A 108,206-nucleotide genomic window follows, 5' to 3' on the forward strand; every position below is an offset into this window, starting at 1 on the left:
TGTTGAGCCGATCGATCCGCGAGACCACTCCGGTCATGTCATCGGCAAAAGCGCTGGATGCGGCCATGGCAATGACCGCTGCGCCTGCGAGGATGAATTTTGCTGTTCCCATCGAGGCCTCCCGGCGTTCGAGATTCACTTCGACAAGCCATCCTAGAGCGAATTGGTTCCGGCTGATAGCGCGGCAAGGTTAACGATCGCGTTGGGATCGCGGGAACTTTTCGGCGAGCCGTCAGCAAGCCTGACGTTATTCCATCTCCTGCTGGATCACACGTCCCAGCGCGAACAGGCGCTGGTCGATCGCGGTCGGAACCTCGCAGACGAACCGCACCACCTTGCTGCGGTCCTCGAAAATGCGGGTCTTCCAGATCAGCTCGTTGCTGAGCGCCTCGACCTTGGCGTCGTCGCGCGGCGTTGCGCCCTGGAGGGTCTGGAGCTGGATCGCTTCCTCGCGGATCTTGTCGGCGGCTTCGCGCTGCTTGCTGCTGACGCGTTCGAGCCCGTTCATCACCTGGGAGCGCTGGGCGTTGAGCGTGTCGAACAGGCCGGCGAACAGCAGTTTTGCATTCGCGGTCTTGTCGGCGGCGGAACCCGTCAGAAATTCCTTCACCGACTTCTCGGCTTCGTCCATCGGCGTCTTGCGCGCCGACAGCTTTGCGACCAGCGCGGTGACCCTGGCATCGTCCTTCCATTTGGTCTCGGCTTCGTCGAGCGGGGGACCGGCCCAGACGGCGGCGAGCGAGATCTCCGGCACCTTGGCTTGCGTGCAGGGCCAGTTGGGATAGCGCGGATCGGCCGCGCGCGCAGCCGTGCTCGTGACGGTGAGTGCCAAAGCGACCAAGGCCAGAACCCGAACGATCATCCTTCGCCTCCCGCGGGGCCTCGCCGCGCCAGCCCCCGCGAGGGATCATAGGCGTAGATCGCGGCGATCATGAAGACGATTGTGCAGCCCGCCACCACCGCCAGCGAGATCCAGTTGATTTGCCCGTAAAATGCAAAACGGATCAGCTCGACCGCATGGGTGAACGGATTGGCCTCGCAGAGATAATAGAGATAGGGGCTGCCCTCCTGCACCCGCCAGAGCGGGTAGAGCGCGGAGGAGGCGAAGAACATCGGGAAGATCACGAAGTTCATCACGCCGGCGAAGTTCTCGAGCTGCTTGATGCCCGAGGAGATCAGCATGCCGAGCGAGCCCAGCATCAACCCGGACAGGATCAGCGCCGGCAGCACGGTGAGATAGCCCGACGGCGGCGGGGTGATGTCCCAGAACCAGGCGATCAAGAGGAACGCATAGACCTGGAGCAGCGACACCGCGGTGCCCGCGAGCAGCTTGCAGAACAGCAGGAAGCCGCGCGGCAGCGGGCTCACCAGCAGCGTGCGCATGTTGCCCATCTCGCGGTCGTAGACCATCGAGAGCGAGGATTGCATGCCGTTGAAGAGCTGGATCATCGCCATCAGCCCCGGCGCGATATAGACCTCGTAGAGGATGTAGGTCTCGTAAGGCGGGATGATGGAGATGCCGAGCACCTGCCGGAAGCCGGCGGCGAAGATGAACAGCCAGACCAGCGGCCGCACCAGCGCGGAGACGAAGCGCTCCCGCTGATGCAGGAAGCGCAACCCCTCGCGCCAGACGATGCCGGTCAGGCAGGTCATGTACTCCTGGAACGAGAAGCCGCGCGGCGCATCGCGCGTGGTGATGCTGCTCATGCGCCGCCTCCCGGCATCGTTTGCGCGCCGGTCAGGCGCATGAAGGCGGTATTGACGTCCTGCGCGCCGGCTTCCGCAATGACCCGGCTCATCGGCCCCTGCGCCAGCACCTTGCCCTGGTGCAGCACCACGAGATCGTCGCCCGCCATGATCTCGTCGAACAGATGCGTGGCCCAGAGCACGCCGATGCCTTGCTCGGTGACGAGCTGGCGGACATGGCTGATGATGTCAGCGCGGGCCTTGACGTCGAGGCCGACGGTCGGCTCGTCCAGCAGCAGCAATCGCGGCCGGTGCAGTAGCGCCCGGGCGATCTCCAGCCGCCGCATCTGGCCGCCGGAGAGATCGCGTACCTTGCTGGCGGCGCGATCGGCAAGCCCGATGCGTTCGAGCAGCTCGGCGCTGCGCGCGGCGGCCTCGCGGCGGCTGATGCCGTGCAGGGCTGCGTGATAGAGCAGGTTCTGCGTCAGCGACAGGTCGAGATCGAGCGTGCGCGGCTGGAACACGACCCCGAGCAGGCGCAGCGCCTCACCCGGGCTCTTGCTGACGTCGTGACCGAAGATGGAGACGCGGCCGGTCTGGATGCCGAACAGCCGCGTGATCAGCGAGAACAGTGTGCTCTTGCCGGCGCCGTTGAGGCCGAGCAGCGCGGTGAAGCTCGCAGGCTGCACGTTGAAGGACACGTCCATCAATGCACGGCGCGGGCCATAGGCGTGGCTGACGCCGTCGATCGACAGCGCCGGCATCGCCGCCGGATCCGGCCTCGGCGCGTCGCGTGGTTCGGCGATGGGGGCGGGGCTGGTCATGGCGCGATCGCGATGCCCCAGGGCAGTTCGCCCACTTGAATGGTCTTGATCACCTTCTGCGCGGCGACGTCGATGACGGAGACGTCGTTGGAGACGCCGTTGGTGGTGAGCAGATATTTCTCGTCCGGCGTGAACGCCATGTGCCAGACGCGCTGGCCCACCAGCAGGTATTTCGTCACCTTGCGCGTGGCGACATCGACCACGGCAATGCGGTTGGCGGGGCCGAGTGCGACGAACGCGGTCTTGTCGTCCCGGGTCATGCCGATGCCGACCGGCTGGATCGCCTCTTTCCTCAACCCCGGAATCTCGAAATTGACCTTGCCGATCACCTCATGCTTTTTGGGGTCGATGATCGAGACCGTGCCGCCGATCTCCGAGGACACCCACACTTCGGACGCGTCGTGCTTGAACTCGGCAAAGCGCGGCCGCGCGTCGACCAGCACGTTGGCGACGATCTGGCGTGTCGACGTGTCGATGAAATGCGCCATGTTGGTCGTCTCGGACGTGTTGATCAGAATCTTGCCATCGGGGCTGATGGTCATGCCCTCCGGCTCGACGCCGACCTGGATGTCGCCGAGGCGGGTGCGCTTCTCCAGGTCGATCACGGTGACCGTATTGTCGTTCTCGTTGGCGACGTAGAGAACTTTTCCCGCCGCATCCTGGGCGAACAGCTCCGGGTCGGGGCCGGAGGGCAGGCTGTCCACCACTCCTTGCGTCTTCGCATCGATCACCTGGATGGTGTCGTCGTCGCCGACGGCGACCATCACGAACTTGCCGTCACGCGTAAAGTCGATGCCGCGCGGGCGCTGGCCGACCTTGATCGTTTTTGTCACCGTCCAGCTGTCGGTGTCGATCACCGAGACCGTGTTGCTCTTCTCGTTCGAGACATAGGCGATGAACGCGTGCGCGGGCGCTGCCGCCAGCGCCAGTCCGGAGAGAAGCCCAACACGCCACATGCGCAACATCTGCGTCCTCACTTCAATTTGCATTTGCTCTCCGGGCGATCGTAGCCGAGCGTGTCGAGCTCGGAGACCTGGTGCAGGAAACCTTCCTGCGGCGACACCGACACCACCATGCGGCCGTCTACCAGCAGGATGGGCTGGCGCAATTGCAGGTTCCAGTCGCGTAGCGTCAGCTTCGTGCCCTTGAAGGCGGCAACCGAAAAGTCCGGACCCTTGATGAAGTCGGTAACCTTCTTGACGTCGCCGGAATTGGTGCGCGAGGTGGCCTCGCCGATCATGCGCACCGCCGTCCAGGCCTGCATGTCGAGCGCGGTCATCCGCCGTGAATTGAGCTTGATGAAGCGGTTCTGCATCTGGATTGCGCCCCACTGATCCTGCGATGCGTCCCAACTGCGCGGCACGAGGCCTGCCGAGCCCGCGACGGGGCGCGGATCCCAGGTCCGATACGGCAGATACGCGCCGAACACCTCGCTCTCGTCGGCGGCGACCAGCACGTCGTAGGCGGGCGCGCCTTGCGTGAACACCGGCATCTGCCGCTGGATCAGCGTCACGCCGCTGTCGGTGCGCCGCGCGCCGCCCTTGTCCTCGAAGCTCTTCTCCTGCACGATCTTGGCGCCGAACCGCGTGGCGGCGCGCCTCAGCGCGTCCGCAAACAGTCTGTCCTCGTCGTGTGAGCCGACCACCAGCAGCCAGCGCTTCCATTGCTTCCACACCAGGTACTGGCCGAGCGCGTCGGCCAGCATCGCGCGCGTCGGCGCGGTATGGACGACATTGGCACGGCAATCGGCCTCGCGCAGCCGCTCGTCGATGGCACCGGCATTGAACAGCAGCGTGCCGCGGTCGCGCAGGGCGTCCGAGACCTTCAGCAGCGCATCCGCCGGCAGGTCGGCGATGATGAAGCCGTTGCGCGCGGCGAGGTCGGTTGCGGCCTGCACCGCATCCTCGCCCTCCCTGATGCGGCGCTCCTCCAGCGAGAAGCGCTGGCCCAGGAACTTTCCGGTGGTGTTGTTGTCCTCGATCGCGAGGCGCGCGCCGGCGACGCCGTCATTGTCCGCGGGCTGTTCGACCAGCGACAGCGCCGATCGGGTGCCGGCGACACCGAGATAGCCGACGCCGATCTGGACAGGCTCCGCCGCGAGCGCGCTCGTTGCGGCAAGACTTAGGCCTATAAGACTTAGTCCTATAAGAATCCTGCCGATCAGGCCGATCCACCATCGGATCATGCTTCCTCCGTAGGCTCCCCGGCTTGACCGCCGGTGGAGAATTGTTTCTGCTGAAGCATGACCGATTTGTCAGGGCATGCAACCCCGCATTTCGTCCTCGCGCGGACTGGAATCACGATCATGCGAGCGCTGATATGTTTCGCAGCTTTGCTGTTGACGGGCTCGGCCGCGCTCGCCGATCCGCCAAAGCTCGCGGTGTTCGATTTCGAGTTGATCGACACCAGCCTGCCCGGCGAGTTCTACGGATCCAAGCCGGAGGAGGCGCGGCTCGTGCTCATCGGCGAGCAGCTGCGCAAGGAGCTGGCTGACTCGGGCCGGTTCCAGATGCTCGACATCGCGCCGGTCAGGGATGCCGCCCGTCACGCGAACTTGCAGGCCTGCGGTGGCTGCGATCTCAAGCTGGCGGGGGAGTTGGGTGCGGATCTCGAGATCACCGGCATGGTGCAGAAGGTCTCGAACCTGATCATCAACCTCAACATCTACCTGCGCGACGTGAAGACCGGCACCATGATCGCAGCCGCCAGCGCCGACATGCGCGGCAACACCGATGAGGCCTGGACGCGCACCATGAGCTACCTGATCCGCAACCGGCTGCTGGCGCCGAATTACGGCAAGCCGTGAGGTCGCTCTTTCCCTCTCCCCTTGTGGGAGAGGGTGGCTCGCCGCAAAGCGGCGAGACGGGTGAGGGGTATCTCTCCGCGAGTCAAATTCTCACTGAAGTCATGGGAACAACCCCTCATCCGGCGCTTCACGCCACCTTCTCCCACAAGGGGAGAAGGGAAAAAGCCATCACCCCTTCAATCTCTCCGCATGCCAGTGCAGGTGATCGCCCATGAAGGTCGAGATGAAATAATAGCTATGGTCGTAGCCCGGCTGGCGCCGCAGCGTCAGCGGGATGCTGGCCTTGCTGCAGGCGGCCTCCAGCAGTTCGGGGCGCAGTTGCTCCTTCAGGAAATTGTCGGCATCGCCGACGTCGACCAGGAAGCCGGAATACTTCGCACCGTCCTCGATCAGCGCCACCGTGTCGTGGTTGCGCCAGGCGTCCTTGTTCGGCCCGAGATAGCCGGTCAGCGCCTTGATTCCCCACGGCACCTGCGAGGGCGCCACGATCGGCGCGAAGGCGCTGGCGGCACGATAGCGGTGTGGATTGCGCAGCGCGACCGTCAGCGCGCCGTGGCCGCCCATCGAATGGCCCATCACCGATTGCCGCCTGGCATCGACCGGGAAAGTCTCGGCGACGAGTTTTGGCAATTCGTCGGTGACGTAGCTCCACATGCGGTAATTGCGTGCGAACGGCTCCTGCGTCGCATCGACATAGAAGCCGGCCCCTAAGCCGAAATCATAGGCATTGTTGGCGTCGCCTGGCACGTCCGGCCCGCGCGGTGAGGTGTCGGGCGCGACGAAGATCAGGCCGAGCTCGGCGCAGGCTTTGCGGAATTCACCCTTCTCGGTGACGTTGGCGTGCGTGCAGGTGAGGCCGGAGAGGTACCAGACCACGGGAAGCTTGGCGCCGGCTGCATGCGGAGGCACATAGACCGAGAACACCATGTCGGTTCCGGTCGCCTGGCTGGCATGGCGATAGACGCCCTGCACGCCGCCGTAGGATGTGTTGGTCGAGACAGTCTGGATCGTCATGCCGAAATGCTCCGTGGCGTCAAACCACATCAGGATTGCAACGCTTGTGTGACCGAATTCGTGGCGGCGGGTCTCGTCAGGCGACGCCGCTGTCGATCGCCAACCGCACCAGCTCGACCGAGGTCTTCACGCCGAGCTTCTGTCGCATGATCGAGGAGGTGTTGGCGACCGTCTTGTAGGACGATTGCACCAGCCAGGCGATCTCGGACAGGCTCTTTCCGGCGCTGAGCAGCCGCAAGATCTCCATCTCGCGCGCGTTCAGCTTCGACAACGGGCTCTGCGCCAGCGTGGGTCCCGCAAAGGCGATGCTGCGCGCGATTGCGGTGGGCAGATAGGTACCGCCGCCGCCGACGGCGCGGATCGCCTCGACGAGGTCGTCGGGGTCGCCGGTCTTGGAGACGTAGCCCTTGGCGCCGCATTCGATCGCGCGCGCGGCGAAGGCCGGATCGTCGTTCATGCTGAACATGATGATGCGGGCGTCCGGAGCGCGCTCGAGGATGCGGCGCGCCAGCTCGAAGCCGGAGACGGTCGGCAGGTTGATGTCGATGATGCAGAGGTCGGGGCGCTCGACGATGAAGACGCCTTCGCCGTCCTCGGCGTCGGCGGCCTCCAGAATCTCGATCTCGCCCTCGTCTGCCAGCACGGCTCGGCAGCCGGAGGCGACGATGGGATGATCGTCGACGATCAGAATGCGCATGGGCGTTCCCCGTGACAGCTCCGGCCTGTTTTGCGCCGCATGAGGCCGAACGAGACGGACACAGCTGTCTAATGTCGGGTCATGCAACCCGGCCGGGATTGCTGTACGCTTTCGATTAGATATCGGGCGCTTCGCCTCTGTCAACGTCATCGGACAGGCGCGGGCCCATCTTGGCGGGGCACGGGCGACATCCATGTGGCAAAATCTATCCTTGCGCGCGCGCATCAACCTGCTGCTGGCGCTGCTGCTGGCCCTGGGGCTCGCGGTCAATATCGGCCGCCAGGTCGCGGAAGCAGGTCCCCGCGTGCAGGCCGAGGACCAGAGCGTGATCCGGCTGGCGCGCGAGTTCATCGAGATGATCGTGGCCGATCTGAACGAGGCGCCGGATCCGGATGCGCGGTTGAACCAGATCGCGCGCGATCTCAGCCGCCTGCGCCATGTCAGCATTGCCCTGAAGGATTCCGGCGGGAACCCGCTGACGCCGCCGCGGACCGATGCCGACGACGACATGCGCGGGCCGCCGACATGGTTCGTCAGCCTGGTCCATCCCGAGCAGACCGCAGTCAGCGTGCCCGTCGCGATCCATGGCAAGCCTGGCTCGCTGGTGATCACCTCGCATCCCAACGACGAGATCGCCGAGATCTGGGACGGCATCGTGACCCAGCTCGAGGTCGGTTCGGTGATCGCGCTCGCGCTGTTCCTGGTGATGATGAATGTGGTCGGCCGCGCGCTCGCCCCGCTGCAGTCACTGGCGCAAATGATGGCCGAGCTCGAAGACGGACGCTATCAGGCGCGCATCGCGCCGGGCGGCGCGCCGGAGCTGGCCGCGATCTGCACCAGGCTCAACCATCTTGCGGCGACGCTCGGCGAGGCGGTCGAGGACAAGCGGCGCCTCGCCGAGCGCACCGTGTCGCTTCAGGACGTCGAGCGCAAGGAGATCGCGCGCGAGCTGCACGACGAGTTCGGGCCGTACCTGTTCTCGCTCCGTGCCCATGCCAGCGCGCTGGCGAAGCAGGCGGACGGACGCGTGCCGAGTGCGGACGCCGTGCGAAAACACGGCAGCGCCATGCTGGAGCAGATCAACGCGCTGCAGCAGTTCACCCGACGCGTGCTGCAGCGCCTCCGGCCCGTCGGCCTTGCCGAGCTCGGCCTCGGGCAGGCGCTGGAATCGCTGTCGCGGCTGTGGCGGGAGTCGCATCCCGACGTCACGATCGAGACTACGATCTCGCCCGCGCTTGGCGTCACCGGCGAGACGGCCGACCTCACCATCTACCGCATCGTGCAGGAGGCCCTCACCAACGCGTTCCGCCACGCCGGCGCGACCTCGATCAACGTCGTGATCGAGCCGGTGGAACAGACGGGCGGCCGTGGCTGCGCCCGGGTCCGGGTCAGCGACAATGGCCGCGGCATGGAGCCGGGGCATAAGCTCGGCTTCGGTCTCGTCGGCATGCGCGAGCGAATTCTGGCGCTGGGCGGCACGCTCAATGTCATCTCCGGCGAAGGCGGCTTGACCGTGGAAGCGCTGGTTCCGACCGCGGCGGCCTGATCGCGCCCGATGTGATCGGGAAGAATTCCCGATTTGATCGGGAAAACGGGTGCGGATATCGCCTGACCTTTTGTGGCTGGTGCGTGCGCTGCTGCCGACTACACTCGTCCTCAACCAAACGGCGAACGTCAAAACAGCCGGTGGTCACGGATGGGAAGGCAGGGATGGGCAATCGTCTTTGGGTGAAGCGTCGTTTGTTGATGGCCTCGGTGTCGACGGGGCTGCTGTCGGGGGTGATCATCGCGGGGCCGGCCGGGGCCGCGCAGGACGAGCCCACCAACGTTCAGAACCTGCCCGCAATCGAAGTGGTCGCGCCGCAGCCGACCGCACGACGCACGCCGTCGCGAACGCCGGCGCGTTCCGCCAGCTCGGCGAAGCCGAACAACAGGCTCTACGTCTATCCGACCTCGCCGGGCACCGGCCGCGGCCTCGAAGTCGACAAGGTTCCGTCAGCCATCAACGCCGTCGATGCCAACCAGATCAAGCGCACCGGCTCGCTGAACGTCACCGACGCGCTGCGCGACAACATCGCCGGCGTCAACATCACCGAAGTCACCGGCAATCCGTTCCAGCCGGATGTCGAATTCCGTGGCTTCGTCGCCTCGCCGGTGACGGGCACGCCGCAAGGTCTCGCGGTGTACCAGAACGGCGTCCGCGTCAACGAGGCCTTCTCGGATGCCGTCAACTGGGACCTGATCCCCACCGCGGCGATCCGGTCGGTCACGCTGGTGACCAACAATCCCGCCTTCGGCCTCAATGCGCTGGGCGGCGCCATCAACCTGCAGATGAAGGACGGCTTCACCTATCAAGGTGCCGAGCTCGACGTCATGGGCGGCTCGTTCGGCCGCATGCAGGGCTCGGCGCAATGGGGCAAGCAGGTCGACAAGAACTACGGCGTCTACGCCGCGCTCGAAGGCCTGCACGACAGCGGTTTCCGCAATTTCTCCCAATCGGACGTGCGGCGCTTCTACGGCGATGTCGGCTACAAGGCCGGTGACAGCGAATTCCACGCCAATATGGGTCTCGCCAAGAACGATTTCGGCGCCAGCGCCACCGTCCCGGCCGAGCTGCTCGACAAATATTGGGGCGCGACCTACACGACACCGCAGACCACGAGCAATCGCGTCGGCTATCTCAACCTGACCGAAAAAGTCGAGGCGACGCCGACCTGGACGCTCGAAGGCACCGCCCATGTGCGCAGGTACGAGCAGAAGCTGGTCGACGGTAATCCGACCAGCGTGCAGGAGTGCGCCATCGCAGGGCTCCTGTGCTTCGGCGACGATACGACGCCGGCCAATGGCACCAACGGCTTGCAGCTTGGTAATCCGTTCGCCACGGGGACCATCCTCGGCGAGATCGATCGCAGCTCGATACGATCGACCACCTTCGGCGTGTCAGGGCAGGCCACCAACACCGATCAACTGTTCGGCCATGACAACCGCTTCGTGATGGGTGCGACCTATGACGCCAGCGTCACGCGCTACAACGCCACCGCCGAAATCGGCACGATGGGCGAGAACTATGTCGTCAGCGGCCGCGGCGTCTTCCTGGGCGCCACCGGCTCACCGGATCCTGTTGCCGGTCCCGTCTCGCTGCGGACCGTCAACCAATATAACGGCCTGTATGCGATGGACACGTTCAACGTCACGGATGCCTTCGCCGTCACGGGCGGCGGTCGTTTCAACGTGGCGCGTATTTCGCTGGAGGATCAGCTCGGCACGGCGCTCAACGGTGACCACACCTTCACCCGCTTCAATCCGGTGATCGGCGGCACCTACAAGATCACGCCGGAGCTCACCGCCTATGCCGGCTATTCCGAGGCCAACCGGGTGCCGACGCCGCTCGAGCTCGGCTGCTCCGATCCAGCCCGTCCTTGTCTCCTCGCCGCGTTTCTCGTCTCCGACCCGCCCCTGAAGCAGGTGGTCTCCAAGACCGTCGAGGCCGGCTTGCGCGGCACAAAGGAGCTGAACATCGGCTCGCTCGGGTGGAAGATCGGCGGCTTCCGCGCCACCAACTACGACGACATCGTCGCCATCCCCGTTCCCGGCCGCACCGGCTTTGGTTATTTCTCCAATGTCGGCCGGACCCGACGGCAAGGGCTCGAGGCCGAGGTCAACATCAAGTCGTCGACGCTGCAATTCCAGGCGAGCTACGCCTTCGTCGACGCGCGTTTCCTCGACGCCTTGACCATCGGTTCGAACAGCCCGTTCGCCGATGGCGGCAACATCCAGGTCTCGCCCGGCAACCAGATCCCCGCGATCCCGCGGCACCGCGTCAAGGTCGGCGTCGACTATGCCGTGACCGATGTCTGGAAGGTCGGCGGCAACGCGATCTTCGTCTCCAGCCAGTATCTGGTCGGCGACGAGTCCAACCAATATGCGAAGCTGCCGTCCTACACGGTGTTCAATCTCCACACCTCCTACCAGGTGATGAAGAACCTCCAGGTCTACGGCCGCGTCGACAACGTCTTCGACAAGCGCTACGCGACCTACGGACAGTTCTTCGACCGCGGCGCCTTGCCCAACTTCACCACCGGCGCCGACTTCAACGATCCGCGCTCGCTCAGCCCGGCAAGGCCGAGGGCGTTTTATGCGGGGATGCGGGTGACGTTCTGAACCCGGCGCGGCGAGGCTGACGCAATCTCTCGCCGGACCCGTGATGCGGTGTCAGGACGCTCCCGTTCTACCTTAAGCCGATTGACTAAATGTTCATGATTTGTTCTTATGCTGGTCGTCCAGCCAGGGAGCCAGCCATGGACAACCGCATCAATGAAATCCGCAGAATCATCAAGGCGTTACGTGTGAGTATGCGTGAGGCCGAAGCCATCATGCATGAACAGATCAACCGGGACGAGGACTGCACGTTCGTGGCCGGGGAGGTCATGAAGATGCGCAACGTGATGAGCGGGCTCGTCCGGGAGCGGGCCGCCCTCGGTGATACCGACCCGATTGTCGTCGCCAGCCTCTTCATTCCCCGCCGGCGACCGACGCCGCCGCGTGTCCATGTCGAGAAGCGCCGTCTCGTCCCGCCGCGAGAGGTGGCACGGGCATGAAAGGAGAGAAGCCGACCTACTTCTCCGACATGCAGGAGCCGCCGGAATTCCTGAAGGCTCTCGATCATGCGCGGCGCCTGTCCTGCTACGAGGGCTGGTGCCGGATGCACATCGAGGCCATTCAGGTCGCGATCGACCAATACGCTGAAGCGGCGCTCGGCAATCGCGAATTCTTCCTCAACAAGCCGCACAGCATCGGCGGCAGTCGCAGGACCGGCGACGTGCCGTGACATCGGAGACCGTGTCGATAATGAATTGAGCGAACGTCGTTCGCGTTGAAGACGTCCGCTTTGGCTTAGGGCCGACATCTCCGGTGCATCCGGCTGAGATCAGCTTGTGCGCCATCTGCGGGAGTCGTAATAGCTTAATCCAAAATTGAGCACGCCATCCGCTCTTAGTTGACGAAGACTGCCACTACAACCTAATTCCGGCCTTGAGATCAGCGGCCCCTTAGGTTCGAGTGGTTCGATGCTCCCACGAGCGAAGGAAGCGCTTTCGACCTTCTTGAAGGTGTTTTGGGGCTCCCTGTTCGTCGTAACGGTCAGCTTGGCGCTTGGGTGGCTTATTTTTGATGGCAGCACGACCCGGCCCCGCGTCATTCGTTCACGGCTCACAATAGTAGTCGAAACTCCTGAAGGTGAGCGATCAGGTTCTAGCGTCACGCAGGAGACGATAAGCTTCCCTGGCGGTCTGACTCGGGCTCAAGGGTGGGGGCTCACAGAACAATTGGTCGGCGAGGCTGTCGTCGTTGACCTTGGACAACGCGGCATTTTATTTTCGACCTTTGAAAGACGATCAATCCTCACTCGCGGGGGAGGAGACGCTTACAGCGCCGGCTTGACGCCGTTCTCACAGGAGAAGTTTCGCAGCGCACACGCTGCAAAAATCAATGATCAATATTCTGCTTATCTCGATGACCTCAATCGGTCCAAACCAAAGTCCGAGTTACAGCTCAAAGATGTTCCCGCATTGGTTCGATTTGGTGATTTGAACGATCCGACGAGTGTTGAGCTGGTTGACCCGCTCGACCTTGGCACAAGCTTCGGGCCCGGTGTGACGTTCAAAGGCGCTACTGTTGAGATCACCGACGATCCGATCACGCATGGCATCGAATCTCGGTTGCCTTGGCTGAGGTCGAGCAAAGTTGCGGAGTACCTTTTCCCCAATCCGACCCATCAACCGCCACCAGACGCGCGAGTGGTTAGGCATCTCAGTTATGACGATTTAAGGAGATTGCCCCGATGACCGCCGACTTCGCTTGACGCCCGATCTTCCTTAACCGATCGGAAACCATCGCAAATGATCCTAAAATTGTAACGAAACTGCTGGGCTGTCTCCGCGTCAATTCGCCGGAGGATCCGTCCGATGACAGAGCACCAGGTGAAAGAGCAGGAATTCCAGATCGCACGTTATCGGCGTCTGGAGCGCGAGGTCACCGATCCACTGGCGGTGGGCCTGCTTCACATCATCATCCAAGATCTCGAGGCCGGGCTGCGAAGGGGCCGACCGGATCGGCGTGGTCGCCCCGATTAACGCTTTCTTAGCGCTGATCATGCGGATGATCCGCGCGGGAATGCGGAAGACGGGGGAGGCTGCTCCCATGCTGAAGGACGGCACCTACGCGGCGTGGTACAAGATGCCGCTCGACCAGGGCACCGGGATCGTCCATCTCGCGGACGGCCAGATCTGGGGCCGCGACAGCCTGATGACGTATCACGGCTTCTGCAAGGTCGACGGCGATCGCTTCACCGCAACCGTGTCGACGAAGCGTCACACCGATGGGCGTGCGACGGTCTTCGGCGTCAATGACGAACTCACGCTGGACATCGAGGGGACGTGCCCCGGCAAGATCGCGACGTACACGGCGACGACGGGGCAGGCGCCGGGAATAGTTCTCCACGGAACGCTGATTCTGGCCGAGCGGCCATCGCCGGTACCTGAACGACCCGCGCCGGCCCCGGCGTTCAATCCCGACAAGCTGCCAAAGCTGCCGAAGCGCTCGCGCTGATCGCGGGAGCGGGCAGGCGGCCTGTCGGTGCGCCTGCATCCAGATGTCGCGCCCGGGCTGCCGCAATTCTGCATCCGCATCCCGCGCTCTCCCGCTTCTCAAACCGCCCGCGACCCGCCATTGTGCCGCCGCAACCATCCTCTCTGGAGCAGCATCAATGTCGGCCAAGGTCTCGCGTCGCCAACTCGCGAAAATCGCGGGATTGTCCGCAGCCGGAATCGCAAGTCCTCTGGAGGGGGCTGACGCCAGGCCGGGCGCGGCGCCGCGTGGTGGCGGCGGCTTTCCGGCGGGATTTCTCTGGGGCACCGCGACCTCGTCCTATCAGGTCGAGGGTGCGGTCGACGAGGACGGGCGAGGGGCCTCGATCTGGGACAAGTTCGTCCGTATCCCCGGCAAGATCGAGGATGGCTCGACCGGCGACCGCGCCAACGATCACTATCATCGCTACAAGGAAGATATCGCGCTCATCAAGGATCTCGGTTGCAAGGCTTATCGGTTTTCGGTGGCCTGGCCGCGGGTATTTCCGGACGGCGACGGCAAGCCGAACCCCAAAGGGATCGACTTCTACAGCCGCCTCGTCGACGAGCTCTTGAAGAACGGCATCGAGCCGTGGATGACGCTGTATCACTGGGACCTGCCGCAATCGCTGCAGGACCGCTTCGGCGGCTGGCGCTCGACCGAAACCTGCAAGATCTTCGGAGACTATGCGGGCTATGTCGCCAAACGTCTGACCGATCGCGTCAAGAACGTGTTCACGCTGAACGAGAGCGGCCGCTTCGTGCCGTTCGGCTACGGCCTCGGCATCGATGCGCCGGGCGTGACCTTGCCGCAAGCGGAGGTCAACCAGATCAGGCACAACAGCGCGCTCGCGCACGGGCTCGCGGTGCAGGCGGTGCGGGCGCACGGCCGCCGCGGCACCAGGGTGGGACCGGCCGAGAACATCGACGTCTGCGTTCCCGCGATCGACGCGCCCGAGCATGTCCGCGCCGCCGAGATCGCGCTGCGCGAGATGAATGCCGGCTATCTCAACGTCATCATGACGGGCAAATATACCGACGCCTTCCTGAAATATGCGGGCGCCGATGCGCCGAAATACACCGACGCCGAGCTGAAGATCATCGGATCTCCGGTCGACTTCCTCGGCCTCAACATCTACGCGCCGCAGAATTACGTGGTGCCCTCCGACCAGGGCGCCGGCTTCATGCCGCTGCCGATCCCGAAATCGTTCCCGCATATGAGCTCGGACTGGCTCCGCATCGCGCCGGAGACGATCTACTGGGTGCCGAAGCTCGCCGCGAAGATCTGGAAGACCGATGCGATCTATATCACCGAGAACGGCACCTCCGGCGACGACGTCGTGACCCAAGACGGCAAGATCTATGACACCGACCGCATCATGTATCTGCGCAACTATCTCGCCCAGCTCGAGCGCGCCACTGCCGAAGGCGTGCCGGTGCGCGGCTATTTCCTCTGGAGCCTGATGGACAATTTCGAATGGGTGTTCGGGCTCAGCAAGCGGTTCGGGCTCTATCACGTCAATTTCGACACCCAGGTGCGCACGCCGAAACTCAGCGCCAGCTTCTATCGCAACGTCATCGCGAAGAACGCGGCGGGGGCATAGCGGCGTTCTCGGTGTCTTCGCCTCTCCCCGCGTGCGGGGAGAGGCCGGAATTTGCGATAGCAAATTTCGGGTGAGGGGGACTCTCCGCGAGTCCATCTCTCACTGTCCTTGAGGAGGCTCCCCCTCACCCGGATTTTCCGCTGCGCGTAAAATCCGACCTCTCCCCGCACGCGGGAGAGGCGAAGAGAAGGCCCCCCGCATTGACTCCACTCTCCCCCTGATTCAAAACCGCTCCCAACACTCATAACAAGAGGACAACGCCAATGACCGATGCACTCATCATCGATGCCTGCCGCACGCCGCGGGGTGTCGGCAAGGCCGGCAAGGGAGCACTCTCGGGCATTCATCCGCAGCAGCTCGGCGCGACCGTGCTGCGTGCGCTGGCCGATCGTACCGGCATCGACACCGCCGACGTCGACGACATCGTCTGGGGCTGCAGCGCGCAGGTCGCAACGCAGAGCGGCGACCTCGGCCGCATGTCGGCGCTGGATGCCGGCTACGACGTCCGCGCGAGCGCCGTGACGCTCGACCGCTTCTGCGGCTCCGGCATCACCAGCGTCAACATGGCCGCATCCTCGATCATGGCGGGCGCCGAAGACCTCGTCATCGCCGGCGGCTGCGAGATGATGTCGATGGAAGGGCGGCGCGGCGGCGGTCCGATGATGATGGACGGCGGCAATCTGCGCCTGCGCGCGCGGCATCCGCAGTCGCATCAGGGCATCTGCGCCGATGCGATCGCGACGCTGGAGGGCATCACGCGAAGGGACGTCGACGCGCTCGGTCTCGAAAGCCAGAAGCGCGCCGCGCAAGCGATCGCCGGCGGCCATTTCAAGAAGAGTCTTGTTCCCGTGTATCGCGAGGACGGCAGCCTCGCGCTCGACCATGAAGAATATCCGCGGCCGCAGACCACGATGGAGGGCCTCAGCGCGCTCAAGCCCGCATTTCCCGCGATCGCCGATCACGCGCTCGACGACAAGGGCACGACCTATCGCGGCCTGATCCTGCAGAAATATCCTGACCTCGACATCGACTTCATGCACCATGCCGGCAATTCGTCCGGCGTCGTCGACGGTGCCGCCGCGATCCTGCTCGCTTCGCCGGCTTACGCCAGGGCGCATGGCCTCAAGGCCCGCGCCCGCGTGGTGGCGATGGCGAACATGGGGGACTCGCCGACCCTGATGCTGAACGCGCCGGTGCCGGCGACGCGCAAGGTGCTGGCAAAGGCGGGCCTCACCGTCGACGACATCGACCTGTTCGAGATCAACGAGGCGTTTGCCGTGGTTGCGGAGAAATATATCCGCGATCTCAAGCTCGATCGCGCCAAGGTCAACGTCAACGGCGGCTCGATCGCGCTCGGCCATCCTATCGGCGCGACCGGCTCGATCCTGATCGGCACCGTGCTCGACGAGCTCGAGCGTCGTGACCTCAAGCGCGGTCTCGTCACCATGTGCGCCGCGGGAGGCATGGCGCCGGCCATCATCATCGAGCGTATCTAGCCTTATTTTTCAGGGTGAATCGCGACCGGCCTCCGCAAAGAGGCCGGTCGTCGCTTGTCGAAAGCAGCGAATCAGCTTTAGCAAGGCTGCGTGCGGGCCTTTGAAACAAGGTAAAATCCGCTGCCCGAGGCTTCTCCCGCTCAAGAAGTAGCTAAAAAGCAGGGTTTTTTGCCACAGGGGGCCAAAAAAGCCCGTAAAACCGCGACAAAACTGTGCAGAAGGCTATAGGCCTTCGCCGGTTGGTCTAATATGCAACCGGCAACGAATCAGAGGAGACACGATGCCAGCCCAACTTTCCAAATCGCAGTTGATCGAAAAGATTGCGACCGCCACCGAGCTTTCCAAGCGCGACGTCAAGAACGTCATGGAGACGCTGACCGAGGTCGGTCACAAGGAGCTCAAGAAGAACGGCCTGTTCCTGGTGCCGGGCTTCGCCAAGTTCGTCGTCGTCAAGAAGCCTGCGACCAAGGCACGCAAGGGCACCAACCCGTTCACGGGTGAAGAGATGATGTTCAAGGCCAAGCCGGCCCGGAAGATCGTCCGCGCCCGCCCGGTCAAGGCCGCCAAGGACGCTGTGGCCTGATAACGCAAAGGCCCCTCGCAGGAGGGGGCCTTTGATACGTTCGACAACCGCAAGGGCTGAAGCGGAGGGGTTCAGCCCTTGCGGCGCCTGACCCGGACCGGGACCGGCTGCAGCCGGGGCTCGGGTCCCGCGAGCGCATCGCGCACGCCGTCGATGGCACGATCGAGAAGCTGGCGCAGCCGCTGCGCCTTGCGCGATCTCTTCGCTCTTTCCAGCAGTTTCTTCATCACATTCACTCCGCCGCTTCGACCTTCGCACCAACTTGGGCCTCGACCGGCTCGAGCGCTGCGGCGATGGCTTCGTCGACGCGCTCCAGCCAGATGAATTCGAGGTTGTCCCGCGCGCTCTGCGGGATGTCGTCATAGTCCCGCTTGTTGCGCGCCGGCAGCATCACCCGCTTCAAGCCGGCCGCGGCCGCAGCCACCACCTTCTCCTTGATGCCGCCGACCGGCAGCACCAGGCCGCGCAGCGAGATCTCGCCGGTCATCGCGGTGTCGCTGCGCACCGTGCGATTGGTGAGCAGTGACGTCAGCGCCGTGAACATCGCAACGCCCGCGCTCGGTCCGTCCTTCGGGGTTGCGCCCGCCGGGACGTGGACGTGGATGTCGCTCTTCTCGAACACCTGGGGATCGATGCCGAGCTGCGGCGCCTTGCTCTTCACCAGCGTCAGCGCGGCCTGCACGCTCTCGCGCATGACCTCGCCGAGCTGCCCGGTCAGGATCATGCCGCCGCGGCCGGGCACGCGCGAGGCCTCGATGAACAGGATGTCGCCGCCGACCGGCGTCCAGGCAAGGCCGGTGGCCACGCCCGGAATGCTGGTGCGCTGCGCGATCTCGCCTTCGAAGCGCGGCTGGCCGAGCACGGTGGCGATATCCTTCGGGCTCACCACGACCTTCGCAGCCGAGCCTTCGGCGACCTGCACCGCGGCATGCCGGAACACCTTGCCGATCTCGCGCTCGAGGTTACGCACGCCGGCCTCGCGGGTGTAACCCTTGACGACCAGCTTCAGCGCCTCCGGCGTGATCTCGGCCTGCTCGGCCGTCAGGCCGTTGGCCTCCAGCTGCCGCCGCACCAGATAGCGCTTCGCGATCTCCAGCTTCTCCTCCTGGGTGTAGCCGGCGAGGCTGATAAGCTCCATGCGATCCAGCAGCGGACCCGGAATCTGGTCCAGCATGTTGGCCGTGGCGATGAACACGACGCGCGACAGGTCGAAGGGCACGCCCAGGTAATTGTCCCGGAACGTCCCGTTCTGCTCGGGGTCGAGCACCTCCAGCATGGCGGCGGAGGGATCGCCCTGCACGCCGCGGCCCATCTTGTCGATCTCGTCCAGCATCATGACGCAGTTGCGTGCGCCGGCCTTCTTGATGCCCTGGATGACGTTGCCGGGCAGCGCGCCGATATAGGTGCGCCGATGACCGCGGATCTCGGCCTCGTCGTGCAGGCCACCGAGGCTGACGCGCACGAAGGGGCGATCCATCGCGCGGGCGATGGATTGGCCGAGCGAGGTCTTGCCGACGCCGGGCGGGCCGACGAAGCACAGGATCGGTGCCTTGCCCTGCGGGGCGAGCTTGCGCACCGCCAGATATTCGATGATGCGGCTCTTGATCTTCTCCAGGCCGAAATGATCGGCATCGAGGATGCGGCGCGCCTCCTTGATGTCGATCGGCTTCTCCGCGGGCAGCGCCCAGGGCAGCTCGATCAGCCAGTCGAGATAGGTGCGGACCATGCCGGCTTCGCCGGCAGCCTCCGGCATGCGCTCGTAACGGCGCAGCTCCTTCCTGGCGTGCGCGTCCGCCTCGGGCGGCATGTTGGCCTTGGTGATGGCAGCCGTCAGCTCGGCGACCTCGGCCGCCTTGCCGTCGCCTTCGCCCAGCTGGCGCTGGATGGTCGCCATCTGCTCGCGCAGGATCGCCTCGCGCTGCCGTTCGTCGAAGCTGGCGCGGGTCTTCTGGCCGATCTCGTTGCTGATGCGCAGCACCTCCAGCCGTTCGGCCAGATGCTTCGACACCTTCTCGACGCGCAGGGTGAGGTCGATGGTTTCCAGCACCTCCTGCTTGTCCTGCGGTTTGATGTCCATGAACGATGTCGCCAGATCCGCCAGCGCGCCGGGCGCGGTGGTGCTCTGGAACATCGCGACCAGCTCGGGCGGGGCCTGCGGCAGCAGCTCGATCGCCTCGATCGCCAGACGCTGCAGGTTCAGCGCGCGCGCCTCGATCTCGGGCGAGCTCGTGGTCGGCTCCGGGATCTGCTGGAAGCGTGCCGCCAGGAACGGCGTCCCCGGCAGGAAGTCGAGGATGCGTGCGCGCTGCACGCCCTGGCAGACGATGTGATGGGTGCCGTCGGGCGCGGTGATGTAGCGCACGATGTTGGCGATGGTCGCGACCCGGTAGAGATCGTCCGCGCCGGGCTCTTCGGTTTCCGGGCTGCGCTGCAGCACGATGCCGACAGGCCGCTGCTCGCGCAGCGCCTGCTGGGCGGCGGCGACCGACTTCGGCCGCGCGATCGCGATCGGCGCGATGGCGCCGGGGAACAGCACCATCTCACGGACGGGGATGATGATCAGTGCGTCGTCGGGGATCTTCACGTCGGACTCGGTGGAATTGGTCTGTGAATTATTCATCTGTTCGGTGGCCATGATCGACCTCAGGATTTGGCGAGGCGCAGTGCGACGCAGCCGTCCATCACGAAGCGGCTGATGGCGTAGCGGCCGAGAGGCAATGCAATGCGGCGCTCGAAACGCCCCTGCGGCAGCTCGAGCCGGAGGATGCGGGCGTTGCGAAGCTCCGGCGGAAGCGTCCGCTGGCCGGAGACGACGAGCACGCCGTCATGGATGACCGTCTCGACATTGTCCGGATTGACGCCGGGAAGCGCCACCAGGATCAAGAGTTCATGCTCGGTCTCGAGCACGTCGATCGGCGGCTCCCAGCAGGCGTCCTGGCGGCCGAACTGCTGGCGCAGCCGGTCGGCGCGGGTCAGCTGGTCCAGGGCTTCGGACAGCATCCAGTTGAGAGGATTTTTGGGTTGCATGGCAAGACTCGGTGGAAGGCGCTGCGGTTGGAAAACAAGGATATGGGGACGGTTCCCCGGAATTCCAGCATCGCGCGTTTGGAGCATGCCTGCCTCTCGAACCGGTAGAGGCCCCTTGCAATCAGACGCATCGACGCCGCGGAGATGTTCCGCGGCGTCGAAGGCAACAGTTGGGCGCTGTGGCCGTATCAGGCGGCGGCGCGGTATTCCTCTTCCGCTTCGAGGTTGATGACGGAGGTGGCAAGCTCGGTCAGCGACAGATCGGTCGCCTCTTCCTCGTCCAGCGTCGCCTGGAGCAGCCTGGCTGCCTCCGGCATGCCGAGCTCCTCGGCCCAGGTGCGCAGCGTGCCGTAGCGGGAGATCTCGTAGTGTTCGACGGCTTGCGCGGCCGCGAGCAGGCCGGCGTCGAGGGCAGGGGCGTTCTTGAAATCCTTCATGATCTCGGCGCCCTCGTCGGTGATGCCGTTGATGGCTTCGCAGGGCTTGCCGCGCGCGGGCTTGCCCAGCAGCTTGAAGATCTGGTCGAGACGTTTGACCTGGCCCTGGGTCTCGCGCAGATGCTTGTTGAAGGCCGCCGCGAGGTCCTTCGAATGGGCGGCCTTGGCCATCTTGGGCAGCGTCTTGATGATCTTGTTCTCGGCGTAATAGATGTCCTTGAGCGTCTCCAGGAACAGGTCGCTCAGCATCTTCGGCGCCTGACGCGGACGGCGCGCCGCGGTCTTTTTCGCGTTCGCACGTTTCTTTGCTCGCTTAGCCATAAATCCTCCTCTTGAGGAGAACGGGAATGCGTTCCCATCCTCAATCCACGCGCGATCAAGACTCTGCGAGGGCAATTGTTCCTCGCGAAGGCCGCCGCGAGCCGTTATGGATGGCGCCACATTTCGCCTGAGACCCATCCGCATGCTCGATTTCGCCCTGTCCGCTTTCGTGACGCTGCTGCTGGTGATCGATCCCGTCGGTCTCGCGCCGGCCTTCCTGGCCGCGACCGGGGGCATGCCCGACGCGGTCAAGCGCACCATTGCATGGCGTGCGCCGCTGATCGGGGCGTCGATCCTGGTGGTGATCGCGCTGGCCGGAAACTGGCTGCTCCGCCAGCTCGGGATCGGCATTCCCGCCTTCCAGATCGCCGGCGGGCTACTGCTGTTCGGCGTGTCCTACCAGATGATCTTCGGCGACCGTCCGCATCGAGAGGCGCGCGAGGCCGACAAGGCCACCGCGGAGCATGCCTCCGACGTCGCGGTATTCCCCCTGGCCATCCCCATGATGGCGGGCCCCGGCGCGATCGCGACCACGCTGCTGCTGACGGGCGATGCCGGCTACGGGACGAGGCTCGCGATCATCATCGCGGTCGTCGTCTCCGTCTGCCTGCTCTGCATGCTTTGCTTCGTCTCGGCTCACCTGATCGCGCGCAGCCTCGGGCGGACCGGCAATGCCGTGCTCTCGCGCGTGCTCGGCATGCTGCTCGCGGCCTATTCGGTGCAGTTCGTGATCAACGGGATCGCGGCCGTTCGGGCAAGCCTGTCGTAGATCTGTGATAATCCGGTAATCTGTTGATTTGACGCTCTATTTCAGGGCTTGGCGGGGCCACCGGGAAGACGGCCGCCGATCCGGGCCGCTTTCGCTTGCGCTGCCATATTGCTTTGACGTACTCCCGGTCTAACAAACGCCCATCGCCAGTAAGTCGAGATGAAATCGGGATGTCGATGACAGCGGACGAACTCGCAAAGAGACAGGCCATCATCGACGCCTGCCGCCGCATGAACGCGCTCGGCATCAACCAGGGCACATCAGGCAATATCAGCGTCCGGCATGCGGACGGGCTGCTGGTCACGCCCACCAGCGTGCCCTATGAGGCCATGACGCCCGACCAGATCGTGTTCATGACCATGGACGGCGCGCATACGCTCGGTCAGAAGCCGTCGAGCGAATGGCGCTTCCATCGCGACATCCTGCAGTCGCGCGCCGACGTCGACGCCGTCGTTCATGCCCATCCGACCTATTGCACCATCCTGGCGATCATGGGCATGGAAATTCCGCCCGTGCACTACATGATCGCGGCCGCGGGCGGCGACAGCATCCGCTGCGCGCCCTACGCGACCTTCGGCACGGCCGAGCTGTCCGGGCACGCGGTGCGGGCGCTGCAGGGGCGGCTTGCCTGCCTGCTCGACCACCACGGCATGATCGCGATCGGCAGGACGCTCGACAAGGCGATGTGGCTCGCCGTCGAGGTCGAGACGCTGGCGCGGCAATATCATGGCTGTCTCCAGATCGGGACGCCGCCGCTGCTTCCCAGTGACGAGATCGAACGGGTCCGCCAGCGCATGGCCGGCTACGGCCTGTCGGAAGGGTAGGACGGGCAGACGGTGTTGGTGCGCCTCAGGCATATCGTCGACGGCAAGGGATCGAACCGCGTCATGGTTCGGCTGCGCGCGCTTCTGCGCAGCAACGAGTTCTACCTGATCCCGCTGGCGCTCGTGATCGGCACGCTGGCCGGCGCCATCGTGACGCTGATGGCCGAGATCGCGCAGATCGCCCACATGGTGATCTACGGCATTCCCGTCGACGTGCGCCTGTCGGCCAATGCCCGTGTGAGTCCCTGGGCGGCGCTGATTGCGCCCGCGCTCGGCGGTCTCTCGCTTGGCGTCATGGAATGGTGGCGGCGGCGGCTGAAGATATCGAACGCGGTCGACCCGATCGAAGCCAACGCGTTGCGCGGCGGCAATCTGTCGATGCGCGACAGCGTGGTGGTGTCGAGCCAGACGCTGATCTCCAACGGTTGCGGTGCCTCGGTCGGCCTCGAGGCCGGCTATACCCAGATCGGTTCGGGCATCGCCTCGCTGTTCGGCAAGTTCTTCAATCTGCGCCGCAACGATCTGCGCCTGATCGTCGGCTGCGGCGCAGCCGCCGCGATCGCCGCAGCCTTCGGTGCGCCGATCACCGGCGCCTTCTACGCCTGCGAGCTGATCGTCGGCGTCTATTCGGTCGGCAGCGCCGCGCCGATCCTGGCCGCCTCGCTCGCGGGCGCGCTGACCGCGCAATGGCTTGGCGGCGCGCCATATTCCCTTGAGATACCCAAGGTCAGCGCTGTCGGCGTCGAGCAATATCTGGCGCTGATCGGGCTCGCGCTCGTCACCAGCGGCGTCGGCATCGCCGTGATGCGGTCGTCCTCGATGTTCGAACGGCTGTTCGCCTGGCTGCCGGTCTGGCTGCGCCCGGCGATCGGCGGCCTCGTCGTCGGCGGCTTTGCCATTGTCACGCCGCAGGTGCTGGCGGCCGGCCATGGCGCCATGGTGCTCGATCTGTTTCACGACATGACGATCGGCCTCATTGCGCTGATCATCGCCCTGAAGGTGACGGCCTGCCTGATCTCGCTCGCCTCGGGATTTCGCGGCGGTCTGTTCTTCGCCTCGCTGTTCGTCGGCAGCCTGATCGGAAAGTTCTTTGCCGCGGTGCTGTTGCTGATCAGCCCGAACTTCGTCATCGATCCGCTGGTCGCGATGCTGACGGGCATGGCGACGCTCGGCGTCGCCATCGTCGGCGGCCCGCTGACCATGTCGTTCCTCGTGCTCGAGATGACCCGCAATGTCGATGTCACCGCCGTGGTGCTGGCGGGCTGCATCGTCACCTCGATCTGCGTCCGCTTTATGTTCGGCCATTCCTTCTCGACCTGGCGCCTGCATCTGCGCGGCGAGACCATCCGCAGCGCCAACGACGTCGGCTGGCTGCGCAACCTCACCGTCGAGCGGCTGATGCGCTCCGACGTCGGCAAGGTGCCGTCGACCACGACGATCGCCGCGGTCCGCCGCGAATTCGCGCTGGGCTCGCGGCCCGGAATCGTGATCGTCAACAATGCCGACGAATATGTCGGTCTCGTCCTGCTGCCCGACCTGTTCTCCGGCGATCTCGACAGCATCGCCGACGATATCCAGGTGATCGAGCTCGCCCGCCTGACCGAGATCGTGCTGATCCCGGAGATGAACGTGAAGTCGGCGATGGCGGTGTTCGACGAGGCGGAAGCCGAGATGCTGGCGGTGGTCGATTCCACCGACAGCCGCAAGGTCGTCGGCTTCCTCACCGAGACCTTCGCCCGCCGCCGCTACGTCGAGGAGATCGACAAGGCCACGCGCGGCGTGCTGGGGGCGCTGTCCTGAAGCGCGCGCCGCCGTCCCTGCGCAGCTATCGCCCTGGCTGAGACGGGGAGGCGACGACGCAGGCGACGATCCGACGGACCAGTGGTAGCACCATCAGCAGGGTTGGAAAAGCGACGAGCCATGACAGCGTCCAAGCGCCCGGCCAAGTGGCCAGGAACGCCGGCGTTGCGCCGAGGCTCCGAAGCGTGGAAATGACCGACACCACGGCCGTCATGAGGATGGACAGCACAAATGGCATCACGATCGGCGCGTAGCGCGCCGGCAGTTTGCGAACCGCAATCATCTGATTTCGCTTAAGAAAAAGTACGCGTCAGTCACGGTGAACCTTGAAAGTGCATCGATCCCGACGACGTCGGTTGATGCGTTGGTTCACGTAAACGCTTACGACAACCGAAAAACGGCGCGGCTGTTCATTATCCGCTCAGGTTGTGTGGCGCAAGCTCGATCTGGAAGTTCGGTTTACTATCGTTCAAACGTGGCAGATTGCCGCGATCATGGAACCATTTCGGTGGTTTGCTCGTTTCATATCGTTTGAATTTGTCGCTTTGGGCGAGAACAGAGGAAGGTCAAGATGAGTGCTAGACCGATGATTTCCGCGTCCGGCCGCAAGACCGTGATGGCCGCGTTCGCAAGCCTCGCCCTGTTCACGGCCTCCGCCGCGCCGTCCGCGGCAGCGTCGTCCGGCACGCCAGCGAAGGCGGCCGTCGCCGGTCAGGCCGCGTCCGACGCCACCGACTTCAGCGCCGCCAAACGTCGCCGCTATTATCGCCGCGGTCCGAACGGTGCGGCCCTTGCCATCATGGGCGCGGCGACGGGCCTCGCGATCGGAGCGATCGCCGAAAGCCGCCGCCGCGAGTATTACGAGAACCAGTACTATTATGATCGCGGCCCCGGGTACTATGGTGGTCCCGCCTACGCACCGGCCCCCTACTACCGGCAGCCTTACTACGGCGGCGGAGGCTATCGTGACCCGCGCGTCTACGGCGATCCGCGCTATTGACGCGCAGGAACGCCCCGTAGCCCGGATTGCGCCTGCATCCGGGCTACGAGCCCTTGCGACCCGACGGGCAAAACACCTGCCAAGGCAGTCAACCCCTTCCGCCGAAAATATTCCACTTTACCGAAATTCGGAAATGGCGTATGTAGCGCCCATCCCGGCTCATCCTTGAGGGGCGATCGTACGTCGTCACGATATGCGAGCCGGGCCTGCGGTGGACGCGGCAGCGTCGTGCGCGAGAGGTCCGGGCAGGGCGGGTAGTCCCTGTGAGCCCGCGGCCACGTGCGGACGAGCGGCGCCGAAGCGTACGGCAAAACCGTGTGGTCCTGGCCGTCGTTGCTACGGTCAAGCCATCTGCGGAGATGCGCGCGAGCCCAACCGGGCGGACGGCATCGTCAATTCGCGGGGGCGAGGGAGGCCAGAAGGAAGTTCGGCTCCCGGGAGAGCACGGCATAAGCCGTCCGACCATCGCGCAGGGAAGGCCGAGTGATCGGCGACACCTGTATGCTGCTGTGCGGTTTTCCTGCGTGTGCTTTTCGCGCAGCGGACCGCGGGTGCCTGTCGGCACCCGGTCTTCCCTGCGCCCTCTTGGACAAGAGGGTGGAGCGACCAAGCAAAACTCGGGCGAAATGCGCCGCGAGGCTGCGAAGGTGTGTCTGCAATTCAAAGTGCGAACCAAAAGAGCGACGCCACTGCGTCATACTCCGTCATTGCGAGCGCAGCGAAGCAATCCAGAGTCTTTCCGCGGAGGGATTCTGGATTGCTTCGCTACGCTCGCAATGACGATGTTGAGCGAGTGTGCGCCACTCCATCACCGTCACCCCCGCGCAACCGCGAAGCGGTTGTCGCTGGGGGCGGCCGCTTCTTCAGCGGCCCTCGAAGGGCGACAGCCCAGCTGCATCCTCGGCCGTGCATCCTTCGAGGCTCGGCGAATTTTTCGGTCTCGGCTAAATATTCGACAATCGTTCGAGCAGGCCCGATGGACTCGACCGGCGCAATCCGGTTCAATGGGTGCAATTGAGGCCTTAGGCGACAACGATGTCGAAATATCTGCTGATCTTTCTCCTGATCGCATCGCCGGCCATGGCGCAGGTCAAGCTCACGCCAAAGACCTCGGCGGCGCATCCGGACCCCTGCGCCCCGATCGGGCGGACCGCGGACGGCAAGCTGGTCTATTCCATGAAATGCGAGAACCTGCCGGCGCCGCCGCTGCCACCGCCGCAGGCGGAATTGAAGGAGGCGCCGCAGCCTGCCGCCGAGTCCGAGCCGGAGACGCGCCGGAGCGGCATTTTCGGCTGGTCCTACGACCGCAGGTGACGTGAGGTGACTTGCCGCGCCACTTGCGCCAAGCCCTCTGGAATGCTCTTTGCTTGAAAATTCCCCGTGGGGCCTTTGGCCTCCGATCCAGAGAGATGAGATGAGCAAGCTCGTTATCCGCACCGGTGATTTCACCTTCGATGCTCGCTTCGAGGAGCAGCTCGCGCCCAAGACCGTCGCCGCGTTCCGCAAGGCGCTGCCGTTCGAAAGCCACATCATCCATGTGCGCTGGAGCGGCGAGGGTGTGTGGATGCCGCTCGGCGATCTCGATTTCGGCGTCGGCTACGAGAACCACACCAGCTATCCCGCGCCCGGCCAGATCATCCTCTATCCCGGCGGCATCAGCGAGACCGAGATCCTGATGGCCTATGGCGGCGTGCATTTCGCCAGCAAGATGGGCCAGCTCGCCGGCAACCATTTCATCACGCTGACCTCGGGTCTGGAGAATCTCGCAACCCTCGGCAAGAGCGTGCTGTGGAAGGGCGCTCTGCCGATCCGCTTCGAGGAAGTCTGAGTGACTGACGCCCGCTACCCGCGCGATCTCCGCGGTTACGGCCGCAACCCGCCGCATCCGCAATGGCCCGGTGATGCGCGGGTCGCGGTGCAGTTCGTCGTCAATTTCGAGGAAGGCGGCGAGAACAACATCCTGCACGGCGATCGCGCCTCCGAAGCCTTCCTGTCCGACGTGCTCGGCGCGCAGCCCTGGCCGGGCCAGCGCCACGCCAATATCGAGTCGATGTTCGAATATGGCTCGCGCGCCGGCTTCTGGCGGCTGTGGCGTATGTTCGACGAGCGGAGGTGGCCGACCACCGTGTTCGGCGTCGCCACAGCGTTGAAGCGCAATCCCGAGATCGTCGCTGCGATGAACGAGTCCGGCTGGGACATTGCCAGCCACAGCCTGAAATGGATCGAGCACAAGGACATGACCGAGGCGCAGGAGCGCGCCGAGATCGCCGAGTCGATCCGCGTCCACATCGAGGCGACCGGTTCGCGGCCGCTCGGCTGGTACACCGGGCGCTCCTCGATCAACACCAACCGTCTCCTGATGCAAGAGGGCGGCTTCCTCTATCTCTGCGACTCCTATGCCGATGATCTGCCGTATTGGATCAAGGGCGCGAAGGGCAAGCAGCTCGTCATTCCCTATACGCTCGATGCCAACGACATGCGCTTCATCAACCCGCAGGGCTTTGCCGAAGGCGAGCAGTTCTTCACCTATCTGAAGGATGCCTTCGACGTGCTCTATGCGGAAGGACGGACCGCGCCCAAGATGATGTCGGTGGGGCTGCACTGCCGTCTCGCCGGACGTCCCGGCCGCGCAGCGGGGCTGATCCGCTTCCTCGACTACATCGGCAAGCAAGAGCGTGTCTGGGTGCCGACGCGGCTCCAGATCGCGCAGCACTGGCACGACAAGCACGCGGGTCTTGCCGCCGACGCGTTCGAGATCGGATGAGGACGATGCCGCAAATTTCGCTCGCCGATCTCAACGCTGCAAGCACGGATGATTTTGTCGCGGTGCTCGAAAACGTGGTCGAATACTCGCCCTGGATCGCTCAGCAGGTCGCGACGCGTCGCCCGTTCACCGGCATCAATGCCTTGCTCGACGCAGTCAAGGCGGCGATCAAAGGTGCCGAGCCCGACGCGCAGCTCGCGCTGCTTCGCGCGCATCCCGATCTCGCCAACAAGACCCAGCGCGCGGCGGGGCTCACGGCGGAATCCACCGACGAGCAGAACAGCGCCGGCCTCGACCGGCTCTCGGACGCCGAATATGCCGCGTTCGAGCGCGTCAACAACGCCTATCGCGACAAGTTCGGCTTCCCCTATATCGTCTGCGTGCGCCGCCACACCAGGGATTCGGTGCTGCGCGATTTCGAGACGCGGCTGCGCAATATCAGCAAGACCGAGACGCGCCGCGCGATCGAGGAGATCGGCCGCATCTCGGCGCTGCGGCTCGATCAGCTCGTCAGTGCCAATGACAAGCTGAAAGTGCACGGCCGGCTCTCGACCCACGTGCTGGACAATCACGCCGGCAAGCCCGCGCCCGGCATTCCGGTCGAGCTGATCGAGCTCGCGAGGCTCGGCGAGAGCCGTGTGATCGCACGCGCCGTGACGAATGCGGACGGCCGTACCGATCAGCCGCTGATTAGCGGCCGGCCGCTGCCGATCGGCCGCTACGAGCTGCGCTTCAGCGTCGCCAGATATTACGCCGAGCGCAACGTGCCGCTGTCAGACCCGCCGTTCCTCGACGAGATCCCCTTGCGATTTGCGATCAGTGAGCCGGAAAATCATTACCACGTGCCGCTGCTGGTCACGCCGTGGAGCTATTCTACCTATCGCGGCAGCTAGACATGTTGCGCGGATGAGGCGACCGCAGCGGCATCCGCCTCGGCCGCGGCACCGCCGCTCAGGCCGTTGAAGAAGGCATTGAGCAGTACCGAGACCACCGCGCAGAGCAGGATGCCGGACTCCAGCAGCGGCTGGAGATCGTGCGGCAGGTTCCGGAAGAAGCCGGGTGCGGCGAGCGGAATCAGGCCGAAGCCGATCGAGATCGCGACGATGAAGAGATTGTAGCGGTTGGTGCGGAAGTCGACCGCAGTGAGGATGCGCGCGCCAGTTGCCGCGACCATGCCGAACATTGAAAATCTTGATGAGGAAATCATCAGATTAAAATTTAATCACTATTGCATTATTGTATGCAATTGAGTTGGTCACCCCTGACCTACGCTCGCATGTGTATGACCCACCTCGGATGGTCGGCCGGCAAGGCGCATTCATGCTAACCACGCGCTTGCCCGGACGGGGCCGCGGCGTCATTTCCGCTGGCACCGAACTTGTATTGATTATCGCCAGGACCGCCTGCTGCCGCGGTCTCAAGAGATGGAAAGCTCGCCGAGATGGGTGCTGCCAACGCCGTTCAGGATGCATTGCTCGGCAAGGAGATCGTGCGTCGGATCAACGAGCTCGGCGCGATTTCGGAAGATTCCGAAAAGCTCACCCGCATCTATCTCAGCAAGGAGCTGCGCAAGGCCGCCGACCTCATTCTGATCTGGATGCGCGAGGCCGGCATGAACGCGCATCTCGATGCGATCGGCAATGTCTGCGGCCGCTACGAGGGCGAGCGGCCCGGCGCGCCCTGCCTGATGCTCGGCTCGCACTACGACACCGTGCGCGATGCGGGCAAATGGGATGGGCCGCTCGGCGTGATCACCGCGATCTCCTGCGTCGCGGATATCAATCGCCGGGGCAAGCGCCTGCCGTTTGCGATCGAGGTCGTCGGCTTCGCCGATGAGGAGGGGGTACGTTTCGCCTCGACCCTGCTCGGGAGCCGCGCGGTGGCTGGCACCTTTGACGAGAGCGTCCTGAACACACGGGATCGCGACGGCGTGGCGATGCGCGATGCGCTCGTCACATTTGGCCTCGACCCGGATCACATCGGGGCGGCTGCGCGGGCCCGGCGCGAGCTGCTTGGCTATCTGGAACTGCACATCGAGCAGGGGCCGGTTCTGGAAGCGCAGAATTTGCCCGTCGGCGTCGTCACCGCCATAGCGGGCGCGACACGGCTTGCCGCACGGCTGACCGGCATGGCCGGTCACGCCGGCACCGTGCCGATGGCGCTGCGCCGGGATGCGCTCGCGGGCGCAGCCGAGTGCATCGGTGCGATCGAGCAGTTCTGCCGCACCGACGAGAGCGGGCTGGTCGGTACCGTTGGTTACATCCAGGCGAGTCCCGGTGCGACGAACGTCATTCCAGGCGAGGTGTCGTTCACCATCGACATGCGCGCGCCGACCGACTTGCATCGCAAGCGGGCCGTCGCGGACATCGTCCGCCAGATCGAGACCATCGCCAGGCGCCGGCAACTGGCGCTCCAGCTCGACGTCACCCACGAGAACCGCACCGCGCCCTGCGCGCCCTGGCTGAAGGAGCAGATCGCGCGGGCGATTGCCGGGGAAGGCCTCTCCGTGTTCGAGCTGCCGAGCGGGGCGGGGCATGACGGCATGGCCATGATCGACATCGCCGATGTCGGCATGATTTTCGTCCGCTGCCGCGGCGGCATCAGCCACCATCCGGACGAGCATGTCGAGCTCGTGGATGCCGATTCCGGCGCGCGCGTGCTGCTGCGCGTGATCGAGAATTTCAGGCCGCGGGAGGATCGCGCCGGGACGAACTGATTGCCGCGTTCCTGATGTCATCGGGGCGAGACACGAATCAGTCATGCTTGAAATGGTGACCGGCCAGCGCCGGAATCACTGAAGACCAGGCGTATATGAGCAGCGATATTTCCTTGCCGTCACATCGTGCGAACCGATTTTATCAAGGCGCGGCGGCGACCTTCGTCGCCAATGCCCTTCAGGCGGTCAATTTTCTCGGCGACCGGTTCCTGCGAAAGTCGCATCATTCGTTTTCGGCCATCGAGGACCTCTATCGGCACTCGATGGATAGCGCGTTTTCGGTGGCCGAGGCGTTCCTCGTCACCGGCGCGCCGCATGCCTCCGCCTATTACCCGCGTGACTTCGCCTGGTTCTACCCTGATGTCCTCGACCCCGAGACCATCATGGACTCGCAGGACGCGGTCCGGCGAGTGCGCCTGCTCGAAAAGAGCGTTCGCCTGTTGCTGGAGGCGGTTCGCGCCGACGTCGTCACGACCACCATCGTTCCAGCGGGGCGCGGGCGGTATCTCGGCGTGAACTATTTCTCTCGCCCTTCGGACACGCTGCTCGGCATTCTGGCCGGTCTCCAGCAGATGATCTCTGCCGAGCAGAGGGCGTCGTCCTATCTGGCGATGTCACAATGCGCGCATGCCGGCCGCTTGTTGCTGGCCGAATACGGCGGTGACCTGAAGCGGGCGATTCTGAAGCTCGCAAGCGAGCTGGAGCCGTTCGACAATGACGGCGCCGGATGTCTGCTTTGCGACGCCCGCGCGCCCCGTTCTGCGGCAACCGACACGCGTGCGGAGCGCCGGCGTTTCGTCACCAATGCCTGCGTCTACACGACGTTCACGTGGGGCGTGCAGCTTGGAGTCGTCAATGAGAACGAGCTGAGGCGGCTACTCGGGCGCGAGCTTGCGCAGTACAAGAGGGACCTGCTCCATCTGTTCGGCAAGGACGGCTATATCAGGCACTCCCTCGATGGCCCGGCGAGCTCACCGGTGTCCTCGATTGCGCTGGATTTTGTCGGCGTGCATCGCGGCTTCTGGGATATGAGCGATGCAGGCGAGCGCGCGCTGTTCGCGGCCACCACGGATCTGGTCATTGCCGAACCGCGCTTCCGAATCCCCAGCACGTTCCACTTCCTGGTGTCCGCTGATAATCCGCGGAACAAGATGATCCACAAGATTGCGGCTCCCGCTTACCAGGGCCGTTCCTCCTGGCCGACGTTCAACGTCGAGTTCGCGGATCGCATGCTCGACTACGACGAGTCTTCAGGAACCGATACCTACCGGGCCTGCGCCCAGGGGATATTGAGAGACATTCGCACCGCGACCGAGGTCCACGGCGGATATCAGGAGCTGATTTCGGAACAGGGGCTGAAGTATCGCACCTGGGCCTACAAGGGCGCCGTGGCGCACTCGTGGTTTCCGCGCTTCCTGTCGGTGTGGAGGAGGGCGTACGGAACGCCGCTCCTCCGCTGGAATGACTGATCCGCGGACGCTACCCCGCGGTCACGTCCACAAGCTCGCCGCCGTCGAGCACCTTGGCCGCCTTGGCGCGTTCGAGGTCACCTTCCCATGCCGCGACCACCACCGTCGCCACGCAATTGCCGGTGAGGTTGCCGACCGCGCGGGCCATGCCGATGAACCAGTCGACCGAGAGCACAAGCACAAGGCCGATCGCGGGAATGCTCGGCACCGCGTTCAGCGTCGCCGCCAGGATCACGATCGCCGAGCCCGGAACGCCATGCGCGCCCTTTGACGTGATCAGGGAAACGCCGAGCACCAGCAAGAGATCGCCGAAGGACAGCGGCGTGTTGGTGGCCTGCGCGATGAAGACGACGGCCAGCGTCAGATAGATCGAGAAGGCGTCGAGGTTGAAGGAATAGCCGGTCGGGATGACGAGCCCGACGACGGAATCCTTCACGCCCATCCGCTCCAGCTTTTTCATGATCTGGGGCAGCACGGCGTCGGAGGAGGCGGTCGCGAGCACGATGGTCAGCTCCTCGCGCAGGTAGGCGAGGAATTTGAGGATGTTGATTCCGGCGAGCGCCATCACACCGCCGAGCACGCCCAGCACGAAGATGCCGACCGAGACGTAGAACAGCGCCACCAGCGAGACGAGCTGCTTGAGTGAGCCGACGCCGTATTTGCCGACGGTGTAGGCGACCGCGCCGAGCACGCCGAGGGGGGCAATCCGAACGATGAGCCCCATGACGCGGAACAGCACGGTGGAGGCGGCGTCGATGATCGAGGTGACGAGCTTGCCCTTCTCGCCGCCGACCAGTGCGAGGCCGACGCCGAACAGGACCGCGAAGAACAGCACCTGGAGCACGTCGTTGCGCGACAGCGCATCGAACGAGGTGGTCGGGATGACGTTGAGCAGGAAGGAGCCGATGCCGCCACCCTGGAGCTTGTGGGCGTTGTCGGCATAGGTATTGAGCGCCTTGGCATCGAGCGTCGAGGGATCGATGTTCATGCCATGGCCGGGGCCGAACAGGTAGGCCAGGATGAGACCTACCACCAGGGCCACCGTGGTCATCACCTCGAAATAGACCAACGCCTTGACGCCGACCCGGCCGACCTTTTTGAGATCTCCGGCGCCGGCGATGCCATGCACGACGACGCAGAAGACGATGGGTGCCACGATCATCGAGATCAACTTCAGGAAGGCGTCGCTGAGGATTTTCAGGCTGATGGCAAAGTCGGGGACGACCATGCCGAGGATGATGCCGAGGATCAGCGCGGCAAGGACCTGGACGAACAGCGAGGTGTAAAGCGGCTTCGGCTCGGCGGCGGGTGCCGCGGCGATGGTCGACATGATAGCTCCCCCGTTTCTGACGACGTCTTGATCGTCAGAAAGGAGCAACTAACGTGCCAGATTGTCGCGGCAAGTTCGGAATGCATGCAGGATGTCGTAAGAACCAGGGATTTCGGTGCGCGGCCCCCCGTTTGTAAGTTGGCACAAGAGGCGTTATGTCACGGCTTTTCGGATAGGTTCGATATGACAATCTCGAATGAGGATGATCTCGCCCGCCTGAAAGAGGTCGGGCGCATCGTCGCCAATACCCTCGAGGCGATGGGCAAGGCCCTTGAACCGGGCATGACCACCTCTGAACTCGACCAATTCGGGCGAAAACTCCTGGAGGCCTCCGGGGCACGTTCGGCACCGGAGCTCGCCTACGACTTCCCTGGAGCGACATGCATCAGCGTGAACGAGGAGATCGCTCATGGCATCCCCGGTGTCCGACGGATCGAGCGTGGTGACCTCGTCAACATCGACGTTTCGGCCGAGAAGAGCGGTTTCTTCGCGGATACGGGGGCCTCGTTCGCCGTTCCTCCCGTGGCCCGTTCGATTGAACGTCTTTGCAGGGATGGTCGGCGGGCGATGTGGACGGGCCTGCGGCAGGTTGGAGCCGGCAGGCCGATTGCCGGCATCGGTCAGGCCATCGGGACCTTTGCGCGGAAGAACGGCTATACGCTCGTCAGGAATCTCGCCAGTCACGGTGTCGGGTTGTCGCTCCATGAGGAGCCGACGGAGATCGCAACATGGCCTGATCCCTCCGAGCGTCGCATCATGAGCGATGGCCTGGTGTTTACCGTCGAACCATTCCTGTCCTTTGGTGCGGAATGGGCCGAGGATGGCGATGATCCATGGACGCTGTACAGCAGCCCCGAGGCGCCTACCGTTCAGTACGAACACACCGTCATCGCAACCAGAAACGGCCCCTTGGTCGTTACGCTCGCCGGCTGAGGCAACCCACGCGACGGGTCTTTGGCAGCGCAAAGGATTTTCGCTCAGGCGATCGGGCAGACTCGTTGCGCACGGACGATCTCGTCATGCAACGAGATCCAGTAGCCGGCACGATCCCCGCACCAGCACCTTGCGGCCCGCCGGCGTCATCGCAGGCACGCCATCGCTGACGACGACGAGACCGAGCTTGACCAGTCCTTCGATCAGATAGGCTTTCGAGTGGCGGCCGTTCGATACCGGATTGCGAAGCTTGCGCAGTGCTTCCCACTGGTCCGGCGAAAGATCGAAGTCGACGTCGTTGCTCATGTTGCCTCAAGCGATGGTGCCGTTCGCGCGCCCCTGTTAGCGGCGCAGCATGAAGACCTTGCGACGACAATGAGTCCGGAATTCGGTGAGCTGTTTGGAACATCTCTTCACAAATTGCCGCACACCGTTGCGTCACAAGATTAAGGATCGCTTGAGGACAATTATCGTCCGGATCCCCGATCACTATTTGATGATTTGCTGTTGATCGTCGAGACGCTTGCTACCGCACTGCACGGGAAGCATCGCTGTCCCATTCTGCGTCGCGACATGCATAGAAATCATGAGGCACAGGATTCTGATCTCTGTTACGCTTCTTCGCGGGGAGTGGCTTCACACGGCGGGAGTGGAGTGCATGAACAGGCTGGTCGAAATTCGCGGTCAGGAATCCCTCTGCCGGGAGCGCGCCGCGCTCGATTCCGAGCGCCGCGTCTTCTGGCTCGCGCAAGCCCAGGAATGGGAGCAGCGTGCACTCGACGAAATTGCCTATCACTTCCGGGAGTGCAATGTCGCGCGGGCGGAGCCTGCGCGAAGCTGACGCTCGCGATTCGGGCCTACTGATAAGTCGCCACGATATCCGATACCGCGCGCTCGAGCTGCTGCGCGGTGGCGCATTGGCGTACGACGGTGCAAAAGGTCGCATAACGCGGCATCTCGGAATCGCCAAAGCCCCAGGCGAGCCGTCCTTCGGGATTGAGCCAGACCAGCCGCTTCGACCGCTCGGAAATGCGGCGGAGGATGTCGGCGCGCGGATCGAGATTGTTGCTGCGGGCATCGCCGAGCACGATCACCGTGGTCTGCGGCGTCAGTGTGCTCATGAACTCCTTCTCGAAATCGACCAGAGAGGAGCCGTAGTCCGACGAGCCGAAGCCGACCTTGGACATGATCTCGGCCATCGCCTCTTCCGGCGACTTCTTCTCCAGGATCTCGCTGACCTCGATCAGGTGCGAGGAGAAGGCGAAGGAGTGGACGTCGTCGACCACCTCGTGGAGCGAGTGAATCAGGAGCAGGAAGAAGTCAGAGACCTGCGCGACCGAGCCGGAGACGTCGCAGATTGCCACGATCCTCGGCCGGTCGCGATGCTTGCGCTTCCACGCAGTGAGGAAGGGCACGCTGCCCCAGGCTGCGTTGCGGCGGATCGTGCGGCGGACGTCGAGATGGCCGCGGCGCTGGCGCTTGCGTGGCTTCGAATAACGCTCGCGCAGGCGCCGCGCGATCTGGCGGATGAGGGCGCGCATCTCGGCGACCTGGCGCCGCTCGATGCGGGCGAGCGGCGCGTTGCGCAGGATCTCGTTGCGGAGGTTCTCGGCTTCCTCGCGGGCATAGAGTGCGAGCCCCTGCGAGACGGTGTCGCGCACCGTCTCGCGAAGAGCGTCGAGCGCGTCGCGCAGGCGCTCGGTCAGTGCGGGATTGGTCGTGGTCAGTTCGTCAAGATCGTCGCGCAGGCGCTGCAGGCCCATGGCATCGAGGATGCGGCTGGAAAAGATGCCGCGTTGGGTGGAATAGCGGATGTCGGACAGGGAGGCTGCGCCGGAGGCGCTGGCGATGGCGGCCGCAACGGCATTGCGATCCTGCGACAGCAGCATCTGCGCCAGCGGGCCCAATCCGTCGGGCGGTTGGCCTTCGCCGGCCTCACTGGTCGCACCGAACGGGGACGACGCGTCCGCATCCGGCTGAGCATCCGCGTTATCGGGCTCAGACTGATCCTGCCGCGGCTCCGGCTGGCTGAAGAACAGATCAAAGCAGTCGCCAAGCGCGAGCTTCTCGTCCTGCGATTTGGCGAGCGTCAGGAGCAGGGTGTCGCGCAGTATGGCGCGATCGGACACGCCGACCTGAGCGACCGCGCGCATCGCATCGATGCTTTCGGCGGGCGAGACGTGGACGCCGGCGCCGCGCGCCGCCCGGAAGAAGCGATGGATGTTCTCGCGCATCGGCGTCAACCGAAGACGTTGGATCGTGCTGCCTTGGCAATGAAGGTCGTAATCTGGGGTTGAGCCGCCTCGATGTCAGCCTCGTATTTCAGGAGCACATTGAGCGTGTCCTTGACGATCTCGGTGTCGAGCTCGGAAGCTTGCAACAGCACCAGCACGCGCGCCCAGTCGATGGTCTCGCTGACAGAGGGCAGCTTCTTCAGATCGAGTGAGCGGATTTCGTGGATGAAGCCGACCATCTGCCGGCGCAGTGTCTGCGAAATGCCGGGCACGCGGCTCTCTACGATACGTTCTTCCAGCCGCTGCTCGGGGAAGCCGATATGCAGATGCAGGCAGCGCCGCTTCAAGGCGTCGCCGAGGTCACGTTCGCTGTTCGAGGTCAGGATCACGGTGGGCGGCGTGATTGCCGAGACGGTGCCGAGCTCGGGGATCGTGACCTGGAAGTCGGACAGGATCTCGAGCAACAACGATTCGAATTCGGCGTCCGACTTGTCGATTTCGTCGATCAGCAGCACGCAGCCGCCCGGCTGCTCCAGCGCCTGGAGCAGTGGCCGTGGCTCGACGAACTCCTTTGAGAAGAACACGTCGCCGAAATCATGAAGCTGGCCGAGCGCTGCGTGCAGCGTCTGCGCGCCGCCGAGCACTTCGCCAAGCTTGTCTTTCAGAATCTGGGTGTAGAGAAGCTGCTTGGCGTATTTCCACTCGTAGAGCGCCTTGGCCTCGTCGAGGCCTTCGTAGCACTGCAGGCGGATCATTTTCATGCCGCGCCAGGCGGCAATCGCCTTGGCAAGCTCGGTCTTGCCGACGCCCGCGGGGCCTTCGACCAGGATCGGCTTCTCGATCTGTTGCGACAAATAGACCGCGGTCGCAATCTGCCGGCTCGCGATGTAGCCCTGCGCGGCGAGGCCGCTCTCCACTGCCTCGATCGCGGTCGAGGGCTTCTGTTCAGCCACGAATTGGCGCTCCCAAAGGTCTTGCTTGAGGCTTGTTCTGCCTGCGTTCACGGCAAAGAACAAGCCTCGTTTGGGAAGGACCAGACCCGCGTCAGCGGCATTTTTTCCGCTCAACGCAAATACTTGAGCGGTGCGTCGACCGCAGTCAGTGCCGCAGCAGCTCCGGCTTGCGAATGGTCTGCCGGACCTCGGCGCCGCAATCGGCGCATTCATAGATGAAGTCGATCTTGGCCAGGGTCCAATGCGGCTCGACCTCGCGAACATACATCGGCAGGAACCCCATGCACGTCGGGCAAATCACAGGCGCGATTTCGATATCCTGATGATGCTGTACATAAGCTGGCATCTCGGCTCTCCTTCGCAGGCGACCACCAAACCCCGCGCTAAGGCTACTGCCGGTCAAACCGATGCCGTCATCAACTCTTTCGAACAGAGGCGGAACGGCAGGTGTTTGTCGTTCGCTGTGACATTCTTGTTACGTCTCTGTACTGTAACGGGCGGACCAAATGCCTATTTCTCCGGCCGATCAGGTTCTTTGACATCACTGCAACGATAAGGGAGCAACGCCCGTGACGCATGCCATCCGTTTCCACAAGACCGGCGGTCCTGAAGTCCTCGTCTGGGAGGAAGTCAGTGTCGGCAAGCCCGGGCCAGGCGAGGCACGCATTCGCCACACGGCCGTCGGTCTCAACTTCGTCGACATCTACAATCGCTCTGGTGTGTATCCGGTTCAATTGCCGAGCGGTCTCGGCAGCGAGGCGGCGGGCATTGTCGAGGAAGTCGGGCCCGGCGTCGCCGATCTGAAGCCGGGCGATCGCGTCGCCTATGGTGCTTCGCCGCTCGGAGCCTATTCCGAGGCGCGGCTGATCCCGGCCGATCGGCTCCTGAAGCTGCCTGACGGTGTCGATGACAAGACTGCGGCGGCAATGATGCTCAAGGGCCTCACCACGCAATATCTGATCCGGCAGACCTACCGGGTGAAGGCCGGGGATACCATCCTGCTCCACGCTGCGGCCGGCGGCGTCGGCCTGATCCTGAGCCAGTGGGCCAAGCATCTCGGCGCGACCGTGATCGGCACGGTCAGCAGCGACGAGAAGGCCAAGCTTGCCAAGGCGCATGGCTGCGACCATGTCATCATCTACACGCGCGAGGATTTCGTGAAGCGCGTGGACGAGATCACGGGCGGCAAGAAGGTGCCGGTGGTCTATGATTCCGTCGGTAAGGACACGTTCCTGAAGTCACTGGACTGTCTCGCGCCGCTCGGCGTCGCCGCGCTGTTTGGTGCGTCCTCCGGCGCTGTCGAGCCGCTCAATCTCGGCCTGCTCGCGCAGAAGGGGTCGCTCTACGTCACCCGGCCGACGCTGTTCACCTATGCCGCCAAGCGCGAGGCCCTGGTCGCGATGGCGAACGAGTTGTTCGACGTCGTCAAATCCGGCGCGGTCAAGATCGAGGTGCACCAGACCTATCCGCTGAAGGACGCCGCCAAGGCGCACGCCGATCTCGCGGCGCGCAAGACCACAGGATCGACCGTGCTCACGGTCTAGTCCTCGACTGGCGAGTGGCGCAGGTCAGCAAAGGCCTGCGTCACGTCCGCTCGTGCTTGCGCAGGTCGCGGGCGTGGTCGAGGCGGATTGCCTGGAGGTCGACATCTTCAGGCGGGACTTGGGGGAGGGCGGCCTCGGTCAGGATGGCTTCAGTCACGTCCTCAACAGAATTTTCTGCGATCTCGTGAATGAACGAGATGTTCTGATATTCACCCGAGGCGACGCGGGAGATCACCTGGCGTCGCGTGACTTCGGGGTCGACGACTGCTTCGCGGCCGCGCCGCCCGTAGTCGATCATCACAACGAAATACTGCATGGAAACATCTCTGCCGCGCCCCAACGGCCGAGGCGCGGCAAAGTATTTCCGAAAAACGGAATTAAGTCAAGGTCAACTTCCAAAAATCGGAAATCGGCGGTCTACTTGCCCTTTTTGCGGGGGCGGGCCGATTTGGCGCGCAGCCTCTCGAGTTGGCCCTTGGGCATGGACAGGCAGATCTCCCCCACCCACTCGAGTTTCACGCCGACGATCGGCTTGGCGTTGAAGCTGGTGAGATTGACGACGGAGGGGGACTTGCCCCGCTCGATGGTCTTCAAATAGCGCTCGCCGGTCTTGAGGCGAACCGCGGCCTCTTCACCGTAGAAACTCGACAGCGGATGGCGCTGGTCCTTGTAGACCACGATCACGTCGCCGCTCTCGTATTTGGGCAGCATCGAATCGCCCACGATCTCGAAGGCCACTGTCTCTTCCATGATCGGGAAGGGCAGCGCAATCTCGCCGAGACCTTCCGGAGGGACCTGTTCATAATCCGGCTCGATCACGGCGCCGGCGCCCACCCGGCCCATGATCGGCGCAAGGTTGAGCTCAAGATATTCCATAATCGGAATGATCTCGGACGCCTTTACCAGTCGCTCGCCGCCGAGGATCTCCGACACCGCGCCGGGCCGCACACCCATGGCCGCAGCCAGTCCGCCCTTGCTCTTGCCCGTCTTCTCCAGGCCCCGCTCGATCATCGCAACGTCCAACATGGTGATTCCCTCGAATGCTCATCGTCTTGCCTCTTGTAATCCGAAATTCGGAATTGTTGCAATTATGAATATCAGAATTGTTGCTTGACATGTTCTTCGGAATACCGGAATGTGCGTTTCGCCTCCCGGTCCTGCGACCGGTGGAGGCGCATCACAGGACAGCAGCATGGAACCGGGCCATTGGTCGTCGGAGCATTCCGACGCGCTTCGTGACTATTTTCTCAAGGGATTGTCCTATGCGGAGATAGGACGGGAGATTAACGCAAGATTTGGAACGGCTTACTCGCGCGGTGCGGTGATCGGCCGAGCCAAGCGGCTGGGGCTCATTGTGCCGGCGTGGATGCCGAGCCCGTCGATCGTGCCGTCTTCGCCGGGGCAGGCCGGTCCGATTTCGCCGCGACAATCGGTGTTGCCGAACCTGAACGCGCCGCCGAAGTCCGCAATGAAGCCCGCCGCGCCGGTCAAGTTGCGCTGTGTCGGCGTCCAGCCGCGCCTGATTCCTCTGGTCGAACTCGCGCCGGGCGACTGCCGCTACCCCTATGGCGGCGACAAGGACGGCGAGGAGATCGCGTTCTGCGGCCATCCGCGCCAGCCGGGGTCCAGCTACTGCACGCCGCATGCCGGCCTGACCCGCAGACATGGAGCCGCGGCAGTCCGTGCCAGCGGTCCCGTCGTGCTGAGGCTGGTCTCGGCGGCCTGAGGAGGCTGCCAGCCGTTCAATCGTCGATCTGCAATCGTCAATTTTGCAAGGAGTATCCGAGTGGCACGTGCCCGACGCAACAAATCCTACAGGTTGGCTGAAATCTACGACCGACGGTCGCGCGAGGTCCCGTTCAATGCCGAGGTGGCGGAGGTCGAGGTCGACAATCCGCTGGCACTCGATCCCGGTGAGAAGATCGTGGCGATCCGGTCGGTCCGCGGCGATCCGCTCGGGCGGCTGCACGCGCATCACCAGATCGACGAGGCACAATATCGCGGCGGACGCGCCTTCCAGAACGATTGGGAGACGGCGGAGCGCGGGCCCCAGGCGGTGGACCCGACCCGCGAATATGTCGATGGCGCGCGCTCGCGCGAGCCTGTCACCGAGAGCCAGCGGCAGGCAGTGCTGCGCCTGAACCGGGTCGAGCGCGAGCTCGGCACCGACGGCGCCGCGCTGGTGCACGACGTGCTGGTGCTTGGGCTGACCATGGATCAGATCGGGCAGCGCCGCGCCGTCCGGACCCAGCGCTGGAACGACTATTTTGCGCGCCGCTTTCGCGAATGCCTTGACCGGCTGGCGCTGGTCTACGGTTTTGCAACGAAGGGGATGACTCAGCGCGCGGAGCGGCGCCGATGATGGCGGCGCGCCAGCGGTCCCGGCCGCCGGCGCGCCGATTCGCTGCTTACGGGTGCGGCACGATCTGGTAAGGCGTTGTATAAGGCTCGACACGGAGTGAGGCGTTGGCCAGAAGCCCGATCTTGGCGGTCGGCGTCTGCTGCATTTCGCCGTTCGGGCCGCGATGCACGTTGTATTGCCAGACCGTGAGATCGCCCTTCTGGGCGAGCGCGTGAGCAACCGCGCTCGCATCGTTGCCGCCGAGCGCCTGAAGCTCCTCTGCCGACAGTCCGACGACGATTTCGTCCTTGATGGTGACGATCTTGAACAGGTTCATCCTTGTCTCCTGCGCCCATGCGCCTTGTATCGAGAGTGTGAGAAGCGCGACCGCGGCGCCCTTGATGAGATCGCAGCGTGAAAGCATGCCGTCGTCCTTTGGTGCTGAGGCGCGCCCGAGTCGCAGAGTCCGTCAGCCATGGCGCCCGTGGTCTGCGTGGCCGTGTCGCAACCGCTTGGTCGTTCGACCTCGACCGACGGTTCACGGGTGGACACATATCGGGAGCGATGAACCCCGATGCGAAGAGCCGCGTCCAAGTCGAGTAGAGCGGGGAGCATCAGATGAAATTCACCGGCACGGTTTGGTTTCTCGTGTCGCTTGGTTGGGCGGGCTCGGCTGCGGCGGCCGATCCCTTCTACATCGGCCGCTGGACCTTCACGGCTGCCACGGTCGCGCCGTGGGCCGATCCGCACCGCAAGCCTGACGACGCCGAGCGGGCACGGTTGATGGGCAAGGCGGTTGTCTTCAAGGCGGGAGAGATCTCGGGGCCACGTCCCTTTGCCTGCACAAAGCCGCAGTACAAGGTGACGGACTATGGTCCCGACATGATCTTCCAGGGGGCATTCGACGAGATGCGGCGTACCGACAAGAAAGCCGACCCGAAGGCACTTGCCACCTCGCTCGGTCTCTCCGGCGCCCGGATCAGGACCCTGGAGACCGGCTGCGAGATCGACGTTCATTTCGTCGACGACACAACCGCCGAGGTTGGACTCAACAATTACGTGTATACTCTGAAGAAACTTTAATCTGCGTTTGCCAATCTCCGTTCACAGCGGAAACACGCCGAAACGCCAAGCCGGTTGACATCGATCGAGGCTGCATGCGTGGGTGATGCCGCTTCTTGACGCAGGCGGGTGACGGCAGTCCATATTCCTGTTATCCGGAATTGCCGTGGTGCGATGCAAACGAAGCATCGCTGCAGCGACGCTTGGGCTTGCCGGAAGGGTTGTTCCTTGACATAGTTGCAACCTATTCGGTTGGGCCTGTCCGTCTGGAGATGTCGTTCAGTGTGCTGGCCCGCCGGGTGCCCGGGCCGAGAGGTTTGTCCTCATCATGGCGGCCGGTCATGGTGTTCGGGTTCGAGAGGGCCTCCTATGTCTGATCAGGAAGACCGATGCTTGTCATAGGTGCGAGATGAAGAACCTCAATTTCGCGGCTGAACTGCACCTCAAGCTCGGCGCGCCTGCAAGCAGCACGGTCGAAAGTCTGCGCTTGCTCCGCGCTTTCCTGAAGCTCGCGCCGCGACAGCGTTTCGAGGTCATCAAGCTCGTCGAAGACCTCGCCAGCGAAGAAACGCTCCCCGAGCATCCCCTGTTCTGACCCGGGCCGCGCGCAGGCCTTGCGCGTTCTCCTTCGTTTTCTTGCCAAATCCGGCCGCGGGGCGAAGCTTGTTCCCCCGGTATCCTCTGGGCTGGCCGCTGGAACGGGATCCCGCAAGTGTGGTATTCAGTTGGAAAAAGGGGAGGAGTGCGACCATGATCGAACCGAAGATCGAAGTTCCAGCCGAACTGCGCGACTTGGCCGAGAAGACGATTGACCAGGCGGAAAAGGCATTCGGCATGTTTTTCGAAGCCGCGACCAAGTCGATGACGTCGGTTCCCGGAGCGGGCACGGAGGTCTCGAAGCAGGCGCTCGTGTTCACCGAGCAGAACATGAAGTCGGCGTTCGAGCACGCGCGCAAGCTCGTGCATGCCACCGACCTTCAGGAAGCAATGCGAATCCAGTCCGACTTCCTGCGCAGCCAGTTCACCAGTGCCGGGGATCACATGCGCCAGATGACCGGCAGTTTGATGCAGTCAGGCAAGGGGAAGTCCTGATTTCCGCTGCTGACGCTGTGTGCCCACAAATTGATCTTGCGTGGCGTGGAGATCCGCACTTCGTTGCTAGCGTAGGTCCATGATGGGCCACCGAATGGACTTCATTCGCCGTCCATCATCCTTTCTGCTGATCCCTGTCGGTCCTCCGGCAGGGATTTGCATTTGGGGCATATGTCGCCCCCGATAGGCACACTGCTAACGCAGTGATCCGATGTAGGCTGCGATGTCGCCGGCTTCGGTCCGGCTCAAGGGAAAATTCGGCATCTTCGGATGCGGATCGAGAAGGAAGAAGGCGAGCCTCTCCGGACTGAAATCCGGCTTGCGTGCAACCGAGGCAAAAGAGGGAACGTCGGCGCTCGCCGTGGCTTGGCCGTTCGCCACGACATGGCAGCTTGCGCACCAGCGTTTGGCGAGATCGGCGCCGTGATCAGCATCGGCGGCGAGGGCGGACGACATGCCGAAGCTCGAGGCCACGGCAAGCAACAGGCAAATTCGTCTCAAATGCTGACGCATACGGCATCCCTCATGTATTGGCTTGCAACTGCGGGGTTCACCCGCAGCACGACCCCGGAAATTGCGACAGATCGATGCGGGCGATAATCGATCGCAGCAGCCTGCGGGTCGAACGATAGAGATGCCGCGCGAATCCCGGCGTCCTTGCTGCAGGCAGGCCAAGACTTTTCATATCAAGGCGTTCGATATACTGCGACAAGTTTCTCTCCGGGAGATTGCAGGGTCCTGTTTATCGCAGCAGTTCCGGAGCCTCCTTGATCTGCCGCAAAGCGCTCCGGGCTAATAGTCGCCGGGGTTCATGATCATGGGGCTTCTCGTATCGGCCGGCGCGAGTGCGCTGCTGGCGCTGTCACGCAGGAAGCGGTCGAGCGTCGCCTGGATCTTCTCCTTGACCGCATCGGGACCGCGATCACTCATCTCGGTGTGCTGCGCACCGGTGTGGACGATATCGATACCGCGCGCCTTGGCCTCTTCGGGCGTCGGCAGCACGCCGGGATCGGTCTGGAAATGCGGATCCTTGGAGCGAAACGACAGGATCTTCATGTTGTCGCTGACCACGAAAGGGACCCGCAAATTGTCGAGCGTGATCACCTTCGACACCAGTTCCGGATGCTGATGGGCGACATACATGGAGACGTCGCCGCCATTGGAATGACCGACGAGGGTGACGTGGTCGTAGTCGGCGTTCTCCTGTCGCCTCTTCAGTTCGGCCAGGGTGAAAAGGATGTTGGCCTCGCAGCGGATATAGACTTCGCGCCGGCCGACATATTGCTGGCCGACATGGGTCATCAGTGGCGGATCGCTCGGCAGGTCCTGCTGGATGCTGGCAACCAGATAGCCGCGCGCAGCGAGCACGTTGGCGAGAAAGGAATACTCGGTGGCCTTGACGGTGTTGCCGTTGCTGATGATGGCGAGCGGCAGCTTCCATAGGCCGAGATTGGCCTTGGTCTCGTAGTCGCGCCGCACCGCGATTTCGACCGAGATCGGGCGCTGCCGCGAGGCATCGAACAGAGTCAAAATCTCATGGCGGATCGCGAACCGGCTGACGACAAAATACTGGCCGACGCCGAGGACGCAGAGAAAAACCAGGATTGCAAACACCCTTTTCATGGTCCCGTCTCAAATCACTTTAGGCTGAACATGGTCATTGGAAGCCCCCCAATCGAGCGATCGTGAGCAGGTTAGGGGATTAAATTTAGGCAAGTCTGTGCGCAAGGCCGCAAATGCGGTGTATCGGGCCCTGCAGCGGCCAAGGCCGCGCGGCTAGAGGCAGCCGCCCCTGCCGCGTTCGGGGCAGAGCCGGAACGCGCTCGACAACGTGAAGAGGAAGCGTGGGCTGCGGCGCTCGTTGTCCGGCGCCCGATAGCTCAAGGGGACGGCCACGCCGAGATCGAGCTGGAGTTCGTCCGGCAGGAAGAACCGCACCCCGGCTCCAGCGGAGGTCAGCGACAGGCCGTCGCTCAGACGGTACCCGTCGTTCCAGACAGCGCCGGCGTCGCCGAAGGCGTAGAGCTGATAGCCGGTCCAGTAGCGGAAATTGAGCTTCTGATCGAAGCGCAGCTCGAGCGAGCCGGCAAGACCATTGTCGCCGCTGATCTCGGCTGCACCATAGCCCCGGCCAAAAGCCGCGCCGCCGAGATAGAATTGCTGCGAGGTGAACAGCGGCCGCGATGCGGTCTGGCTCGCGGCCGAGAGTTTGAGCGACCAGGCGTCGTTGAGTGTCTGATAGCGCGTGAACCAGACGTTCAGCACCGAGAAATTCGACGAGGCGCCATCGCGCGACAGTAGATCGTCGTCGAAATGCGAGGCGCCAAAGATGTCGAGGCCCTGGCGATAGGTCAGCGTCGCGAAATTGGTGCCGCCGAAGCGATCCTGGAGCCGGTAGTCGGCGGTCAGGCTCGCGGTCCTGATGTGGTCGTTGTACCAGGGACCGTACATGTCATGCTCGGACACGTTGCTGAAGGTCCCGGCGGCGGTGAGCGTCAGCCCCGAGGATTGCGACATGAAGGGCACGGTGCTGGCGCGCACCTCGAAAGCCTCGGTCGTGGTGATGTCGCTGACGAGGCGGCGGGCATCGCCCGGCCGCACCGCGCTGTAGAGGACGGAGGCACCGAGGCGTACGCCATCGACGCCGACGGGCGCGTCATAGGACAACCGCGCAAAGCCGAGCTCGCGAGGATCGTTGGCGATGGTCGACAGGTTGACCGCCAGCGTGTCACCGGGCGTGAGGTAGGAGTTGAACGCGCCGGTTGCATAGGACTGCCAGGGACCGACCGAGGACGAGCCCAGATTGTCCAGACCGAACGACGAAAAGACGTGCCAGGTCTTCAAGTAGACGATGAGGCGGAAGCGGCCGGTCGCGCCGCCAATCTCTTCCAGTGCAGTGTCAGTGATCCGGACGCCTGGCCTGCCGCTGACGAGGAAGAGTTGGCGCTCGAGCGTCGCCAGGCGCGACGGCTGCTCGGCCAGGACGGGCCCGAGCATCGGTCGTACGCCGAACTGCTCGGCGCCATCGCCTTTCAGCTCGACTTGCACGATCGCGCCTTCGATCACCTGGATCCGGACGCGGCCGTCGGCAATGTCCTGCGGCGGAACGATCGCCCGGCTCAGATGAAAGCCGTCGGCGCGGTAGAGATCGCTGATCGCGCCGGCGATCGCAGCGAGGTCCGCCTGCGAGACCTTCTTGCCGAGATAAGACTGATAAGCCGCGGTGATGCGGTCGCGCGAGACGACATGGGCGCCGCTGACATTGATGCCGCGCAGCACGAATTGCGGCTTGGTGTCGCCGCCAGTGTTGGGCTGGCCGACCGCCGGCAGCTTGACCGGAGGACGGCTCAGCGTTTCCTGCTCGGATTGGTTCTCAAAGTATTTCTCGGGCTGGCGCGGATCGAAGCCCGGCTGGTTCGCCTGTTGCGCGAGGGCCTGCGCAACTCCCGCAAACGTAGGGGCGAGCAGCACCAGTGCGGCAAGGAGATACCTTCCAGCTACGCCCTGCGCGAGCCGTCCTCCGTAGTTCGACGGAGAGGTCCCAAAGGGCTGGTAAGGAATCGTTAGCCGCATGATTTTTCTTAGTTTTTTATGGTCAATGAAAGGTTAATGCGGCCGTTCGAATTGCCACTTCCGGCTAATCGGATCTTGAGTGATTTCGGATACGCCTCATGTCCGGCTGTTAAGCGGACTGAGGATCGTCATGTTCGGCAAGATTGGACTGTTGCGCGCCTTGATGGCTGCGCTGGTGCTGGGAGCGGCTTCCGCCGCTTCTGCCGCGGACGATGGCGTCTGGTCGGTGAGCAAGGCCTCGGGCGAGGTCTGGGTTGCAACCGACGGCGCGCAGCCTGTGTCGCTGAACCGGGACGAGACGCTCAAGTCAGGCAATACCATTCGCACCGGGCGCAACGGACGCGTGCTGCTCGTCCGCGGCGAGGAAACGATATTGATCTCTCCCAACTCGGTGGTCGGCTTGCCGGCCGAGAAGAAAGAGGGGTTCTCAACCACCATCATTCAACAGGCGGGCTCGATCCTGCTCGAGGTCGAGAAGCGAAACGTCAAGCATTTCGAGGTCGAGACGCCTTATCTCGCCGCCGTGGTCAAAGGAACGCAATTCAGCGTCACCGTTGGCGCGGGCACCACCAAGGTTGGTGTGCTCCGCGGTCAGGTCGAAGTCTCCGACTTCAAGACCGGGCAGATCGCCCAGGTCATGCCGGGACAATCGGCAACCGCCTTCGAGCACGGGAAACCCGGCCTCAGCCTGAGTGGGGCGGGGACTTTCAATCCGATCGAGCACGGCAAGCCGCGCGCCTCGACGATCGAGCGTGTCCCGGTGCCGAAATCGGGCCTGACCGCCCCACGTAATGCGGCCAACGGCCATGCGATCCACGCGCTCGGTCCGATCGACAAGGGGACCAAGGCGGCCGGCGCTCCGACGCAATCGCATCAGGCGGCCGGGGGGCAGGCACCCAAGGGGGGCGTCGTGCGCATCTCGAGCTCGCTCGGCGAAGTCAAGTTGAACGTTCACAAGGTCACGAATGGGCTCGCCCACGGCGCCGTTGCGCCGGGGCGTGTGCGAAATGCCAATGCCAGCACCGGTGTTGAGACGGTCTGGAGCGATACGAAAGCAAGCATGACGACTGCTGCTTCCAATAGCTCCAACGTAACCGCAGTCACGGTGAGCAGCAGTGCACCCGCGGCCGCCGCCACATCGACCTCGTCAACTGCAACGACGACTGTTGCGACCACCGCCGGTTCGACCAGCGATGTGTCGAGCGGAACCTCCGGAACCGGCAGCAGCGGGACCGGCGCGACCGGCAACGGCAATGGTGGCAACAACGGCAATAGCGGAAACGGGAATAACGGCAACAACGGAAATGGCAACGATGGCCACCACTATGGTTGGTATTGGGGCAAGGGCCATCACTAGGACCGCGCCGTCCGCGTAGGGGAGCACCCGGCGGCAAGTATCACCGGTGCAGGGGAGCAACGTGAAACGCTATCGGCCGCATATTCTCGTCGTGATCGCACTGGCGGTCGTGCTGTCTACGGGATGGCACACTTCGCTTCGCAATGCGCTCACCGATCTGCGGTTCACCTGGCAATCACGTGCCGCCGGCGGCAATGTCGTCGTGGTGGCCATCGACGCACCGTCAATCGACCAGATCGGGGTGTGGCCTTGGCCACGCCGGCTGCACGCCGAGCTGTTGCGCCGGCTTGAGGCCGCGGGAGCGCAGGACGTCGCCTTTGACGTCGATTTCAGCACGCCGTCGGATCCCGCCTCCGACGAGGCCTTCGTCAATGCGCTTCGGGAGGTCGGCGGCTCGACGATCCTGCCGTCCTTCAAGCAGCCGACCCCGAATGGTGGCGCGGCTCACATCAATCGCCCCCTGAAGCCATTCAGCAACCAGTCGTGGCCGGCCGTCGTCAATGTCGCGGTCGAATCCGACGGGCTTGTCCGCCGTTATCCTGTCGGCGAGAAGCTCGGCGACGCCTTGATGCCGTCGATGGCCGTCGTGCTGGCCGGGCAGGACGCGAATCGGCGGCCGCCGTTCCTGATCGATTTTGGCATTCGCGCGGCCTCCATCCCGAGTGTCTCTTATTTCGACGTGCTGCGCGGCGATACCGCGACCCTGGAAAAGCTGAGGGACAAGAAGGTCATCGTTGGCGCCACGGCGCTCGAGCTGGGCGACCGGTTCAGCGTTCCAAACGGAAAGATCGTCTCGGGCCCCGTCCTCCAGGCGCTGGCGGCAGAATCGATCCTCCAGAATCGGATGCTGCGTTGGACGTCCGACGTCGGCATGATCGCCGGCCTGGGCCTGATCTGTCTTCTGATGATGTATTCGTGGCGCCGTTTTGCACCGGGCGTCCGTGTCGCGATCCTGGTTGCTGCGGGCGCGGGTGTCGAACTGACCGCGACCTTTGTGCAGGCAAGGTGGCCGCTGATCATCGACACGTCGCTGTTTCACATCGCGGTCATCGCCTATCTGACGGCGATCGCGCTCGACGAGATCGACTTCCGCAGCCTGTTGGGGCGTATTGCCGAGAGCCGCTTTCATCGCATCGCGATGTCACTCGGCGATGGTCTCGTCTGCACCGACGAGGAACACCGGATCACGGTGTGGAATCCCGGCGCCAGCGCGATCTTCGGCTATATGCCGACAGAAATGATCGGGCGTCCGTTCGAAACTCTCTGTGCAGTGCCCGCAGCCGGTGGCGCAAGGCCGTTTGCCATGCGCGATGCTGCGCGCCAGGCGCTGTTGGTTCCAGGTGGGGCCGTCGTCGTCGAGTTCGAAGGGCGCCGCAAGAACGGCGAGACGTTTCCGGTCGAGGCAAGCTTCTCGGGCTGGCAAGGAACGGAAGGGTTCCAGTATGGAGCGATCCTGCGCGATATCTCGGTTCGCAAGCGCGAGGCCGAACGCGTCAGGTATCTCGCCGAACATGATGCATTGACGGGTCTTGCCAACCGCAACATGCTGCATGCGGGTCTCGCCAATCTGATCGCCGCGGCGGAACGGCGACCCTCCGACGTCGCGCTGCTCGTGCTCGGGCTCGACGGCTTCCAGCAGATCAACGACATGCTTGGACATTCGGCCGGCGACCTCGTGCTACGGGCCGTCGCCGAACGTCTTCGGACCGAAGTCGATGGTCAGGCGATCGTCGCCCGGCTCAGCGGCGATGAATTCGCCATCGCCCTTGATTGCACTGAGACAGGCGAGCCGATTGCGGAGTTCGCGGAACGGATCGCGCATGCGTTCGAAGCGCCGCTCGCAACTGGCATCCGGCAGCACCGCGTCAGGATCAGCATCGGCGTCGCCGTATATCCCGACGGGGGACATAACGCTGACGATCTCCTGAGCAACGGCCATCTCGCGCTGAGCCGCGCCAAGACGACACGGCGCGGCAGCCATGTGATCTTCGAGAGTGCGATCAGGCAGGCGCTGGAGAACCGGCTGACACTGGAGAGTGAACTGGCGCTTGCTGCGGATCGCTGCGAGTTCGAACTGTTCTACCAGCCCCAGGTCCGTCTGGTCGACGGCAGCCTGGTCGGGGCGGAAGCGCTCATCCGTTGGCGGCATCCGGTGCGCGGCTACGTGTCGCCTGGAGAGTTCATGCCGGTGGTTAATACCTCGGCACTGTCGGAGCGCATCGCAAACTGGGTGATGGAGACCGCCTGCCGTCAGGCGCGTGCGTGGGAAATGTCAGGCAACGGCGTGCGTGTCGCGATCAATCTGTCGCCGTCGCAGCTTCATTCCGGCGATCTCGCGCATACCGTAGCGGCACTGCTCGAAGTGACGGGGCTCACGCCGTCACTGCTCGAACTCGAGGTCACGGAAGACATCCTGCTGCACGACGAAAGTCGCGTGCTCGACATGTTCAAGCGGATCCAGCAACTCGGCGTCCGCGTCCTGTTCGATGATTTCGGCACCGGCTATGCCAGCCTGAGCTACCTGAAGAAGTTTCCGCTCGATGGGCTCAAGATCGACCGGTCGTTCGTGCTCGATCTTCTCGCCGATGCCGACGACGCCGCGATAGTCGGCTCGACCATTGGACTCAGCAAGCAGCTCGGACTCACGGTCGTGGCCGAAGGCATCGAAAATCGTGCCACGGCTGACTTTCTGGTCAGCATGGGATGCGAGGAAGGGCAGGGCTATTTCTTCGGCCGTCCGATGCCGGCTGAAGCGTTCGAGAAGCAATTCCTGGCGCCCGAACTCGAAGCTGTCAGCGCCGCCTGAACCACTGCGATTCTGATCGCTAGCGCTAGCGCCGGCGCGCGACCGCTATGCCAAAGAGAAAAGCGACGAACAGACTGGCGAGCGGCGCTTCGCGCGTGATCGCCGCGACGGTCGATAGCGGTCGGCCGGGTTTTCGTGCCTCATCGATCGCGGTGGTGACGCGATCGACGGCCGCGCGCAGGCCACCTGCGACCTCGCCGATCGTGTGGGATACGTCGGATGCGGCGTCGATGGCGCGTTCGGCCATGCCGGGCTGGGCAGTAGGCTGCGGAATTTCCGTGCTCAATTTCGTCAACTCCGCTTCTGATGGTGAACGAGGCCGGCACCTTTGGCTATCCGCGCGTGCGCTCGTTTTGAACAGCGGGCCCGAAGACCTTTGGCTATCCGCGACAGGCGCCGTTATGAACGGCGGGTGCCGGCCTTGCAAAGAGAATGCGGCGTGCGGGAATTTGTTCCAGCAGGAAGCATCCCCGTGAAACGAGGGACGCGAATCTCTGTTAGGCTCGTACGGCCTTGCTGATCTCAGGAGATTGCCGTGACCGATCGGATCGTGACGGATCGAACCCGGCGCATCGCCTTGCTCGGCGCGCCTATCGACATGGGCGCTTCGCAGCGCGGCACCTTGATGGGCCCCGCGGCGCTACGCACTGCGGGTCTTATGACGCTTCTGGAGGGCCTCGATCTCGAAGTCGTCGACTACGGTGATCTTTCGGTCTCCGAGGTCCGGGATCTTTCCGACCGGCCGCCGGGGAAAGCCAATCACTATCGCGAAATCCAGCGCTGGACGCGCGTGCTGAGTCGCAGAGGCTATGAGATCGCCAAGACTGGCGCGCTGCCGATCTTCCTCGGCGGCGATCACACGTTGTCGATGGGATCGGTGAATGCGATGGCTCGGCACTGGCAGGAACGCGGGCGAGAGCTGTTCGTGCTCTGGCTCGATGCGCATGCCGATTACAACACGCCGGAGACGACGATCACGGCCAACATGCACGGTATGTCCGCGGCGTTCCTGTGCGGCGAGCCCGGCCTCGACGGATTGCTCGGCGATGATCCGCGCGTCTCGATCGATCCTGACAGGCTCGATCTGTTCGGCGCCCGTTCGATCGACAAGCTCGAAAGGGAGTTGATGCGCGCGCGCCGGATCAGGGTGATCGACATGCGCCAAATCGACGAGTTCGGCGTCGCCGTTCTGATCCGGCGCGTCATCGAACGCGTCAAGGCGTGCAATGGCGTGCTGCATGTCAGCTTCGACGTCGATTTTCTCGACCCTTGCGTGGCCCCTGGCGTCGGCACCACCGTGCCGGGCGGGGCGACCTATCGCGAAGCGCATCTGATCATGGAATTGCTGCACGATTCCGGCGCGGTGGGGTCGGTCGACATCGTCGAGCTCAATCCGTTCCTCGACGAGCGCGGTCGCACCGCGCGGACTGCAGTCGAGCTGATCGGCAGCCTGTTCGGGCAGCAGATTACCGATCGTCCGACGCCGAGCAACGCCATCGCTCCGGGCGAGTGACGACGCCATCCAACACGCTGCGCTGTACAAATCGCTCGCGATTGGCAGGAGCGATGCGCGGCTGGTTTCCAAAAAGTGATTGCGCAAAGGCTATCGAGTTCCGCCCACTGGCTCTCAACTTGCTTGAGCGAAAGGCGGAACTTGCGGGATGCATTTGAATTAACCCGCGAGAGGAAAACATACGGGTCCCTTCGATGGCAACTGACCGCTTCGCAAACTCCATGTCCTCAGCGCTTCGCCATCCCGGCGTCATTGCGCTGATTGTGGCCGGCTTGACGATTGCTGCGATGTTGATCGTCGATCACGGACCGTGGAGCCGCGCCAAGACGCAGCCGGCTCATGTTGCGATGTATGCAACCACGGGCGAGGCCGCGCACGCTGTTGGCGCCAAGGTGCTTCCGACCGAGCCGAAATCTCCGGTCGAGCCGGAGCGGCCGGGCCCTAAAACGTCCCCGACCGTCAATCCCGTGACGCCGTAATACGCCTCAGCTCTTGCGACCGTAGTTGAGAAGGCCGCCGCTCGTCTTTGGCGGATGCGCGCGGAGGGCCTCCTCGTTCGGCTCGGTACCCCAGCCGGGACGGTCCGGGATGATCAGGTGCCCGTTCTGAATCTCCGGCTCGTGCGTGAAGAGCTCGCGGTCCCAGGCGAGGCGGTCGATGTCGATCTCCATGATGCGCAGGTTCGGCACGGCGGCGCAGAAATGCGCGTTCATCATCGAGCACAGATGGCCGTAGAAATTGTGCGGTGCGACATTGACCTCGAACGCTTCTGCGGCGGCTGCGATCTTCATCGATTGCCAGACGCCGTTCCAGGGCGTGTCGATGATCGCGACATCCATCGCCTGCTCTTGGAAATAGGGTAGGAATTCGCGCAGGCCCAACAGCGTTTCGCAGGACGAAATCGGATGCGGGCTTTGCCTGCGGATGTAGCCGAGCGCCTCCGGATTGAAACTGTCGATCTCGATCCAGAACATGTCGAGGTCTGCGATGGTGCGCAGGATCTTCAGATAGCCTTCGGTCTTGGCGTTGAAGTTGCAATCGATCAGGATGTCGATATCGAGGCCTGCGCCGTCACGGATGGCCTCGAGATGCATGCGCAGGTCGCGCAGGATCTTCCGGTCTACATTGATCTCTGGCGCGAAGGGCGAGCCGAAACCCGGCCGCCAGCCGGTCGGCTTGCCGTCGTCATAAGAGAAGATGTTGGTTTTGAGCGCGGTGAATTTCTTCTCGCGCACCTCGCGCCCCATCGCCCTGACGCCATCGAGGTTCTCGATCGGCGGCTGATACCAGGAGGGGTGATTGATCCGCCAGGTCGCGCAGTGTGACCAGTAGACCCGGACGCGGTCGCGGATCTTGCCACCTAGCAGCTCGTAGCAGGGCACGCCAAGAGACTTCGCCTTGGCATCGAGCAGCGCGTTCTCGATCGCGCCGAGCGCTTGCGCCACAACGCCGCCTGCGGCGGGACGCGTGGCCGCGAACAGCTCGGCGTAAATTCGCTCATGCTGGAACACGTTCTGCCCGATCACGCGAGCCGACAGGCGCTGGATCGCGGCGCCGACGCCGGGCGAGCCGAAGCCTTCGTCGAACTCGCTCCAGCCGACGATGCCGTCTTCCGTCGTCAGCTTGACGAAGTGGTAGTTTCTCCAGCCAGCGTCGCAGGCAAGGATTTCAAGACTTGTTGCTTTTGAGGATTGGGTCATATCGCTCCCTGTCGCCCGGCCGGGCGTTGCTTTTTTGAGGCTCGGATCACAAGCCCGAGCTCAGCCACAATTGTTAGGCTAACGACCGATCACCGTGAAGCCCGCCGAGGCGCGGCAGCAAGTATCGTTCGGCCCGGTTTGCTGGAAAACTCCGTGGAATCCGATGTGGATAGTCATGATCGTTCCCTGAATCTTCCTGAAATCGCGCCGTTCTCTGACATTTTTGGTCACAATCGGGACCGATCTTCCGGCCATGAAATTCTTGGCGATGATTTCGTTCCTGGCGATGCTCACGATGAGCGGGGCCGCCATTTCCGATCGCTTTCTGACGGCCGATCAGCACGTCGCGCAAGGGGTGGAGTAGCGCGGCGGGCGAAGGCGCTTTGTTGTTGCAGCATGTCTTGGGGGGACAGATGCTTTCGATAGACCAGTTCTTGCGGTTCATCAGCGTGCCGGCCGTGTTCGGGGCCTTCATCATCGCCTCGCAGATCTCGGCGGCATTGTCGCCGGTCTAGTCGGCCAATCGATGTCCCGTCGCCTGCGAGCGCTGGTGGTCCGGCGTTCGTTGACACGTCGGGCAAAACACCTGTAGAGTTGTATCATCACAGAAATCGTCGAAGCTCGCACCGCCGCCGGTCGCGGGCTTTTTGTTGTGCGTGTCCGGGGTCAAGTCGGATCGACGGTCGAGGCTGCACGCACGTCCGTTCGGCGATGCGCGATGCTGCTGTTGCGAGGCGCACGGTAAGATTGTATTGAGCGCCATGAGCCATGCTCCACCCATGAATGGCCTGCCGCGCACGAAGGTCGAGCTGCTGAAGCCGGAGCAGGCTACGGCTCTCGAGCGCGACGGCTATCTCCTGCTCCGAGGCGCCGTGCCTGCGGCGTGGCGCGATGCGTTGCGCGCCGCCTTCGATGCGGGCGTAGGGACCGGCGACCAATGGGCCGCGCCCCGCGGTCCGGGCTGGCGACACGCCCTCGTCGATCTCGATCCTTTGGTGCAGCAAACTTGCCGCCTGCCGCCGCTGCTCGCGGCGGCGGCGCAGATGCTGGGTGAGCCATTCTTTCTGTCGCAGGTCGAGGGTCGCGAGCCGCTCAAGGACGGCGGCCACCAGCGCTTGCATCGCGATGGCGCCGGTATGAAATCCGTCTCCGCCCTGGTTTTCCTCGATGCTTACGGGCCCGACAACGGCGCGACGCGAGTCGTTCCGCGCCATCTCGACCCAGGATATCTCAATCAGGAACATCCTGATCAAACCGAGCCGGACGAGACCTTGTCCCTGATCACGGCGGGGGAGGCCGGCGACATCCTGGTGTTCGACGCCGATCTGCCGCATGGCGCGACCTGCAACCGCTCCGGCGCGCGGCGGCGTTCGCTGCTGCTGAGCTTCATGCTGCCAGGCAATCGTGCCACCATGGAGGCCTCTCGCGCCATCCGCAACGTGCGCATGGACACCAGCGAGGTGTTCGTCCCCTAGAGCATGATCCGGAAAGGTGTGAAGCGGCTTTCCGAAGAGATCATGCTCTGATAATTGCCGGAGCTCGCCGAGGAACGGCCTGCCGGTGACGGCGTTTCCCGTCTGAGGAAGCGAGGGAATTGGCCGATGGACAATCTGACGAAGCGCGAGCAGCCCGACCGCAGCAAGATCAACATGCACGAGGCCTTCGAGGTCAAGTACTGGACCCATGCGCTCGGGGTGTCGAAGGAGGACTTGCAGAAGGCCGTCGACAAGGTCGGCAACTCGGCCGCGACCGTCCGCAAGGAGCTGGGCGTGTAACGGCTTCGGCGGCGCGCTACTTGATGCTGACGAACATGCCCCAGGCGGCGGCCAGCGCCGCGCCGGTGAAGACGACCACCGGATTGTCGCAGAACGCGCTGCCATAGCTGCACATGTTCGCGCCGAACTGTCCGAGCTCGTGATGGCTCGCGGAGTAGGACAGCCCCGACAGCACCAGCAATGCGGCGGCGACGTAGTACATCGACGTCTCTCCATCTCGCCCATGCGCCCATCGCAGGGGACCTGTGCCAGCGTGGCGCGGAGAGATTTCATTCCGCCGAATCCGGCTCGGTGCATTTGAGCTATCCCGTCAACCCTGGCTCAACCAATCCGGTTAGGGCGCGATGAAGCTGGATGGTATTGCAACAGAAGGCCTCTCGCGCGTCTTCGACGAAACACGCCTGAAACAATCCTGAAACCCGATTGTCCTGAACGCCTCGTCCGCTGGCCTCGACCAACCAAGCGAAAAGGAGATCATCATGATCCAGATCGGTTCGAAGGAAGAAGTCGCGTTTCTCTTGGCTCTGTTCGGCACCCACACCCAGCCGGTCAGGCGGCCGAAGCCGAAATCGCAGCAGCGCTGAAGGCCGATCCCATGCCGGGTTTGGCCGAATGCCAGAGCCTGCTGCGGCTCCTGATCGCCAGGGGCGATCCGAAGGCCATCCCGCTCGCCAAGGGCGCGATCGATCAATATCTCAACACCGCGCCGGTCAGCGCCCGCGGGCGCGGCCTGCGCGTGCTCCAGCGCGATGCGCTCGACCAGCACGGTTTTGCGGTCGGCGTGCAGCGCTCGTTCGCCGAGACGGTGGATGCGTATATTGAGGGCAAGCTCGCGGAGGAGTGAGGCGCAAAGTTAACCTTGCAGCTTCATCTGAGTGGCCTAGGCCATGCCACCCCTCGCGCCGACGATGCCATCGCCGAAAAGGCACAACCTACGGGGCGTTGAAGTCCTGTGCTGGCGGGGCTTCCTCTCAGGCTGAAATACCCACAGGTCGCATTTCGGATTATTAAAAATATTGTTGACGCGTCGGGCAAAACACCTGCATAATGGCATCATCGAAATAAGCCGGTCAGCCCGCACGGAGTTATCCGCTGCGGGTTTTTTTATGGCATCGGGAGTTCGAAGTCTGCTCAGTGGGTTAGTCGCCTGGACGTTGTCTGGGACCGGGAACGGCCCGGGCTTGCTTGCTTGGGTATAGCTCAAGGCTTAAGTCCCATTGACTATGTTCCTGTTTTGTTCAAAATGCGACCGTTCAACCAGTGAGCGAAGTTGAGTGGATTGAAAGGGCGGCCGATGAGTAATTCCCTCCTTTCACTTGTCCTGTTGGAGAGGCCGACGACTCCGGACATGTTGCTGGTCGTCGAAGCGCTTCGCGCGAGGCATCCTGAACTGGCGGCAGAGTTGGAAGGGGGCCTTGAGACGACGGACCTTCGCCAGACTTCTGCGAGTGCGCCACTCATCCGCTGTGGCGGCGAGTTGGTTGCCGTGATGTCGATGCCAGCGCCCATTCCGCAGGATCCCGGCCTATGGTCTCGCGCGGCCGCCACGTGGCTGGAAGGCAAGGCGGTGGCTGCGCGGCACAGGGGGCATCTGATCGTGACGGTGCCTGGACAGCACCTGGAGCCGTTGCCGGCCGCTCGTCTGACGACCGCCGTCATCGGAGCGTTGATTGCCGCCATGCCGGAATCTTGTGCGGTCGTATGGGATACCAAGGTCGCGCGCCCCGCCAAGCTGTGGATGGAGATGTCGAGACAGTCGTTTGCCCCTTTCCCCAACTATCCCTTCACTCTCTGGGTCGACATTCTGCCGTTCCGTTCGGAGGCCGGCATCGGAGCAGTGACGATGGGGCTGTCGGCATTTGCCGGGCGCGAGATTGAATTCGAGACCGGCAAACTTACGCTTCGGGGGATGATCGACAAGGTGGCTGGCCTGGCCGTCTATCTGGTCGAGCACGGGGCTGTCGTCAAAGACGGAGACACCTTCGGCGGAGACGAGCACGAGCGCATCACGGCGCGCTATCGAACGTCCGAGCGATTTGCGGGCTTGTCCGTACTGTTCTGCACCGCGGATTCGGCATCTTGATCGAATATTGATGAAGCCGTTCATCTCATGGATGCATGTCGGTAGGGATCGAAGAATGAGCGACGACAGGTCAAGGCCGATTGAGAAGCGACCCAGGGAGATCAAGCGCAAATTCTACGTTATAGACTTCAACTATCGTGGCGGGCCGCCGGCGATGGTGTTGGAAAATCGTCATGTGCTTGCCCCGGATACCGGAGTGCTCGACCCGTTTCCCCGACGTGGGTTTCCGAATTACCCCGAGCCGCCGCGTTTCGTGTTTGGCGGGACGAGAGATCGTGCTCCACGGGATCTGGAGATGTATCATCACTACTGGCTGGTCTCCGATCGGACAAAGGCAGTTTTTGAGAGCGTCGATCTAGCCGGATTTGCCTTTGTGGCTTGCGACATCAGGCTGGCGAAGGGACAGTACGAGGGGCCGGGCTACTGGCTGTGCGATGTCGTTCGTGTCCTGGATGCGGTGGACGAATCGCAGTCACGCTTGCTCGTTGGCATTCGTGATGATCCGAATTACCGGGATTTCGACAAGAAATACTACAGCGTTGTGATCAAGGGCGGAGCCAGACTCGTCTTCAGGGACGAGGTGATAGCAAGCGCACACGTCTTCAGAATGGCTTACATGGAGGCTACCGTCATCTGCGATGACGTTCTCAAGAATGCCTGCAAGGAAGCCGGTCTTGCGGGCATCGGCTTCAGAGACGTATTGAAGCTTCCCATCTAGGTCGCGCCTGTCAGTTTGATTGCATCATAGCTGCGAATTAGCGCCTCACATCGAGGCGATCGTTTTCACACGAGCCGCTGCGCGCCGGACCGTCCCGATCTGGGGCGACCAGCATTCCATGGACTTTTGGTCAGTGTTGAGACGCTGGTGCCAGAGCCTGCTGCGGCTGCTGATCGCCAGGGGCGATCCCAAGCCATCCCGCTCGCCAAGGGCGCGATCGATCAATATCTCAACACGGCGCCAGTCAGCGCCGGCGGACGCGGCCTGCGCGTGCTCCAGCGCGATGCGCTCGACCAGCACGGTTTTGCGGTCGTTCGCCGAGACGGTGGATGCGTATATCGAGGGCAAGCTGAAGGAGGAGTGAGGTGCGAAGTTAACCTTGCGGCTTCATCTTGAGCCGCGCGGGCCGTGCCACCAGTCGCGCCGACGATGCGGAAGTGCCATCGCCGAAAAGGGCCACCTATGGGTGTTGGCGTCCGCGCTGGCGGGGCTTCATGTCAGGCTGGGCCGCCGGCATGTCGGTAACTTCGGAATATGTGAAGTCCTGTTGACTCGTCGGGCAAAACACCTGCATAATGGCATCATCGAAATAAGTCGGTCGGCCCGCGCGGAGAGCTCCGCGATGGCTGCCTGATTGGTCGTGATCGAATAGAGATTGCACATAGCCCGCCTGTTTGAAGTTCTGAGGCCTTGTCGATCCTAACGCTCTTCGCTCGGATGAACCCACTTGTATCGCGTGATGCTCTGCGCCTCGGTGAGCTTGATCATGTGGACCGGCGGCGCATAGCGACCTTTGCGGCATGATCGACATTTGAGGGAAGCTTCCAGCTTCCAGATCGGCGTATCGCGCGGGCGGCGGATCGCATCGAGCGGCAGGCTTGCGCGCGTCTTGCACCTGTTGCACTCGACCTCGAGCCAGCCCATGCCACCGTTCAGGCATTGGCCGATGGTTGGAGACGGCTGTGACGGACCCCCGTACCCCTCCATGCGGACCGACCAGGCCATTGCTTCGGCACGATCGGCCTCGCAAACGGCCTTCTTGGCTTCTTCGCGGGAGTGCTTGGCATGAATCTCTGCGCCCATGATCCGGCCGCCCCAGATGATTTCTCGTGATTTGGTCCCCATGCGCTCATAAAGCGACGTGCAAACGCGTTGGCAAATTATCGATTCCTAGTGGGCGGGTCGCGCGCTCAGCTACTGCCGGTCGTGGGTGTGAACAACTGATAGCATTGGACTCCGTAGTCACATTCGTTCCAGCGAATCCGGTGCGTCGAGTGGAGAAAGGAACAGATTGAATCATCTTGCGTTTCAGAGATGCAAAGAGGAGATTCAAGATGGCTACCAAAGCAAAGAAGCAAACAGCTCGGGGACGTAAGCAGGATCGCGCGCGCGTTGCGGGCGGTCAGAAATACGAAGTCAGCTACGAGGCCAAGAAGACACGTCGCTCAGCCTCGGCCGTTAAAAAGACCGTGAAGAAGGTTGGCAACAGCCGGAAGAAGATCGAGAGCCGATTGGGCCGCGCAAAAAAGAAGAGTTAGGAACGTCCGTTCCCGGCGTCAGTTGATGTGTGCCGGCGATCCCGCCGATTAGCCGGCTGAAATGGCGGCCCCGCGCGAAGTACCCCGCCCCGCGCCGGGGCCGTTTTTTAGTCTGACGAGACAAGTAGCGCCATCCGTCATCGTGGCGCCCCTAGCAAACACCGGTGGTTTGCCGCATCTTTTGCGCGAGATCGTCGAGGTCGAATGGCTTCCGGATCATTGGATAACCGTCACGGCGACGCTCACGACCGGATAGCTGCAGGATTTTCAGCTCAGGTCGTCGGCGCTTCGCCAACTCGGCGAGTTCGTGGCCGTCCATACCGGGCATGTTGATGTCAGTGATTAGAATAGAAATGCGCTCATGCAGCCGGAGTTGTTCGAGAGCTTCCGATCCACTCCCGGCAGAGATGACCTCGCATCCGAGTTCTTCCAGCATTCCGGCGACGACCCCGAGTACGCTGGGGTCGTCATCTACTACAAGGACCAGGTGCGTCATTGCAGGATCACCCTCTCAAAAACGATAAACATCTGCTGTGACAAACGGTTCCCACGCTCGCGAAGGCGCGATCTACTTCCTGCGTCCAATTGAGGGAGTGCGCGTAAGTCCGATGCTTGGGCTCAAACCAAGCGCAAGCTGAACTGTCGCAAATCCTGGGCAGCGTAGCGATCGACGAATTCCTGGAGATGCGAGGGCACATCGCTCAGTTGCAGGTTACAGCGACGCTGGATTCGTGCGCCACATCCTCGGAGACGTCTTCGGACCAACGTTCAGAGGTGTTGAAGGCGATAACCTTGATCGGCCTGCGATATTCTCCGGCGATCAGATCGTGAATGACGGTTTCGAGGTCCGTGGTTTCAAGATCGGCCTCGCGCCAAGCCCGGCCTGATCGACCGAAATCCTCCGCAACAAGATAGACGCTGGGTTCGTCACTTGGCACCAGAGAGGGGACCCACCGAGACCGACGCATAAGCAACTCCACACACACAGAACCCGGATTCAAACGAGCATCCGCCGATTGGTTCCAGCTGGTGACGTTTGCTAATCCGCCTTTCGGCGACCAGTCCGGGGATTCAGCGGGCTCGTGCGCGGCTTTCGGAGCCCATCAGGCAAAACGGGCTCCGTGCCCGGTAACCCGTCGGCCCTGACGTCCGCGCCCCATTGACCCTTCTCATGAGGGGTCGACTTATCCTTGACCTGGTCGGGTTGCGGCAAACCGTCCTTGCTGACGGGGTCGTAAGCGCCGCTGCGAATATCTCTGTTGTCTGCCATAGGCGTATAATGCAATCGGCGCGACCTGGTTGCTATCGACGCTTGGGTTGCGGCAGCTAAAGTTGACACGTCGGGCAAAACACTGGCAGAATGCCACAATCGAAGACAGTTGGTTCAGCCCGCACGGAGACATCCGAGGCGGGTTTTCATTTTGTCCGAGCGCTTGATGTCACCTGTTTGGGATTCAGCAGACGTTTTGGTAGTCCGTGCTTGAAGTCAGGTTCTGACCCGAAGCGGACTATTCGGGCCACGGTGCAGATGTTATGGGGGGCTGGATGTCATTTCTTTTGTGCATGCTCGCTGTTGCACTCGTCGGCATTGCCGGATGGGGCTTCATGAACGTGATGACGGAGTTGGCCAAGTCACATCCCAATGAGCCGCTGGACACCTTTTCTCGTAGGTTCGAGGTTGATGCTTTCATCTGGAGCCGTCGTGCTCCGCCGGCGCTACGGAAGCAATACATCGCTACGCAAGCTTGCGCCGTCCCTGCGCTTCTCTGTTTGGCCGCGCTTGTGTGGATTAACGAGCCACGTCCGAATGCCCGAGCCTTGGGAACTGTTGGCTTTTGCGCGATATCATTTTTCGCAGCAGCGCTTTTGGCTTGGAAGGCTCTTCGGCGAGGGGAATGAAACTTCTTGGGGTCAGCTAGTCTGCTATTGGCCCATCTGCGAAGTTGCAGCGCGTCTGACGGAGGTCCGCTCATCGTGGCAGAGCAGACCAGATTTGCTCAACCTGAGTTCTTCGCATTTTGACCCAACCCGGACATCGGACCCTTTACTGCTTCGGTGCAGGCGGCGTCGGCGGGGATGCGGGACAGTCCTCGGCATGCTCCCTGACCTTGGTCCAGGTCTCGCCCCCGCACAGGATTCCCATGACGCACCCCTCGACGAACAGGCTTGTCGGCGACAGCAATTTCACCTTGGCCGCGTACGTCTTTCCATTGTCCGCGTTGTAGATGCGTCCGGCCCACGTATCTAGGCCGGTCGATTGCATGCCGATCAGAATCGGCAACCCCAATGTCGTACGATGGCGCTTCGACAGGTCCGGATTCTGGTCGTCAAGTCCGTGTACGCGCTCCCACGCAATGGTCCCGCGAAGGCGATGACCGCATGCATGGATCGCTATTCGTGCACTCTTGTCGGCGACCAGCCATTCGCCCGTTGCCGAGGCAGACTGTGCCGGCGCAGTTGTTATGGCGAACAGGATCGCAGACAACCAAGGTATCCACTTCATCTTGAAGAACTCTCCGTCCACGGTGGAGCAGATATGTTGGACCAAACCGGGGGATGGTCGGGAGCGCGCAATAAGTCGTGTAGAGTATCGCGATGTTGATACCGTGCAGTTGTACATCGCCGTACAGTCGGCCGTCCGTCCGCGCGGCTCATCATAAGAATCATGACTCAAAATTAGATTCCGAGAATTACACGGAACTTACGCGCCGGTAGGTAATACTACGAGCGATGGCAGTCACATTCAGCGGAATCCGGTCAGATATTGTCGATCAAATCGCTGCTCTAATCGCCCGTTTAGCGGTCCCGATAGAGGGATGAAATCTTCGGTTTCATGGAAAGGCCACCTCAGTTGGTGGTCTTCTTCAATTTTTCAATGTCGCCTACTGGCCATCGCGTCGGTTCGTCGGCGCGCCATTAAATCCGAACCTAAGGGTAGGCCGGACCTTGGCCGAGCCGGGCTACACCGTCTCGAATGACCCTTACCTGAATTTTCGAAGCGCCCGCGCGAAGTCCACCCGTTGGCCCGAATCGGACTCTACCGCCCATAGTCCCGAGATGAGCGGACTGCTCTCTCTGAGGTAGTAAAAAGTCAGTTTTCGGTAATCAGGTAACTGATGTCAGTCTTGCGTCAGGGAAAGTACCTGCAAATGCCAATCCGAAGACACCAAATGGTCTGCATCCACGGGCTTAAATGCATGCACTAGCAGCACTCACTCCCCCCGGTACCCCATGCGGACCATCTTGATCATCCTCGGAATGTGGCTGCTGATTGATGTGCTTTTCGTCATCGCCGTAACGCCGCCGCATAAACCCAAGCGTTCAAACAAGCACTTTTCGAATTACTTTCCGTCGTCGTCCATCGATGAAAACAGCCATGACGAGTGAACGCCGGCTTGTGGCCCGGATCGGACGTTCGTTGCCAAACTGAGAACGTCGGTTTGTTTAGGGTAGACCGGAAGCCGGCCCGTTAGCGCGACCGGTGCGATTGCCCCATAGGAGACGCGGTCGGAAACGGCGCGCCTTGCGGCTGTCGCCGCAAAGCAAAAGATCGACAGCAGTTTCAAAATCGTCGCTTCGAGTTGATAGTTTCCGTCACGGAGCTTTGACCAATTGCCGTCTGCATGGTGCCTAATCCGTCAGATCCACGTAAGTGAATAGGACTACCTACAGGGACGCCTGAGTGACGTGGCGATGATGGACGACCTTGAGAAACGGATCAGCACTCTGAAAGCCGAACGCGACGTTGCGCGTCACGAATTGGCTGAACGAATCAGGTTGATTGAAGAGATTCGTGCGGCGGTCACGACGCCGGGCGACGCCCCGAAGATAATTGCTTGGCTTGTGAGCCGGCTAGAGCATTCCCGCGAAAGTTATTGAAGGACGATCTTTTTGACCCGGTTCTTTTGATCACACCGACCGCGCGGCAGAACTCTGCTGCGGCCTTTGTGGGCATCGAAATTGCAAATGGCTAAAACCGATAGCGACGACCGTGACCTGCTTCGCTTGGTCAGTGCATTCAAGGAAATCAAGAGCCAGGGCACGCGTCGCGCTGTCGTGACGCTTGTCGAAGAGCTTTTGCAGAAACAGCAGTCTGAAAAGCCCGCTCGGAAGGACAATTAGTTGCCATGTGGTCGTTGGTAACCATTCCGCTACTGGTGGTTGGAGTTGCCGGTCTCGTTTACTTCGCCTTCGCTGCTTTGCCTGAGGACGACCGGTAGTTTTCCCCCGCGGAGTTAGGAACAAGGGCAGCCATGCCCTCTCTTACCGCGCCCCGCTCAAAATTCCGCTGTTGGCCCATAGCAGATACCCTGGGCTCGACCGTCTAACGACCGCTTCTGGTCCTATACCGGTCTCCAGGTTGATTTCACATAGCTCGGGCATTGTTGTTTTTGACATCGAGCAAAACTGACAAAACACCACCATCGAAAAGTTCGGTTTGGCCCGCTCGGAGTAACCCGCTGCGGGCTTCTCTATACTTAAGACGCAAATGCATATCTGGAAGGGATTTGGAAATGGCAAACCTAAAGAGAGAGATGCGATTTTATCAGCCAGTTGCGGAGCAACCGAACAGCGAAAATTTCAGGGCTCCAACACTCCTCGCAATTCAGGACTTGGCGCGGAGCAGAACGGAGAGCGCAATCAACGTGCTTTCAGCCATCATGCTGAGAGAGACCGCAAACGCCTTTGCGCGAGTGGCCGCCGCAAACGCCATTCTCGATCGGGGCTGGGGCCGGCCGGTGCAGCCGTTGGCGACCGATCACGGCCCAATGGAATTGCTGCATCGGATCGAACGCGTGATCGTGCACCCGGACAATCCATCGGCAGGCGTCAATCAGATCGAGATATCCGATCTCTCGCAGACATCACAATCGATCTCGCGGCAAGAGGAGGAATTGCGATGAGTGTTTTGACACGAACAATCGTCGCAAAGCCTGTGACCGCATCGTCAGCAAAGCCTGAGCAGCAGTCGATTGCCTGGCCGCGATGGATGCAGGAAGCATTTGCGTATAAACCCGGGACGGGAACGCCGCGGGCGGTCGCCACAGTTGACGAACCGACACGTGCCAATCCCGCGAGCATTCGGATTTTGAGCCGAGTCTCTCCACGCTCCTGATGTTTACCGGACAGCTAGCGCGGCTTCGTTGACACGTCGGGCAAAACACTGGCAGAATGGCATCATCGAAAATCCGGTCAGCCCGCGCGGTCCAATCCGCAGCGGGCGTTTTCATTTCGGCGTCGGGTCGGAGCTGGCTTCGCGAAGGCCTTTGGCTTTGCTCTCCTCGATCCACGAGTCCGGATCGCGCGAGCAGCGGTGGTAGATCAGCCAGGCGTCGGCGACGTCCACGCGGCGCAGGCCGATCTCGGAGTCCGACACGACCTTGAATTTCGGATCGCCAGCGATCGGCGTGTGAGCCATCAACGCCGGGCTGCCGCAACCGCCAGGGCCGCAGAAGGCGACCGAGAACTGGTAGTCGTCGTTTCGCCAGATCTTCAGGCCATAGGTCTTCGCGCAGTCGCGCTTCCAGGCGCCGGAGAAATCCGGCGCCGCGGTCTCCGCGGCGACAGCCGGGCTGATCGTGATCGTGATCAGGAGCGAGAGCAAGAGTCGAGGGAGGCGCATCGATGAATTCCTGCCGCGTGTCCTTCTGAAGAGACGCGTTGCGCACGGTCGATGCCGTGATCGGAAGCGAAGCTAAGGCAATTCGTTCGTCGCCTGCGTGATCGTCGGCACACTACGATGTCGTCAGTGACGAACGATCCTGCTCGACACAGAGTTTGACACGTCGGGCAAAACACTGGCATAGTGGCATCATCGAAGAGTTCGTTCAGCCCGCGCCGAGGAATTGGCCGCGGGCTTTTTCGTCTCGATCATTCGTTCGGCTGGTTGCTGGTCTGCTTGCCGGTGATGGGCCTTTGGCCGAACGCAGCGCCGGAAAGTTCGTAAAAAGCGAAATAGAAGTTGACCCGTCGGGCAAAACACTGGCATAGTGGCATCATCGAAAAGTTCGTAACGCCCGCGCGGGTCGCAGCCGCCGCGGGTTTTTTTCATGTCCATTCGAGATCGGACGGCGGGCGCGCATTGCGGCCACGCCTCGTTGAAACGCGTTCATGGAGCGCCGATCGGCGCGCCGCCGTCCGAACCATTGCTGGCCGTGCACGCGCGAACGTGCCGGCCCGCGGCGCTGAGTCCGTTGCTCGCGCCGCTGCGGTCTCCGGAATCACGGAGATAGGGTTCGCGCCCGAAACGATCGCGCCTCGCCGCGCGATCTGCCGCGTATTTGCTTTTTTCGTGGGAGAGACGATGACCGCCTATCTGATATCGCTCGCGCTCGCGGGCCTGGTTGCAATCGTGCTGTGGGAGATGTTTGCTTGAGCGACGAGATCGAAGGCGAATGCGTGCAGGAGCCCGTCCGTTTGCCCGCGCGACGGACGACGACCAGCGCGGCGTCCAAAGGGACGTCAAAGGCGCGGACGCTGACCGAGATAAGATCCGTCGCGCGCAGCCACACCAGGACAGCCATCCGCGTCCTCGCCGGCATCATGCGCAGCGATGACGCGACACCGGCCGCGCGCCTCGCAGCGGCGAACGCCATCCTGGATCGCGGCTGGGGCAAGGCAACGCAGCCTGTCGAGAACGGCGAAGACGGCGTGCTGGAATTGATTCACCGGATCGAACGCATCATCGTGCGACCAGGAGAGACGAGCGGTGGTGACGTGGGACACGATGCCTGAGGTGCGGCCAGCCCGATCGAGCCCCATGTTACGAGTGGATATGGGGAGACGACGAACCGGCCCCGTGGTTCATCCAATCCGCATCGAGGTATCGATTTCTCTGAAAGCGCTGCCTCCCGTGACCTGAGCCAAACCCAGCAGGGACAACCCGGCACTCCTGACAACGAAGACTGGTCCGCGATGTGGCGAAGGCGCACCGGCCTGCCCTGAGGCGAGCGAGCGCATCCATTGTCGATCCTGAAAATCCCAACCGCCAAGATCTTCGAGCCGCTGCTCGAGCCCGCGCGCTACAAGGGCGTCTACGGCGGGCGCGGCTCTGGTAAGTCGCACTTCTTCGGCGAACTCCTGGTCGAGACCTGCCAGGCCGAGCGCGGCACGCTCGCGGTCTGCATCCGCGAGGCGCAGCGTACGCTCGCGCAATCGTCCAAGCGGCTGATCGAAGGCAAGATCGCGAGCCTCGGTCTCGGCCACGGCTTCAAGCTGTTCAGCGACAAGATCGAGACGCCCGGCGACGGGCTGATCATCTTCCGGGGGCTGCAAGATCACACGGCCGACTCGATCAAGTCACTGGAGGGATTCCGCATCGCCTGGATCGACGAGGCGCAATCCTTGAGCGCACGCAGCCTCGCGCTCCTGCGACCGACGATCCGCGCCAAGGACTCCGAACTGTGGGCGAGCTGGAATCCGCGCCGCAAGAGCGACGCGATCGACGATTTTCTGCGCGCGCGCCGGCCGGACGGGGCGCTCGTCGTGAAGGCGAACTGGCGCGACAATCCCTGGTTTCCCGAGGTGCTGGAGGAGGAGCGGTTGCTCGATCATAAGCTCTATCCGGAGCGTTACGATCACATCTGGGAAGGCGACTATGCGCGCGCCTTCGAGGGCGCCTATTTCGCCGCGCTGCTGTCGGAGGCGCGTGTGCAGGGGCGGATCGGAAAAGTCGCCGCGGATCCGCTGCTGCCGCTGCGCGCCTTCATCGACATCGGCGGCGCGGGTGCTGCGGCGGATGCGTTCACGATCTGGATCGTGCAATGGGTCGGCAGCGAAATTCGCGTTCTGGACTACTACGAGAGCGTCGGCCAGGTGCTGGCGTTTCACGTCAACTGGCTGCGCTCGCGCGGCTATGACCGTGCCATTCTCCATCTGCCGCATGACGGCATCGCCGCCAACAACATCACCGGCAAGCGTTGTGAGGATCATCTGCGCGAGGCCGGATTCACGGTCGAACCTCCGGTGAAGAACCAGGGGCCGGGCGCGGCTATGATGCGGATCGAGGCGCTGCGGCGGCTCGGGCCTCAGCTCTGGTTCAACGCGGACACGACGGAGCCCGGCCGCGAGGCGCTCGGCTTCTATCACGAGCGCAAGGACGAGACGCGCAACATCGGCCTTGGTCCCGAGCACGACTGGTCGAGCCATGCCGCGGACGCGCTGGGATTGATGGCGATCTGCTACGAGCAGCCAGGCAGCGCGGCCGCGTTCAACCGGCCGATCCGCTATGCCGAGCAGGGATGGGTTTGAGCGGCGCTTTGCAATAAAATCTGGGGTTGACGATGTTCTTGTTATGTTCTAGGAGATGCAATCTCTACCGCGCGTGAGTCTAGCAATGTCAGCGTTTGGAATACTGATCGACCTGATTGGATATTCGATAGCGCGAGCTGCCTTGCCAGTCCTTTCATTCGGCCGGATCCATGTCGAACCATTCGTTGCAACTCCGCAGCCGTTGCGATGGCCGTGGTATCGTCGGGATGCCGATGGAAGAATTGAACTGCGGCAAGGCGCTGCGGGCTGGATCGGGTTTGGGATATGCCTTCTGATGGTGCTTACCGCGGGCACCTTGCTTCATGCCATCTCTTGATTTTCCGGTGCCGCCTGTATCCGGCGTGAATGGAAGAGCTGCACATGGATGACGTCGTTTCAGTCTGCATCGGCTGGCTATATTACATTTTCATCGAGTTCATCGGACGCACGGTCGCGCGCGCCGTGCTGCCCGTCGTGTCGTTTGGCAAGATCTATGTCGAGCCGCTGACGTCGTCCTCCCGACCGTTCAATTGGATGGGTTATCGGAGAGACGACGTTGGCCGGATTGAGGTCGAAGGCACTGCCGCCGGATTGATTGGCCTCGTCATCATCACGGTGGTGGTTCTGCTGACGAGTTGGTTCTTCACATTCGACTGACGCACTCGGGGAACGCGATCGCGCGCTTCTCCCGGTGCAACTTTGAGGAGCGCGTAACCGGAGCGTAAGGACGTGAGGCCGCCTGCTGCACCCGGATCTCTGTTTCGACAAGGTATACACTGTCGATGGAGGGCAACTCGCCGGGGCGTTCAGTCGTGAGCGGTCCATCCTTTGCCGATCGCTTCGGAAATTGGACCGTGTCCCGGACCGGCGCCGCACCCGTTCCGGGTGAAATCGATTATGGGCCGGCTCCGCAAGCATCTGCCCCTGCGCTCCTCGGGGATATCCGTCGTCTGACTCGGGTGCCTACGGCGGGTCGCTGACGAGGGTTCGAGTGCGGGCTCCGGCGACCTGCGGCGGCAGCACCACTTTCGCCCCGTCGCGCATCGTCAACTACCGACCAGCATTGCCAACTGAAAGGGCACTCATGCCAAAGATGCCAGTCTCCGAAGTGAAGGCGATGCTCGCCTCCGAGAAAGCCAACGCGCTGGCCGCGATGTCGGCGGCGCGGCTGGCCGAGGAGCGGGCCGACGCGATGGACTATTATCTCGGCGACATGCGCAAGGACATGCCGGCGCAGGACGGCCGCTCGCGCGCGGTGTCGACCGACGTCGCCGACACCATCGAAGGCCTGATGCCGTCGTTGATGGACATCTTCGCCGGCTCCGACGAGGTGGTGCGCTTCGAGCCGGTCGGTCCGGAGGACGTAGCGGCCGCGCAGCAGGAAACGGATTACGTCAACCACGTCTTCATGCAGCAGAACGGCGGCTTCATGGTGCTTTATTCCTTCGTCAAGGACGCGCTGCTGTCGAAGGCCGGGATCGTCAAGGTCTGGTGGGAGGAGCGGGAAGAGGAGAGCCGCGAGACCTACTACGATCTCACCGACGACCAGTTCGCGCTGCTCGCCCAGGATGTCGCGGAATCGAACGGCGCCATGAAGATCGTCGCTCATACGGTGCATGACATGAAAGATCGGAGAGAGACGTCGCAAACCGCGTCCTGACCACAGGCAGTCTTGTATGGCAGGTCGCAACGTGAGCGCAAACGCTGGGTGGCACCTCGCCGCCTGAATGACACGTCGATGGCCCAACGCTGGGTGGGCGCGACATCACATCCAGATGCGGTCGGTCGCTACTTTTTCTCGACGCGTCCGAAGACTCGGAGGAATGCGAGGCCCGAAAGCCCCGCCACGTAAGCGAGAAATAACGGTCCAAGCACCTCGGGGCCGAGAATGGCGACCCACAAGACCCCGAAAAAGCCGAGTAGCAGGGCGTGTACGAGGGCAGTTCTCAGGCAGCCTCCACTTACTGATCCCGGAGGTGGCGGCATCTTCAATCTCGCTGATGTTCTGTCTGTAATCGTAACATGGGTACAATGAAATGGCTGTCGATAATTTGCTGCTTCGGCTGACGGCAATGTTCGGAAAAGGGGCGCTGTCGAACAGGCTTTCGCAATATGACCCACCCTCTCGCGGCGATATTCTTCATGATGGTCTCGTCGGAGCGGGGAAGACCTGGGGCGGCATCCTCGGGACTGCGGCGGGAATAACTGGCGGAGAGGCTGTTGGTGGTCCGTACGGAGCAACTGCGGGCGCGTTGGCACTGGCACCCGCGGGGAATCTCGCAGGAGGTTGGGCTGCGCACGGTGCCTATCTTCAAGGTCTGCTCATCAACGACATCCTCACGCACCCCGAGAACTGGACCGTTGACGCCGCAGGTGCGATCGTCCCGGCAATGCCAGCGATTGCGGCTGATGCGCCGCGGCAGAGTGCGAACCGTTCGAGCGTATTCGATACCGGCGCATCTCCGCTTCAGTATTCCCCGGCTTCGAAAGCAAGGACGGGCGGCGTTCCCACGATGATCTCCGCTGTGCCCGGCATGGATCCATTGAAACCGGCGCCGCAGGCAGGCGGACTGCTTGGGATGCTCCAGGACTACATGCGCGACAATTCTGACGGCCGCGCAAGGCGCTTCTCGGATTGACATCGAATTGAACGTTCTGTATTTTGTTCTTGCTATGTTCTGTAGATATCATAGATTGTAAGGCAGTAGCAACACCCGAAATTGCCACGGAAGTGGGCGACTTGAATCGAACTCAGTTGGACTGATCACGTCTTTTTTTGCACTCGCTGTGATCTTGTACTTCATCGCTTAGTTCTGAGCCGGTCTCGTCAGTGATGCAGCGGCAAGAAGCAGGGCTTCAAATGATGCGAGCGACACGATAGCCGCTGTCTCGTGCATCCAGCCTGGGCGTGCAGGCAGCATCGACATCGGCGCCCCTAGGGCCAGATTGTTGAGCACGATGCGGAAGTCGTTGAGATGCAGCCCTGCGCTGAAAAGAAGAGCGCCAATCCAGATCGCGGCGAGGATGGTCAGAGGCAAGGTCATGACGATGGCCGTCCGGATCTTGAGCCGCTTCAACCGAAGCCGCATGATTTAACTTCAGGACGCGACCAATCGTCGACGATAAGACGGTGAGAATCAAAGCTTCGAGTGATGCGAGCGATACAATAGCCGCAGCCTTGTTCGCCAAAGTCGGACGCACAGGCAGCATCGACAGCTCTGCGCCCGGAGATATGTTGTTGAGCACAACTCGAACGTCATTGAGATACAGGCCTGCAATGAACAGAAGGCCCAAAATCCAGATCACGACGAGAACAACCACAGGGAAGGTCATGGTGCAAAACACCTGGATCGTGAAACTGCTTCAAGCACCGCCAAAGGCTGTGTAGCGGTCAAGAGTGTGATGGCGGGGGACTAAAACCCTGATCTCGGGGCGGTTTCCAGAGTCGCATACGCTAAAGATGGCGATCTTCATCGAGTTGCGATCGGGCAGAGCTTCTTCGATCACTTGAGGATCGCTGCGCGAAATGCATTTTTTCATGAGAAGAGGATCGCCAGAGCCACAAGGCCGCCGAGCGTCCAGAAACAGGCGATGATGTCGGTCTCGCGAACGCGCTTCTGATATTCCCTACCGATGTCCGTCAGATGCGACGGTTCGACGTAGTTGCCGAAGAAGCGAAAGCGCCTGAAGCTGAAGAACAGCCGAAAGTCGGAGGGCTCCCAGCAGGTCTCGCCCGGCGCGATATTGTTGAGGACGAGACGGCTGTAGTTCAGGGCGCGGGCAAATAGAAAGGCAAGGCCCGCGACCCAGAACAATACAAAGCCGATTTGCAGCCAATTCATGTTTCGCCGCCCGACGATCCCGATCGTTTGCCTGCAACCTTAGCTCGTTCGCGTGATGGGCCGCAATGGGAGGCAAGCAAAATTACGAGTGAGGAATCCTTGCCATGTCCGTCAACGAGAATGGAAATCTTCGAGCCGATGGAGTTTCAATCTCTCTGCCGGTTGGCCCTTTTGGAATTGGTGGCTCGTACTACTGGAATCCCGGTTCGCCGACGTCTCCGCCGCTTACCGTGACAGGTAGCGTGGGGTTCGGAGGAGGGGGGCTGGGGTTGTCGTTCCTGAAGGCCGGGATGCGGTCGGAGGACACTCTCGGCTATGGCGCGAGTGGTAATCTGTTTCCATTCGTCCCGACCTTGAACGTATCCATCCCGGACGCGAATGGAAGGCCTGAGCTTTCGAAGAGCAGAGTGTCCTCTTTAGAGATCGGGCCAGCGCGCCCTGGCCTGGCTGCCACATACACGTGGACCCCAGAACAGATTGCTGAACGCCTGAGAATGTTCTTCGCGCCTCCAGCAATGGGACCGATCGATGAGGTTTCCCCGCTAGTCCGGACACTGACGTCCAGCATGGGGACGATCGGCTCGATAACTGCTGCGCCGGTGAGAAACTTGAGCATGAACGATCGGCATTCGCTCGGCGGCGGGATGAGTGATTGGAGGGCGTCGACCACGCTTGCTGGCTTGAAAGATCGGCAACGGGCGCCAGAGAACCAACAGCCCGGCGGACTGCTCGGCATGATCCAGGACTACATGCGCAACAACGCCTACTAGCGCGATTTTTCGCGACCGCTTCGAGCGCTCGCCTACCGAACTGAAAGCTCAATCAAACATGCCCGTTCCCTTGCTAGCCCCGGCGCCGTCTGCGCCGATGGGGTCTCTCGTCACGCACGACGTCACGATCGTCACCACGCGCAAGCGCGCGCAGGCTCGGGTGATGGGCGTGCCGCCGGAAGAATTCGGTATCGAGCGCGGTGCGCGCAGCATCCGAGACTGCAACTACTGCTTCCACGAGGTCGTCACCAAGACCGAGGCGCAGTTGATCGCGGAAGGCTTTGATGCCGGCCAGATCAGGGCCTTGCTGCCGCACACCGGCACGACCGAGATCGAGACGCTGGCGCGCGACACGGTGGAGGAGCATCTGTCTGCGACCGCCGGCGGCGGCAGCGCCAATTCGGCGGCGCGGCTCGTGCGGATCACCGAGCACTATGTGCGGATGGATTTTGAGGGCTCGGGACGTCCGTGCCTTTACCAGGTGATCACCGGTGGCGACCAGGCCGAGATCCTGCGCAAGGACGGCAGGGACTGCATCACGCCTTACGACGAGATGCCGTTTGCGGCGACCACGCCGGTGCCGGTGACCCATCGTTTCTTCGGTCGCTCGATCGCCGATCTCGTCATGCCGTTGCAGCGCGAGAAGACAGCGCTGAAGCGCGGGGCGCTCGACAATCTCTATCTGCACAACAATCCGCGCGTCGAAGTCGCCGAACAGAATGCCGGGCCGAATACCCTGGACGATCTGCTGGTGTCGCGTCCGGGCGGCGTGGTCCGCACCAAGACGGCAGGCGGGCTGAACTGGCAGGTGGTGCCCGACATCACCACATCGATCTACCCGATGCTGCAGTATATCGACGCCGAACTCGAGATCCGCACCGGTCTCGGCAAGCAGACGCAGGGCATCGACGCCAATGCGTTGCAGAACCAGTCGGCGACCGCAGTGGCACAGGTGTTCTCGGCCTCGCAGATGCGCATCAAGCTGATCGCGCGCATCATGGCCGAAGGCGTCCGCGACATCTTCGCGTTGCTGCACGGCACGATCCGCAAGCATGGCCAGCGCGAGGAGACGGTGCGGCTGCGCAACGCCTGGGTCGACGTCAATCCGCGCAACTGGAAGACGCGAGACGACATGACCATCAATGTCGGCCTCGGCGCCGGCGGCAAGGCGCAGCAGTTCGCCCAGACCATGGCAATCGCCAATGTGCAGAAGGAGCTGCTCGCCGGCGGCAAGGTCAACCTCGTCGGCGACCGCCAGCTCTACAACACCGCGGCCGAGCTGACGCGGATCATGGGGCACCGCAACCCCGACCAGTTCTTCAACGATCCCATGGCCGTCAATCCCCAGACCGGGCAGCTCCTGCATCCGCCGCCGGCCCCGCCGCAGCCGCCGCCAGATCCGAAATTGCTGGCGCTCCAAGCGCGCGTTCAGGCCGACCAACTTGCCGCCGCGCACAGAGTGCAGATCGAACGTGAGAAGGCGCAGGCCGACGCGATCCATCTCCAGGTCAAGACGCAGGGGGAGATCGAACTCGCCAAGATCAAAGCCGCGCTCGACGCCAAGATGACGGTGCTCGAGACGCATCTGAAGGCGGCAATCGAATCGGGGAAAGTGCAGCGTTCGTATCCGCCGGGCGCGCGCATGGCGAAAGACGGCCACCACTATCTGCCGGACCCGAACCGCCCCGGAAAGCACCTGCTGGTCGTTCATCATGGCTGATTATTCTCTGGTGCCGGTCGAGCATCAGCCGGACTTTGAGAATGTCGCTCTCGTTCCAGTCGACCACGATCCATTCAGTGATAGCGGCAGAGTTCAGCAGGCGCAGTTTGAACAGCCACAGACTCTGCCTCAACCAGCGCCGCAACTCCAGCCGCAACAGAATGCCGCGCGAGCCGGTCAGTCCGCCGTCACTGCCCAGGCACCCGGCAACGTCTCCGTCGGAGTGAGCGGCAGCACTGCCGGCGGCAATCCAAAGAGTGGTTTCAACGACCCGACTACCGCACCCCGGTCTGCGAGTGGCGACAGTTCGCCATTTGCGAAGGGCTTATTGCAGGGCACGGTCAATGCTATGGTGCCTGGCGCCTACCATTCTAGTTTAGCCCAACAGCAGTTCCGAGCCGGGAATTATAGTGCTGCTACACTTTACGGGGCAGAGGCGCTCGTAGACGCCGTACTTGGAGCTGCCACTCTGGGCGCCAGTACGAGGTTGGGAGCGGGAGTACGCGCCGTCGAGACTGTCGCGCCCGCCGCGACGGAAGGTGTCCGAGCGGGCCGGACCCTCTATCACTACACCGATGAGGCAGGTCTAAATGCTATCCTGAACGAGCAAAAGCTTAATCCTTCTCTGAAGGCTTTAAGACCACGCGATGTCCGGTATGGAAACGGTCAGTACCTAACCGATATTGAACCGGGTGCTACGAGTGCAAAGGAACTTTCGAAAGCCCTCGTAAACAATCCCCACCAAGTGGATAAATTCAGTCACTACCTCGAAATTGACCCGGCCGGTCTGAACGTCATTGAAGGCCGGCCCGGTGTTCATGTTATCCCAAACGAGGTACCTCTGGATTTGAACAACAGAATTCTCAGCCATGGAAAGGTGCCTTACAGATGACCTATCTTAAGGTAAAATGGATTCATGCGTATCCCAATCAACCAGTGCTTATCTACAGCGAGTTAGATCACGACCGTTGGGAGCTTCGTAAGGTCGAGATATTCCCCGACGGAAGGATGTTGTATGCTGATCCTGAAGTCGAATTCAAGGAGACGGGTCTGAGCATGGAGCCATTGCCGTCCTTTGAGAAGATCGCCGCCGATCCCGAATTCGAGCCGGAGGTCATATCAAAAGCGGAGTTCGAACGGATTTGGGCAAAGGCGACCGCGTAGGGCTGCTGCTCGCTGCTGCATGTGACATCCGTAAGTACGACCAGTAGTTTCTGATCGTGCGGCTCGGCAACGCCGGGGGCAATGTTGATCCGCGCGGTTAGAAGGCCTGTGGCGACATGACGATCAATGTCAGCCTCGGCTCGTGCGGCGAGGCTCGGCTTTGCGCCGCCCAGCAACCATCCCCGGATTTGATGCTACGCGACCTCATGCGGGCTTGGTTGCGCAGTACGCTAGGCACCACGGAGTACCTTACAAGCGTTGATAGGGAAACAGGCAATGGTCGTTTTTGAACGGACTGCCCCTGCGCTTTCTGAGCTGGACGGGATGGCGTGAAAGTAGAGCACGTCGGTGCATGGACTTGCCAGCAAGATCGTGATTGTGTGGCTGGATGCGTCTAGGTTGAAGTCTCGCGGTTCGGACGCTTGCTGAAGCAACCCTCTGCCGCCGCAACCGCCGCCCGATCCGAAGCTGTTGGCCATGCGGGCGCGGGCCAGGTCGACGCCGCGCTCGCCGCGCATCAGGCCCAGCTGCAGTAACAGAATTCGCAGAACGACGCGATCCACCTCCAGACCATGGCTGATTATTCCCTGGTGCCGGTCGAGCATCAGCCGGACTTCGAGAATGTCTCTCTCGTTCCGGTCGACCACGATCCGTTCGGCGCTGACGGCCTGAGTCTTCGGCAAGGGCAAGGGATGGGCCCACAACGCCGCGACCTATCTCTTGGTCAAGAGACATGCGCTCGCCGAGATCAAGGCCGCCCTCGATGCCAGCAAGGGCCTAACAACGAGAAAGAAACCAATGTCTGACGAGAGCACACTGGAGCGCGCGGCGGCGAGGGCAGTACGCGCCGAAACATTGCTTGATGACGAGCTACTGAACGAGGTGTTCGACACGCTCGAGAAGAGCTACATCGCCGCCTGGCGCGCCACCACGGTCGACGATGCCGCCGGCCGCGAAAAGCTCTTCCTCGCCATCAACATCGTCGGCAAGGTTCGTGATCACCTCGCGGGCGTGGTTGCCAACGGCAAGCTGGCGCGGGCGGAGTTGAAGGAGCTTGCGGAGACGGCGGAGCGACGGAAGCGGTTCGGGATCATTTAACAGTTGCAACCGAAGCGAGAGTGGTGAATTATGTTCCTTGTTTGTTCTGTAAGATCCGTTTAAGACCAAGGAAAATTCATGCGGGCCAGGACTCCAAGGCTCCGCTTGGCACTCCGATTCAAGATGACTGTCTGCGACTAAGCATCGGGGTTCTCGCGCACATAAGGCTGGTCGGAAACCAGGCTGCGAATAGCATGCTCATACGGAACTTCAGGCGCATCGGTCTGATCTGCATGTCGCTCGCCCTTGCGAGCTCGCCAGTCTCGTCGCAAGAGGCGGAAACGAGAATTCTCGGCATCCATCTTGCCATGTCTCCCGAACTGTCGCTGTACGATCAGCGTATCAATCAAAAGATATTGGATGCGTTGTTGCTCTATGCCCGCCGGAGTCCCGACGTCGTGCCGTGCGAAGTGCACCAGCCCTATCAAATCGACTATGTCTTCGGCGATTTCGCCGTGGCTGCTCGACACTCCAGTCCGGTCACGCTTGTGAAATGCCTTGGCGGCGTGGTCCGTTATGTCCTGCAGGAAGACATCACCGAGGTCGCCTTTCTAGCCGCTCGCGCATCCGAGGCCCGTATGGCGCGCGAATATAGCAAGCTTGACGCGAAGATCCCGCAACGAGCAGATGAAGTTGCGGAACGAATGGCGCTTCTCTCGATCTATCGAAAGCATTCGCCGCTCCACCAGTTGCTTGCGGTTGATGCGAACGCAATATCGGCGCTCTCTTTCGACGAATTCTCTCGCTGGCTCGAGCGCAACCGCAAGGCGGGAAGATTTACCTTCCGCGGTTCAAAGAAGCTGCTGGAAGCACTTGATCTTCCCGTGCCGGACCCAATGGTCCTGCAGCCGATCAGCTCGCTGGCGTCGGCTCGGATGCCCGCTGGCGTTCTCGTCGTTGACAGCGAGCCTGCCGGGATTGCGGCGCTGATCGCGTTGTTTTTGGAGCATGACGAGACGCTTTCCATCGATGAGAAGGCAAAGCGGCGATTTGCCCGTAACCGAGATGACCCATCGAAGCTGGGCGACGGCTACGATACCATCGCGCGCGCGTCGTGCCGTACCTACGACCATTTTGGTGATATCTGGTTCACGATGCCGCTCAGGAAGGCCGAGAGTGCGTCTTACTCCGATTTTTGCCGGCAAGTGCTCGAGCTGAGCCGTGACAACGACATTGCGACCGTCGTACGCTTCAGTCCGGACGGTTCGAAAGGCCTGTATGCCTTGCTGCCGCCGGCCTGCAAAGCGTCCGACTAATCTTCCACCGAGAGTGGGTTGTTAACCTCTGGCGAGGCCCGCCAGCTTCGACGATCGGTCCGCAATTCGTCAGGGTTTGTAGGAAGCAATGGTTCGATCGGGAGAGCTTGAGAATGTTCCAGGTCAAAAACGCGGTCTTTCGTTCGCTCACAGGACTGCTCTCGTTCTGCACCTTCACTCTCCTCCTTTTCGGTCCGTCAGGCGCCCAAGAGAACTTGTTCGACAAGGAGGCATTCCATCGCGCGGCGGACTATTGCCGTAGTGTTGTCGTGCGCCCAATCGCGCTCAGCGAAGACCAGGCAATCCTGTGTCTCGATGGCCGGATCGAGAAGAATGCTTACGTATCGCCGGCGAAGAAGCTGAAGGAAGGCGGTCTCTTCGTCGTTCGAAGCGCCGGAGGCGACATAGCGTCCGCAATTGCTCTAGCCGAGGTGCTCCGTGAACGACGCGCAGTGGTCGTTGTGTACGACCACTGCCTGTCGAGCTGCGCCAACTATCTTTTGATCGCGTCCGATCAAGCTCATGTGCTCAAAGGCGCCCTGGTTGCATGGGACTATGAGAGCAGCGATCCCGCGCTTCCATCATGCGCCAAATTTGCGATGGAAAAGACGCGAGATGGAGATTATCGCCTGCAGCGCGGCTCTTGTCAGCCCTCGGCGGCTGACGAGGCTCAATGGCGGGATATCCTGCTGGCCCAGACCGCCTTTTACAGGGAGCGCATGGTCGACCCGTACTTTGAGCCGCCGCCGGACAATCGCTATCTGCGAAAGGTCGTTAAGTCGCTCAATCCTGATACCCATGCTTACCACTATATCGGGTGGACCCTTCACCCCAGATATTTCGCGAGATTGTTCAAGACCACGATTGTCTACGAGTCCTATCCGAACGAGCAGGCCGAGGTGGACGAGATGGTGGCCCGGCTGCATCTCGACATGAGGGTGATTTTCGATCCGTAGATCGAGCACTGCTCGACGGCGAAGTGAACCGATTCGTTATCCACCCTATGAATTAGAAAGCATGGTGGACTAAAAATGAATGAGATACCGAACGACAGCGATCGGCAGAATCCGATCCTCGACTATCCCGGTTACTATATGCCTGGTTTTTTCTCGTGGCTGCTTGGCGAGATTCCAAAATTTTGTTTTCCAGATTGGGGGCCCATTCCGCAGCTGCCGCGTGAGCGGCCGGTTACGCCGCCGTCTCGGAATCCGAATCTGCCGCCGGCGCACGAAGTTGATCCTCCGGAGCGGCCTCCTGAATGGCTGTTCGGTCCGCCGCGCATCGTCCAAGCCTCACCTGTCTCGCGCCAGACGATTACCCAAGCTGTTCCGTCGACTGCAATACAGCAGTCTCCAACGCCGCTAGCCGATTTCATCATCGATCGCATTCGGGGCCTGCAACAGCAAAGCTCAAGTCAGACTCAGTCTTCTTTCGATACGAAATCTGCACTGCTGCCGTTCAGTCCCACGGCGCCGCTCGTGCCGCACGGAATCGAGTGGGTTGAAGGCGATCCATCCCCCTGAAGGCAGGTCGCCCATCCGACGTTTGACGCGTGTCCGGCCAGGTTGACGCCGCGCAACAACGCCGATCTGGTCAACCATCGTAATTAGGCCGACCCTGCGTGATACGCGCGGGCGCCCGGCAGAGACGTCTCGCGGATCCGCGAACCGGAGATTCAAATTTCCGCGCCATCGCGTGAGCGAGAACGGAAGACGCCAGCAACTCAGGCCGCAGTTTCCAGGAGAGGCGCAGCGACATCGTTGCGTTGTCGGAACAGCTCGGCTGTCACAAGGAAACATCAATGACTCTACCGACTTCCACCTTCGTTACCTACTCCGCGGTGGGTAACCGCGAAGACCTCAGCGATATGATCTATCGTATCGATCCCGTCGACACGCCGTTCATGAGCGGCGTCGACAAGGAGAAGGCGACTGCCGTCAACCACGAATGGCAGACGCAGGCCCTCGCCGGGGCGAATGCCGGCAACGCACAGCTCGAGGGTGACGATCCCAACACCGATACGACGACGCCGACCGTTCGTCTCGGCAATCTCTGCCAGATCTCCTACAAGGTCGCGCGGGTCTCGGGCACGCAGCAGGCGGTGGATCACGCCGGCCGCGACAACGAGCTGGCTTACCAGGAGATGCTGAAGGGTCTCGAGCTCAAGCGCGACCTCGAGACCATCCTGTGCGGCACCAACCAGGCCAAGGTGACGGGCAATACCACGACGCCGCGCAAGACCGCCTCCGTCCTGTCCTGGATCGTGTCGAACACGACCATGGGGACAGCGGGATCGCCGGCCAATCCGGCTGCGGCTGACGGTAGCGGCAGCCGAACCGACGCCTCGTCCCAAATCGCCTTCACTGAAGTGCGTCTGAAGACCGTGCTGTCCTCGATCTGGACCAATGGCGGCAAGCCCGGCACGATCATGACCGGCGCCTTCAACAAGCAGGTGTTTTCGACGTTCACCGGCCGCTCCACTGCGGTCGAGGAGTCGAAATCGAAGAAGATCGTTGCATCCGTCGATGCGTATGAATCCGACTTCGGCAAGCTCAAGGTGGTCGCCAACCGTTTCCAGCGCCCGCGCGATGTGCTGGTGCTCGAGCTCGACAAATGGGCCGTGGCCTATCTCAACGGCCGCAACATGATCTCGATCCCGCTGGCGAAAACCGGCGATTCCGACCGCCGGCAGATCCTGGCGGAATACGCGCTGGTTGCCCGCAACGAGAAGGCCTCCGGCGGCGTGTTCGACAACACCTCCTCCTGAGCGATCAGAATCATCCGTCCACTCTTGTCCACCTCTTGGGGCAGCCTGCGGGCTGCCCCTTCTTTTGGAGAACCCAGATGCCGCTTCCCGGCAATCGCACCCTCAATACCGCCGATCTCACGGCCTACACGCCGTCCTGCGGCGCGAGCCCCGTCGCTGCCTATGTCCGCGTTCCATTTCGCTGCCGCGTGTTGAAAGTGGCCGGCATCCTGGGCGGCGCGATCACGACCGCCGACGGCGTCGTCACCGTCTCGGCCAATGCGACGACGCTGGCGACGTTCACCGTGACGCAGGCAGGATCGGCCGCCGGCCAGTTGTTCTCGGCCGTGCCGCCGTCGCCGACCTATCTCAACGAGGACGACGTGATCGTGCTGACGCCCTCGGGCGCCTCCGGCGCGACGATCCCGATGCATTTCTCGATCTCCGTGAGGGCCGCCTGACATGCCGTTCTTCTCCAAGCAGACTTCCTCGCGCGTCGGTCCTACCCAGACGGTTGCCTATGACGCCAGCGTCGGCGCGACCAACGCCTTTGGACCGGAGACCTATCAGGTCCGCCTGGTCGCCAACTCAGGCTGTTGCTACCGGATCGGCGATGGCGCGCAGACGGCGAGCGTTTCCGATCCTTATCTGCCGGCCAACGTCGTCGAATACGTCACGGTCAGTCCCGGCCAGCGCATTGCCGCGCTGAAGGCCGCGACCAACGGCCTGGTGACGGCGACGGCCGGCACTCTGTGGGTGACGGAGATGTCGTGATGGACGGCGTCCTGATCAGGCCCCATCTCGACAGCAACGGAAGCGAGCTTGCGATCGAGCATGTCCAGGACGTGGCGCCGATCCTGGAATGGAACAAGCAGGCGCGCCAGGACGAGCAGCAGGGCGACTGGGGGCGGCATGTGGCCCGCATTCCCAACGTCATCTACGTCCAATGGCTCAACGAGGCCCATGCGAGGGGCAACACCTCGCTGCGGCTGTTCACGCCCGAATTCGACGCGATCGTGCAGCGGAAGCTCGACGATCCCGAATGGGCTTATTTGCGAACCGACAGGCCGAAATTGCAGGCCGGCTGGTCAGCGGAGCTCGAATGACCGAGATCACCGACTACATCTCACTGCAGACCGCGGTGACCGAATATCTCGCGCGCGACCAGGATACGACGCTGATCGCGCGGATCCCGACCTTCGTCCAGCTCGCGGAAGCCAAATTCAACCGCCAGCTTTTCGTGCGGCAGATGGAGCAGCGGGCGACTGCGCTCGTCGACCCCGGCTCGAACGAGCCGGAGTTCATTTCGCTGCCGTCTGATTTCCAGTCCATGCGCAGGGTTCGGCTGTCGAGTTTGACGGGAAAGCCTTGCCTCGAATTCAAATCGGGGACGCAGATGGACGAATACCGCTTCGCGACGTCCGATGTCGCCGCGCGGCCACGCTATTTCACCGTGTTCGGCAACGAACTCGAGCTCGCGCCGACCCCCGACGCGGCCTACACGATCGAGATGGTCTATCGGCAGAACATTCCGGCGCTTGCGTCGAACGGAAGCAATTGGCTGCTGACCATGGCGCCCGACGTCTATCTCTACGCAGCCCTGCTCGAGTCCGCGCCGTACATCAAGGAAGACGCGCGCATCCAGACCTGGGGGCTCGGATTCACGTCGGCGCTCGCTGATCTCAACAATCTCGGACTGACGTCGACATTCAATGCCGGGCCGATGACGGTGCGTGTTTCCGGACAAGTCATCTAGGAGGCGACAATGGCAAGCTTCAACAAATTCTACTGCTTTGTGCAGGACGTCGCGAACGCGCTGCACGACATGAAGACCGGGACTGCGCAAGTGTACAAGGTGTATCTGACCAACACGGCGCCTGTCGTCACCAACACCGTCTACAACACGCCGGCGGATCTTGCGGCCGGCAATGGCTATACGTCCGGCGGCAACAGCATCGGGACCATCACGGGTGCGCAAACGACGGGGACGTTCAAGTTCGTCGGCGGGACCGATCCGGCGTGGACGGCCTCGGGCGGCTCGATCGGACCGTTTCAATATGCGGTGCTGTACAACGCGACGTCGTCCACCAAGCCGCTGATCGGCTGGTGGGACTATGGCGTTCCCATCACGCTGACCAACGGCAATACGTTCACTGTTGATCTGGACCAGGTCAACGGCGTTCTGACGATCACGTGAGTGAGGGCGCGTGGTCATTGATCATGTTGGGACCGAGTATCGTGCCCGTCGCGTTGTCCTTTCGAGGGATTGGCTGCATCGTCCGAATGATCCGCTGTGGTGGGAGCCGCAAGGCGATCTGACCCACTACAAGATCGTTGCGCGCGGTATTGGCGGCCGCATCCTGTGGCAGGGCCGTTTTGACCATCTCGCGGACGCTCTGCGTTTCTGGTCGGACCTGCTCGATCTCGGGCCAGCTCCGTCGATTTGGGATTTGCCCACGCCGTCGTGGTTTCCGGGCCTGCTGATCCCAGGCGTCGTGTACGAGTTCGCGACCGTTCAGGCCTTCTCGACTGTCGGGACGACGTCCTGGAATGTTCCCGGCTTCGTCTATTCGACGTCGTACCTTGCCGTTGGTGGCGGTGGCGGCGGCGGCGGTGGTCCGGTCAATTCGGACGGCGCAGGCGGCGGCGGAGCGGGTGACGTCGCGCCCGGCAGCGCAACGATGGCGCAAGGGACGAAACAGGTCTCGGTCACGGTCGGCGCTGGTGGTGCTGGCGGTTCGACACGAACGTCACCCGGCACCAACGGGAGCGGTTCGTCGTTCGGCGCATTCGTCACAGCCCCCGGAGGCGGTGGCGGCGGTGCGCAAAGCGTCGCGGCGAACAGCGGCGGCTCGGGCGGCGGCTCCGGTAACGGAGGCGGAGCGGGTGCAGCGGCCGGCGCCGGTGCGAACGTTCGGGCCGGGGGCGCGTCGGCCTCTACCGGTACATTCGGCGGCGGTGGCGGCGGTGGTGCCGGCACGGTCGGCGGCGGCGGCAGCAGCACACAAGGCGGAAGCGGCGGCAACGGTATCGCCAACGCGGTCTCGGGCACGTCTGTCACTTACGGTGGCGGCGGAGGCGGTGGATTCTACGCCGCGGGCAATCCCGGTCCGGGCGGAGCAGGCGGCGGCGGTGCTTCTGGTCCCAGCGGCGCGGGTTCGAACGGTGTTGCCGGCAGCAACGGCCTCGGCGGCGGTGGTGGGGGAGGAAGTTTCGGCGCCAGCGGCGCGGGGACCGGCGGCTCCGGCGGCTCCGGCGGCTCCGGTGTCGTCATTCTCAGCTTCACCCCCGGTCCAGCGATCATTCCTGGAAAATTCATACGTCCTTTGTTGCGGAGGTGACCCTTGGGACAACGTGTCTATTCAACCATGTTCGAGAACGTGACGATTGCGGCCGTGCAGGATGTCGTTGCGTTGAAGGCGGGTGCCGCGAACGGCATCGAGCTTCACGAAATCGATCTGTCTGCAGGTGGCGTCACAGCGCCGGCGGAAATCCGCCTGCGCTTGAAACGTTTGCCCGCGACGGTCACGCTGGGCTCAGGCGGCAGCGCGCCGACTGCCAATTCGATCGATTCCGGCGACACCAGAGCATCGACTGCGACCGCGCACGCCAACGACACGACGCAGGCGACGACATCCGGCACGCCCGCGCTTCTCGCCGCCTGGCAATGGAATGTACTCACCCCCTGGCAATATCTGCCCGCGCCCGAGGATCGCGAAACCATTCAGGCCGGCGAGGCTCTTGTTCTCGACATTCCGGGTGTCCCGGCATCGACGATCGTTTCCGGCACCGTCAAGTGGCGGGAGCTGCCCTAAGCCATGGCATATGTGTTTCGGCGTGGCTGGTCGAAGGCGTATCGGCGACTGCGGCCGCCTGTCGTTGTTTCGGGCGCAATCCAGATCACACTCAATGCGGCGATCGGTTCGTTCGTCGCCGCGACCATACCGGCGACGTTCAGTGGCAGTCTTGCTCTTGGCGCCGGCGCGTTCGATCTCGCCGGCAACGCTGCTGCGGCGAACACCAGGGCGATCGGCGGCCCCGCAATTCTTGCTTTCACCGGCATGACGGCGGCCTTCAACGTGGCGGAAGCCGTCGCGCCCGGGAGCTTTGCTGTTGCCGGGATCGGTAGCCGAAATGTCCTCAATACCGTCGCTGCGCCCGGCGCCTTCATCCTGCCGGGCCTCGCAAGTTCGGGTTCGGTAGCGCTCAGCGCCGAGCCGATGGTGCTCGCCGTCGCGGGCACGGCTTCGAACTATGAACGAGATTTCGAGGCCTGGGTCAGACGACCATTTGATGCTGTCACGTGGCAGCCAGACGTGACGAATTCCTCTTCCGAGTGGAGCGGGCGCAATCCTTCCGTCCGTGCCTGGATGGAAACAGCCGCTGCTGCATCCACCTGGACGGCTGCCGCAGTCCACTCAGAGCCATGGACAAACGAATAATGCCCCTGCTTTCCTTTGGCGAATACCGCCCCGACGTCAGCGATTATGAGGGGCAGGCCACGCGCAACATCCTCAACGTCATTCCGCGCGGTGACGGCTACGGGCCGTTTCCATCCTTCTCGGCCTATACGTCGGCACTGCCGGCGCCGTGCCGGGGTGCGTTCTACGCGCTGAAATCCGACGGCACGGTCATCACCTTTGCCGCTACGAGTACCAGGCTCTACCGGCTCAACAACATCGACTTCACCTGGGTCGATGTCTCCAAGGGCGGGGCGTCCTATTCGGCGCTTTCCGCCACCGCGCAGTGGCAGTTTGCCCAGACCGGAAACTTCGTCTTTGCGACGCAGGCCAATGCGGTGCTGCAAATCTTCGACCTCTCGTCGTCGACGGCCTTCACCGATGCGCTGGGTTCGCCGCCGCAGGCCGCCTATATCAGCGTGGTCGGACGCTTCCTGGTGTTGTCAGGGCTGCTGTCGACGCCGTACCGGATTCAGTGGTCCGGGCTGAACAATTTCAACGGCGCGGACAGCTGGACCAGCGGTATCAAGTCGTCCGACTTCCAGGACTTTCCGGACGGCGGCATCGTTCGCGGCGTCGCCGGCGGCGAATCCGGCATCGTCTTCCAGGACCAGGCGATCCGGCGGATGTCCTACGTGCCGGGTTCGCCGATCATCTTCCAGATCGATCGCATCACTCAGGACAAGGGCCTCTACGCGCCATACTCGATCATTCGCGCCGGCGAGCGAATCTTCTTCTACGCCGGTCAGGGCTTTCACAAGATCGAGCCGGGCGGCGTGCCGCAACAGATTGGACGCGAGAAGGTCGATCGCAGCTTTCTCGCCGATCTCGATAAGGGCAATCTCCAGCTGTTCATGGGCGCGGCCGATCCGCGCTCCACGCGCGTCTATTGGGCTTACAAGTCGGTGTCCGGCACAGTCGGCACCTACGACAAGCTGCTCGGCTACGATTTCCTGCTCGACCGGTTCTTCCCGGTCGCGGTGACGGGCGAGTATCTGCTGGGCATCTCGCAGACCGGGCTGACGCTGGAGAACCTCGACAGCATCTCATCATCGCTCGATGCGCTGACGCTGAGCCTCGACGCCTACGCGACCGCCGTGCAGCCGGAGATCGCGCAGTTTTCCGAGGCCCATGTGCTCGGCTTCTTCCGCGGCCCCAGTCTCGAGGCGACGCTGGAGAGCCCGGAGCAGGGCACGGATGAGAACCGCATCACCATCCGCGGCTTCCGTCCGCTAACCGACGCCGCAACACTGTTCGGCTCGGTCTCCTGGCGCGACACGCCGGCGGCCGTGACGGTGCCTGGTGCGGAGGTGTTGGTCAACGGTCGCACCGGCCGCTGCGACGTCAGGCGCGACACCCGCTATTCCCGCTTCAAGATTCGGATCCCGGCGGCGACGTCGTGGTCGTTCTGCGCGGGTGTCGTTCCCGATCTCACACCGAGCGGCACGCTATGACGGCTTACGTTCCCGGCATCACCGAGACCGACCTGAAGAAGATCGTGCTTGCGATCCAGCAGCTGGCTGCCGGACGATCGAACGCCGTCGGGAGCGTGACGCTGACGACGGGCGCGTCGAGCACCACGGTGACGACCGCGAACTGCGCGGTGGGTTCGGTGCCGATCCTGGTGCCGGCGTCAGCGAATGCGGCGACGGAGGTCGGCAACGGGACGATGTATGTGAGCGCGGTGGCGAATGGCGCGTTCACGATCACGCATGCGAACGCTGCGACGGCGGGGCGGATGTTTTTGTATGCGGTGGTGGGGTGAGGGGCATACCTGTGGCGAAGATTTAGCGGCCATGTTTGCCTCGGCTTGCCGAGACACGAACGATTTTCTTGAAAGGAATAATGATGGCAACTTCTGATCTCCAACGTCTCTATGAACTTTATAGCCAAATGATCCGGCGATCAGTTCCGGTCTGCTTCGACCCCCCAGCCTAACAACGCCGTGCAGAACGGCCAGGCGGCCGGGGTGATAGGAAATTATGCGCCGACGGGAGGAGTGTTGGGGTATCTATCGACGACGTCGGTGCCCACGCCGATCGGGATGCAGGGAGCCATGCCAATGCGAATCGGCTTTCGTTCGCCGCGATCGGGGACTGGTCTTGGATTGGGCCGCGGTTTACCGATACCAGATGGTTCTGGTTCCAGGCTGGACATGCCGGACCCGGAGCTTGAAAGATTAGTCCCAGATTGGATGCGACGTTTCTGGGCAGTAGGGACGCTCGTACCTAAGATCATGACAAGCGATATGCTAGGTCGTGCTGGCGTGAACGGTGAATCTCCAGGACGGGATGCATCGCCGTCTTCCCAGCCACAGTCTACCAGACGGGAAGACCGCAGCGGGGGAATCGGTTGGTACGTCGGGCTGCCGAACCCAGACGAAAGAATATTAAGTCGAGTTGAAGGCGAGGAGGTGGAATCTCCGCCGCTTGCTCCTAAAGACCCTACTGATATCGTGGATGAAGAGGAGTGTGCGGAGGAATGGGCCGCCGCACGGAGGGATTGCAAAGAGGGATTCAGAGGGCCGCGAGGTCAGGGGCCGCTTTCAATTCCAAAGGGGCCCCGAGGTCGAAATTATACTGAAGATGATTGCGCGCGTGGCATTGTGAGGGCAATCTGTGGCGGAGATGCCCTGAAGCAAGGATTAAGTGGCGAACAAAGAGCAAAGCGCAACAACAATGAGATTCAAAAAAGGCGCAAAGATCGAGGAAAATAGCAGAGGCGACTTTGTGGGCTCGACTCTGATTTCGAGGCGTCGTGGTTGGCTTTCTCCCGTGCATGCCCATCGAGAGGGGTGCATAAGTAGCTACGTTCGGAGAACCTAGGTGTCGTCGCAATCTGCACGAATTGTATCGCTCGCATTCGAGCTATCGCACGATGAGCTCGAACCCATCTTGAGGCTCGAACGGACCGCTTCGCCCGCGGAAACCGCTCTTGCCGGCTTCGCGGAGGTTCTGAACGCGAAAGTGTCTAAGCTCGAAGGAAGAAAGTGACGTGCTAAATACCTTCTCTCCGGTCTGAATGCGCTAGCCTTCAATCTAATGAAATGGAAATATTGGACCGATGCTGAACTCGTGTTGAGCGAACTTGTGCGATTGGTCCTTGATCCACAAACAGGCGTTTTTTTTGGACGATGCTCGATTAGGGCAAGCTAAATGTCTCAAACTTCTCGGGCGAACACGTGACTTTGATAACGTCAAGCGTGAGATTCCAGTGGGCACGAGATTTTGGATGCACAACAGGTTTTGGTATCTTGAAGACGAGTAACGAGCCGGATATCTGAGAATGCTGTCGAAAGTGATTGCGTCTCTAATTTGCAGGAACCAGGGAGATTCGATTGAACTCCGCTTCAGAGAAATTCATATCTCTGATTTTCGACAAACGGCTCGATGAAGCCAGGGCTCTTCTTCGCGCGCATCGAGGGGCTTTAACCGGAGACGAGCTACCTCGACTGTTCGGAGTGGAGGAGGCGCTGCGGGCCAAAATCGGGCAGCTTGGACCCGGTCCGAGTGAACAGCGGCGAACTCTCGCCGGTGCGTACACGGCGGCGCACTGGTTGAGGGAGCAGAACTACTGGGATGAAGCACAAGCGATCTATCTCGACGTGGTGAAGCGATCCCTGGAGATGAACGAGGCATTCTTTCTCAATGATGCCCGCTTAAGCCGAGCGGTATGCCTTAAGAACCTGGGACGGATGAACGAATACGAACTTGCGAAGGCGGAAGTACCGCCGGGCACGACCTGTCTGATTGATTGGGTTATTTGGCGGGTCGAGGATCTGTAATACGGTCTTGTACCGCTTGAGACGAAATTTTCTGAATTTGGCACGGCTTATCTCATCTCTGTTCCGAAAATTCTCATGAGCGCCCAGCTTCCGAACACTGATGCACCTTCTCTGGAGCCAATAGGCGAGGCCGTGGACGACACGCATTCGGAGTTCAGCACAAGATGCTCATCGCTCGTCGCCCCCTTCATCTCAAATAGCAATTGGGAATTCCGGCGAGAACTCCTTACGCGCAGCGCCAAATGGGGCCTCATCTGGCGGGCCGACTACGCCATCGCAGATTTGGTTGCACGAACTTGATCAACCGGATCATGTGTTGGGAAGGTCTGGACCGGAAGCTTGTTATGGCAGTTGCGGTCGGTCAGCGCATCGCGCCGTTGCCGGCCGCTCCACGGGACGACACTGGTGATACCGCGACTTAAGACAACTTAGTCATACCATCGAGGATCACGTCCCGTCGTCGCATTGCCGGATGATGGTCTTCTTCGCTGTCCCCAGTGTCTTTCGGACGTCGAGAAGTGAAAACGTCTCCTGGGTCTGGTACTTGGGAAATTCCACGACAAAGGACTTCTGCTTGCTCGCGGCCAAGGCATTGACGAGCTCTCTGAAGTCCCATTGGTTCTGGCGTCCTTCGGCTTTGAACTGGCTTCCATCGAGAAGGAAGGGGTGGTTCTTGCCGTCGACGATGATCTGCGCCGTTACGGTCTCTTTGACCTGCGGCTTGATCCGCGCGACCGTGATGAACATGCCGGGTGTCTTGTTTTCGCTGCCGGCCGGACAATAGATGCTGAAAGTGGAGCCGGCGCCGTTCTCGATGTTGGCCTCCAAGGTCCCCTGGCCATAGCCGAGCGTCCAGCGGAAATCGACGGCCAGGGCGGCCGTGCAGCTCATAGTCAGGGCGAGCGCTGTGGGTAGCAGTCTCATCTGTCACATCCGAAAGTGGTGATCCCCTAGCTATAGATGGATCGTCCGACATTGCAACGGCGCCTGCAACTTGTGGGCAGGGCGCGAATTTCTTCAGATCCGACATGGAGATGAATATGGGCTTCCGCGATGGTAGTGCATTTGTCCCTGAGACATACTCGGGCGCCGGCGGTGCACTCGGCAGGCTTTTGACCGCGACGGGACAAGTGGCGAATGGAGCCAATCGGATTGCCGCCGAGTCAGGCGTGTATGATCCTGAAGCCTTTGGCGGCGCTGCGCTTGGCCTGATGGGCAGAATGCGCGCGCTTCAGCAGCAACAAGCCGCCTATCGGCCGAGCGCGATGAGGGCGACGGGGCCGCTGACCAACCAGATCGTGAGAGCGGAGAGTAGCGGCAGGGCAACTGCCACGAACGATCATTCAAGCGCCCTGGGAGCCGGGCAATTCTTGCGTGGGACATGGCTCGAAATGCTAGCCAAGTACCGGCCGGATTTGACCGGAACGCCGGACGAGCTCGCGGCGCTGCGCAAGGATCCAAGGCTCTCGGCAGAAATGGTGGAAGCCTATGCCGGCGAGAATGCGAAGAGGCTCGTTCGGGCTGGGCACGAGGCCACGCCAGGTAACGTCTACCTGACGCATTTTGCGGGTCCGTCTGGCGCGCTCAAGATACTTGCTGCTGACCCGGCCTCGTCGGCCAGATCGATTCTCGGGGACGACGCAGTCACGGCCAATCCGTTTCTCGACAGGATGACGATTGGAGACGTGAGGTCATGGGCGGACCGGAAGATGAGGGCGCAGCCGTTGGCACCGCGTCCGCCGGGACCTGCCTTTCCCGATCGTGCAGATCCAATCTTCGGCGCGCCAGCCTTTTCGGAAGGGCTCGTTGCGCAGCCGCAGAGCCCCTCGTCGAGCGGGCCGGCGACGTCCGCTCCCTTGCCGGATGCTCCACATGGCATGGACGATCGCACGCCTGGACTCCTGACCAATGAACCTATGAGGCTTTGGCCGGTACAGCCGCCAATTTTCTTTCCGTTCTGAAATGTCGCGTAAGGGCCGTTTCTGGGGGATGGGCGCGCTGGTGACACCCAGCTCGTTTGCGTCGATCCCGCCCATATACGCGAGATCTGGCCGTTGGTTGGTCGTTTGCTCAAGCGGGCCATCGTCAAGACGGGACTGTCAGCATTTGCGACGGTTGAACGCGACATTCTCGACGGCGTCTCGCTGCTCTGGGTTGCCTGGAACGGCACGGCGATCGAGGCCGTCGCATCGACCAGCCTCCAGCAGACGGAAGCGGGCAAGGTCTGTGTCATCACGGCATGCGCCGGCGTCGGCATGACGCGCTGGCAATCTCTGATACGCGGAATCGAAGAGTACGCCGCGGCGGAGGGCTGCCGGTGCGTGCGCATCTTTGGACGGAAAGGCTGGGGCCGCGTTCTCGATGGATACAACGAGACCTTTGCGATCATCGACAAGCGCTTGCACTAGCGGAGGGACGTGCGTCCGGGAATGCTGCTGACGCCGCCGCCTGCACGGAAGGATTTTCTGCACTCCACGTGCCACCCGGGGTTGCGTTTGTTCTTGATTTGTTCTAGATGAGACGGAGCTGTTCGTTCGCAGGCGTCGGGGCCAAAAATGTCGTGGTTCGAGCGCCATCCGAGTGAGGGAGGCATCGCGCGGTTCACGACAGTTGATGGATCGCGATACCGCTTGGCACATGGAGGCGGCGCCTGGCGCTCCCAATGGTTTGGTGGGCTTGCGCTGCTCGGCTTGTTGATCGGCACGGGAGGTCGCCCTGCAGCGGCACAAGAGACGGACTTCGCCCCTTACCTCGCGCGGCCGCCGGAGAGCAGATTCATCAGACGGACACTCATGAACCTCTATCGATCAACCGATGAGTATCCCGCGTCCTGTGGACCTGGAATCCTCGCTATTACGTCACTGTCATCAAGGCCAAGGTTGTCTACCAGCACTACCCCGACAGTCAGGAAAAGGTCGATGGGATCGCGAAGCGATCGGGCCTGACCTATCGCGTGATCTACGATCCATGACTGACAGTTTCACATCGTTGCATCGCGGGCCTCCCCCTCGCTCATGCTCGCGGGCACGTCTCGGCACAGTACAGACTCAAGTTCAAAAGGAACCTCGTCCATGGGCGGACAATCCACCTCCACAGAAACCAAGCAATCACAGACGGCGCCATGGGCTGCTGCGCAGCCGGCGCTGCAAACGATGTTGAGTCAGATCGGCGCCGGGCTCAACAACACCGGCCTGACGTCGGCGGAGGGCTCGGCGCTCGACACGCTGAAGAACAACGCTGCGGCGGGCAATCCCTATGCGGGGCAGATCGCGAGTTATGCGCAATCGCTGCTGAGCGGCGGCGGCGCCACCGCGCAGGCCGCCAATGTGCAGGACAACCTCGCAGCCTATCGCAATTGGATGACGCCCTATGCGAACGGCAGCATGATCGGCAACAATCCGGCCCTCACCGCGCAGCTTGCGCAGATTCGGTCGGATGTCGGCAACGATGTCAACTCGCAGTTCGCCGCCGCGGGCCGCGACCTCAGCGGCGCCAACCTGATGGCTTACGGAAGAGGCGTCGCGGCGGCTGAGGCGCCGGTGATTGCCGCGCAATACAATCAGGACGTGGCGAACCAGCTTGCCGCGACAAATGCGCTTTATAACGCCGGCAACACCACGGCCAACACGCTGACCCAGATGCAGCAGAGCGATCTTGCCAATCGCGGCCAGGGCGTCACCGCCGCGCAGTCGGCGCTCGATGCACGGAATTACGGAGCCAACGCCACCTTGGCCGAGGAGGTGCAACGCAGGGGCATTCCCGTGCAGGCGTTGAGCCTGCTCGCGCAGATCGGCGTGCCGATCGCCCAGCTTGGGACGCAGGGCAACAGCACGACGACGGGAACGCAGGAGAAATCCGGGGTGGATCAGTTTGCAACGATTGCAGGCGGAATCAGCGGTCTGATCAACGCCTTCAAGCCCAAATAGGGAGACTGGATATGACGGTTCAGACCGACGGGGCGCCGACCGGGGCCGCTTTCGACCTGGCTAATGCAGGTTACACGGAAATGCCCGATACGGACAGGGAACGCGAAGACCAGTCGATCGGCAGCGATAGCACCTCGCTACGCGATGCCGCCGACCGGCGATCCCGCTCGCAGCCTGAAATCGTCGTCAGGCAGTATACAAATTCGGAAGGTAAGCCCGCCGCCGCAAACGAGGCTGTAACCCTCGCGCGCGCGGCGCGGGACTATGCAAGCGCAACGGCCGGTGACAGGCAGATCGCCGAGAGCGAGTCTTCGGAGGCGCTTGCTGCAAGGATCGATGCGCTGCGCGCCGAAGTGGCCGCCAGCGATCCCGATGCGCCGGAGTTCTACGGGTTTGAGCAGCCCGAAGCCAGCGTCGGGCGTGACGAGGACATCGAAGCCCCGACGAATACGACCACGGATCAAGCGAAGCGATCTACCGAGCTCGATCCCGATCTTGAGCGGCTCATGATGCATCCGCAGGTCCGCCTCGCGCTCGAGGAAAAGATAGGCGAGGTCGAACGCGCGCGGCGGAGCTATGCCGACGGACTTGATGCCGCCATGCAGATTGCGCAAGTGAGCTTTGTCAGTCAGTTTCCCGAATTGGCCGGGCTCCCGCCGGAGCGGCTTCCGGAAGCCCTCGCGCAAATAGCGCAGCAGGATCCCGCAAAGCTGGCACGTATCCAGGCGATCGTCACGGGTAGCGAGCAGCTGCGCGCCCGGCAGAACGATGAGGCGCAGCGGACGGCGGAAGCCTCGCGGCGCGACTTTCAGACCTATGCAAAGGCAGAGGATGCCCGGCTGGAGACGCTGCTCAAGGAAGAGACGAGAGACGTCAGGCAGGCCGTCGCGCAGGAAATCATGTCGTCGGCCAAGGCCAGCGGTATCGAACCGGACGAATTGCGGCGCCTGTTCGATAGCGAGCCGCTGATGCGCAATGCGACGTTCCAGCGGATGATGTACGACGCCGGCAAGTATCGCTTGATGATGAAGGCGAGGGACGCCGCCGTCGCAAAATCAGTCCCGCCGGTGATGCGACCGGGTATGGCCGCAACTCGATCCGAACGTGAGCAATCGGATATGCGTTCGCTCAATGCTCGGCTTTCGAACTCCGGCGATCTCAAAGACGCGGTGGCGCTTTATCAAGCACGGAAGACGGGCAGGCGTTGAGTTCGGCTCGCACATGGTGCAATCTGTGGCTGAAGGCAGGGCGCATTGAATTTCTCGGGATACCAGTGGTTAGCAAGCATCGTTCTCGATGTTTCATCAATTCCCGCTTGTGACGGGGGGCTTTATCGTCACCTTCGGGCTCATTTCCTCACGGTCTGCGCACGTTGAGCGCCCGACTTTCCAGCCCTGGCAATCTCAAGGACGCGGTCGCGCTTCACCGCGCGAAGACGGCCGGTCGACGGAACGTGGTGTGTAATGTCAGACCTTCGTCGGAAGGACAGATGTACTTCATTTGGCTATGAATTCGACGTTGTGCATGCAAGATAGGATGTCCATGCTGAGATCTGTTCTGTCCGCGGTGCTGGTCGTGACAGGCCTTCTCCCGTCGGTTGCTGCATGTGCGGGTGATTATACCGTTTCCTACGCTTTCGACAGCGCGAGGGGTGACGATGTCGCCGCCGATGCAACCGGGTTGCCCAACGAAGCGGGGACGACGAGAGAATGCTGGTATGAGAAGTATTGTAGTATAAGCCTGCCCAAGGCAGATCTGACGATAACGTTTACCTTACAGCGTTCGAGTCGTCATCAGGTGATCGTTTATGCCGATGGTGGTCGCAGCCGCGGTGCCGGTTGTTGCTATTTTGCAGGCGGGGAGCGTCGTGCTGCAATCGAGCTTACCCAGCCCATGCTTTACCTGCGCATCTATGAAGGGCCCGCTCTCAAGCAAAACGAAGTCGTCCAGAGCATTCATTTGGGGCTTCTCTATCTCCAGTTTTCGGACTTGAGATAGTTCCGCGTTCCGGCGCGCTGTCAGCTTTTTGTCCGTTAGCCGAATCCTCTTGCGATCATTCGTTGATCGCAGGACCGGATAGGCATGTTTCCAGAGGAACTCATCATGGCCACCATCGAGCGGCAGTACTTGCCTCCTCTCAATCCCGAGATCGAGATCGCGGAGGCTGATCGCACGCGCGTCTACGATATCGTTCGCAGGCAACTGGCCGATCTACTGGAGGGCGACCAGTCCTATTATTTGGATGGGGTCCAGAAGGATTGGCGGGCTCGAGCCGATGATCTTGACGGCTAAATTGGATCGTTCGCTCTTGCAAGGACGTGTCAACGATCCAGCCAATATCCTTGGAGACGTGCTCAGACATCTCCGTGGGCATGCCAAACAACTCCGGACCCAAATCGAGGGGGCAGGGCCGTCCGATCCAATCGAGCTCCCTCCAGCAATGTCGCCGACTACCCGAGACAGGAACGAACTGTATCTCTATCCAAATCCGTTTGCCCCGCCAATGGAGACTCTCCCCCAGCCGTGGCAAGAGTGGCCGATCTCGTCGACCGATGGTGGCGCCACGGGAAGTGCGACGACGAGGCCGGAGTGGCGCGTCGCGCCACCAATATTCTTCCAGTCATAGGGACCTCCCTCGATAATGGCCGCATCTATCGGCCATCAAAGTGAATCTACGACAGGGCAACCTCACCATGAGCGAAGACGAAAGAAATTTCATTGAACGGGCCGCCTCCATCACCGGCAATCTCTATGGCGAACCGATGTCGCCGGAGCGGATCGCGGAGAACTTCGCGCTCTACGGTTTGAAGAAGCGCGTGGCGGCACTGGAGAGGTTCGATGCCGAATTGGGCGGCGACATCGATTCGAGCCCTCACAGCTTGCGAAAGCGCGTCCAGTTGGTGGATCTGCGCTGGCGCATGGGCAGCCTCCATGAGGCGCTGCGCAACGCGAAGCGATGACCCATCCGTTGCTCACGGCGCTTGCGCAGGCCCGATTCCGCGATGCGCCGTTGTTTGTCAATCGGCCTGCAAAATTGGCTCTGACTCACTTTTGATGCAGTTTGGGGGATGTCTGGCGCTTTGATTGGGGGAGAATCAGCGCCATGCAGCAAGCACTCCACCGCTCCAGTCTGGTGCCGCGTGGGTTTGTTGTAGAGAGTGCGTATTACGAGGGTGATAGGGCCATTGTTGTGGTCCGAGCGTCGGGAAGCGTCGGCCTATGTCCATCGTGCGGAGCGGTATCCCGGCGTGTCCATAGCCGCTATCGAAGACGCGTGACGGATCTGCCGCTCTCGGGGCGGACCGTCCAGCTCGTAGTAATTGCCCGACGCTTCCGCTGCGACGCCGTTCTGTGCGGGCGCCAAATCTTCACGGAGCGCTTCGCCGAAGGGGTACTGGCACCATCGGCGCGACGCACGGCGAGGCTGGAGTCTATCGTTCATCACCTCGGCTTGGCGCTTGGCGGTCGACCGGCAGCAGACTTCGCAAGGCGGCTGATGCTGCCGGTGAGTAAGGATACTCTCCTGCGCGTGGTCCGACGCCGTCACCGTCCCCCGGCTGACCCTCTTAAGGTTATCGGCATTGATGATTGGGCCTGGCGGCGCAATCACCGATACGCCAGCATCATCTGCAACCTGGAAAGGCGCCGGATCGTCACCCTGTTGCCAGATCGTGAACCTGCGACAGCCCAAGCCTGGCTCGCCGCTCATCCCACGATCGCTATAGTCGCTCGCGATCGCGGCGGAGGATATGGCGAAGCTGCGGCAAGAGCCCTCCCGCATGCGGTACAGGTCGCTGATCGTTGGCATTTGATGGAGAATGCCAGTCGGGCCTTCCTCGATGCGATCCGCAAATCGATGCGCCAGATCCACAGCGCAATCGGGGCGACAACCATCAATCCCAAACTGCTCAGCGCGGCCGAGCGCCTGCAGTATGAAGGATATCTTCGCCGCGAAGAGACCAACGCGACGATCTTGGCCCTGTCCAAAGGCGGAACGCCGATCAAGCAGATCGTGCGCCAGACCGGCCACAGCAGGAAGCTGGTACGGCAGGTGATCCGCGGCGAGCGCACCGATGTCTTCCGGACCCGGCAAAGTTCGCTGGATCCGCATCTGCCATGGCTCGACGATCAGTGGGCGTCCGGCTGTCGAAATGGTGCTGAACTTTGGCGACGCTTGACGGCACGTGGCTTCCGAAGCTCGCTCCGCGTCATCAGCGAGTGGGCGACCCGCAGACGACGGGCCGAAAAGGCCGATGCCCAAAACCTTCAGCGGATCCCGTCGGCTAGAACAATCGCGCGCCTCATGACAATCGGGCGGGATTTGCTAACGAAAGCCGAGACAGTCACGGTCGCGGCGATCGAGGCTGGTGCACCAAGCCTGGTTGAGGCCCGCGAGATCATCGCTGAATTCCACCTGATGATCCGGCGCAAGGCCGAGGCGGATCTCACCACATGGATCGAGCGCGCCCGTGCCAGTCTTGTCGCATCGTTCGCCCGCGGCGTAACGAGTGATGAAGCGGCGGTTCGAGCAGCGATCACCTCGCCTTGGTCCAACGGACAGACCGAGGGGCAGATCACCCGCCTCAAGCTCGTCAGACGCCAAATGTACGGCCGGGGGAAACTCGATCTGCTTCAAGCCAGATTAATCGGCGCAGAATAAGCGGAGCTGCACCAAAAATGCGTCAGAGCCAAATTTGCAGGCCGATTGACAGCCGGGCCCTTTTTGCGTTTGAAGCGATGTGGCTGAAGCACTTGCGAAGTCGGCGGCGCCGGGCTTTAAGTTTGCTCCTGCAGGAAATTCGGCGGCCATAAGCCGATGTAAGGGAGCGCTACCGATGCCCACCAAGCCTCAATTGCCGGAACGTTCGTCGCGCGCGACGGGCGCACCTACCGCGCTCGATGGTCTGCTGGTCGTCGATTTCACGCGCGTCGTGGCCGGACCGGCCTGCACTCAGACGCTTGCCGATTTTGGCGCGCGCGTCATCAAGATCGAGAATCCGGACGGTGGCGACGACACGCGCGCCTATGAGCACGCCGAAATCGGCGGCGAAAGCGCCGCTTATCTGAGCCTCAACCGCAACAAGCGCGGCATTGCGCTCGACCTGACTGTGCCGGAGGCCCGCGAGATCGCGCTGGATCTGATCCGCAAGGCCGACGTGGTCGTGGAGAATTTCTCCAGCGGGGTCATGAAGAAATTCGGTCTCGACTATGAGGCTGTCGCGCCGCACAATCCGCGGCTGGTCTATTGCTCGATCTCCGCCTACGGGCGCTCCGGACCGTTTGCTTCGCGTCCCGGTTTTGATCCGATTACGCAGGCCGAAAGCGGCTTCATGTCGCTCAACGGGTTTGCCGACGGCCCGGCTGTTCGTACCGGCCCCCCCATCGTCGACATGGCGACAGGGATGTCTGCCTGTAATGCCATCCTGCTGGCGCTATTGGCGCGGGATCGGCTTGGCCGCGGTCAGCATGTCGAGGTTGCCCTGTTCGACATCGCCATGGGGATGACCGGCTTCTACGGCATGGCCTATCTGATCAACGGCGAGAACCCTGGCCGGTTTGGCAATTCGCCGAGCGGGTCTCCCGCCGTCGGCGTCTATGAGGCCTCCGACGGGCCGCTTTACATAGCCTGCGCGAACGACCGGCTTTTTCGTCGGCTTGTGGTCGAGGTGCTGAACCGGCCCCATCTGATCAACGATCCGCAGTTTGCAACGCGCAAAGCACGCTCCGAGCACAAGGAGCTCCTGCGGGCAGCCATCGCGGAGGTCTTCGCCAGCGATACCCTCGAGAACTGGATGGCGAAGATGAAGCTGGCCAATATTCCGGTCGGCTATCTCCGGACGGTTGAGGAGGGCTTCAATGCGCCCGAGGCCCGCGAGCGCCATCGCTTGAGCCGAATTCCGCATCGTACAGCAGAGTGGGTCCCCAATATCGAGCCGCCGATCAATATGAGCCTGACCGGCGCGATTGATCCCGTTGCCGCCCCCTTGTTAGGCGAGCATACCGAAGATGTTCTGCGTGATACGCTCGGCTACGACGCGCGTCGGATCTCCGAGTTCACCCAAAAAGGCGCGTTTGGATCGGGCAAGCCATCGATACCAGCTTAAGGCCAAGCAGTCTGGAGTTAGGTGTCGCGAGGCTTGCGGATCGCTGTTTGGAGACGACGGCGTCTACAATCTTGTTTCCTTGCATGGCGACCGCGCCCTGTTGACGCTGCCCAGCTTGATTTGGCGAAGGTCCCGCCGCATAAATGTGTGAACGCGAGGGACACGGATGGTGCCTGGTCAGGAGCCGAGCATGGGTCAACACACCGGGGCGGAAGCCGGTGGGCGGGCCTATGCGGCAATGATCGCCAAGGCCAGGGCGCTCGCACCGCGGCTGCGAGAGCGGGCGGTGCGGACGGAGGAGTTGCGGCATCTTCCGCCGGAAACCGAGAGGGATCTCCACGATGCTGGCCTGTTCCGGATGCTCCAGCCGGCACGTATCGGTGGCGCCGAACTCGACTATGTCGCCCTCGTCGACTGCGCTGAGCTGCTCGGGCGGGCGGACGCGTCGGTGGCCTGGAATCTCGCCAATCTGGCGAGCCATCATTGGATGCTCGGCATGTTCGAGCAGAGGGCGCAGGATCTGGTCTGGGGCCGCGATCCGGACGCGCTGATTGCTTCTTCGTTCATTTTTCCTGCCGGACGCGCGACGAGGATGGAGGGTGGATACCGGTTGCATGGCAGCTGGCCGTTCTCCTCGGGCGTTGCGTCATGCGAATGGAACATGCTCGCAAGTGTCGTCTATTCCGACGACGAGGCGGACGGCATCGAGTATCGAATCTTCCTGCTGCCGAAAGGCGACTACAAAGTGCTCGATACCTGGAACGTTACGGGACTGCGCGGCACCGGTTCCTGCGACGTCGAGGTCAGGGAAGCCTTTGTACCAGACCATATGACCGTCGCCGTCGGCGAGCTTGCCGGCGGTCCGACGCCTGGCAGCAGGGTCAATCCCAATCCGTCGTATACTCTGCCCGTATTTTCGCTGTTTCCCTACGTCCTGTCGGGCGTTGCACTCGGGAACGCGCAAGCATGCCTCGACGATTATGCGGAGGTCGCGCGTCATCGCATTTCGACCTACAACCGCGCCAAACTGAGCGACTTTCAAAGCACTCAGATCAAGATCGCCGAAGCTTCAGCCAAGATCGACGCCGCGCGCCTGATCATGCGTTCGGCCTGCATCAACGCCATGGAAGATGCAAGGCGAGGTCGTATTCCCGACATGGCGACCAAGACCAGGTATCGGCGGGATGGAGCTTTCTCCGTCAATCTGTGCACGGATGCGGTCTCGATGCTGTTTGCCGCGAGCGGGGCGCGTGGCCTGTTCACGACGGGCGTGTTGCAGCGGCAGTTCCGTGATGCGCACGCGATCAACTCGCACCTTGCGTTCAACTTCGATGCGGCCGGAACCAATTACGGACGGGTGGCTCTGGGCCTGCCGTCCGAGAATCTCACGCTGTGAGGCCGGCCGATGAATGATCTGCCGAAGCAGCCGGCCGTTCCCGACCCAGCCAACGAACTCGCGCGAGACAGTTCACCGATCGATCCCCGGGATTTTCGCAACGCGCTTGGAACTTACGGAACGGGCGTAACGATCATCACCGCCACGGCCGCGGATGGAAAGCCCTATGGCATCACCTGCAATTCGTTTGCATCGGTCTCCTTGAATCCGCCTCTGGTGCTCTGGAGCCTCGGAATCTATTCATCGAGCCTGGCTGTGTTTCAGAACGCCAGTCACTTCACCGTCCATGTGCTCGGCAATTCGCAGCAGGCGCTCGCGAACAAGTTTGCCAAATCGACCGAGGACAAGTTCGCCGGGGTTGATTGGACGCCGGGGCTTGGAAACGCTCCGGTGCTCGCCGAGAGCGTCGCCAATTTTCAATGCCGGTCCATCAATCGCTATTACGGCGGCGATCACGTGATCTTTCTCGGCGCGGTCGAGGCCTATGCCTACAACTCCGGGGAGCCGCTGCTGTTTGCGCGCGGAACGTATGGCCGGTTCCTGGCCGACGACCAACGCGGGAAGTCACCGTAGCGCGCTGCAGTATACCCCAGACGGCTCAACGCTCCGCTGCTGAAAGCTTGTAGATCTCCAGCGCGTCCGCATCGGCTCCCCGTGCAGCCTTGGCCAGCCTGAAGATCTGCCCGGCCAGCGATGCCATCGGCACGGGTGTCGACGTCGTCTGCGCAACATCGGCGACCGTATCGAGGTCCTTGAGCATGGTGGCGATGTGACCGAGTGGCGGCGAGTGAATGCCTTGGGCCATGCGGGGCACAAACAGCTGAAGCGGAATGGAATCGGCGAAGCCGCCCGCGAGTGCTTCGGGCAATCGGCTGGCGTCAATTCCCGCGTTCACGGCAAGGCGTGTTGCTTCCGCCAGGACAGCCATCGCGCATCCGACGATCACCTGGTTGCAGAGCTTTGTGGTCTGGCCTGCGCCTGTCGGACCCATGTGGGTGAACCTGCGCGCCATGGCTAGCACATACGGCCGCACCCTCTGGATGTCGCCGGCATCTCCGCCTGCCATGATCGCAAGCGTGCCGTCTTCGGCGCCCTTGGTGCCGCCGGACACCGGCGCATCGATCAGGCCGGCGCCGTTCGCAGCTTTCAGCCGGGTTGCAAGATCGCGCGCGGCGTCAGGGTGGATCGATGAGAAGTCGACCACGAGCTTGCCTGCGCCAGGAGCCGCTGCAAGACCTTGGGCCCCGAAAATCACTTCCTCCACGGCGGCCGCGTCCGTCACGCACATGAACACAATGTCCGAGTTGGCCAGCACGTCGCGTGGCGCGATGGCGCGCCTGGCGCCCTCCGCGACGAGCGGGGCCAGCTTGCCCTCCGAGCGATTCCAGACGCTGACTTGATAGCCGGCCTTGAGCAGGCGCCGGGTCATGGGTGCGCCCATCAGCCCGAGTCCGAGATAGCCGAGCCTCTCGACGCCTTGCGGGTTTGCGTTGCTCGCATCAGCCATAGGTTGCCTCCTTCTGTCGCAGCGCGACGCCGCTTTACCATACATTGCAGACCGGACGGCGAAACCGCTCGCTCGCATGGCTTGCCTGATTGTTTGAACCATGAAACAATTTGAGCCGGCCGGGTTGGGTGGCGCCGGGTTGGCGCCGGAGCAGCGGAGTGGGCACGATGCGAACCGTTTCGAAGTGGATCCTGGCTTTGGGGGCGGCAGCGGCCGTAAGTGCGGGCGCAGGCCCTTCATGGGCGCAGCAGACGATCCGCGTCGGCTGGACCATCCCGGCTGAGGAGTCCAAGTACTGGATGATGCGCCGCCCGGCTGAATTTTCCAATATCGGCAAGGCCTACAACATCGAATGGACCCAGTTTCAGGGCACGGCGCCGATGACGCAGGCTTTGGCCGCCGGTGCGCTCGATTGCGCGACGCAGGCGCCGCTCTCGCTCGCCAACGGCGTGGTTGGCGGCAATCTCAAGGCCTACATCGTGGCTCAGCACGTCTTCGAGAAGCCCGGCGGTTTTTCGGTCTACTGGGCTGTGATGGATGACTCGCCGATCAAGACGATTGCCGATCTCAAGGGCAAGACCGTCGGCATCTCCGTGATCGGCGGCGGCACGCAAGGTCCGTTCAACCTGCTCCTGAAGCAGAATGGCGTCGACCCGGCCAAGGATATCAAGCTGGTTGAAGTCGGCTTTGCTGTCTCCGAAGATGCGCTGCGTCAGGGCCGCGTCGATGCGGTCAACATGAACCAGCCGTTTGCCGCGCGTGCGGAGGCCAAGGGCGGTACCCGCAAGCTCTTCTCGCTGTCGCAGGCGATGCCGAACATCGTGCACATCCTCGAAGCCTGCCGTGCCGACTTCGTCGACAAGAATCCGGATCTGGTGAAGGCTTATGTCCGCGACATCACGTCAGGCATGAAGAAGGCGCTGGCAAACCGCGAAGAGACCCTGAAAGTCGTCAATGAAGTTCTGAAGGCGCCCATTCCGGTTCTCGAGACTTACCTGCTCAAGGACAATGATTTTGGCCGGGATCCGGGTGCGGCGCCGAACTTTCCCGCGATCCAGAAGATGCTGGATATCTACGCAGAGACGGGAATGCTGCCGAAGCTGGACGCCGCGCAGTTCAGGCATCCGACGATCGTCGCGCCGCTGGAGTAGGCACGCGGACGCAATTATTCGAGCAGGGAGATCGCGGCGTCCCGGGTAATCCGGGACGTCGCATGCAGAAGATGCACGTATGAAGAAGTTGCGATCACGGATAACGACAGACGGCCTCGATCGGGCTCCGCACCGCGCTTTCATGCGCGCAATGGGTCTTGACGACGCAGCAATCGCCAAGCCGATGGTGGGGGTCGTCAGCATGAAGGGCGAGCAGACGCCCTGCAATATGACCCACGACTTCCAGGTGGCCGCGGCCAAGACAGGAATCGAGGAGGCGGGCGGCACGCCGCGCGAGTTTTCGACCGTGTCGGTTTCCGACGGCATCAGCATGAATCACGAGGGGATGAAGTTTTCCCTGTTTTCGCGCGAGCTGATCGCCGACTCGATCGAGGCCGTCGTCCATGGACTGGCTTATGATGCGCTGATCGGGTACGGCGGATGCGACAAGACGCTGCCCGGTGTGATGATGGGCATGGTTCGTTGCAACGTACCGTCCATTTTCATCTATGGCGGCAGCTCGCTGCCGGGGCGCGTGGACGGTCGGACCCTGACGGTGCTCGATTCCTATGAGGCCGTCGGCAGCTTCATGACCGGCGAGATCGACAGCGCTACGCTCGAGCGGATCGAGCGCGCCTGCCTGCCGACCATCGGCGCATGCGCCGGGCAATTCACCGCGAATACAATGGGGATGGTGTCGGAGGCGATGGGCCTCACCATTCCCAATGTCTCGATGGTGCCCGGTGTCTACGCCGAGCGCGCGCAGATTTCGCGCCGCGCCGGGAGGCTGGTGATGGAGATGCTGGAGCGCGGCGGCCCTCTGCCTCGCGACATCGTGACGCGGAAATCCCTGGAGAATGGCGCGGCCATCGTGGCTGCGACGGGCGGTTCGACCAACGCTGCGCTGCATCTGCCTGCGATCGCGAACGAGGCTGGCATTGCGTTCACGATCGATGATGTCGGCGAAGTCTTTTCCAGAACGCCGCTGATTGGGAATCTGCGACCTGGGGGCAAGTATACGGCGAAGGACGTCTACGATATCGGCGGCGCTGCCGTGGTGATCCGCGAGTTGATCCAGAGTGGTCATATCGATGGCAGTTGCATCACCATCACAGGCCGCACGCTTGCCGAAGAATATGGGACGGCCAACGCGCCTGATGGCGAGATCGTTTACGCCTCCCGTGCGCCGATCATGCTTGATGGCGGCGTAGCCGTCCTGAAGGGAAACCTTTGTCCGGATGGCGCCGTAATCAAGGTCGCAGGTTTGAAGAGCCAGTTCTTCGAAGGTGTTGCGCGAGTCTTCGAAGATGAGGAGGCGTGTGTCAAAGCGGTTCGTGACCGCAATTATAAGGCGGGCGAGGTCCTCGTCATCCGCAATGAAGGTCCCGTCGGAGGCCCCGGTATGCGCGAGATGCTCGGCGTCACCGCGCTGATCTACGGGCAGGGCATGGGCGAAAAAGTGGCGCTGATCACCGATGGCCGGTTCTCGGGCGCGACCCGCGGCATGTGTATCGGCTACGTGTCTCCCGAAGCGTTTGTTGGCGGTCCGTTGGCGCTTGTCCACGACGGCGACAGCATCCGGATCGATGCCGCAAACCGGCGGATGGATATGCTGGTCGACGAGCAGGAACTCTTGGCGCGGCGGCGCGATTGGAAGCCGCGGCCGCCGCGTCACCGCGCAGGGGCACTCGCGAAATATGCGCGGCTTGTTGGCCAGGCGCCCGGCGGAGCCGTCACACACGAAGGCCCGGCAGAATGGCCATGGTTCGAATGACGCGCCGCACCCCTGCGAAATCGACCGCTCGTCTGGCAGGTTTCTTGCTAAGCTCAAGCCGCTGAAGGAGGACATTCAGCAGGCTAACAATGCGATCGTTGCGCGCGAGTGAAGTGAGAGGCGGGATGAAGGTAATGCCTTCGAGATCGAGCGAATGGGTGAAACCGGTGACGTCACAAATGCCGGCTTCCAAGATCATCGAGATCGACCGCGTCTCGCAGGTTTTTCAGACCTCGGCGCGCAAGGATCATCTGGCGCTATCGGACATCTCGTTGGCGATCGAAGAGGGAGCCTTCGTCTCCATCCTCGGGCCATCCGGCTGCGGCAAGTCGACGCTGCTTTACATCGTCGGCGGCTTCGTTAGCCCGACAAGCGGTGCGGCGAAGATGAAGGGACAGGCGATCACGGGTCCGGGTCCGGATCGCGGGCCGGTGTTTCAGGAGTTCGCACTGTTTCCGTGGAAGACCGTATTGGGGAACGTGATGTATGGTCCGCGCCAGCAAGGTGTTCGTGCCACCGAGGCGGAAGCGCAGAGCCGAGCTCTGATCGAAATGGTTGGTCTCAAAGGTTACGAGAATTTCTATCCCAAGGAGCTGTCAGGCGGAATGAAGCAGCGCGTAGCGCTCGCCCGGACGCTCGCTTACCATCCCGAAGTCCTGTTGATGGACGAGCCGTTCGGCGCGCTCGACGCGCATACCCGGACACGCCTCCAGAACGATCTCTTGAACATCTGGGAGCGTGATCGCAAGACGGTGTTGTTCGTCACCCACTCCGTCGACGAAGCAGTATTCCTGTCCGACAAGGTCGTGATGATGTCAAAATCTCCCGGCCGCATTCGGCAGGTCATCGACATCGATCTGCCGCGGCCGCGTCGCCGCAACGAGCTGTTGCTCGATCCACGCTATCAGAAATACGTCGTCGATATCGAGCAGATGTTCGACGAGGTCGACGAGACCGGGGCGCCGTCATGACATCGCCGGCGACCTTGGCCAGGCGTGCTGCCCCGGTGTTCGCCTGCATCGGGCTATTGGCCGTGTGGCAGGTCGCGTCGCTTGCGCTGAAGAACGACAGCTTTCCGACGGCGATCGAGGCGATCCGTGCGATCCCGGATATTCTCGGCGACAAGGAGTCGCTGATCAATATCCTGGCCTCGCTCCGGCGCATGGCGATGGGGTTCGGCGTAGCCCTGCTGGTTTCCATTCCGCTGGGCCTGTTGATGGGCCGAAGCCGCGCCGTCGCAGCGTTTTTCAACCCGCTTCTGATGGTGATCTACCCAGTGCCGAAAGCAGCCTTGATGCCGATCATCATGCTATGGCTCGGCGTAGGTGACATCACGAAGACGCTGGTGATCTTTCTCGGCGTCAGCCTGCCCGTGATCTATCACAGCTTTGAGGGCGCCAAGGCCGTCGAAGAAAAAATGCTGTGGTCGGGCGCGGCGATGGGGCTCTCACCTCTGCAACGTCTCGTCCGGATCGTGCTGCCTGCTGCACTGCCGGAGATCCTGACAGGGTGCCGCACGGGGCTCGTGCTGGCGCTGATCACGATGATCACCAGCGAGATGATCGCCCGCCAGTCCGGCGCAGGCAACATCCTGTTCAACGCGCTCGACATGGGTCAATACGACACTGTCTTCGCCATGATCATCATCGTGGGGGCCATGGGAATCTGCCTTGATGCGATCTTCGAGCGGGTCCGCGCAAGGCTTGTGCGTTGGTCGGAGCCTCAGTTCGACATGCCGCTGAGCTTCTCATGAAACCACGCGTTCTCCCATCGAGTGTCCTTCTCGGAGTCGCGCCAATCGTGCTGGTGATCGCAGTGTGGCAAGGTCTCGTGTCATTTGGCTTTGCGCCAGCGGTCTTGTTGCCGCCGCCGGGATTTGTCTTCAGCCGGCTGCTCCAACAGCTCGTGACCTGGACGTTTCAGCAGGAGATCGCGGCGACCCTGATCCGGCTGTTTGCCGGGTTCGCGATTGCGGTCGTGCTGGGCGTCGGCCTCGGAATTGCGGCCGCCGCCAATCCCGCCATAAATGCCGTGGTTCGGCCGATCGTGCGCGTATTGGCGCCGTTACCCAAGGTCGCGCTCTATCCGGCGCTGCTACTGCTGTTGGGCTTTGGCCATGGATCAAAGATCACCTTGGTGGCGGCGGACGCTCTCTTTCCCATCTTGCTGTCCACCTATTACGGGGCATCTACCGTCGAGCAGAAGCTGATCTGGTCGGCTATGGCGGCAGGAACGCCGCGCTACGA

126 protein-coding genes and 1 pseudogene (2 of these 127 cut by a window edge) are annotated in these 108,206 nt (G+C 62.3%); 86 read left to right on the forward strand and 41 right to left on the reverse strand.

Annotation, left to right across the window (positions count from 1 at the left end):
* The 6 genes from F8237_RS25395 to F8237_RS25420 form a co-directional block, all read right to left on the reverse strand.
* Positions 1-112, reverse strand: the beginning of a protein-coding gene (locus F8237_RS25395; protein ID WP_151648952.1) for a copper-binding protein. Its footprint begins 188 nt before the window's first position; 112 of the gene's 300 nt are visible here — the first part of the coding sequence; it begins with the start codon at positions 110-112; its stop codon lies beyond the left edge, outside the window.
* 135 nt (positions 113-247) lie between these two features.
* Positions 248-862 carry a hypothetical protein gene (locus F8237_RS25400; RefSeq protein ID WP_151648953.1) on the reverse strand — a complete coding sequence of 205 codons (615 nt, stop codon included), beginning with the start codon at positions 860-862 and terminating at the stop codon, positions 248-250.
* A complete protein-coding gene (locus F8237_RS25405) occupies positions 859-1,707 on the reverse strand; it encodes an ABC transporter permease (protein ID WP_151648955.1) in 849 nt (282 codons plus the stop codon). The genes F8237_RS25400 and F8237_RS25405 overlap by 4 nt, the downstream gene beginning before the upstream one ends.
* The gene (locus F8237_RS25410) at positions 1,704-2,510 is read right to left on the reverse strand and encodes an ABC transporter ATP-binding protein (RefSeq protein ID WP_151648957.1); all 807 of its coding nucleotides are present in this window, start codon (positions 2,508-2,510) and stop codon (positions 1,704-1,706) included. Before F8237_RS25410 ends, F8237_RS25405 begins: the two co-directional genes overlap by 4 nt.
* Entirely contained in the window at positions 2,507-3,499 is a 993-nt protein-coding gene (locus F8237_RS25415) for a YVTN family beta-propeller repeat protein (RefSeq protein ID WP_151648959.1), read from the reverse strand. Before F8237_RS25415 ends, F8237_RS25410 begins: the two co-directional genes overlap by 4 nt.
* Positions 3,484-4,695, reverse strand: coding sequence for an ABC transporter substrate-binding protein (locus F8237_RS25420; RefSeq protein WP_151648961.1), 1,212 nt, complete (start codon positions 4,693-4,695; stop codon positions 3,484-3,486). Before F8237_RS25420 ends, F8237_RS25415 begins: the two co-directional genes overlap by 16 nt.
* A gap of 120 nt (positions 4,696-4,815) precedes the next feature.
* Here F8237_RS25420 and F8237_RS25425 point away from each other — a divergent pair, with 120 nt between their 5' ends.
* Positions 4,816-5,316 carry a DUF3280 domain-containing protein gene (locus tag F8237_RS25425; RefSeq protein ID WP_162006206.1) on the forward strand — a complete coding sequence of 167 codons (501 nt, stop codon included), beginning with the start codon at positions 4,816-4,818 and terminating at the stop codon, positions 5,314-5,316.
* A gap of 168 nt (positions 5,317-5,484) precedes the next feature.
* Here the strand turns inward: F8237_RS25425 and fghA are convergent, their stop codons facing one another.
* Both fghA and F8237_RS25435 read right to left on the reverse strand, forming a co-directional pair.
* Positions 5,485-6,330, reverse strand: coding sequence for an S-formylglutathione hydrolase (fghA, locus tag F8237_RS25430; RefSeq protein WP_151648965.1), 846 nt, complete (start codon positions 6,328-6,330; stop codon positions 5,485-5,487).
* Between the two features lie 76 nt (positions 6,331-6,406).
* A complete protein-coding gene (locus F8237_RS25435; RefSeq protein WP_151648967.1) occupies positions 6,407-7,027 on the reverse strand; it encodes a response regulator in 621 nt (206 codons plus the stop codon).
* 193 nt (positions 7,028-7,220) lie between these two features.
* On the opposite strand from F8237_RS25435, the gene F8237_RS25440 reads away from it, so the two are divergent.
* From F8237_RS25440 to F8237_RS25475, 10 genes are all read left to right on the forward strand, one after another.
* A complete protein-coding gene (locus tag F8237_RS25440) occupies positions 7,221-8,573 on the forward strand; it encodes a histidine kinase (RefSeq protein ID WP_162006207.1) in 1,353 nt (450 codons plus the stop codon).
* A 164-nt stretch (positions 8,574-8,737) separates the two neighbouring features.
* Positions 8,738-11,188: a TonB-dependent receptor gene (locus tag F8237_RS25445; protein WP_201280150.1), complete on the forward strand. Its 2,451-nt coding sequence runs from the start codon at positions 8,738-8,740 to the stop codon at positions 11,186-11,188.
* Between the two features lie 137 nt (positions 11,189-11,325).
* On the forward strand, positions 11,326-11,625 hold the full coding sequence (locus F8237_RS36125) for a hypothetical protein (protein ID WP_162006208.1): 300 nt from the start codon (positions 11,326-11,328) through the stop codon (positions 11,623-11,625).
* Positions 11,622-11,855: a hypothetical protein gene (locus tag F8237_RS36130; protein WP_162006209.1), complete on the forward strand. Its 234-nt coding sequence runs from the start codon at positions 11,622-11,624 to the stop codon at positions 11,853-11,855. Before F8237_RS36125 ends, F8237_RS36130 begins: the two co-directional genes overlap by 4 nt.
* Before the next feature lie 238 nt (positions 11,856-12,093).
* Complete coding sequence (locus F8237_RS25455; RefSeq protein WP_151648975.1) at positions 12,094-12,870, forward strand: hypothetical protein; 777 nt, start codon at positions 12,094-12,096, stop codon at positions 12,868-12,870.
* Positions 12,871-12,990: 120 nt separating this feature from the next.
* Complete coding sequence (locus F8237_RS36455; RefSeq protein ID WP_167527487.1) at positions 12,991-13,158, forward strand: hypothetical protein; 168 nt, start codon at positions 12,991-12,993, stop codon at positions 13,156-13,158.
* Positions 13,159-13,225: 67 nt separating this feature from the next.
* Positions 13,226-13,633: a hypothetical protein gene (locus tag F8237_RS25460; RefSeq protein ID WP_162006210.1), complete on the forward strand. Its 408-nt coding sequence runs from the start codon at positions 13,226-13,228 to the stop codon at positions 13,631-13,633.
* A 157-nt stretch (positions 13,634-13,790) separates the two neighbouring features.
* Complete coding sequence (locus tag F8237_RS25465) at positions 13,791-15,254, forward strand: GH1 family beta-glucosidase (protein ID WP_162006211.1); 1,464 nt, start codon at positions 13,791-13,793, stop codon at positions 15,252-15,254.
* A gap of 263 nt (positions 15,255-15,517) precedes the next feature.
* On the forward strand, positions 15,518-16,750 hold the full coding sequence (locus tag F8237_RS25470; RefSeq protein WP_151648981.1) for an acetyl-CoA C-acetyltransferase: 1,233 nt from the start codon (positions 15,518-15,520) through the stop codon (positions 16,748-16,750).
* A gap of 280 nt (positions 16,751-17,030) precedes the next feature.
* Positions 17,031-17,333, forward strand: coding sequence for an HU family DNA-binding protein (locus tag F8237_RS25475; RefSeq protein ID WP_015684663.1), 303 nt, complete (start codon positions 17,031-17,033; stop codon positions 17,331-17,333).
* A gap of 71 nt (positions 17,334-17,404) precedes the next feature.
* On the opposite strand, the gene F8237_RS36460 is transcribed toward F8237_RS25475, so the two are convergent.
* From F8237_RS36460 to F8237_RS25490, 4 genes are all read right to left on the reverse strand, one after another.
* Complete coding sequence (locus F8237_RS36460; RefSeq protein WP_167527488.1) at positions 17,405-17,560, reverse strand: hypothetical protein; 156 nt, start codon at positions 17,558-17,560, stop codon at positions 17,405-17,407.
* A gap of 5 nt (positions 17,561-17,565) precedes the next feature.
* On the reverse strand, positions 17,566-19,968 hold the full coding sequence (lon, locus tag F8237_RS25480) for an endopeptidase La (RefSeq protein WP_151648983.1): 2,403 nt from the start codon (positions 19,966-19,968) through the stop codon (positions 17,566-17,568).
* Between the two features lie 8 nt (positions 19,969-19,976).
* Complete coding sequence (locus tag F8237_RS25485) at positions 19,977-20,360, reverse strand: Hsp20/alpha crystallin family protein (protein WP_151648985.1); 384 nt, start codon at positions 20,358-20,360, stop codon at positions 19,977-19,979.
* 188 nt (positions 20,361-20,548) lie between these two features.
* Complete coding sequence (locus F8237_RS25490; RefSeq protein ID WP_151648987.1) at positions 20,549-21,118, reverse strand: YciE/YciF ferroxidase family protein; 570 nt, start codon at positions 21,116-21,118, stop codon at positions 20,549-20,551.
* 142 nt (positions 21,119-21,260) lie between these two features.
* On the opposite strand from F8237_RS25490, the gene F8237_RS25495 reads away from it, so the two are divergent.
* From F8237_RS25495 to F8237_RS25505, 3 genes are all read left to right on the forward strand, one after another.
* Entirely contained in the window at positions 21,261-21,887 is a 627-nt protein-coding gene (locus tag F8237_RS25495; RefSeq protein ID WP_151648989.1) for a MarC family protein, read from the forward strand.
* A 170-nt stretch (positions 21,888-22,057) separates the two neighbouring features.
* Positions 22,058-22,711, forward strand: coding sequence for a class II aldolase/adducin family protein (locus F8237_RS25500; RefSeq protein ID WP_201280151.1), 654 nt, complete (start codon positions 22,058-22,060; stop codon positions 22,709-22,711).
* Between the two features lie 12 nt (positions 22,712-22,723).
* The gene (locus F8237_RS25505; RefSeq protein ID WP_151648991.1) at positions 22,724-24,511 is read left to right on the forward strand and encodes a chloride channel protein; all 1,788 of its coding nucleotides are present in this window, start codon (positions 22,724-22,726) and stop codon (positions 24,509-24,511) included.
* Positions 24,512-24,536: 25 nt separating this feature from the next.
* Here the strand turns inward: F8237_RS25505 and F8237_RS25510 are convergent, their stop codons facing one another.
* Entirely contained in the window at positions 24,537-24,794 is a 258-nt protein-coding gene (locus tag F8237_RS25510; protein ID WP_151648993.1) for a DUF2798 domain-containing protein, read from the reverse strand.
* A 288-nt stretch (positions 24,795-25,082) separates the two neighbouring features.
* Between F8237_RS25510 and F8237_RS25515 the strand changes: the two genes are divergently transcribed.
* The 5 genes from F8237_RS25515 (at position 25,083) to uraD (ending at position 29,168) form a co-directional block, all read left to right on the forward strand.
* The gene (locus tag F8237_RS25515) at positions 25,083-25,511 is read left to right on the forward strand and encodes a hypothetical protein (protein WP_151648995.1); all 429 of its coding nucleotides are present in this window, start codon (positions 25,083-25,085) and stop codon (positions 25,509-25,511) included.
* Between the two features lie 1,035 nt (positions 25,512-26,546).
* Positions 26,547-26,825 (forward strand): hypothetical protein, encoded by a 279-nt coding sequence (locus F8237_RS25530; protein ID WP_151648997.1) that lies wholly within the window; start codon positions 26,547-26,549, stop codon positions 26,823-26,825.
* Between the two features lie 100 nt (positions 26,826-26,925).
* A complete protein-coding gene (locus F8237_RS25535) occupies positions 26,926-27,339 on the forward strand; it encodes a DUF3830 family protein (protein ID WP_151648999.1) in 414 nt (137 codons plus the stop codon).
* On the forward strand, positions 27,340-28,275 hold the full coding sequence (puuE, locus tag F8237_RS25540) for an allantoinase PuuE (protein ID WP_151649001.1): 936 nt from the start codon (positions 27,340-27,342) through the stop codon (positions 28,273-28,275).
* Between the two features lie 5 nt (positions 28,276-28,280).
* A complete protein-coding gene (uraD, locus tag F8237_RS25545; protein ID WP_151649003.1) occupies positions 28,281-29,168 on the forward strand; it encodes a 2-oxo-4-hydroxy-4-carboxy-5-ureidoimidazoline decarboxylase in 888 nt (295 codons plus the stop codon).
* Here the strand turns inward: uraD and F8237_RS25550 are convergent.
* Positions 29,165-29,461, reverse strand: a pseudogene (locus F8237_RS25550) (solute carrier family 23 protein); the annotation flags it as partial. The gene uraD and the pseudogene F8237_RS25550 overlap by 4 nt on opposite strands.
* Before the next feature lie 255 nt (positions 29,462-29,716).
* Between F8237_RS25550 and F8237_RS25555 the strand changes: the two are divergent.
* Complete coding sequence (locus F8237_RS25555) at positions 29,717-30,991, forward strand: allantoate amidohydrolase (RefSeq protein WP_151649005.1); 1,275 nt, start codon at positions 29,717-29,719, stop codon at positions 30,989-30,991.
* 95 nt (positions 30,992-31,086) lie between these two features.
* Positions 31,087-32,460, forward strand: a complete 1,374-nt coding sequence (locus F8237_RS25560) for a hypothetical protein (RefSeq protein ID WP_151649007.1) — start codon at positions 31,087-31,089, stop codon at positions 32,458-32,460.
* 10 nt (positions 32,461-32,470) lie between these two features.
* Here F8237_RS25560 and F8237_RS25565 read toward each other — a convergent pair whose 3' ends face one another.
* Positions 32,471-33,790, reverse strand: a complete 1,320-nt coding sequence (locus F8237_RS25565; protein ID WP_151649009.1) for a dicarboxylate/amino acid:cation symporter — start codon at positions 33,788-33,790, stop codon at positions 32,471-32,473.
* Between the two features lie 183 nt (positions 33,791-33,973).
* Here F8237_RS25565 and map point away from each other — a divergent pair, with 183 nt between their 5' ends.
* Positions 33,974-34,723: a type I methionyl aminopeptidase gene (gene map / locus F8237_RS25570; RefSeq protein WP_151649011.1), complete on the forward strand. Its 750-nt coding sequence runs from the start codon at positions 33,974-33,976 to the stop codon at positions 34,721-34,723.
* Between the two features lie 84 nt (positions 34,724-34,807).
* On the opposite strand, the gene F8237_RS25575 is transcribed toward map, so the two are convergent.
* Positions 34,808-35,029, reverse strand: coding sequence for a hypothetical protein (locus tag F8237_RS25575; RefSeq protein WP_151649013.1), 222 nt, complete (start codon positions 35,027-35,029; stop codon positions 34,808-34,810).
* 352 nt (positions 35,030-35,381) lie between these two features.
* Between F8237_RS25575 and F8237_RS25580 the strand changes: the two genes are divergently transcribed.
* Positions 35,382-35,564, forward strand: coding sequence for a hypothetical protein (locus F8237_RS25580; protein ID WP_151649015.1), 183 nt, complete (start codon positions 35,382-35,384; stop codon positions 35,562-35,564).
* A 16-nt stretch (positions 35,565-35,580) separates the two neighbouring features.
* On the opposite strand, the gene F8237_RS25585 is transcribed toward F8237_RS25580, so the two are convergent.
* The 3 genes from F8237_RS25585 to F8237_RS25595 all read right to left on the reverse strand — a co-directional run bounded on the left by F8237_RS25585 (position 35,581) and on the right by F8237_RS25595 (position 38,256).
* Positions 35,581-36,957, reverse strand: coding sequence for a vWA domain-containing protein (locus F8237_RS25585; RefSeq protein WP_151649017.1), 1,377 nt, complete (start codon positions 36,955-36,957; stop codon positions 35,581-35,583).
* 5 nt (positions 36,958-36,962) lie between these two features.
* A complete protein-coding gene (locus F8237_RS25590) occupies positions 36,963-37,910 on the reverse strand; it encodes an AAA family ATPase (protein WP_162006212.1) in 948 nt (315 codons plus the stop codon).
* Positions 37,911-38,055: 145 nt separating this feature from the next.
* Complete coding sequence (locus F8237_RS25595) at positions 38,056-38,256, reverse strand: hypothetical protein (protein ID WP_151649020.1); 201 nt, start codon at positions 38,254-38,256, stop codon at positions 38,056-38,058.
* 223 nt (positions 38,257-38,479) lie between these two features.
* Between F8237_RS25595 and F8237_RS25600 the strand changes: the two genes are divergently transcribed.
* The gene (locus F8237_RS25600) at positions 38,480-39,454 is read left to right on the forward strand and encodes a quinone oxidoreductase family protein (protein WP_143841008.1); all 975 of its coding nucleotides are present in this window, start codon (positions 38,480-38,482) and stop codon (positions 39,452-39,454) included.
* A gap of 40 nt (positions 39,455-39,494) precedes the next feature.
* On the opposite strand, the gene F8237_RS25605 is transcribed toward F8237_RS25600, so the two are convergent.
* Together F8237_RS25605 and F8237_RS25610 are read right to left on the reverse strand one after the other, a co-directional pair.
* The gene (locus tag F8237_RS25605; protein ID WP_151649021.1) at positions 39,495-39,770 is read right to left on the reverse strand and encodes a hypothetical protein; all 276 of its coding nucleotides are present in this window, start codon (positions 39,768-39,770) and stop codon (positions 39,495-39,497) included.
* A 101-nt stretch (positions 39,771-39,871) separates the two neighbouring features.
* The gene (locus F8237_RS25610) at positions 39,872-40,480 is read right to left on the reverse strand and encodes a S24 family peptidase (RefSeq protein ID WP_151649022.1); all 609 of its coding nucleotides are present in this window, start codon (positions 40,478-40,480) and stop codon (positions 39,872-39,874) included.
* 166 nt (positions 40,481-40,646) lie between these two features.
* Between F8237_RS25610 and F8237_RS25615 the strand changes: the two genes are divergently transcribed.
* Together F8237_RS25615 and F8237_RS25620 are read left to right on the forward strand one after the other, a co-directional pair.
* Positions 40,647-41,180 (forward strand): GcrA family cell cycle regulator, encoded by a 534-nt coding sequence (locus F8237_RS25615; protein ID WP_151649023.1) that lies wholly within the window; start codon positions 40,647-40,649, stop codon positions 41,178-41,180.
* Between the two features lie 60 nt (positions 41,181-41,240).
* Positions 41,241-41,816 (forward strand): hypothetical protein, encoded by a 576-nt coding sequence (locus F8237_RS25620; RefSeq protein ID WP_151649024.1) that lies wholly within the window; start codon positions 41,241-41,243, stop codon positions 41,814-41,816.
* Between the two features lie 46 nt (positions 41,817-41,862).
* On the opposite strand, the gene F8237_RS25625 is transcribed toward F8237_RS25620, so the two are convergent.
* Complete coding sequence (locus tag F8237_RS25625; protein ID WP_151649025.1) at positions 41,863-42,219, reverse strand: hypothetical protein; 357 nt, start codon at positions 42,217-42,219, stop codon at positions 41,863-41,865.
* Positions 42,220-42,413: 194 nt separating this feature from the next.
* On the opposite strand from F8237_RS25625, the gene F8237_RS25630 reads away from it, so the two are divergent.
* The 3 genes from F8237_RS25630 (at position 42,414) to F8237_RS25640 (ending at position 43,949) form a co-directional block, all read left to right on the forward strand.
* Positions 42,414-42,878, forward strand: coding sequence for a hypothetical protein (locus F8237_RS25630; protein WP_151649026.1), 465 nt, complete (start codon positions 42,414-42,416; stop codon positions 42,876-42,878).
* A 388-nt stretch (positions 42,879-43,266) separates the two neighbouring features.
* Entirely contained in the window at positions 43,267-43,452 is a 186-nt protein-coding gene (locus tag F8237_RS36135) for a hypothetical protein (protein ID WP_162006213.1), read from the forward strand.
* A 155-nt stretch (positions 43,453-43,607) separates the two neighbouring features.
* Positions 43,608-43,949: a phasin gene (locus tag F8237_RS25640; protein ID WP_151649028.1), complete on the forward strand. Its 342-nt coding sequence runs from the start codon at positions 43,608-43,610 to the stop codon at positions 43,947-43,949.
* A gap of 195 nt (positions 43,950-44,144) precedes the next feature.
* Here the strand turns inward: F8237_RS25640 and F8237_RS25645 are convergent, their stop codons facing one another.
* The 3 genes from F8237_RS25645 to F8237_RS25655 form a co-directional block, all read right to left on the reverse strand.
* A complete protein-coding gene (locus tag F8237_RS25645) occupies positions 44,145-44,462 on the reverse strand; it encodes a c-type cytochrome (protein WP_151649029.1) in 318 nt (105 codons plus the stop codon).
* 279 nt (positions 44,463-44,741) lie between these two features.
* Positions 44,742-45,572, reverse strand: coding sequence for an alpha/beta fold hydrolase (locus F8237_RS25650; protein ID WP_151649030.1), 831 nt, complete (start codon positions 45,570-45,572; stop codon positions 44,742-44,744).
* Positions 45,573-45,725: 153 nt separating this feature from the next.
* Positions 45,726-47,522, reverse strand: coding sequence for a ShlB/FhaC/HecB family hemolysin secretion/activation protein (locus F8237_RS25655; protein ID WP_151649031.1), 1,797 nt, complete (start codon positions 47,520-47,522; stop codon positions 45,726-45,728).
* A gap of 130 nt (positions 47,523-47,652) precedes the next feature.
* On the opposite strand from F8237_RS25655, the gene F8237_RS25660 reads away from it, so the two are divergent.
* Together F8237_RS25660 and F8237_RS25665 are read left to right on the forward strand one after the other, a co-directional pair.
* Positions 47,653-48,879, forward strand: coding sequence for a FecR family protein (locus tag F8237_RS25660; protein ID WP_151650669.1), 1,227 nt, complete (start codon positions 47,653-47,655; stop codon positions 48,877-48,879).
* A 61-nt stretch (positions 48,880-48,940) separates the two neighbouring features.
* Positions 48,941-51,685 carry an EAL domain-containing protein gene (locus F8237_RS25665; RefSeq protein WP_162006214.1) on the forward strand — a complete coding sequence of 915 codons (2,745 nt, stop codon included), beginning with the start codon at positions 48,941-48,943 and terminating at the stop codon, positions 51,683-51,685.
* 25 nt (positions 51,686-51,710) lie between these two features.
* Here the strand turns inward: F8237_RS25665 and F8237_RS25670 are convergent, their stop codons facing one another.
* Positions 51,711-51,971 carry a hypothetical protein gene (locus F8237_RS25670; RefSeq protein WP_151649033.1) on the reverse strand — a complete coding sequence of 87 codons (261 nt, stop codon included), beginning with the start codon at positions 51,969-51,971 and terminating at the stop codon, positions 51,711-51,713.
* 249 nt (positions 51,972-52,220) lie between these two features.
* Here F8237_RS25670 and rocF point away from each other — a divergent pair, with 249 nt between their 5' ends.
* Together rocF and F8237_RS25680 are read left to right on the forward strand one after the other, a co-directional pair.
* Entirely contained in the window at positions 52,221-53,198 is a 978-nt protein-coding gene (gene rocF / locus F8237_RS25675) for an arginase (RefSeq protein ID WP_151649034.1), read from the forward strand.
* Between the two features lie 194 nt (positions 53,199-53,392).
* Complete coding sequence (locus F8237_RS25680; RefSeq protein WP_151649035.1) at positions 53,393-53,677, forward strand: hypothetical protein; 285 nt, start codon at positions 53,393-53,395, stop codon at positions 53,675-53,677.
* 6 nt (positions 53,678-53,683) lie between these two features.
* Here the strand turns inward: F8237_RS25680 and F8237_RS25685 are convergent, their stop codons facing one another.
* Both F8237_RS25685 and F8237_RS36680 read right to left on the reverse strand, forming a co-directional pair.
* Positions 53,684-54,898 carry a mandelate racemase/muconate lactonizing enzyme family protein gene (locus F8237_RS25685; protein ID WP_151649036.1) on the reverse strand — a complete coding sequence of 405 codons (1,215 nt, stop codon included), beginning with the start codon at positions 54,896-54,898 and terminating at the stop codon, positions 53,684-53,686.
* A 78-nt stretch (positions 54,899-54,976) separates the two neighbouring features.
* On the reverse strand, positions 54,977-55,210 hold the full coding sequence (locus F8237_RS36680) for a hypothetical protein (protein ID WP_154696371.1): 234 nt from the start codon (positions 55,208-55,210) through the stop codon (positions 54,977-54,979).
* 467 nt (positions 55,211-55,677) lie between these two features.
* Between F8237_RS36680 and F8237_RS25695 the strand changes: the two genes are divergently transcribed.
* Together F8237_RS25695 and F8237_RS25700 are read left to right on the forward strand one after the other, a co-directional pair.
* Complete coding sequence (locus F8237_RS25695) at positions 55,678-56,373, forward strand: phytanoyl-CoA dioxygenase family protein (RefSeq protein ID WP_151649037.1); 696 nt, start codon at positions 55,678-55,680, stop codon at positions 56,371-56,373.
* Between the two features lie 126 nt (positions 56,374-56,499).
* Positions 56,500-56,673, forward strand: a complete 174-nt coding sequence (locus F8237_RS25700; protein ID WP_151649038.1) for a DUF3606 domain-containing protein — start codon at positions 56,500-56,502, stop codon at positions 56,671-56,673.
* 16 nt (positions 56,674-56,689) lie between these two features.
* On the opposite strand, the gene F8237_RS25705 is transcribed toward F8237_RS25700, so the two are convergent.
* Positions 56,690-56,875 (reverse strand): hypothetical protein, encoded by a 186-nt coding sequence (locus F8237_RS25705; protein ID WP_151649039.1) that lies wholly within the window; start codon positions 56,873-56,875, stop codon positions 56,690-56,692.
* A gap of 393 nt (positions 56,876-57,268) precedes the next feature.
* Between F8237_RS25705 and F8237_RS25715 the strand changes: the two genes are divergently transcribed.
* The 4 genes from F8237_RS25715 (at position 57,269) to F8237_RS36750 (ending at position 59,838) form a co-directional block, all read left to right on the forward strand.
* The gene (locus F8237_RS25715) at positions 57,269-57,517 is read left to right on the forward strand and encodes a hypothetical protein (RefSeq protein ID WP_151649041.1); all 249 of its coding nucleotides are present in this window, start codon (positions 57,269-57,271) and stop codon (positions 57,515-57,517) included.
* Positions 57,518-58,021: 504 nt separating this feature from the next.
* On the forward strand, positions 58,022-58,756 hold the full coding sequence (locus F8237_RS25720) for a DUF4261 domain-containing protein (RefSeq protein WP_244625966.1): 735 nt from the start codon (positions 58,022-58,024) through the stop codon (positions 58,754-58,756).
* 55 nt (positions 58,757-58,811) lie between these two features.
* Positions 58,812-59,474 (forward strand): imm11 family protein, encoded by a 663-nt coding sequence (locus tag F8237_RS25725; protein WP_162006215.1) that lies wholly within the window; start codon positions 58,812-58,814, stop codon positions 59,472-59,474.
* A 118-nt stretch (positions 59,475-59,592) separates the two neighbouring features.
* Positions 59,593-59,838, forward strand: a complete 246-nt coding sequence (locus F8237_RS36750) for a hypothetical protein (protein WP_244625967.1) — start codon at positions 59,593-59,595, stop codon at positions 59,836-59,838.
* A gap of 335 nt (positions 59,839-60,173) precedes the next feature.
* Here the strand turns inward: F8237_RS36750 and F8237_RS25735 are convergent, their stop codons facing one another.
* Positions 60,174-60,557, reverse strand: coding sequence for a hypothetical protein (locus F8237_RS25735; protein ID WP_162006216.1), 384 nt, complete (start codon positions 60,555-60,557; stop codon positions 60,174-60,176).
* A 251-nt stretch (positions 60,558-60,808) separates the two neighbouring features.
* On the opposite strand from F8237_RS25735, the gene F8237_RS25740 reads away from it, so the two are divergent.
* Positions 60,809-61,012, forward strand: a complete 204-nt coding sequence (locus F8237_RS25740; RefSeq protein WP_143840992.1) for a DUF3606 domain-containing protein — start codon at positions 60,809-60,811, stop codon at positions 61,010-61,012.
* A gap of 151 nt (positions 61,013-61,163) precedes the next feature.
* Here the strand turns inward: F8237_RS25740 and F8237_RS25745 are convergent, their stop codons facing one another.
* The 3 genes from F8237_RS25745 to F8237_RS25760 form a co-directional block, all read right to left on the reverse strand.
* Positions 61,164-61,508 (reverse strand): response regulator, encoded by a 345-nt coding sequence (locus tag F8237_RS25745; RefSeq protein WP_151649045.1) that lies wholly within the window; start codon positions 61,506-61,508, stop codon positions 61,164-61,166.
* A gap of 205 nt (positions 61,509-61,713) precedes the next feature.
* Positions 61,714-61,950 (reverse strand): hypothetical protein, encoded by a 237-nt coding sequence (locus F8237_RS25750; RefSeq protein ID WP_244625968.1) that lies wholly within the window; start codon positions 61,948-61,950, stop codon positions 61,714-61,716.
* 1,106 nt (positions 61,951-63,056) lie between these two features.
* Positions 63,057-63,497 carry a DUF2147 domain-containing protein gene (locus F8237_RS25760; RefSeq protein ID WP_162006217.1) on the reverse strand — a complete coding sequence of 147 codons (441 nt, stop codon included), beginning with the start codon at positions 63,495-63,497 and terminating at the stop codon, positions 63,057-63,059.
* Positions 63,498-64,255: 758 nt separating this feature from the next.
* Between F8237_RS25760 and F8237_RS35975 the strand changes: the two genes are divergently transcribed.
* From F8237_RS35975 to F8237_RS25770, 4 genes are all read left to right on the forward strand, one after another.
* Positions 64,256-64,399, forward strand: a complete 144-nt coding sequence (locus F8237_RS35975; protein ID WP_154696372.1) for a hypothetical protein — start codon at positions 64,256-64,258, stop codon at positions 64,397-64,399.
* Between the two features lie 306 nt (positions 64,400-64,705).
* The gene (locus tag F8237_RS25765) at positions 64,706-64,891 is read left to right on the forward strand and encodes a hypothetical protein (protein WP_151649048.1); all 186 of its coding nucleotides are present in this window, start codon (positions 64,706-64,708) and stop codon (positions 64,889-64,891) included.
* A gap of 87 nt (positions 64,892-64,978) precedes the next feature.
* On the forward strand, positions 64,979-65,134 hold the full coding sequence (locus F8237_RS35980) for a hypothetical protein (RefSeq protein WP_154696373.1): 156 nt from the start codon (positions 64,979-64,981) through the stop codon (positions 65,132-65,134).
* Between the two features lie 392 nt (positions 65,135-65,526).
* Positions 65,527-65,916 carry a hypothetical protein gene (locus F8237_RS25770; protein WP_244625969.1) on the forward strand — a complete coding sequence of 130 codons (390 nt, stop codon included), beginning with the start codon at positions 65,527-65,529 and terminating at the stop codon, positions 65,914-65,916.
* Positions 65,917-66,239: 323 nt separating this feature from the next.
* Here the strand turns inward: F8237_RS25770 and F8237_RS25775 are convergent, their stop codons facing one another.
* The gene (locus F8237_RS25775; protein WP_151649049.1) at positions 66,240-66,635 is read right to left on the reverse strand and encodes a hypothetical protein; all 396 of its coding nucleotides are present in this window, start codon (positions 66,633-66,635) and stop codon (positions 66,240-66,242) included.
* 339 nt (positions 66,636-66,974) lie between these two features.
* Here F8237_RS25775 and F8237_RS25780 point away from each other — a divergent pair, with 339 nt between their 5' ends.
* The 3 genes from F8237_RS25780 (at position 66,975) to F8237_RS25790 (ending at position 69,262) form a co-directional block, all read left to right on the forward strand.
* Positions 66,975-67,388, forward strand: a complete 414-nt coding sequence (locus F8237_RS25780) for a hypothetical protein (RefSeq protein ID WP_151649050.1) — start codon at positions 66,975-66,977, stop codon at positions 67,386-67,388.
* Complete coding sequence (locus F8237_RS25785) at positions 67,385-67,747, forward strand: hypothetical protein (protein ID WP_151649051.1); 363 nt, start codon at positions 67,385-67,387, stop codon at positions 67,745-67,747. Before F8237_RS25780 ends, F8237_RS25785 begins: the two co-directional genes overlap by 4 nt.
* 228 nt (positions 67,748-67,975) lie before the next feature.
* Positions 67,976-69,262, forward strand: coding sequence for a PBSX family phage terminase large subunit (locus F8237_RS25790; RefSeq protein ID WP_151649052.1), 1,287 nt, complete (start codon positions 67,976-67,978; stop codon positions 69,260-69,262).
* Positions 69,263-69,416: 154 nt separating this feature from the next.
* On the opposite strand, the gene F8237_RS35985 is transcribed toward F8237_RS25790, so the two are convergent.
* Positions 69,417-69,587: a hypothetical protein gene (locus F8237_RS35985; protein ID WP_154696374.1), complete on the reverse strand. Its 171-nt coding sequence runs from the start codon at positions 69,585-69,587 to the stop codon at positions 69,417-69,419.
* 56 nt (positions 69,588-69,643) lie between these two features.
* On the opposite strand from F8237_RS35985, the gene F8237_RS25795 reads away from it, so the two are divergent.
* The 3 genes from F8237_RS25795 (at position 69,644) to F8237_RS25805 (ending at position 71,901) form a co-directional block, all read left to right on the forward strand.
* The gene (locus F8237_RS25795) at positions 69,644-69,919 is read left to right on the forward strand and encodes a hypothetical protein (RefSeq protein ID WP_151649053.1); all 276 of its coding nucleotides are present in this window, start codon (positions 69,644-69,646) and stop codon (positions 69,917-69,919) included.
* A 427-nt stretch (positions 69,920-70,346) separates the two neighbouring features.
* On the forward strand, positions 70,347-70,922 hold the full coding sequence (locus tag F8237_RS25800; protein ID WP_151649054.1) for a portal protein: 576 nt from the start codon (positions 70,347-70,349) through the stop codon (positions 70,920-70,922).
* A 376-nt stretch (positions 70,923-71,298) separates the two neighbouring features.
* Entirely contained in the window at positions 71,299-71,901 is a 603-nt protein-coding gene (locus F8237_RS25805) for a hypothetical protein (RefSeq protein ID WP_151649055.1), read from the forward strand.
* A gap of 217 nt (positions 71,902-72,118) precedes the next feature.
* Here F8237_RS25805 and F8237_RS25810 read toward each other — a convergent pair whose 3' ends face one another.
* Positions 72,119-72,595, reverse strand: a complete 477-nt coding sequence (locus F8237_RS25810) for a hypothetical protein (RefSeq protein WP_151649056.1) — start codon at positions 72,593-72,595, stop codon at positions 72,119-72,121.
* Between the two features lie 203 nt (positions 72,596-72,798).
* Complete coding sequence (locus F8237_RS25815) at positions 72,799-73,104, reverse strand: hypothetical protein (RefSeq protein WP_151649057.1); 306 nt, start codon at positions 73,102-73,104, stop codon at positions 72,799-72,801.
* A gap of 104 nt (positions 73,105-73,208) precedes the next feature.
* Here F8237_RS25815 and F8237_RS25820 point away from each other — a divergent pair, with 104 nt between their 5' ends.
* The 4 genes from F8237_RS25820 to F8237_RS25835 are packed head-to-tail and all read left to right on the forward strand — an operon-like array spanning position 73,209 to position 76,758.
* Positions 73,209-73,874, forward strand: coding sequence for a hypothetical protein (locus F8237_RS25820; RefSeq protein WP_151649058.1), 666 nt, complete (start codon positions 73,209-73,211; stop codon positions 73,872-73,874).
* Positions 73,875-73,932: 58 nt separating this feature from the next.
* Positions 73,933-75,594 carry a portal protein gene (locus F8237_RS25825; protein ID WP_420837972.1) on the forward strand — a complete coding sequence of 554 codons (1,662 nt, stop codon included), beginning with the start codon at positions 73,933-73,935 and terminating at the stop codon, positions 75,592-75,594.
* Positions 75,587-76,486, forward strand: coding sequence for an HYD1 signature containing ADP-ribosyltransferase family protein (locus F8237_RS36690; protein ID WP_201280153.1), 900 nt, complete (start codon positions 75,587-75,589; stop codon positions 76,484-76,486). The genes F8237_RS25825 and F8237_RS36690 overlap by 8 nt, the downstream gene beginning before the upstream one ends.
* Positions 76,483-76,758, forward strand: coding sequence for a DUF6881 domain-containing protein (locus tag F8237_RS25835; protein WP_151649059.1), 276 nt, complete (start codon positions 76,483-76,485; stop codon positions 76,756-76,758). Before F8237_RS36690 ends, F8237_RS25835 begins: the two co-directional genes overlap by 4 nt.
* 230 nt (positions 76,759-76,988) lie before the next feature.
* Here F8237_RS25835 and F8237_RS25840 read toward each other — a convergent pair whose 3' ends face one another.
* Complete coding sequence (locus F8237_RS25840; RefSeq protein WP_151649060.1) at positions 76,989-77,447, reverse strand: hypothetical protein; 459 nt, start codon at positions 77,445-77,447, stop codon at positions 76,989-76,991.
* 109 nt (positions 77,448-77,556) lie between these two features.
* Between F8237_RS25840 and F8237_RS25845 the strand changes: the two genes are divergently transcribed.
* The 16 genes from F8237_RS25845 (at position 77,557) to F8237_RS25920 (ending at position 90,102) form a co-directional block, all read left to right on the forward strand.
* The gene (locus tag F8237_RS25845; protein WP_151649061.1) at positions 77,557-77,856 is read left to right on the forward strand and encodes a hypothetical protein; all 300 of its coding nucleotides are present in this window, start codon (positions 77,557-77,559) and stop codon (positions 77,854-77,856) included.
* A gap of 233 nt (positions 77,857-78,089) precedes the next feature.
* Positions 78,090-79,112: a hypothetical protein gene (locus tag F8237_RS25850; RefSeq protein ID WP_151649062.1), complete on the forward strand. Its 1,023-nt coding sequence runs from the start codon at positions 78,090-78,092 to the stop codon at positions 79,110-79,112.
* 113 nt (positions 79,113-79,225) lie between these two features.
* A complete protein-coding gene (locus F8237_RS25855; RefSeq protein ID WP_151649063.1) occupies positions 79,226-80,068 on the forward strand; it encodes a hypothetical protein in 843 nt (280 codons plus the stop codon).
* 75 nt (positions 80,069-80,143) lie between these two features.
* Complete coding sequence (locus F8237_RS25860) at positions 80,144-80,635, forward strand: hypothetical protein (protein WP_151649064.1); 492 nt, start codon at positions 80,144-80,146, stop codon at positions 80,633-80,635.
* A 278-nt stretch (positions 80,636-80,913) separates the two neighbouring features.
* Entirely contained in the window at positions 80,914-81,879 is a 966-nt protein-coding gene (locus tag F8237_RS25865; RefSeq protein ID WP_151649065.1) for a DUF5309 domain-containing protein, read from the forward strand.
* 77 nt (positions 81,880-81,956) lie between these two features.
* Complete coding sequence (locus tag F8237_RS25870; protein WP_151649066.1) at positions 81,957-82,319, forward strand: hypothetical protein; 363 nt, start codon at positions 81,957-81,959, stop codon at positions 82,317-82,319.
* 1 nt (position 82,320) lies between these two features.
* The gene (locus F8237_RS25875) at positions 82,321-82,632 is read left to right on the forward strand and encodes a hypothetical protein (RefSeq protein ID WP_151649067.1); all 312 of its coding nucleotides are present in this window, start codon (positions 82,321-82,323) and stop codon (positions 82,630-82,632) included.
* Positions 82,632-82,964: a hypothetical protein gene (locus tag F8237_RS25880; RefSeq protein ID WP_151649068.1), complete on the forward strand. Its 333-nt coding sequence runs from the start codon at positions 82,632-82,634 to the stop codon at positions 82,962-82,964. Before F8237_RS25875 ends, F8237_RS25880 begins: the two co-directional genes overlap by 1 nt.
* Positions 82,961-83,614: a phage adaptor protein gene (locus F8237_RS25885; protein ID WP_151649069.1), complete on the forward strand. Its 654-nt coding sequence runs from the start codon at positions 82,961-82,963 to the stop codon at positions 83,612-83,614. Before F8237_RS25880 ends, F8237_RS25885 begins: the two co-directional genes overlap by 4 nt.
* Before the next feature lie 9 nt (positions 83,615-83,623).
* Positions 83,624-84,055: a hypothetical protein gene (locus tag F8237_RS25890; protein WP_151649070.1), complete on the forward strand. Its 432-nt coding sequence runs from the start codon at positions 83,624-83,626 to the stop codon at positions 84,053-84,055.
* 10 nt (positions 84,056-84,065) lie between these two features.
* On the forward strand, positions 84,066-85,199 hold the full coding sequence (locus tag F8237_RS37260; RefSeq protein ID WP_154696375.1) for a glycine-rich domain-containing protein: 1,134 nt from the start codon (positions 84,066-84,068) through the stop codon (positions 85,197-85,199).
* Positions 85,200-85,226: 27 nt separating this feature from the next.
* Positions 85,227-85,673 carry a hypothetical protein gene (locus F8237_RS25900; RefSeq protein ID WP_151649071.1) on the forward strand — a complete coding sequence of 149 codons (447 nt, stop codon included), beginning with the start codon at positions 85,227-85,229 and terminating at the stop codon, positions 85,671-85,673.
* 3 nt (positions 85,674-85,676) lie between these two features.
* Complete coding sequence (locus F8237_RS25905; protein WP_151649072.1) at positions 85,677-86,300, forward strand: hypothetical protein; 624 nt, start codon at positions 85,677-85,679, stop codon at positions 86,298-86,300.
* Positions 86,300-87,772: a hypothetical protein gene (locus F8237_RS25910; RefSeq protein ID WP_151649073.1), complete on the forward strand. Its 1,473-nt coding sequence runs from the start codon at positions 86,300-86,302 to the stop codon at positions 87,770-87,772. Before F8237_RS25905 ends, F8237_RS25910 begins: the two co-directional genes overlap by 1 nt.
* Positions 87,769-88,083, forward strand: coding sequence for a hypothetical protein (locus tag F8237_RS25915; RefSeq protein ID WP_151649074.1), 315 nt, complete (start codon positions 87,769-87,771; stop codon positions 88,081-88,083). Before F8237_RS25910 ends, F8237_RS25915 begins: the two co-directional genes overlap by 4 nt.
* Positions 88,084-89,655: 1,572 nt before the next feature.
* Positions 89,656-90,102, forward strand: coding sequence for a hypothetical protein (locus tag F8237_RS25920; protein WP_151649075.1), 447 nt, complete (start codon positions 89,656-89,658; stop codon positions 90,100-90,102).
* A 447-nt stretch (positions 90,103-90,549) separates the two neighbouring features.
* Here the strand turns inward: F8237_RS25920 and F8237_RS25925 are convergent, their stop codons facing one another.
* Positions 90,550-91,026: a hypothetical protein gene (locus tag F8237_RS25925; protein WP_151649076.1), complete on the reverse strand. Its 477-nt coding sequence runs from the start codon at positions 91,024-91,026 to the stop codon at positions 90,550-90,552.
* A gap of 116 nt (positions 91,027-91,142) precedes the next feature.
* Here F8237_RS25925 and F8237_RS25930 point away from each other — a divergent pair, with 116 nt between their 5' ends.
* The 11 genes from F8237_RS25930 to F8237_RS25980 all read left to right on the forward strand — a co-directional run bounded on the left by F8237_RS25930 (position 91,143) and on the right by F8237_RS25980 (position 102,101).
* Positions 91,143-92,063, forward strand: a complete 921-nt coding sequence (locus F8237_RS25930; RefSeq protein ID WP_151649077.1) for a hypothetical protein — start codon at positions 91,143-91,145, stop codon at positions 92,061-92,063.
* 93 nt (positions 92,064-92,156) lie between these two features.
* Positions 92,157-92,510, forward strand: coding sequence for a hypothetical protein (locus F8237_RS25935; protein ID WP_244625971.1), 354 nt, complete (start codon positions 92,157-92,159; stop codon positions 92,508-92,510).
* Positions 92,511-93,254: 744 nt separating this feature from the next.
* Positions 93,255-94,028: a tail fiber domain-containing protein gene (locus F8237_RS25940; RefSeq protein WP_244625972.1), complete on the forward strand. Its 774-nt coding sequence runs from the start codon at positions 93,255-93,257 to the stop codon at positions 94,026-94,028.
* Positions 94,029-94,039: 11 nt separating this feature from the next.
* Positions 94,040-95,236 carry a hypothetical protein gene (locus F8237_RS25945; protein WP_151649080.1) on the forward strand — a complete coding sequence of 399 codons (1,197 nt, stop codon included), beginning with the start codon at positions 94,040-94,042 and terminating at the stop codon, positions 95,234-95,236.
* Positions 95,237-95,570: 334 nt separating this feature from the next.
* Complete coding sequence (locus tag F8237_RS25950) at positions 95,571-96,026, forward strand: hypothetical protein (protein ID WP_151649081.1); 456 nt, start codon at positions 95,571-95,573, stop codon at positions 96,024-96,026.
* A 105-nt stretch (positions 96,027-96,131) separates the two neighbouring features.
* Positions 96,132-96,320, forward strand: a complete 189-nt coding sequence (locus F8237_RS25955) for a hypothetical protein (RefSeq protein WP_151649082.1) — start codon at positions 96,132-96,134, stop codon at positions 96,318-96,320.
* Positions 96,321-96,721: 401 nt separating this feature from the next.
* Positions 96,722-96,988, forward strand: coding sequence for a hypothetical protein (locus F8237_RS25960; RefSeq protein WP_151649083.1), 267 nt, complete (start codon positions 96,722-96,724; stop codon positions 96,986-96,988).
* Positions 96,989-97,131: 143 nt separating this feature from the next.
* Positions 97,132-98,688 carry an ISL3 family transposase gene (locus F8237_RS25965; protein WP_151649084.1) on the forward strand — a complete coding sequence of 519 codons (1,557 nt, stop codon included), beginning with the start codon at positions 97,132-97,134 and terminating at the stop codon, positions 98,686-98,688.
* Between the two features lie 175 nt (positions 98,689-98,863).
* On the forward strand, positions 98,864-100,132 hold the full coding sequence (locus tag F8237_RS25970; protein WP_162006218.1) for a CaiB/BaiF CoA transferase family protein: 1,269 nt from the start codon (positions 98,864-98,866) through the stop codon (positions 100,130-100,132).
* Positions 100,133-100,322: 190 nt separating this feature from the next.
* The gene (locus F8237_RS25975) at positions 100,323-101,528 is read left to right on the forward strand and encodes an acyl-CoA dehydrogenase family protein (RefSeq protein WP_244625973.1); all 1,206 of its coding nucleotides are present in this window, start codon (positions 100,323-100,325) and stop codon (positions 101,526-101,528) included.
* 9 nt (positions 101,529-101,537) lie between these two features.
* Positions 101,538-102,101: a flavin reductase family protein gene (locus F8237_RS25980; protein WP_151649087.1), complete on the forward strand. Its 564-nt coding sequence runs from the start codon at positions 101,538-101,540 to the stop codon at positions 102,099-102,101.
* 25 nt (positions 102,102-102,126) lie between these two features.
* Here F8237_RS25980 and F8237_RS25985 read toward each other — a convergent pair whose 3' ends face one another.
* Complete coding sequence (locus tag F8237_RS25985; protein ID WP_162006407.1) at positions 102,127-103,035, reverse strand: NAD(P)-dependent oxidoreductase; 909 nt, start codon at positions 103,033-103,035, stop codon at positions 102,127-102,129.
* Between the two features lie 167 nt (positions 103,036-103,202).
* Here F8237_RS25985 and F8237_RS25990 point away from each other — a divergent pair, with 167 nt between their 5' ends.
* A complete protein-coding gene (locus F8237_RS25990) occupies positions 103,203-104,186 on the forward strand; it encodes an ABC transporter substrate-binding protein (protein ID WP_151649088.1) in 984 nt (327 codons plus the stop codon).
* A 79-nt stretch (positions 104,187-104,265) separates the two neighbouring features.
* A complete protein-coding gene (gene ilvD, locus F8237_RS25995) occupies positions 104,266-105,960 on the forward strand; it encodes a dihydroxy-acid dehydratase (RefSeq protein WP_151649089.1) in 1,695 nt (564 codons plus the stop codon).
* Here ilvD and F8237_RS36475 read toward each other — a convergent pair.
* Positions 105,920-106,159, reverse strand: a complete 240-nt coding sequence (locus tag F8237_RS36475) for a hypothetical protein (protein ID WP_167527451.1) — start codon at positions 106,157-106,159, stop codon at positions 105,920-105,922. The genes ilvD and F8237_RS36475 overlap by 41 nt on opposite strands.
* On the opposite strand from F8237_RS36475, the gene F8237_RS26000 reads away from it, so the two are divergent.
* The 3 genes in view from F8237_RS26000 to F8237_RS26010 are tightly spaced (each overlapping or abutting the next) and all read left to right on the forward strand, a layout consistent with a single transcriptional unit that may run on beyond the window.
* Positions 106,086-106,931: an ABC transporter ATP-binding protein gene (locus F8237_RS26000; RefSeq protein ID WP_151649090.1), complete on the forward strand. Its 846-nt coding sequence runs from the start codon at positions 106,086-106,088 to the stop codon at positions 106,929-106,931. The genes F8237_RS36475 and F8237_RS26000 overlap by 74 nt on opposite strands.
* Positions 106,928-107,713: an ABC transporter permease gene (locus F8237_RS26005; RefSeq protein WP_151649091.1), complete on the forward strand. Its 786-nt coding sequence runs from the start codon at positions 106,928-106,930 to the stop codon at positions 107,711-107,713. Before F8237_RS26000 ends, F8237_RS26005 begins: the two co-directional genes overlap by 4 nt.
* Positions 107,710-108,206: the 5' portion of an ABC transporter permease gene (locus F8237_RS26010; RefSeq protein ID WP_151649092.1), read on the forward strand. 271 nt of this gene lie beyond the right edge of the window; only the first 497 of its 768 coding nucleotides appear in the window; its start codon is at positions 107,710-107,712; the stop codon falls past the right edge of the window. The genes F8237_RS26005 and F8237_RS26010 overlap by 4 nt, the downstream gene beginning before the upstream one ends.

Origin of the sequence: Bradyrhizobium betae (assembly GCF_008932115.1) — a bacterium.
Classification (GTDB): domain Bacteria; phylum Pseudomonadota; class Alphaproteobacteria; order Rhizobiales; family Xanthobacteraceae; genus Bradyrhizobium; species Bradyrhizobium betae.

What these genes read in the sequence shown, in the direction of transcription:
- F8237_RS25915 (WP_151649074.1), top strand. Translation starts at nt 87,769, where the DNA reads ATGACGGCTTACGTTCCCGGCATCACCGAGACCGACCTGAAGAAGATC.
- F8237_RS25950 (WP_151649081.1), top strand. Translation starts at nt 95,571, where the DNA reads ATGCTGAGATCTGTTCTGTCCGCGGTGCTGGTCGTGACAGGCCTTCTC.
- F8237_RS25870 (WP_151649066.1), top strand. Translation starts at nt 81,957, where the DNA reads ATGCCGCTTCCCGGCAATCGCACCCTCAATACCGCCGATCTCACGGCC.
- F8237_RS25595 (WP_151649020.1), bottom strand. Translation starts at nt 38,256, where the DNA reads ATGCCAGCTTATGTACAGCATCATCAGGATATCGAAATCGCGCCTGTG.
- F8237_RS25855 (WP_151649063.1), top strand. Translation starts at nt 79,226, where the DNA reads ATGTTCCAGGTCAAAAACGCGGTCTTTCGTTCGCTCACAGGACTGCTC.
- F8237_RS25825 (WP_420837972.1), top strand. Translation starts at nt 73,933, where the DNA reads ATGCCCGTTCCCTTGCTAGCCCCGGCGCCGTCTGCGCCGATGGGGTCT.
- F8237_RS25890 (WP_151649070.1), top strand. Translation starts at nt 83,624, where the DNA reads ATGGCAAGCTTCAACAAATTCTACTGCTTTGTGCAGGACGTCGCGAAC.
- F8237_RS25685 (WP_151649036.1), bottom strand. Translation starts at nt 54,898, where the DNA reads ATGACCCAATCCTCAAAAGCAACAAGTCTTGAAATCCTTGCCTGCGAC.
- F8237_RS36125 (WP_162006208.1), top strand. Translation starts at nt 11,326, where the DNA reads ATGGACAACCGCATCAATGAAATCCGCAGAATCATCAAGGCGTTACGT.
- F8237_RS25630 (WP_151649026.1), top strand. Translation starts at nt 42,414, where the DNA reads ATGAAATTCACCGGCACGGTTTGGTTTCTCGTGTCGCTTGGTTGGGCG.
- F8237_RS25650 (WP_151649030.1), bottom strand. Translation starts at nt 45,572, where the DNA reads ATGAAAAGGGTGTTTGCAATCCTGGTTTTTCTCTGCGTCCTCGGCGTC.
- F8237_RS36135 (WP_162006213.1), top strand. Translation starts at nt 43,267, where the DNA reads ATGAAGAACCTCAATTTCGCGGCTGAACTGCACCTCAAGCTCGGCGCG.
- fghA (WP_151648965.1), bottom strand. Translation starts at nt 6,330, where the DNA reads ATGACGATCCAGACTGTCTCGACCAACACATCCTACGGCGGCGTGCAG.
- F8237_RS35985 (WP_154696374.1), bottom strand. Translation starts at nt 69,587, where the DNA reads ATGAAGCAAGGTGCCCGCGGTAAGCACCATCAGAAGGCATATCCCAAA.
- F8237_RS25660 (WP_151650669.1), top strand. Translation starts at nt 47,653, where the DNA reads ATGTTCGGCAAGATTGGACTGTTGCGCGCCTTGATGGCTGCGCTGGTG.
- F8237_RS25610 (WP_151649022.1), bottom strand. Translation starts at nt 40,480, where the DNA reads ATGTTGGACGTTGCGATGATCGAGCGGGGCCTGGAGAAGACGGGCAAG.
- F8237_RS25490 (WP_151648987.1), bottom strand. Translation starts at nt 21,118, where the DNA reads ATGGCTAAGCGAGCAAAGAAACGTGCGAACGCGAAAAAGACCGCGGCG.
- F8237_RS25980 (WP_151649087.1), top strand. Translation starts at nt 101,538, where the DNA reads ATGAATGATCTGCCGAAGCAGCCGGCCGTTCCCGACCCAGCCAACGAA.
- F8237_RS25500 (WP_201280151.1), top strand. Translation starts at nt 22,058, where the DNA reads ATGTCGATGACAGCGGACGAACTCGCAAAGAGACAGGCCATCATCGAC.
- F8237_RS26005 (WP_151649091.1), top strand. Translation starts at nt 106,928, where the DNA reads ATGACATCGCCGGCGACCTTGGCCAGGCGTGCTGCCCCGGTGTTCGCC.
- F8237_RS25615 (WP_151649023.1), top strand. Translation starts at nt 40,647, where the DNA reads ATGGAACCGGGCCATTGGTCGTCGGAGCATTCCGACGCGCTTCGTGAC.
- F8237_RS25955 (WP_151649082.1), top strand. Translation starts at nt 96,132, where the DNA reads ATGGCCACCATCGAGCGGCAGTACTTGCCTCCTCTCAATCCCGAGATC.
- map (WP_151649011.1), top strand. Translation starts at nt 33,974, where the DNA reads ATGACAATCTCGAATGAGGATGATCTCGCCCGCCTGAAAGAGGTCGGG.
- F8237_RS25405 (WP_151648955.1), bottom strand. Translation starts at nt 1,707, where the DNA reads ATGAGCAGCATCACCACGCGCGATGCGCCGCGCGGCTTCTCGTTCCAG.
- F8237_RS25445 (WP_201280150.1), top strand. Translation starts at nt 8,738, where the DNA reads ATGGGCAATCGTCTTTGGGTGAAGCGTCGTTTGTTGATGGCCTCGGTG.
- F8237_RS25645 (WP_151649029.1), bottom strand. Translation starts at nt 44,462, where the DNA reads ATGCGTCAGCATTTGAGACGAATTTGCCTGTTGCTTGCCGTGGCCTCG.
- F8237_RS25960 (WP_151649083.1), top strand. Translation starts at nt 96,722, where the DNA reads ATGAGCGAAGACGAAAGAAATTTCATTGAACGGGCCGCCTCCATCACC.
- F8237_RS25815 (WP_151649057.1), bottom strand. Translation starts at nt 73,104, where the DNA reads ATGAATTGGCTGCAAATCGGCTTTGTATTGTTCTGGGTCGCGGGCCTT.
- F8237_RS25880 (WP_151649068.1), top strand. Translation starts at nt 82,632, where the DNA reads ATGGACGGCGTCCTGATCAGGCCCCATCTCGACAGCAACGGAAGCGAG.
- F8237_RS36475 (WP_167527451.1), bottom strand. Translation starts at nt 106,159, where the DNA reads ATGATCTTGGAAGCCGGCATTTGTGACGTCACCGGTTTCACCCATTCG.
- F8237_RS36680 (WP_154696371.1), bottom strand. Translation starts at nt 55,210, where the DNA reads ATGGCGGCCCCGCTCATCGTGAGCATCGCCAGGAACGAAATCATCGCC.
- F8237_RS25495 (WP_151648989.1), top strand. Translation starts at nt 21,261, where the DNA reads ATGCTCGATTTCGCCCTGTCCGCTTTCGTGACGCTGCTGCTGGTGATC.
- F8237_RS25605 (WP_151649021.1), bottom strand. Translation starts at nt 39,770, where the DNA reads ATGCAGTATTTCGTTGTGATGATCGACTACGGGCGGCGCGGCCGCGAA.
- F8237_RS25475 (WP_015684663.1), top strand. Translation starts at nt 17,031, where the DNA reads ATGCCAGCCCAACTTTCCAAATCGCAGTTGATCGAAAAGATTGCGACC.
- F8237_RS25560 (WP_151649007.1), top strand. Translation starts at nt 31,087, where the DNA reads ATGAGCAGCGATATTTCCTTGCCGTCACATCGTGCGAACCGATTTTAT.
- F8237_RS36460 (WP_167527488.1), bottom strand. Translation starts at nt 17,560, where the DNA reads ATGAAGAAACTGCTGGAAAGAGCGAAGAGATCGCGCAAGGCGCAGCGG.
- F8237_RS25810 (WP_151649056.1), bottom strand. Translation starts at nt 72,595, where the DNA reads ATGACCTTCCCTGTGGTTGTTCTCGTCGTGATCTGGATTTTGGGCCTT.
- F8237_RS25805 (WP_151649055.1), top strand. Translation starts at nt 71,299, where the DNA reads ATGGCTGTCGATAATTTGCTGCTTCGGCTGACGGCAATGTTCGGAAAA.
- F8237_RS25515 (WP_151648995.1), top strand. Translation starts at nt 25,083, where the DNA reads ATGAGTGCTAGACCGATGATTTCCGCGTCCGGCCGCAAGACCGTGATG.
- uraD (WP_151649003.1), top strand. Translation starts at nt 28,281, where the DNA reads ATGCCGCAAATTTCGCTCGCCGATCTCAACGCTGCAAGCACGGATGAT.
- F8237_RS25740 (WP_143840992.1), top strand. Translation starts at nt 60,809, where the DNA reads ATGGCTACCAAAGCAAAGAAGCAAACAGCTCGGGGACGTAAGCAGGAT.
- F8237_RS25985 (WP_162006407.1), bottom strand. Translation starts at nt 103,035, where the DNA reads ATGGCTGATGCGAGCAACGCAAACCCGCAAGGCGTCGAGAGGCTCGGC.
- F8237_RS36455 (WP_167527487.1), top strand. Translation starts at nt 12,991, where the DNA reads ATGACAGAGCACCAGGTGAAAGAGCAGGAATTCCAGATCGCACGTTAT.
- F8237_RS36750 (WP_244625967.1), top strand. Translation starts at nt 59,593, where the DNA reads ATGGACTTTTGGTCAGTGTTGAGACGCTGGTGCCAGAGCCTGCTGCGG.
- F8237_RS25440 (WP_162006207.1), top strand. Translation starts at nt 7,221, where the DNA reads ATGTGGCAAAATCTATCCTTGCGCGCGCGCATCAACCTGCTGCTGGCG.
- F8237_RS25970 (WP_162006218.1), top strand. Translation starts at nt 98,864, where the DNA reads ATGCCCACCAAGCCTCAATTGCCGGAACGTTCGTCGCGCGCGACGGGC.
- F8237_RS25695 (WP_151649037.1), top strand. Translation starts at nt 55,678, where the DNA reads ATGAATGGCCTGCCGCGCACGAAGGTCGAGCTGCTGAAGCCGGAGCAG.
- F8237_RS25575 (WP_151649013.1), bottom strand. Translation starts at nt 35,029, where the DNA reads ATGAGCAACGACGTCGACTTCGATCTTTCGCCGGACCAGTGGGAAGCA.
- F8237_RS36690 (WP_201280153.1), top strand. Translation starts at nt 75,587, where the DNA reads ATGGCTGATTATTCTCTGGTGCCGGTCGAGCATCAGCCGGACTTTGAG.
- F8237_RS25975 (WP_244625973.1), top strand. Translation starts at nt 100,323, where the DNA reads ATGGGTCAACACACCGGGGCGGAAGCCGGTGGGCGGGCCTATGCGGCA.
- F8237_RS25965 (WP_151649084.1), top strand. Translation starts at nt 97,132, where the DNA reads ATGCAGCAAGCACTCCACCGCTCCAGTCTGGTGCCGCGTGGGTTTGTT.
- F8237_RS25905 (WP_151649072.1), top strand. Translation starts at nt 85,677, where the DNA reads ATGGCATATGTGTTTCGGCGTGGCTGGTCGAAGGCGTATCGGCGACTG.
- F8237_RS25900 (WP_151649071.1), top strand. Translation starts at nt 85,227, where the DNA reads ATGTTCGAGAACGTGACGATTGCGGCCGTGCAGGATGTCGTTGCGTTG.
- F8237_RS25835 (WP_151649059.1), top strand. Translation starts at nt 76,483, where the DNA reads ATGACCTATCTTAAGGTAAAATGGATTCATGCGTATCCCAATCAACCA.
- F8237_RS25565 (WP_151649009.1), bottom strand. Translation starts at nt 33,790, where the DNA reads ATGTCGACCATCGCCGCGGCACCCGCCGCCGAGCCGAAGCCGCTTTAC.
- F8237_RS25585 (WP_151649017.1), bottom strand. Translation starts at nt 36,957, where the DNA reads ATGCGCGAGAACATCCATCGCTTCTTCCGGGCGGCGCGCGGCGCCGGC.
- F8237_RS25930 (WP_151649077.1), top strand. Translation starts at nt 91,143, where the DNA reads ATGGGCTTCCGCGATGGTAGTGCATTTGTCCCTGAGACATACTCGGGC.
- F8237_RS25925 (WP_151649076.1), bottom strand. Translation starts at nt 91,026, where the DNA reads ATGAGACTGCTACCCACAGCGCTCGCCCTGACTATGAGCTGCACGGCC.
- F8237_RS25850 (WP_151649062.1), top strand. Translation starts at nt 78,090, where the DNA reads ATGTCGCTCGCCCTTGCGAGCTCGCCAGTCTCGTCGCAAGAGGCGGAA.
- F8237_RS25625 (WP_151649025.1), bottom strand. Translation starts at nt 42,219, where the DNA reads ATGCTTTCACGCTGCGATCTCATCAAGGGCGCCGCGGTCGCGCTTCTC.
- F8237_RS25775 (WP_151649049.1), bottom strand. Translation starts at nt 66,635, where the DNA reads ATGCGCCTCCCTCGACTCTTGCTCTCGCTCCTGATCACGATCACGATC.
- lon (WP_151648983.1), bottom strand. Translation starts at nt 19,968, where the DNA reads ATGGCCACCGAACAGATGAATAATTCACAGACCAATTCCACCGAGTCC.
- F8237_RS25470 (WP_151648981.1), top strand. Translation starts at nt 15,518, where the DNA reads ATGACCGATGCACTCATCATCGATGCCTGCCGCACGCCGCGGGGTGTC.
- F8237_RS25425 (WP_162006206.1), top strand. Translation starts at nt 4,816, where the DNA reads ATGCGAGCGCTGATATGTTTCGCAGCTTTGCTGTTGACGGGCTCGGCC.
- F8237_RS25940 (WP_244625972.1), top strand. Translation starts at nt 93,255, where the DNA reads ATGTTGAGTCAGATCGGCGCCGGGCTCAACAACACCGGCCTGACGTCG.
- F8237_RS25725 (WP_162006215.1), top strand. Translation starts at nt 58,812, where the DNA reads ATGAGCGACGACAGGTCAAGGCCGATTGAGAAGCGACCCAGGGAGATC.
- F8237_RS25745 (WP_151649045.1), bottom strand. Translation starts at nt 61,508, where the DNA reads ATGACGCACCTGGTCCTTGTAGTAGATGACGACCCCAGCGTACTCGGG.
- F8237_RS25990 (WP_151649088.1), top strand. Translation starts at nt 103,203, where the DNA reads ATGCGAACCGTTTCGAAGTGGATCCTGGCTTTGGGGGCGGCAGCGGCC.
- ilvD (WP_151649089.1), top strand. Translation starts at nt 104,266, where the DNA reads ATGAAGAAGTTGCGATCACGGATAACGACAGACGGCCTCGATCGGGCT.
- F8237_RS25715 (WP_151649041.1), top strand. Translation starts at nt 57,269, where the DNA reads ATGCCGGGTTTGGCCGAATGCCAGAGCCTGCTGCGGCTCCTGATCGCC.
- F8237_RS25765 (WP_151649048.1), top strand. Translation starts at nt 64,706, where the DNA reads ATGATGGACGACCTTGAGAAACGGATCAGCACTCTGAAAGCCGAACGC.
- F8237_RS25640 (WP_151649028.1), top strand. Translation starts at nt 43,608, where the DNA reads ATGATCGAACCGAAGATCGAAGTTCCAGCCGAACTGCGCGACTTGGCC.
- F8237_RS25415 (WP_151648959.1), bottom strand. Translation starts at nt 3,499, where the DNA reads ATGCAAATTGAAGTGAGGACGCAGATGTTGCGCATGTGGCGTGTTGGG.
- F8237_RS25580 (WP_151649015.1), top strand. Translation starts at nt 35,382, where the DNA reads ATGAACAGGCTGGTCGAAATTCGCGGTCAGGAATCCCTCTGCCGGGAG.
- F8237_RS25420 (WP_151648961.1), bottom strand. Translation starts at nt 4,695, where the DNA reads ATGATCCGATGGTGGATCGGCCTGATCGGCAGGATTCTTATAGGACTA.
- F8237_RS25655 (WP_151649031.1), bottom strand. Translation starts at nt 47,522, where the DNA reads ATGCGGCTAACGATTCCTTACCAGCCCTTTGGGACCTCTCCGTCGAAC.
- F8237_RS25680 (WP_151649035.1), top strand. Translation starts at nt 53,393, where the DNA reads ATGGCAACTGACCGCTTCGCAAACTCCATGTCCTCAGCGCTTCGCCAT.
- F8237_RS25510 (WP_151648993.1), bottom strand. Translation starts at nt 24,794, where the DNA reads ATGATTGCGGTTCGCAAACTGCCGGCGCGCTACGCGCCGATCGTGATG.
- F8237_RS25530 (WP_151648997.1), top strand. Translation starts at nt 26,547, where the DNA reads ATGTCGAAATATCTGCTGATCTTTCTCCTGATCGCATCGCCGGCCATG.
- F8237_RS25945 (WP_151649080.1), top strand. Translation starts at nt 94,040, where the DNA reads ATGACGGTTCAGACCGACGGGGCGCCGACCGGGGCCGCTTTCGACCTG.
- F8237_RS25735 (WP_162006216.1), bottom strand. Translation starts at nt 60,557, where the DNA reads ATGGGCGCAGAGATTCATGCCAAGCACTCCCGCGAAGAAGCCAAGAAG.
- F8237_RS25460 (WP_162006210.1), top strand. Translation starts at nt 13,226, where the DNA reads ATGCTGAAGGACGGCACCTACGCGGCGTGGTACAAGATGCCGCTCGAC.
- F8237_RS36130 (WP_162006209.1), top strand. Translation starts at nt 11,622, where the DNA reads ATGAAAGGAGAGAAGCCGACCTACTTCTCCGACATGCAGGAGCCGCCG.
- F8237_RS25795 (WP_151649053.1), top strand. Translation starts at nt 69,644, where the DNA reads ATGGATGACGTCGTTTCAGTCTGCATCGGCTGGCTATATTACATTTTC.
- F8237_RS25555 (WP_151649005.1), top strand. Translation starts at nt 29,717, where the DNA reads ATGGGTGCTGCCAACGCCGTTCAGGATGCATTGCTCGGCAAGGAGATC.
- F8237_RS25400 (WP_151648953.1), bottom strand. Translation starts at nt 862, where the DNA reads ATGATCGTTCGGGTTCTGGCCTTGGTCGCTTTGGCACTCACCGTCACG.
- F8237_RS26000 (WP_151649090.1), top strand. Translation starts at nt 106,086, where the DNA reads ATGAAGGTAATGCCTTCGAGATCGAGCGAATGGGTGAAACCGGTGACG.
- F8237_RS25770 (WP_244625969.1), top strand. Translation starts at nt 65,527, where the DNA reads ATGGCAAACCTAAAGAGAGAGATGCGATTTTATCAGCCAGTTGCGGAG.
- F8237_RS25485 (WP_151648985.1), bottom strand. Translation starts at nt 20,360, where the DNA reads ATGCAACCCAAAAATCCTCTCAACTGGATGCTGTCCGAAGCCCTGGAC.
- F8237_RS25885 (WP_151649069.1), top strand. Translation starts at nt 82,961, where the DNA reads ATGACCGAGATCACCGACTACATCTCACTGCAGACCGCGGTGACCGAA.
- F8237_RS25705 (WP_151649039.1), bottom strand. Translation starts at nt 56,875, where the DNA reads ATGTACTACGTCGCCGCCGCATTGCTGGTGCTGTCGGGGCTGTCCTAC.
- F8237_RS25435 (WP_151648967.1), bottom strand. Translation starts at nt 7,027, where the DNA reads ATGCGCATTCTGATCGTCGACGATCATCCCATCGTCGCCTCCGGCTGC.
- F8237_RS25875 (WP_151649067.1), top strand. Translation starts at nt 82,321, where the DNA reads ATGCCGTTCTTCTCCAAGCAGACTTCCTCGCGCGTCGGTCCTACCCAG.
- F8237_RS25410 (WP_151648957.1), bottom strand. Translation starts at nt 2,510, where the DNA reads ATGACCAGCCCCGCCCCCATCGCCGAACCACGCGACGCGCCGAGGCCG.
- F8237_RS25700 (WP_151649038.1), top strand. Translation starts at nt 56,500, where the DNA reads ATGGACAATCTGACGAAGCGCGAGCAGCCCGACCGCAGCAAGATCAAC.
- F8237_RS25535 (WP_151648999.1), top strand. Translation starts at nt 26,926, where the DNA reads ATGAGCAAGCTCGTTATCCGCACCGGTGATTTCACCTTCGATGCTCGC.
- F8237_RS25910 (WP_151649073.1), top strand. Translation starts at nt 86,300, where the DNA reads ATGCCCCTGCTTTCCTTTGGCGAATACCGCCCCGACGTCAGCGATTAT.
- F8237_RS25800 (WP_151649054.1), top strand. Translation starts at nt 70,347, where the DNA reads ATGCCAAAGATGCCAGTCTCCGAAGTGAAGGCGATGCTCGCCTCCGAG.
- F8237_RS25455 (WP_151648975.1), top strand. Translation starts at nt 12,094, where the DNA reads ATGCTCCCACGAGCGAAGGAAGCGCTTTCGACCTTCTTGAAGGTGTTT.
- F8237_RS25865 (WP_151649065.1), top strand. Translation starts at nt 80,914, where the DNA reads ATGACTCTACCGACTTCCACCTTCGTTACCTACTCCGCGGTGGGTAAC.
- F8237_RS25860 (WP_151649064.1), top strand. Translation starts at nt 80,144, where the DNA reads ATGAATGAGATACCGAACGACAGCGATCGGCAGAATCCGATCCTCGAC.
- F8237_RS25820 (WP_151649058.1), top strand. Translation starts at nt 73,209, where the DNA reads ATGTCCGTCAACGAGAATGGAAATCTTCGAGCCGATGGAGTTTCAATC.
- F8237_RS25465 (WP_162006211.1), top strand. Translation starts at nt 13,791, where the DNA reads ATGTCGGCCAAGGTCTCGCGTCGCCAACTCGCGAAAATCGCGGGATTG.
- F8237_RS25720 (WP_244625966.1), top strand. Translation starts at nt 58,022, where the DNA reads ATGTTGCTGGTCGTCGAAGCGCTTCGCGCGAGGCATCCTGAACTGGCG.
- F8237_RS25845 (WP_151649061.1), top strand. Translation starts at nt 77,557, where the DNA reads ATGTCTGACGAGAGCACACTGGAGCGCGCGGCGGCGAGGGCAGTACGC.
- F8237_RS35980 (WP_154696373.1), top strand. Translation starts at nt 64,979, where the DNA reads ATGGCTAAAACCGATAGCGACGACCGTGACCTGCTTCGCTTGGTCAGT.